Here is a 115343-nt window from a genome sequence, read left to right as displayed (position 1 = left end):
GGCTGCACGGCAAAAAGATCAATAACCACAGCGCCAACGAAGCAATTAATCACGGCTTTGCGCTGGTTACCGAAGAGCGTCGCGCGACGGGCATTTACGCTTTCCTGGATATCGGCTTCAACTCCCTGATTTCCAATATTCGTAAATATAAAAACAGCGTGGGACTGCTTGATAATAAGCGCATGAAAAGCGACACCCAGTGGGTTATTGATGCCATGCGGGTGAAAACGCCGGGGCACCGCACGTCGATTGGCTCCTTATCGGGAGGGAATCAGCAGAAGGTTATTATTGGCCGCTGGCTGCTCACCCAGCCTGAAATATTAATGCTGGATGAGCCAACGCGCGGCATTGACGTTGGGGCAAAGTTTGAAATTTATCAGCTTATTTCAGAGCTGGCGAAGAGAGAGAAGGGCATTATTATTATCTCCTCCGAAATGCCAGAGCTGATAGGCATTACCGACCGGATTCTGGTAATGAGTAACGGCATGGTTGCAGGCATAGTAGACACAAAAACCGCTACGCAAAACGAAATATTACGTTTGGCATCATTGCACCTTTAATGAGGTAAGGGCTGTTACCATGAAAGCAGTTAATAAGAAAAGTGCGCTCACCTGGTTGAAAGAGGGCGGAATATACGTTGTATTACTGGTGCTGCTGGCGATTATTATCTTTCAGGATCCCACCTTCCTGAGCTTAATGAATCTGAGCAATATTTTAACCCAGTCGTCGGTACGTATTATTATTGCGTTGGGCGTTGCCGGGCTGATTGTGACCCAGGGTACCGACCTGTCAGCGGGTCGTCAGGTCGGCCTCGCGGCGGTTGTCGCCGCGACGCTGCTCCAGGCGATGGATAACGCTAATAAGGTATTCCCGCAGATGGATACGGTGCCGATCCCGCTGGTTATCCTCGCGGTATGCTTTATCGGCGGTATTATCGGGCTGGTGAATGGGCTGATTATTGCCTATTTGAAAGTGACGCCCTTTATCACCACCCTGGGCACCATGATTATCGTCTACGGCATTAACTCACTCTATTACGACTATGTGGGTGCCTCGCCGATTGCGGGCTTTGACGAGAAGTTTTCAACGTTTGCGCAGGGGTTTATCCGCTTCGGTGATTTCAAGCTGTCGTACATTACCTTTTACGCGGCTATCGCCATTTTCTTCGTCTGGGTACTGTGGAATAAAACCCGCTTCGGTAAAAATATCTTTGCCATTGGCGGTAACCCGGAAGCGGCTAAGGTCTCGGGCGTTAACGTTAATTTTAACCTGATCCTGATTTACGCCTTGTCGGGCGTGTTTTATGCCTTCGGCGGCATGCTGGAAGCCGGGCGTATTGGATCGGCGACCAACAATCTGGGCTTTATGTATGAGCTGGATGCGATAGCGGCCTGCGTGGTGGGCGGCGTCTCCTTCGCGGGCGGCGTAGGAACGGTAGCGGGCGTGGTCACCGGGGTGCTGATTTTCACCGTGATTAACTACGGCCTGACCTATATCGGCGTGAACCCTTACTGGCAGTACATTATTAAGGGCGGCATTATCATTTTCGCCGTGGCGCTCGACTCGCTGAAATATTCGCGGAAGAAGTAAAGTTGTCCTGCGCCCGCCGCGTGCGGGCGTCGGGCAGAATGACGCCCTCACTGAGGGTCGTGCGGTTTTTTCTCCAGCTTTTCCTGTAGCTCCAGCAGCTGCTCCGGCGTCACGGCGGGGTAGCTCTGGGCATCTTCCGCCACCTCCTGTCTTGCCGGAATGGGCACCAGCGGGCCAAGAAAACGCGGTTCACGCTTCATCAGATACAAGTCTGCCAGCGCGCCCAGGCGAGCACCCACCTCACGTACGCGAATATTGATCATATTCTTCGGCGACGGCACCGCATAGCACTGGGCCTGAATCCCCATATGCAGGGCGATAAACAGCGCGCGCTCACAGTGAAAACGCTGGGTGATTATAATGAAATCGTTGGTATCAAACACTTTGCGGGTGCGCACAATCGAGTCCAGCGTGCGAAACCCGGCGTAGTCGAGCACGATATCTGCCGGGTCTACCCCTGCGGCAATCAGATCGCGGCGCATGGTCATCGGCTCGTTGTAGCTTTGCTGGGCATTATCACCGCTCAGCAGCAGGTAATTTACCTTGCCGCTGTTATAGGCGTTAATCGCACCCTGAATACGGTAAAGGTAGTACTGATTAATGACGCCGGTCCGGTAGTACTTAGCAGTACCCAGAACCACACCCACCTGGCGGTGCGGCAAAAATTTAAGATCGTCGTAGACCCAGGGCGCGGTTTTGACGCTTATCCAGCGATCCAGGCCGAGCGCGGTCACTACCATCAGCGTAGCGATGATAATCAGACCATAAATCAAGCGTTTTACCATGCCGGACGTTGCTCAGCGTTGCTGCCTAAGGATGGGTCAAGGCTACTTTACCCGACGAAACGAAGCAAGCAGCGGTGCACCATATGGTGGCATTTCGCACAATGCGCGCCGGGGCGGAACAGAGGGCGGGAAAAAGCCGGGCGAGGGTAACGCCCGGCAGCAGGATCAGATTGAAGTACGACGGTAGTTACGGTACTGCGGCAGCCAGAAGTTAGCGGCGATGGATTTCGACAGGACGTCTTCAGACGTCACTACCGCTACGCCTGCCAGCTGAGCAGCCTTGCCCACCGCCATGGCGATCACTTTCGATACGCCCTGAATATCCTTCACCTCAGGCAGTACCGGACCGCTGCCGTCATTGACCAGCGGAGAGCAGTCTGCCAGCGCGCGGCTCGCGGCCATCAGCATACTGTCGGTCACGCGGGTTGCACCGGAGGCGATGACGCCCAGGCCGATACCCGGGAAGATGTAGGAGTTATTACACTGGGCGATAGGATAGGTCTTCTCTTTCAGCAGCACCGGCGAGAACGGACTGCCGGTCGCGACCAGTGCTGCACCCTCGGTCCAGGCCAGAATATCCTGCGGCGTGGCTTCCACGCGTGACGTGGGGTTAGAGAGCGGCATCACAATGGGACGCGGACAGTGCTTGTGCATTTCCCGCACGATCTCTTCACTAAACAGGCCCGGCTGACCGGATACGCCAATCAGGATGTCAGGACGCGCATTACGCACCACATCCAGCAGCGACAGCGAGTCAGACGCGACATCCCAGTGCGTCAGCTTTTCACTCTTCTGTACCAGCTTCGTCTGGAAGTTGAGCAGGTTCGGCTGTTTATCGGTGAGCAGGCCAAAGCGATCGACCATATAAACGCGCGCGCGCGCCTCTTCGTCGCTCAGTCCTTCTGATTTCATCTGCGCGATAATCTGTTCGGCGATACCGCAGCCCGCAGAACCGGCACCGAGGAAGACCACCGTCTGCTCGCTCATGGTGCTGCCCGCTGCGCGACTGGCCGCAATTAGCGTCCCCAGGGTGACCGCCGCGGTGCCCTGAATGTCATCGTTAAAGCAGCACACTTCATCGCGATAGCGCTCCAGCAGCGGCATCGCATTTTTCTGCGCGAAGTCCTCGAACTGCAACACCACGTTTGGCCAGCGGCTCTTCACGGCCTGGATAAATTCGTTAACGAAGTTATCGTACTCTTCGCCGGTGATGCGCGGGTGACGCCAGCCCATATACAGCGGGTCGTTCAGCAGCTGCTGGTTGTTGGTGCCGACGTCCAGTACTACAGGAAGGGTATAGGCCGGGCTGATCCCGCCGCAGGCGGTATACAGCGACAGCTTACCAATTGGGATCCCCATACCGCCGATCCCCTGGTCGCCCAGGCCAAGAATGCGCTCACCGTCGGTGACCACGATCACCTTAACGTTCTGCTTGGTGGCGTTTTGCAGCATATCTTCAATGCTGCCGCGATTGGGGTAAGAGATAAACAGCCCGCGCGCGCGACGGTAAATTTCAGAGAAGTGTTCGCAGGCAGCACCCACGGTTGGGGTGTAGATAATCGGCATCATCTCTTCAAGATGATTGTCCAGCAGGCGATAGAACAGCGTTTCGTTAGTGTCCTGGATATTACGCAGGTAGACGTGCTTGTCGTTATCGTTTTTGAAATCCTCAAACTGTCGCCATGCGCGCTGGGCCTGTTCTTCAATGGTTTCCACCGTTTCAGGCAGCAGGCCGTTGAGGTTAAAATCGTTACGCTCTTCGACGGAGAAGGCGCTGCCCTTATTCAGCAGGGGGAATTCCAGCAGGATAGGGCCAGCGTAAGGGATATAGAGCGGTCTTTTACTTTCGTAGTCGAGTTCCATGCGGGTATTACTCATTCGAAGCGGGAAGATGTGGAACAATCCTAAAATAATTCATCTGAAAGTACAGCTTTTGTTAACAATTGATAACAAAAGCAGCAGCACTATTGCCGTTAAGGTGCGGCGCAATGGGCCATCTGGCCGCACCCACGGCGGGATAATGGGGTCAGGCCAGCGGTGTCACGGTCAGATGGTTACAGCCCAGCGCCCGAAGCGTTGCTTCGGTTGCCTGGTACTGAATCACCTTCGCCTCCGCTGATTCAGCCAGTACCGCCCGCCGGATTTGCTGCACGCTGCGCCCGGACAGGTTCAGCAAAATCAGCGCGGCCTGCAGCGGCGGGAGGCTGGGGTTAAATGCGGCGTTTTCCGCATAGGAACCGGCAAAAATAGCGCCGTCCGACGCCTCAAGCGCGACGCCGCTCCAGGCCTGGGTATAAGGCGCATGGCTGCGGTTAGCGGCCAGAAGGGCTGCCTGCGTCAGCGCATCGCCCGTTGGCTGAATCCCCTGATCAGTTTCATCCATCAGCAGGGTCTGGATCGCCAGGTCACGCGGCCCAAAGGCATCCGGCAGATAGTGGCCGAGCGTGGCGGTGTCGCGTCCTGGCAGATCGATTTTCAGCGCGGTTCCGCTGTTTAACTCATTCATAAACTGGCGGCAGTGACCGCAGGGCGTGTAGTTAACGGTGATCGCCTCCAGCTGCCGTTCGCCCATGAGCCAGGCGTGAGTAATCGCGCTCTGCTCGGCATGGACCGTCTGCTGCATGGTGGCGCCGCTGAACTCCATATTGGCACCGAACCACAAATGACCGCTTTTGCCGCGCGCGACCGCGCCGACGTTAAAGTCTGAAAGCGGGGCAACGGCGCAGGCGGCTGCCAGCGGCAGCAGGGCAAACGCCAGCTCGCGATCGTTCAGACCGCTAACATTTTTGATCTCTTCAACCTGCTGCGGGGTGAAAAAAGCCGCAAAATCATCACGGGAAAGTACAGGCAGCAGGGCGCTCTGCAGCGGCGTGGGCAGCGCGGTAAACGCTGCCTGGAAACGTGGGTGCATATCAGGCCTCTCTGGCAGATTTGGCCGCTTATTCTGGCGAGCCTCCGCAGCGTTGTATGTGATTTTGTTCACATTTACAATGTAATATGTGAAAAAGAATCTACAAATGCGGGACTTGCCGCAAGTTTACCGCCACAGGTGCATCATGATCGGGAAGATAAAGGGTGCCAGCAGCGAGGTAATGATGCCGCAGATCACCAGCGCCAGCGAACTGTAAGCCCCTTCCTGATAGTCCAGCTCGGCGCAGCGGGCGGTGCCCAGCGCGTGCGACGCGTTGCCAATGGCCAGTCCGCGCGACGCCTTACTCTTTATTTTGCACAGGTTAAGCAGCATATGACCAAAAACCGCACCCAGTACGCCGGCCATCAGTACGCAGATCGCGCTGATCGCCGGGATGCCGCCCAGGGTCGCGGAAACGGCCATGGCAATCGGCGTGGTGACGGACTTAGGCATAATGGTTGCCGCTATTTGCGGCGACGCGCCCAGCCAGAGGGCAATGGCCGTGCCGGAGATCATCGCGGTCATACTGCCGATAAAACAGACGCTGATAATCGACTTCCAGCGCGCCCGAATCTGATGCATTTGCTCGTAGAGCGGTAGCGCCAGTGCGACCACGGCGGGCTGCAAAAGCTGATTCAGCAGCGAGCTGCCCTGAAAATAGCGGGCGTAGGGCATCTTCAGCAGCACCAGCAGCGGCACAATCACCACGATGGACACCAGCAGCGGATTAACCAGCGAGATTTTCACCTTAGCGGCCAGTTTACGGGCTGCGAGGAACACCAGCAGGGTAAGCGGCAGCGACCACCAGATATCACTCATTTTCCGCCTCCGGTAATCCCGCTGTTCTGCCGTGCAGACGGTGTGAAATCAGGCCAACGGTCAGCAGAACCACAAAGGTGCTGACGACGCAGGAGATAACAATCGGGCCAAACTGCGCGCTCAATATCTGCGTGTAGTTCATTATGCCGACGCTGATGGGCACAAACAGCAGCGCCATATAGCGGATAAGCAGGTGGCTGCCGGGCCTGACCCACTCAACCGGCATAATCTGCGAGGCCAGCAGCGCAAAGAGGATCAGCATGCCGATGATACTGCCGGGAATAGCCACCGGCAGCAGGGAAGCGATGCCGTTTCCGGCGTACAGACAGAGATAAATGATGATAAAGGCGCGAAGGTATCGCCAGATAATTGACAGCGCGCGATGCATGAGGAACTCCTGCTTTGATGAACGTGAATCCCATGATGGAGAATAAAGCGTAGTGTGACTCAGGCGGTGAGAATAAAAAAGGGGCGAACCCTGTCGCCCCTCAATGTGCATTATTCGACCCGGCCAGCCCGGGCTGAATAATGCCGCCGTACAGGCTTATTTAACCTGCATTCCCGGCTGCGCGCCGCTGTCCGGGCTGAGCAGGAAGATATCCTTACCGCCCGGGCCAGCCGCCATCACCATGCCTTCGGAAAGACCGAAGCGCATTTTACGCGGTGCGAGATTTGCCACCATCACCGTCAGGCGGCCCTTCAGCACCTCTGGATCCGGATAGGCAGCACGAATACCCGAGAATACCTGGCGCGTTTCGCCGCCCACGTCCAGCGTCAGGCGCAGCAGCTTGTCAGAGCCTTCAACCAGCGTGGCGTCCTGGATCAGCGCGATACGCATATCCACTTTGGCGAAGTCATCAAAGCTAATCGTCTCCTGAATGGGCGCATCGGCCAGCGGGCCGGTTGGGGCGGGCTGGCTGGCGGCGGCATCCTCTTTGGAGGCTTCGATCAGCGCATTGACTTTATCCATCTCAATACGGCTGTAGAGCGCCTTAAAGGCTGAGATATCGTGGTCGAGCAGCGGCTGTTCGATACCCTCCCAGCTCAGGGTCTGGTTTAAAAACGTTTCAGCGCGCGCGCTCAATGAAGGGAGCACAGGCTTCAGCCAGGTCATCAGCACGCGGAACAGGTTCAGGCCCATTGAGCAGATTGCCTGGAGATCGGCATCGCGCCCTTCCTGCTTCGCCACTACCCACGGCGCCTGCTCGTCTACGTAGCGGTTAGCCATGTCCGCCAGTGCCATAATTTCACGCACCGCGCGGCTGAACTCACGGCTGTTCCAGGCTTCGCCAATGCTGACCGAGGCATCGGTAAAGGTTTTATACAGCGCCGGATCGGCCAGTTCGGCGGAGAGCCGACCGTTGAAACGTTTGTTGATAAAACCCGCGTTGCGCGAGGCCAGATTCACCACCTTGTTGACGATATCGGCATTAACGCGCTGCACGAAATCTTCCAGATTCAGATCGATATCATCAATGCGCGAGGAGAGCTTGGCGGCGTAATAGTAGCGCAGGCTGTCCGCATCCAGATGCTGTAACCAGGTGCTGGCCTTAATAAAGGTGCCGCGTGATTTGGACATCTTCGCGCCGTTAACCGTCACATAGCCATGCACGAACAGGTTGGTTGGCTTGCGGAAGTTACTGCCTTCAAGCATCGCTGGCCAGAACAGGCTGTGGAAATAGACGATATCCTTGCCGATAAAGTGATAAAGATCGGCGTCGGAATCCTTCTTCCAGAAGGCGTCGAAATCAATGTCTCCACGCCTGTCGCACAGGTTTTTGAACGAGCCCATATAGCCGATAGGTGCATCCAGCCAGACGTAGAAATATTTGCCCGGTGCATCGGGGATTTCAAAGCCGAAGTAGGGCGCATCCCGGGAGATGTCCCACTGATTCAGCCCCGATTCAAACCACTCCTGCATCTTATTCGCGACCTGCTCCTGGAGCGCGCCCGAACGCGTCCACGCCCTGAGCATTTCGCTAAACTCGGGCAGGTCGAAGAAGAAGTGTTCAGAATCGCGCATTTCCGGCGTCGCCCCCGACACCACGGACTTAGGTTCAATCAGCTCGGTTGGGCTGTAGGTGGCACCGCATACTTCGCAGTTATCACCGTACTGATCGGCCGATTTACATTTCGGACAGGTGCCTTTCACAAAGCGGTCCGGCAGGAACATGCCTTTTTCCGGATCGTAAAGCTGTGAAATGGTGCGGTTTTTGATAAAACCATTTTCCTTCAGGCGGCCATAAATCAGCGAGGAAAGCTCCCGGTTTTCGTCGCTGTGCGTCGAATGGTAGTTATCATAGCTGATGTCAAAACCGGCAAAGTCGGTCTGATGTTCCTGACTCATTTCGGCAATCATCTGCTCGGGGGCAATACCCAACTGCTGAGCCTTCAGCATGATCGGGGTGCCGTGCGCGTCATCCGCACAGATGAAGTAAACCTGATTGCCGCGCATTCGCTGGTAACGAACCCATATATCTGCCTGGATATGCTCGAGCATGTGGCCGAGATGGATGGAACCGTTAGCGTACGGCAGGGCGCACGTTACCAATATTTTTTTCGCGACTTGAGTCATAGTAAGACTTGCTATACCTGTTTAAATAGGGGGGATAGATGGTAACCGAGTGTCGTCCCTGCGTAAACTGTACTGCGATCCCGATTCGGGATTTTGCCGGGCATCGCGCTGGCTTAAGCGACATCTGGTATGCTTAGCGATTACACCTCACACTGAAAAAAAGGAGTCGGGATGTCGTTAAACGCCCAGCAGCAGCACTCTCCGGAAGCGCTGCGCGCCATAGTGATGGGTATTCTGACCCACTTTGAACACCCAACGCTTCAGGCTAATCTCATCTCGCTTAAGGCGCTCCACCACTGCGCGCTGATGGATAATACCCTGCATATTGACCTGCTAATGCCTTTCGTCTGGAACAGCGGGTTTGAAGTACTGAAAGAGACGACCAGCGCCGAGCTGCTGCGTCTGACCGGCGCAGAGGCGATTAGCTGGCGGCTGAGCCACGAGGTTGCCACGCTAAAGCGGGTGAAAAACCTGCCGGGCGTTAAAGGGGTGAAGAACATCATTGCCGTCAGCTCCGGCAAAGGCGGGGTGGGGAAATCCAGCACGGCGGTGAATCTGGCGCTGGCGCTGACAGCCGAAGGGGCGAAGGTCGGGCTGCTTGATGCCGATATTTATGGCCCGTCACTCCCCGATATGCTCGGTACGCGGGACGAGCGGCCTACGTCGCCGGATGGCACCCATATGGCACCCATTATGGCTCACGGGCTGGCGACCAACTCCATCGGCTACCTGGTAACGGAAGATAATGCCATGGTGTGGCGCGGCCCGATGGCCAGCAAGGCGCTGATGCAGCTCCTGAATGAAACGCTCTGGTCAGAGCTGGACTATCTGATCCTGGATATGCCGCCGGGCACCGGAGACATTCAGCTGACGCTGGCGCAGAACGTGCCGGTTACCGCCGCGCTGGTGGTCACCACCCCGCAGGATATTGCTCTCGCGGATGCCCGCAAGGGGATAGTCATGTTTGAGAAGGTCAGCGTGCCGGTGCTGGGCGTGGTGGAAAATATGAGCGTACATATCTGTAGCAATTGTGGCCATGCCGAATCGATCTTCGGCAGCGGCGGGGCGGAGAAGCTGGTCAGCCAGTACCATACGCGTTTGCTAAGCCAGCTTCCGCTGCATATTACGCTGCGCGAGGATCTGGACGACGGTCTGCCCACGGTGGTGCGCCGTCCGGACAGCGAGCTGACTCAGCTGTATCGTCAACTGGCGGGAGAGGTCGCCGCCCAGCTCTACTGGCAGGGTGAAGTGGTTCCGGCTGATATTGCCTTCCGCGCGCTTTAACGGCACTTACAGGCTGATTAACTGCACTTACAGGCTGAGCCAGAGTCAGGTAAATTTACCTCGCTACGGCTGTTCCATCCTGACCCGGGCGGGTAACCTGTACCCGCAGGGGCGCATACCCGGATGTGAGCGCCATTAGCCTGGCTTCATACCGCGTACAAAGTGCATCAGCCAGTACTCTCCCTGCTCGCTCTCGCCGTCGGCCAATATTCGCCAGCCGTGCTGCTGGTAAAAGGCCGCGGCGGCTTTATTCGCCTTCAGACACTTGAGTGCGCCGGTAGAGGTAAACCCGTTTTGCACCCTGGTCAGTAATGCACGACCCACACCGCGCCGCTGCGCGTCGGGATCGACAAACAGACTATGCAGAAAATTATCGTTCGGCAGCAGGGCGGCAAAACCCAGCCGGTGGCCGTTCTCCTCCGCGACCAGAATACGTTCGCCCAGCGTGACCCGGTCAAAGTCTTCCAGCCGCCAGTCGCTGCCGTCAAGCCAGGGCCAGTTAGCCCTGCGCGAGGCAAGGAAAAGCGTACGCAGAAAAGGGCGATCGACTTCGGTAAAGGGCCGCACATTTATCATTTATAATCCTGTTTTAGCCGGACCTTAGCCAGATGTCGGCCGCCAGCGGAACGACGTCCCCGAACGCGCCGTGCGCCCGGATGGCCCGGTGGGGGCGCTACCTGACCAGCTTGACGTGCCGTTCGCTGTCAAGCCCGGTTCCCCGGTAGTCGTAATCAATCTTACCGGCGTCAAACAGCTGATCCAGCAGTTTGAAATTATCCGGTGGCGTGACGTTGCAGCGGTGATTCAGAGTGGTGTCCAGAATCGAAAACGACGCATCGCCGCGTGAAATCTGTTTCAGGTATTGCAGCATCTTCAGTGCCGCCACGCTGATGCCATATTCTTCATTAAGCGGTCTAATCATGTACCTTCCCGTCTGCTGCCTGTCTGTCCGGCAGGGTGCCCCTCAGATTAGCGGAATGTCGGACTTTAGCAAAATGTGGGCGGGGATAAACCATTTTTAATATGTAGTGGGGATGAGTGTTGCTTATCCGCTTCGTCTGCATGGCGTGGGCGCGTAAGTAAGGGGTGCCCGTACAGTCGTCGTGGTCGTATGGCGTAAGGGGCCTGAAGGATCAGCGGAAGCCGACGGTATGAATAGGTGGCAGAATGGCGTTTAAGCTAAATTTCTATTTATCATTGACCTCAAAAGGTTATATTTTAAGCACGTTATCGTTAACCTCAGAAGGTTTTATTTTCAGCACGTTTTCCTTCTCAGGGTTTTTATTTCACAGGGATCAATAAAATGGATTTAACACACTCTTTAGCCTCGATCTTTACAGCCTGCCTGTTAGCCTCGCTGCTGACGGGATGTAACGAAAAACGGCCAGAACGCGACAGCTTCTGCGGATCTGCGACTCCCCTTAATCTCGCAGTCAGGGCGATGGGGGAGGGGTTTCAGGAGGAGATCACGCCTCTGACGATAACTCAGCAGGTTAGTGGGGGCGAGTCACCCGACACCGCAACGGTAACGATCGCAGAAAGCGGACTCTTTGATGATTCGATAGCCAGTGAGAAAACGGTATTTTCTCTGGTGAAAAGAGAGGGCATCTGGACCCTATTATCGCAGAAGAAATTGCAGAGGTGCCAGTCGGGACGTGGGCACCAGGACTTCTCAGATCAACCCTGCGATTAAGGCCCTCAGCAGGGGATGCGTTGTTTTAAGAACGCGTAATGTGACCGCCAGAGCGATTGCTTTTAATAGCGTGACAGTTACACAGGTTGATTTACCGGCCGTTCTATGGTGCCGGTAATAATAGAGCCCCATTGTCCGGTATGGGCGCAGTTTCATCAACCCAGCGGATAGAAAAGCCCTCTTTTTCCCGCTCGTGCTGCCGCCAGTTGAAGCGTTCTTCAATTTCACCTTCCGGGAAATAAGCATTACCCGGCTTGATTAGATACAGAATAGGTTAACTATACTTAAGCTTGAAGTGAAAATTTCTTATAAAATCTTTATGGTTCTTTTTTACTATTAAAAATGAAAAATAAAAACTGATTTAGCCTAAAAATAGATTATAAAAATGAGAGTTATGAAAATTAACTATTCATGTTGATCGTACAATAAATCATCTGTAGCATAATCACGCATTAAGTATAAGGATATGAGGTGATATATGGCATTACAAGGGAAGATGATTATGAATGGTGCTGATTATGCCCCTCTCAATCTGTATGGTGTTGGTGTGTTTATAGCTTTTTCTGGTAATGGCATTTACCGAAACAAGGGGGCCTACAGTGCCATTAAAGGTGATGGTCCATTACCACCGGGTAAATACTGGATTGTTGATCGTGGTTCTGGAGGGTTCTTCTCAAAAAGAAAAGCAGAAATTCAGGATACATAGAATAAAATCCGTCATGGAGCTGCCTTTGGTCGTGATGAGTGGTTCGCCTTATACAAGGATGACTGGGGTATTGATGATGGAACCTGGATAGATGGTGTTTACCGTGGGTTATTTAGGCTCCATCCGGGATGTATGCTACATCATAGATGTTCCGAACTGGCTTTGTCTCAAAAGCAGGGATAAGTTTAGAATGAGAAAAGAATCGTCAAACTTACTTATTAGATCATCCCTGATGCTGAGGATATCGCCTCGCTTTTTGTCGTTACGTTAAATAGGCTTTATGGATTCTATGGGATCTATGGAATTTATCAAACTTGCTTGAAAATAAAAAAGAGCTATTATAAGCTGGTTTAATCACTCAAAGGGATTTTGGTATGGATACAACTGAAGAGCTTAACGGGACATACTTCTATGCGGGAAGGTCCAACCTGAGAGCCAATGAGCTGTTATTTATGATTTTCTGTGAAGAGTTTGCCGAACAGGTTGGTGTAAATGACTTTGCATCTATCGTTGCCATTGTTTCAGGACTCAATATCCTTTCAACAAGAGGAAAATTTGCAAGGGCAACGCCAGGAACCTCTCTTGCTTCTCGTGCCGCACGAAGAGTATTTCCTAAAGCAAAATTTCCCTGGGGAATTGAACTTCCATCGGTTGTTGGTGGTTACCCTCCACGGACTCTTAGGGTCATTTTGACCCATAAGATCAGTACTTTTACTGGTCGTGCTATCCCGGTAGTAGGGTGGATCCTACTTTCAAAGGATGTTGCTGAAATAACTTACCGTACGATAACGCATTACAATTCGGTTGCTCGTGGGACGGATAAAATATGGTAACGGAAACCGACGTTTTAGAGTTTTTCAGAGATGAGTTATCTGTCCCTTTTTCATGGAAAAATGGAAGGATTGCTCTTGAGATGGATACAGTTCTACAGGACTACGCCGAGTTAGATGAACTTCCATATGCCATAGACGATTACAGTGAGAAATTCAGTGTTGATATCTCAGCAATGAATATCCAGGCATACTATCCACCTGTAGAAGCTTCGCTATTAAGCAGGTTTTTCAGAAGAGGCCAGATTAACGATGAAATGAAGCAGAACAGAAAACCGCTTACTGTAAGAATGTTTGCTGAATCAGCTAAAACTGGCAAGTGGATGTATGATTAATTATGCATAAAAGTTATTTTTATAACTTTTTTATTTTGACGACAATAAACGTTTTAAAACTCATATAGTCAATGGACTGGGGTATGAGATTAAGTTTGAATACCTGATATCTACTCGAAATCCTAATTTACCTTCTGTAATTTATAAGATAAAAAATGATAGGGTGAAGTTCCCTTTCATCTGCTTCAGATGACGATTCTCGTCCTCAGGATCTTTGTTCTTTTTAATATCAGCGGCTTCCATCCCGCCAAATTTTGCCTTCCAGTGGTAATAACTGGCTTCGGAAATAGCGGCCTCGCGGCACACATCTTTAACGGTGCGTCCGGCTTCGACAGACTTCAGAACGGCGATGATCGGTTCCCGGTGAATCGGATTTTACGCATAGCGATCTCTCCGGGGACATAATCAGTATGTCGGAAGATCTCTAAAAGTGAATGGGCCGTTTTGGTGGGATGCTTACAGTAAGGCAAGCTTGCTTTGCAAGCGCCACTTCCCTATGCTGCTGGCTTGAGAGTATGACTCGGGGTGCCGTTTCTTTCCAAAGAAACAGCTGAGATAAACCCGTTGAACCTGAACTGGATAATGCCAGCGGAGGGAAGTCAGATGCCTGAGCGCATTCGCCTTTCTGCCTGCTGGCTGGGAGCGCGATAATGAACCAACCTGACGTACTTCACCCGGGCGAATCCGCCGCCTCACTTCTCCTGTTTTCCCCGCGCCTGCCGCGTATTATCACCCTGAATCCTGATGCCGAATCTGGCCTTGTCGCCTGCCTGTCGCCCGCCGGGGAGGTTGCATGAAGCGCATTAATGCACTGACGATTGCCGGAACCGATCCCAGCGGCGGGGCCGGTATTCAGGCCGATCTGAAAACCTTTTCGGCTCTTGGCGCCTATGGCGCCAGCGTGGTTACCGCGCTGGTGGCGCAAAATACCTGTGGCGTACAGTCGGTGATGCGCGTTGATGCGGACTTTGTGGCCGCGCAGCTCAGCTCGGTGCTGACGGATGTACGCATCGACAGCGTAAAAATCGGCATGCTGGCGGACAGCGATATTGTCGAGGTGGTGGCGAAGGCCCTTCGCGCGGCAGATATTCGCTGGACGGTGCTGGATACGGTGATGCTGGCGAAAAGCGGTGATGCGCTGCTTTCCCCTCGCGCCGTTGCCACGATGCGTCAGAGCCTGCTGCCGCACGTGTCGTTGATCACGCCGAACCTGCCCGAGGCGGCTGCGCTGCTGGAGTGCGATATCGCCAGCACTGAGAGCGAAATGCGGCAACAGGGCAGGGCGCTGCTGGCGCTGGGCTGTCAGGCGGTGTTGATAAAGGGCGGCCACCTGCACGATAGCGAAAGCCCCGACTGGCTGCTGACTTCGCAGGGCGAACAGCGTTTTACCGCGCCCCGGGTGCCTGGACGCAATACGCACGGCACGGGCTGTACGCTTTCAGCGGCACTGGCGGCGCTTCGCCCTCGTCATGATGACTGGAGCACCACCATGCAGGAGGCACGGCAGTGGCTCCAGGGCGCGCTGGAGCAGGCCGATACGCTGGAGGTCGGCCACGGCGCAGGCCCGGTACACCACTTTTATCGCTGGTGGTAGGGAGTGGCAATTTATGAGTACTGGGATCGTTCTGAAAAATGGAGTCAGCAATTTGCATTAGCAGACTGAAAGGGTCCAGGATGGTGGGTGTATGAAATCCACACAGAGGGCGAAAGCCGTTCGCCCTTCCACACGATCGATCAGGAGCTAACATGTTGGATATTGCACAGTTACTGGGTAAAGAAGCGGACTCTCTGTTACAGCACCGCTGTATGACCATTCCCGCGGAGAGTCTTTACCTGCCGGGCGCGGATTATGTTGATCGCGTGATGATTGATAACAATCGTTCTCCTGCCGTTCTGCGCAATATGCAAACGCTCTACAATACCGGCCGTCTGGCCGGGACCGGCTATCTCTCGATCCTGCCGGTGGATCAGGGAGTGGAGCATTCGGCTGGTGCCTCATTTGCCGCCAATCCACTCTATTTTGATCCGAAAAACATTGTTGAACTGGCCATTGAAGCAGGCTGCAACTGCGTGGCCTCAACCTATGGCGTGCTGGCCTCCGTTTCGCGACGCTATGCACACCGTATTCCCTTTATGGTGAAACTTAACCATAACGAAACCTTAAGCTATCCCACCCAGTACGATCAGACGCTCTACGCCAGTGTGGATCAGGCCTTTAATTTGGGCGCCGTTGCCGTGGGAGCAACCATCTATTTTGGTTCTGAGCAGTCGCGCCGCCAGCTGGAGGAGATTTCAGCGGCCTTTGAGCGTGCTCACGAGCTGGGCATGGTGACGGTGCTGTGGGCCTATCTGCGTAATAATGACTTCAAGAAAGACGGGGTCGATTACCACGCCAGCGCCGATCTGACCGGACAGGCCAATCATCTGGCAGCCACCATCGGTGCGGATATTGTTAAGCAGAAAATGGCCGAAAATAACGGCGGCTACAACGCCGTTAAGTTCGGCTCTACCGATGAGCGCGTTTACAGCAAGCTGACCAGCGATAATCCTATCGATCTGGTGCGTTATCAGCTGGCCAACTGCTATATGGGTCGCGCCGGGCTGATTAACTCGGGCGGTGCATCGGCAGGCGAAACGGATACCGCAGAGTCGGTGCGCACGGCGGTAATTAATAAACGTGCGGGCGGTATGGGACTGATTCTTGGACGTAAGGCGTTTAAGAAGTCGATGAAGGATGGCGTCGCGCTGATTAACGCCGTGCAGGATGTTTACCTGGCAAAAGATATCACCATCGCATAATGCTTTCAGGGGATTGCGACAGTAAAAAAAGGGAGATAGCTCATCGGGCTATCTCCAACTCCTGAGGTGCATTCCGGCAGCGTCCGGGCGCCTGAACCGACGGTTCTCAGTGCGCAGGCGGAGGAACCTGGCCTTTCATTATTTTGTTACACACTTGCGCGCAGCTAACGACACTACTCTGTATCCGGACAGTATAAAATAGTGTTTTAGCACTTCGCGAGCCGTTGATAAAACGATGAAATGGTTAACAAAAAATGCGCTTTTGTTTGCAGCTAAAACCTGCGTCGCGGCATTTTTAGCGTTATATATTGCACTTGAATTAAACCTGGATAAGCCCGCCTGGGCCATGGTCTCGGTTTACGTCATATCACAGCTCTACTCCGCCTCCACCCTGTCAAAAGCGCTGTTTCGCTTCCTGGGGACCGTGCTGGGCGGCATCTTCATTTTCCTTGTCTACCCGATCACCGTCACCCATCCGCTGCTGTTCAGCCTCAGCGTATCGCTCTGGGTCGCCTGCTGTCTTTACCTCTCGCTTCATGACAGAACGCCAAAAAGCTACGTCTTTATGCTGGCGGGATACAGTGCCGCCATCATGGGCTTTGCCGATGTCACTACGCCGCTCTCCATTACCTATACCGTTATCTCGCGTATTGAAGAGATTACCGTGGCAATTGTTTGCAGCAGCCTGATTCATATGCTGGTTTTTCCGGTACGCATGCGCGATCTGCTGGAAAATAGCGTCGGTAACTGGTTTGAAAGCGCAAAGAAGCTGTGCAATGAACTACTGACGACCGAATCAAAGGAACGCCCGCCGGAAAGGGAACATATTCTGGTGCAGATGGCGAACTATCCGCTGGCCGTTGAAACGCTGATTACCCACTGCGTCTACGAGGGAGACTCAGCCCGCAGGCTTATCCGGCTGGTCAGCGCGCAGTATCAGCACCTTTCTTATCTGATCCCCACCCTGACCGCGATTGAAAAACGCCTCAGCCTGCTGGCGGAACAGGGGATTGCCTTTCCTGATTTCGTCAGTGCCTCCTTTAGTCATTTTCTAAGCTGGCTCAACAGCCCGCAGCAGGGCGCAAGTGCCGTGGCGATACGCGAAAATATTGGCGATTCACAGGAAAAAATCCAGGCGCAGTACGCCGCTGGCGAAATGAGTGCGGAAGAGGCGTTGCTGCTGACGGGGCTGATGGAGCGGCTGCTCAACTTTGTGCGCATTGCCGAATCCTGGTTCGGGGCCAAAGAACGCGTCAGCCAGCTGGGGAATGAGAAAAAACGCGGCAGCGTTAAGCTGATACGCAAGCATGCCGACAAAGGTCTGATCCTGCTCTCCTCATTTACCGCCTTTGCCGCCACCATGATTGGCTGCCTGTTCTGGATAGGTACCGGCTGGAAAGATGGTGCGACCGCGCCAATGATGGCTGCCGTGGTCTGCTCCTTTTTCGCCTCGCAGGACAGTCCCATTGCCTCAATGAAGGTCTTTCTTAAGGGCGTGCTGTTCGCCATTGTTATCAGCATCGTCTACGTAGGGATCTTTATTCCGATGGCCACCAGCTGGGAGGCGCTGATTATCTGCCTGGCACCTGGCCTGATGGTACTCGGACTGATCATCGCTAACCCCTCCACCAATTTTATCGGGCTGATTATCGCCACCCAGATCCCTGGCTTTATTGGGATGACCCATCATCTCAAGCCGGATCTGCTGTCGATTATTAACGCGTCAATTTCGACCGTAGTGGGGATTGTACTGGCGGTTGTCGTCACGGCGATTATCCGCAATAAAAGACCGGCATGGTCCGCCCGTCGCGTATTGCGCCGGGGAATAAAGGAGCTGCTACAGTTTACGACGGAAATTAAAATTAACGCCTCGTCGCTGCTCTCACGTCAGCAATATGTCGCCAGCATGGTAGATAAAATTAATATTATTTTGCCGCGAAATAAGGTTGATCCGAGCCCCGGCGTGGCGCTGGGCGGAAATTTGATCACGGAAATCTGGCTGGGCGTTAACTGCTATGACTTTTATGCTCGCCATCAGCAGCTGCTGAAGGAGAAGGGCGTGGAAGCGGATGGGGTGATGTCAGAAATTAATGACTATTTTAAAAAGCGGCTGCGGAATATTCACCTTGAGCCGCCACAACATTTGCTTCACGAGCTGGATCGGCAGCTGATAAAAACAGAGGCACTGTGTCGCGCAGACATCCGGCTGTTTAGCCCACTTTTTTACCTGTTTAATATCCGGCTGGCGCTCTACCCGACGCTCAGGTGGCCCGGGAACCGCCTGAGCGTGGCAGAGTAGCTATTTGCCGTTAGGGGTTTCCGGCGACATCTGGTATGCCGTTTCGCCCTCTTCACTGCGTTTGCTATCCGTATGCTGCTGACGGGACCACACCGCATCCATCTGCTGTTTGGTCCCTTCCTCTAATTCAGAGGGGACAACGTTGCGATAGCGGGTAATTTCCTCCTTCACGACTTTGACGGTCAGGGCATAGACATGCTCCGGGTCGTACTGTTCGTGTGGGAAGGCAATTTTTGCATAGTCAAAGACGGCGGGTTCATCTTTCTTCCAACGCTGCCAGGTTTCAAACATACGGTCATTAAAGCCGGTTAAAATGGGACCCGGGTTAATGGTAGCGACGTTAACATTGAACTCTTTCAGCTCTTTGTTCAGCGCTTCTGCAAAGGCTTCGAGCGCATGCTTGGAGGCAGAATAAGCACCTGCGAAGGGGTCAGTGGTGATACCCGCGACGGATGACATAAAGATTATCCTGCCTGACTTTCTTGCCACAAATTTTCTGGCGAAAAGCTGGGTCAGTAAGATGGTACCGAAGACGTTAACCTCGAACTGCTTACGCAGGTTCTCTTCGGGGATATCGACAACCGCGCCTCCTTCAGAAATACCCGCATTGTTGAGCAGAATATCAATCTCCCAGCGGGATGCCGCCAGCCTGTCATCGGCATCGGAGATGTCGAGTTTTTCAACGCGTAGCGTCACATTTTTTTTCGCAGCCTCTTGTTTAAGAGTGAAAACCTGGGCTTCGATCTCTACGGCGGCAATCACGTTAAATCCGGAAGCGGCGAGTCTGAATGCCACTTCTTTACCAAAACCGGTGCCCGCGCCTGTGATTAGAATATTCTTACTCATATCGTTCCCCTGTTTTATTGCAAAGGGGTAAGTGTAGGCGCTATTTTATTTTCTGCCACCACGCAACTTAAGCCTAAGGCGGTTTTATATAACAATATCTATATTATTACGGTGATAAACTTTCGGGAGATTTATAGATTACGGGGATGGGAAATCAAATAAAGACGTCAGGATTTAAAATATAGCCGTGGTATTGAATAATATTATTTCGGGTGTCTGAATGTTCCCGAATGTGTGGTCAATACCTTTATCAAACAGGGCCACAGCTAAAGACGGGGCGATAAGCAGGCTGCCGACGTGAGCTGACAGCGCATATTTATGGGCAGCCGTTGAAATAAGCGAACGGCTGTCCGTAAGACGTGCAGGCTAAATTACTGTTCCCGCTCCTGTTACACGCGCAGCCGGACTACGCGACAACGGGGAGCGGTGTACACCGCGCGCGTCAGGCCAACAGTTCGCAGGACGGCGGCAGGCGACAGTTAATGACGCCGGGGAGCACGTCAATGCGGAAGGTCGTACCGCTCAGCGGCTCGCCGTCCAGGTTAAAGGTCATCTCATGCGGCGCGGTGATTTCCAGCCACGGCAGCGAGGCGCGGATAATATTGGGGTTCTCATCGTCACCGCCGATAACCGAATTGAGCAGCGTGGGCAGGATCTCTTTCGAGGTGAAAATACTCAGCTCCAGCTTGCCATCGTTGATCAGCGCCGCAGGACACAGCCGCTGCCCCCCGCCTGCCTGGCGTCCGTTACCAATGCCAATCACCAGCGCATCGCCCTGCCAGTGAAAGTCGGGGCCGCTCAGTTCGCAGCTGTCTGCTTTCAGGGCATCCATTCGGGTCAGGCCGTGAATAAAGTAGGAGACGCCGCCAAGGGCCGATTTCAGCTTTGCGGGCGTTTCCGTGGTGATGCGCGCGCCAAAGCCGCCGGTGGCCATGTTGATAAAGTAGCGGGACTGATTAACCCGCGCCAGGTCGATTGGCGTTGCCTTGCCAACAATGGCCAGGCGTACGGCATTCTCCATTTCGTCAGGGATCCCGGCGCTGGTGGCGAAGTCATTTGCGGTGCCAAGCGGGATAATGCCCAGTATCGGACGCTGCGCGGCATCCAGACCGGCCAGCGCGGTAGCGATTTCATTTATCGTGCCGTCGCCGCCGCCCGCCACGACGGTGGTCGCCTTAAGGTCGACCGCCTCTCTGACGTAGCGCTCACCATCCCCGTACTCCCAGGTCACCCGGACTTCTATCGGCACACCTTCTTTACGGAGGGTTTCAATAGCGTCGCGGAGGGCAATATTTCCCGCACCTTTGCCGTTGAGAATCATCAGCGTAAGCGAATGTTTATCCATATTTTTTATCTCATCAGTCTGGCCAGAGGCCGCAGTTGTAACAGTTATAGCATATCCGCCGCCGCCGGGATAAGGAGCAGTCCGAAACCTGAAAAAAAGAAAAGCCCGCCGGGGGGAGCCAGACGGGCTGAAGAGGTGGTTCCTGGTCAATACTGCTGTTTAGAATTACTCATTTTAAGCAGTCCGCATTATAACGATTTAACGCAGCGGGGAGTGTGACCGGATTCTAATAAAAGTTACCTCAGGTAACAATTTGCTCCGCGGCGACCGCCGGGGTTCCACCCAGATTGCGCATCAGCAGGGCATACGCGAGATCGACCTCTTCCGGCACCGGGATCCAGACAAAGTGGCCGTTGCCCGGCGCAACCTGCACCGGCTGCGCACTTTTATTTTCCATCTCGGCCAGGCTGAATGTGACGTTCCCCTGCGGGGTCATCATTTCCAGGCTGTCGCCCACGCTGAACCGATTTTTGACATCCACCCGCGCCAAATTGCCGCGACGCTCGCCGGTAAATTCACCGACAAACTGCTGGCTGTCAGAGGCCGAATAGCTGCGGTCGTAGGTCTGATAACTGTCATGACGGTGGCGGCGCAGAAAACCTTCGGTGTAACCCCGGTGCGCCAGGCACTCCAGCGTTTCCAGCAGCGAGGCGTCGAAGGGTTTGCCGGCGGCAGCGTCATCAATGGCGCGGCGATAAACCTGAGCAGTGCGGGCGCAGTAGTAGAAGGATTTGGTACGGCCTTCGATTTTAAGTGAGTGGATGCCCATTTGCGTCAGGCGCTCAACGTGTGCCACCGCGCGCAAATCTTTGGAATTCATAATGTAGGTGCCGTGCTCATCCTCGAAGGCGGTCATATACTCGCCCGGGCGCATCGCCTCTTCCAGCGTGAAGACCTTATCGGTTGGCTGCCCCTCGCCCAGCACCGGCTCCACGTTGCGCACCGGAATGGGCTGATGCTGATGTACGATAGCGCCCGTCTCATCCTCTTTGCCTTCCTGCACCTTATACTCCCAGCGGCAGGCGTTGGTGCAGGTTCCCTGGTTTGGGTCGCGCTTATTGATATAGCCAGAGAGCAGGCAGCGGCCGGAATAGGCCATACAGAGCGCACCGTGGACAAATATTTCCAGCTCCATCTCCGGTACCTGCTGGCGAATTTCAGCAATCTCTTCCAGCGACAGCTCGCGCGAAAGGATCACCCGGGTCAGCCCCATCTGCTGCCAGAATTTAACCGTGGCCCAGTTCACCGCATTTGCCTGTACCGACAGGTGAATGTCCATCTGCGGAAACGCGTCGCGCACCAGCATGATCAGGCCGGGATCGGACATGATCAGCGCATCCGGCCCCATCGCCACCACCGGTTGCAGATCGCGAATAAAGGTTTTCAGCTTGGCATTGTGCGGCGCAATATTGACCACCACGTAGAATTTTTTACCCTGTGCGTGCGCTTCGCTGATGCCAATGGCCAGGTTTTCATGGGTGAATTCATTATTGCGCACGCGCAGGCTATAGCGTGGCTGGCCCGCATACACTGCGTCTGCACCGTACGCGAAGGCGTAGCGCATATTTTTCAGCGTACCGGCAGGGGAAAGCAGTTCCGGTTTGAACATGGTTGGATCCAGTCTGAGGTCAGAAATTCGTCGGGAAAGCGGCGTCGGGCCGCCTGTTGGATGGCCTGACAAAATGTGCGGGGATTGTAAAAGCTGGAGGGGGTAATGTAAATGGCGCCAGATCAAAGGTTGCGCGTCAACCTGGCGTCAGGCCACAGGGGTCAGATCAAACGGCCCGCATCCGCTTCCCAGCGGTAACCCATACCGTAAACCGCGCGAATAAACGGCTGATCGGCGTCAAGCGCCTCCAGCTTGCGGCGCAGATTTTTGATGTGGCTGTCAATGGTGCGGTCGGTCACCACCCGATAGTCATCATACAGCTGATTAAGCAGCTGCTCGCGCGTGAAGACCTGCCCCGGGGCCTGGGCCAGCGTCTTTAGCAGGCGAAATTCAGCAGGCGTCAGATCCAGCATGCTGTTATTCCAGCTGGCCTGGAAGCGGCCTTCATCAATCACCAGCAGGGAGGCCTGCTGGATCTCTTCTGGCGTACGGTGGCAGCGTCGCAGGATAGTTTTGACCCGCGCCACCACTTCGCGCGGGCTGAAGGGCTTACAGATATAATCATCCGCCCCAATTTCAAGCCCGAGCAGGCGATCAATTTCTTCAGATTTGGCGGTGACCATCATAATCGGTAGCTCGGTGAAGCGGCGCAGCTCGCGGCACAGCGTCAGGCCGTCAACGCCGGGCAGCATCAGATCCAGCAGGATCATATCGGGGGGCGTGCGCCTTACCCACTCCAGCACCTCGTCGCCGCGCAAAATATGATGGGTGCGGTAATTGGCTGCCTGTAGGTAGTCCACCAGCAGCTGGCCCAGTTTAGGCTCGTCTTCAACCACTAAAATTAGCGGGTCTTGCTGTTCCTGATTCATAGCATCCTGCGGGGAAGAGGGTTCAGTTATCATGATAGGGTAAGTGTACCGTAATTTTCACGCCGCCCGCATCTGCGTGATCGGCCATAATGCGGCCATCATGCGCTTCAACAATATTCTGGCAGATAGCCAGGCCCAGGCCCGAGCCGCCGCTGGCGCGATTGCGCGAACTTTCGGCGCGGTAGAAACGCGCGAATATCTGCTGGCGCTGCTCGTCGGTAATGCCGGGAGGGGTGTCCTCAAACTGCACAATTCGCTGGCCCGGCAGGCTGCTGACGCTGATGGTCAGGCCGCCGCCCGCGTCGGTGTAGCGCAGGCTGTTCTCAATCAGGTTGGTCATCAGCTGCATCAGCCGATCGGGATCGCCAAACAGCGGGGCCTGCTCCGGCAGCCGGAGCGTCAGAGTCAGGCCGTGCGCGCTGAAGCGGCTGGTGAAGTTGCTCGCGACCAGCTCCAGCAGCGGCACCAGGTCAGTTTTACATTTGCGATAGGCCAGCGCCCCTTCATCCGAGAGCGAGAGCTGATGGACATCATCCACCAGCTTGGTGAGGGTAGCCACTTCTCCCTGTAGCGAGACGATGGATGCCGGCGTCAGCTGACGCACGCCGTCCTGTATCGCCTCCAGTTCGCCGCGCAGAATCGCCAGCGGGGTGCGCAGCTCATGGGAGATGTCGGCCATAAAGGCGCGGCGCATGCTTTCGTTTTTTTCCAGCGTACCGGCCAGTCGGTTAAAGTCCTGCCCCAGCCGGCCCAGTTCGTCGCGGCTGCTGGCCTGTACGCGGCTGGAAAAATCCCCGGCCGCCAGGCGGTGCGTACCTTCCACCAGCCGTTTGACCGGAGCCAGCAGTCCGCGCGACATCAGCCAGGTGACCAGCGCTGCCAGCAGCATGGTCAGGCCAACGATAATCCAGCTGGTGCGTTTCTGCTGCTGTTCAAAGTTGATATCGGCGCTGCGGGTCAGCCGCTCCGGCGGCGAACCAATGACCCAGCCGACAATATGCCCGTCGCTGGTGGTGATATTGCGGCGCGTGCCCTCCGGCGGTATCGGTCCGCGTGGGCCAATCATCACGTGATACTGCTGATCGATAATCCAGAACGGCGTTCGCCAGCCGTGCGGGGGCAGGTGAGTGCTGGCATCCGGGTTCTGCTCCAGCGAGTGCAGGATCTGGAAGACCAGCTTGTTGTTATGGCGAAGAAAATCCCAGTTGCCGTGCTGCTCATACTGATCGGAGAGCGCATCGCTCAGCATCACCAGCCGCTGCTCGTTGCCTTTCTTGATATAGTCAATAAAGCCATGCTCAAAGCTGAGCCGTACCCCCAGGTGCATGGTTGCCACCACCAGCAGGCAGGTTGAAAATATTGCGGCAAACAGCTTGGCGGTTATGCCGATACGTAACTTCGTGAACATCACGATCTCCTCCTGCGATCTAGCCGCGCATTTTCACTCACATCTGTCGGCACCCGCCAGAACACCAGCGCCGGTAACGCAATAATGCCTGCCACGCAAAGCCAGGTATAGATAAAAGCCTGATGCATTACCGGCGTGTCGACCTGCGCGCTTTGACCAAACGCGCCCAGGAGCAACCCGGCGAGGGTGACGCCGATGCTCATTGAGAGCTGCATCACCATCGACAGCAGGCTGTTACCGCTGCTGGCCAGATCGTCCGGCAGGGTTTTCAGCGTCAGGGTGTTCATGGCCGAAAAGCGGATGGCGTTTACCATCCCCTGTAGAAACAGCACCACCGGCAGCAGCAGGCTCCAGCCCAGCAGGGCCACCGCCGGGAAGAGCATCACGACCAGCGACAGGCCGAGCGTTGCGCCTGTCAGCACGTTGCGATAGCCGAAACGGCTGACAATCTGAACCACGATGCGCTTCATGCCCATGTTGCCGAGCACCATCGGGATCATCATCAACCCGGCATGAAAAGGGGTATAGCCCATGCCTACCTGGAGGAAAATCGGCGTCATAAAGGGCAGCATGCCGCTGCCAATCCGCCCCGTCAAACTGCCCAGCAGGCCGATGGCATAGACCGGCTGCGAAAAGAGCCGCAGGCTGAATAACGCTTTCTCATTACCCCGGGCGTGCAGGAGATAGAACAGTAGCGAAAAGAGTCCGATCGGCATTGAGAGACAGAGCAGCAGCGGAGCGTTGCCCAGCCCGCGCGGGCCATCCATCGCCAGCGTGAGGGTGGCCATGCCCACCGCCAGCAGGAGATAACCGATAAAATCGAAGGGCCGCGGCTGAAGTGAGGCGTTGGTGATAAGCCGCAGGGTGAGGATGGCGCCAGCCAGCCCGACCGGCAGATTAATAAGGAAAATCCAGTGCCAGCTGGCGTACTGTACCAGCAGACCCCCGAGTGCCGGACCGATCAGCGGGCCGACCTGGGCGGGCAGGGTAACGAAGGTCATCGCCGCCATATACTGTTCGCGCGGCACCAGCTTCATTACCGTCAGGCGTCCCACCGGTACCATCATCGCGCCGCCAATGCCCTGAATAATGCGCGCCGCAATCAGCTGATCCAGCGAGGTGGCCATGGCACAGAGCAGCGAACCCAGGCTGAACAGGATAATGGCGCTGAAAAAGACGTTTCGCACGCCAAAACGGTCAGCCAGCCAGCCGCTCACCGGCAGCATTACTGCTACCGTCAGCACATAAGAGACCACCACTGAATGCATATTCAGCGGGCTTTCATGCAGGCTCAGCGCCATTGAGGGCAGGGCGGTATTGACGATGGTGGTATCCAGCGTCTGCATAAAAAACCCGACGGCAACGATCCACAGCTGCCAGCGCACCTCGCGGGGAAGGGTATCCATTCGCTACTGGCTTCCTGAATCACGGCTGAGGGCAGAGGCGGCAGCCCCCTGTGCGCCCGGACGCTTCTTGCGGCGCAGCTTATCCATATAGAGATAGACCACCGGCGTGGTGTAAAGCGTCAATAGCTGGCTTACTATCAGCCCCCCCACCACGGTAATGCCCAGCGGCTGGCGCAGCTCCGCGCCGTCACCGGACGTGAGTACCAGCGGCAGGGCGCCAAACAGCGCGGCAAGGGTGGTCATCAGAATGGGCCGGAAGCGCAGCAGGCTGGCCTGGAATATCGCCTCACGGGCGCTAAGCTCGCCGCTGCGCTGGGCCTCCAGGGCGAAGTCCACCATCATAATGGCATTCTTCTTCACAATCCCAATCAGCAGCAGGATGCCAATTAGCGCAATCAGGCTGAACGGCGCACCAAACAGCTCCAGCGCCAGCAGCGCCCCCACGCCCGCTGAGGGGAGGGTGGAAAGAATGGTCAGCGGGTGAACGTAGCTCTCATAGAGGATGCCCAGCACAATATAGACCGTGGCGATGGCCGCCAGGATCAGCCACAGCTGGCTGCTCTGCGACTGCTCAAAGACCTTCGCCGTTCCGGCAAAGCTGCCGCGAACGCTGGCCGGGACGCCCAGCGAGGTCATACTGCGTTCGATGGCGGCAGAGGCCTGAGAAAGGGAGACGCCTTCGGGCAGGTTAAATGAAATGGTCGAGGCGGCAGACAGCCCCTCATGGTTGACCGACAGCGGGGCATTGGCCGGTAGCCAGTGGGCAAAGTAAGAGAGAGGGATAGCCTTTCCGCTGCTGTTCACCACGTACATTAAATCCAGCGAGCCGATATCCTGGGTGTAGCGCGGATCCACCTCCATTACCACCTTGTACTGATTCAGCGGCTGGTAAATGGTGGAAATCTGCCGCTGGCCGAACGCGTTGTTTAGCAGATCGTTGGCCATTGAAACGTCGATGCCAAGACGCGCCATGGTTTCCCGGTCGTAGGTCAGCGCCATTTCTGCCCCGTTATCCTGTTGATCGGAATTCACATCTGCCAGCTGCGGCAGCGTGCTAAAGGCCTGGCGAATTTTTGGCTCCCACTGCCTGAGGTCGTCAAGGTTGTCGGAGAGCAGCGTATACTGATAGCCGGCATTGGACTCGCGCCCGCCCGCCCGGAGATCCTGCACTGCCATCAGATAGAGGCTGGCCCCCGGCTCTTTCGCCAGCTTCACCCGCAGCCGCGCAATCACCGCCTGGGCGCTTTCGGTGCGCTCGCTGAGCGGCTTAAGCGAAATAAACATCGCCCCGCTGTTGGTCCCGGCGGCCCCGGTGAAGCCCATCACGCTTTCGACCGCCGGGTCGGCGTGGACGATAGTCATAAAATCCGCCAGCTTGTCGCGCATTGCCTGAAAAGAAATGCTCTGGTCGGCCTGAATAAAGCCCAGCAGCCGCCCGGTATCCTGCTCGGGCATAAAGGTCTTCGGAATGGTCGCGTAAAGATAAACCGTCAGGCCGATGGTGGCGAGGAAGACCAGCAGCGTCCAGCGCGCATGGTTGAGCACAACGCTCAGTGAGCGACCGTACCCCTGCTGCAGACGCAGCAGCAGGCTGCCGATGCCCGTTTTGCGCGGCTGTGGGTCTGCCGTGCGGGTGCGCAGCAGGCGGGCGCACATCATCGGCGTCAGCGTCAGGGATATCACCAGCGAGATCGCAATCGACACCGAGAGGGTAACCGCAAACTCTTTGAAGAAGCGGCCGATCAGCCCGCCGAGCATCAGCAGCGGCAGGAACACGGCGATCAGCGACAGGCTCATCGCCAGCACGGTAAAGCCGACCTCGCGCACGCCCTGTAGCGCCGCCTGCAGCGGCTTCATTCCCGCTTCAACGTGGCGTGAAATATTTTCCAGCACCACAATGGCGTCATCCACCACGAAACCGGTAGCGATGGTTAGCGCCATCAGCGACAGGTTGTTCAGGCTGAAGCCGCACAGGTACATTGCCGCGAAGGTGCCAATCAGGGAGACCGGTACGGCAACGGCGGGAATTAGCGTGGCGCGGCCGGAACGCAGGAACAGGAACACCACGAGGATCACCAGCCCGACGGAGATGACCAGCGAATGCTCAACCTCCGCCAGCGATGCGCGGATGGTCGGGGAGCGATCCTGCGCGATATTCAGTTCGACGGATGCGGGGATCAGGTTGCGCAGCTCGGGCACTTCGGCGCGGATGCGGTCAACCGTGGCGATGATGTTAGCGTCAGGCAGCTTGCGGATCAGCACCAGAATCGCGGGGCGCGCATTGGCCATACCGGCATTACGCACGTCCTGTACCGAATCGGTGACGTTCGCCACGTCTTTAAGCTGCACCGCCGCACCATTGTTATAGTGAATAACCAGTGGCCGGTAATCAGCGGCGGTTTGCAGCGCATCATTGGTTTTGAGCTGCCAGCGCCGATCGGCATCCTCAACGGCCCCCTGTGGCCTGCGCTGGTTGGCGTTAGCGATGGCGGTGCGTACCGCATCCAGCGACACGCCCTGATTAAACAACGCCTGCGGATTGAGGTCCACGCGCACGGCGGGGAGGGAGCTGCCGCCAATCGTGACGTCACCGACGCCCTCAATCTGCGACAACTTTTGCGCCAGCTGGGTCGAGGCATAGTCATACAGCTTGCCCTGCGACCAGCTGTCCGAGGTGAGCGTCATGATCATAATCGGCGCATCGGAGGGGTTGATCTTGCGCCAGCGGGGACGATCAGGCATCCCGGAGGGGAGCAGGCTCTGCGCGGCGTTGATGGCACCCTGTACGTCGCGCGCGGCACCGTTAATATCCCGGTCGAAATCAAACACCATGATAATTCGCGTCATGCCCAGCGAGCTGGTGGAGGTCATTTCGCTGACCCCCGCGATGCGGCCCAGCGCCCGCTCCAGCGGCGTGGCAACCGACGACGCCATGGTTTCCGGTGAGGCGCCGGGCAGCGAGGCGGAAATCATGATCACCGGAATATCCACCTGCGGCAGCGGGGCGACCGGCAGCAGCCGAAAACCCAGTATCCCCGCCAGGGTAATAGCAAGGGTCAGCAGAATTGTCGCCACCGGACGGTGAATAAACAGCGCAAAAAACCTCATTCTGCCGCCTCCCGCCGGAAGCGGCGACGCAGGGCGTGCGCCAGACGGTCAAACAGCAGATAGATAACCGGCGTGGTAAACAGGGTCAGCACCTGGCTGACGATCAGTCCTCCCACCATGGCAATGCCCAGCGGGCGGCGCAGTTCGGCCCCCACGCCGGTGCTGAGCATCAGCGGCAGCGCGGCCAGCAGCGCGGCCAGCGTGGTCATCAGAATCGGTCGAAAGCGCAGCAGGCAGGCCTGATAAATGGCCTCACCCGGGGGCATACCCTGCTCACGCTCCGCCGCCAGCGCGAAGTCGATCATCATAATGGCGTTTTTCTTTACGATGCCGATCAGCAGAATAATGCCAATGATGGCGATAACGTCCAGCTCGCTGCCGCTGATCAGCAGCGCCAGCAGCGCACCGACCCCCGCCGTCGGCAGCGTGGAGAGGATGGTGATCGGGTGAATAAAGCTTTCATACAGCACGCCCAGCACGATATACATCGTCACAATAGCGGCCACAATCAGCCAGACGGTTCCCGACAGGGCGGCCTGGAAGGCCAGGGTACTGCCCTGGAAGTGAGTGATGATATCGGATGGCATCGCCAGATTTCGTTCCGCCTGACTGATGGCGTTCACCGCCTCTTCCAGCGAGTAACCGTCGCTAACGTTAAAGGAGAAGGTGGTGGAGGGGAACTGATCCAGATGGTTGATGCTTAAGGCCCCGTGGCGCTGCTCAACGCGCGCGATGGCGCTGAGCGGCACGGTACCACCCGACGCATTCTTCAGACGGATGCCGTCCAGGCCTGCCAGACCGGGCGTTTCGGTGGTGTTGTGCTCCAGCACCACCCGGTACTGGCTGGACTGAGTATAGATGGTGGAAATCAGCCGCTGGCCGAACGCGTTATAGAGCGCATTATCCACGTCGGCCATGGTAATGCCGAGGCGGCTGGCGCTGTCGCGATCCACCCGGATATAGGCTTCCAGCCCCTGATCCTGCCAGTCGCTGCTGACGTCTTTAAGCTGCGGCAGGGCGGAGAGCGTTTCCACCAGCTTCGGTACCCACAGGCTTAATGCCTCCAGCGATCCCGTTTGCAGGCTGAACTGATACTGGGTCCGGCTGAGCTGGGTATCTATGGTCAGGTCCTGTACCGGCTGTAAATAAAGAGTCACGCCTGGCAACCCGGCAATATCGCGCTGCAAACGCGCAATGACCGCCTGAATACGATCGTCGCGCTCGCTGAGCGGTTTAAGCGTTATTTGCAGTCGACCGCTGTTAAGCGCGGGATTGGTTCCATCAACGCCCACAAAGGAGGTCAGGCTCTGTACCGCCGGATCCTTCATGATGATTGAGGCAACCTGCTGCTGCCGCTGGGCCATATTGCTCCAGGAAACCGACTGTGGCCCCTGGAGTGTCCCCTGAATAATGCCGTTATCCTGGAGCGGGAAAAATCCTTTAGGAATGGCGATCCACAGCAGGACGGTGATGGCCAGCGTGCTCAGCGCCACGGTGAGCGTCAGCCAGGGGTGATGCAGGACCCGGCGGAGTAAGCGGCCATACGCGGCAATCACCCGATCAAACATCGCCTCGCTGGCGCGCGAGAAGCGGTTCTGTTTTCGCAGTGATTCTGCGCTGAGCATGCGCGCGCACATCATCGGGGTCAGGGTCAGCGAGACCACCGCCGAGATAAGAATCGAGATCGCCAGGGTGACGGCGAATTCGCGGAACAGCCTGCCGACGATATCCCCCATAAACAGCAGTGGGATCAGCACCGCAATCAGCGAAAAGGTCAGCGAAATAATTGTAAAACCGATCTCTCCGGCCCCTTTGAGCGCCGCGTCCAGCGGCTTTTCACCCTTTTCGAGATAGCGGGAGATGTTTTCAATCACCACGATGGCGTCGTCCACCACGAAGCCGGTGGCGATCGTGAGCGCCATCAGCGTCAGGTTATTGATCGAAAAGCCGAGGAACCAGATCACCGCGAAGGTGCCGATGAGCGACAGCGGCACCGCCACGGCGGGGATCAGCGTGGCCGGGACGTTGCGCAGAAACAGGTAGATGATCATCACCACCAGCGCGATGGAGAGCATCAGCTCAAACTCCACGTCGTGAACCGAGGCGCGGATATTGGTGGTGCGGTCGGTGAGAACCCTGACCTCCACCGATTTTGGCAGCGAGGCGGTGAGCGCGGGGAGCATCTGACGGATGCTGTCGGCGGTGGTGATAATGTTTGCCCCAGGCTGGCGCTGAATATTCAGCACAATGGCGGGCTGCCGGTTGGCCCAGGCACCGAGCCAGCGGTTTTCGGCACCCTGCACGACGCTGGCGACGTCGCCAAGGCGAACCGGTGCGCCCTTCTGGTAAGCGACGACCAACTGGCGATAATCCTCGGCAGATTTCATCTGATCGTTGGCGGAAAGGGTTATCGCGCGCTCCGGGCCGTCCAGGCTCCCCTTAGCCGAGTTAACGTTGGCATTGGTGATGGCGGTGCGGATGGTTTCACTGTCCAGCCCCAGCGCCGCCAGGGCCTGAGCATTCAGCTTTACGCGCACGGCGGGACGCTGCCCGCCCGCCAGGGGGACCAGCCCGACGCCGGAGACCTGAGAGATCTTTTGCGCCACGCGGGTTTCCACCATATCTTCAACCTGGGTCATCGCCATGCTAGTGGAGGTGACCGCAAGGGTCATAATCGGCGGATCGGCCGGGTTAACTTTGCTGTAAACCGGTGGATTAGGCAGGTCGTTCGGCAGCAGATTGGTGGCGGCATTGATCGCCGCCTGCACCTCCTGCTCGGCCACGTCCAGCGGCAGGGTAAGCTGGAACTGAAGCGTTACTACCGATGCCCCCCCGGCGCTCTGGGAAGACATCTGTTTTAAGCCCGACATCTGGCCGAACTGGCGCTCCAGCGGGGCGGTGATCGCCGAGGTCACCACGTCCGGGCTGGCACCGGGGTAGAGCGTGACCACCTGAATGGTCGGATAATCGACCTCCGGCAGGGCTGAAACGGGCAGGGCGCGATAGCCAAGGATGCCAGCCAGCAGGATAGCCACCATCAGCAGGGTGGTGGCGACGGGGCGTAATATGAACGGGCGCGACGGGCCGCCGCCCGGATTAGGGGACATCACCTGCATCAGACACCTGCTCCCGCTGCGGGCAGCACGCTGTTGGTCGGGGTGCCGGAGGTAGCCTGCGGTGCAATGACCTCAACCTGTGCACCCTCTTTCAGACGGTCAATGCCGTCGGTGACCACCCGCTCTCCGGCATCCAGCCCGGCCTTCACCACCACGCTGTGACTGTCCTGCATCCCGACGGAAACCTGCTTTTTACTGACCTTACTCTCAGCGTTTACCACCCAGACGAAATTGCCCTCGTTGCCCAGCTGTAGCGCAGCGGTCGGGATAACGATGGCATCCTCCAGCGTATTGACCTTCAGCCTGGCGTTAACAAACTGATTGGGGAACAGCCTGTCATCGCTGTTGCTAAAGCGCGCTTTCAGCTTCACCGTGCCGGTGGTGGCATCGATCTGATTATCCATACTCAGCAGGCTGCCCTGGGTCAGCAGCCTGCTGTTCGTGCGATCCCAGGCTTCAACCGGAACGGGCAGGCCGCTTTTCTGCGCGGTTAGCAGGGTAGCGATGTCGTTTTCGGGCAGGCTAAACACCACGTCGATAGGGTGAGTCTGGGTAATCACCACAATCCCGGTGGTATCACTGCTGGCGATCATATTGCCCACATCCACCTGTTTCAGGCCAACGCGGCCCGAGATGGGGGCCACCACGCGGCTGTAGGTGAGATTAAGCTGAGCGCTGGCGACGCTGGCTTCATCTACCTTTAGCGTGCCCTGGGTCTCACTGACCAGCGCACGCTGCGCGTCCATCTCCTGACGTGATACCAGGTTGGTTTTGACCAGGGATTCATAGCGCGCCAGATCGCGGCGGGCGTTAGCCAGCGTCGCCTGGTCCTTTGCCAGCTGCCCCTGCGCCTGCATCAGCGCAATTTGATAAGGTCGCGGGTCGATCTCCGCCAGCAGCTGTCCGGCCTCCACCTGCTGCCCTTCGGTGAAGTGCAGCGCCATCAGCGTGCCATCGACGCGGCTGCGCAGGGTGACCGTATTGGTCGCGGTAACGGTGCCCAGGCCGGCCAGATACTGCGGCACACTTTGTCTGACGGCTTCTGCCGCCTGCACCGGCGTGGGCGCGCCGCTGCCGCCGCGATGGCCACCTTCGCCTTTCCCACCGGCTCCCGCCTGCCTGGCATGCTCTGCGTTCGGCGGCGAGGCTGCCTGCTGACTGTGCCACCAGATGTAGCCACCCACTGCACAGGCCGCGACGATCAGAATAAGCAGGATCCTGCGGGAAGGTCGTTTGGTCTTCATGTTGTTAAGCGCTCTCCGGTAGCAATAGGGTGTCCTCTGGATCGAACGGCGATCCTTAAGCCTGTGAGTTTAACCAGTTTAAAGGGTGTAAAAATGAATGAAATATGAATTAAGGCTATTTTTTCTGCTTTATTGTCAGCGACGTAATGCGCGATTGCGCCTGATAACTTAAGTACTCATAAAGTGAAAATGTTATGCCACAAATGTACCACGCGCTCGTGACAATGTTTGCTACGCTAATTAGCACGCGAAAATCATTCATTTCAGGAGAGACATGATGAGTCAGATAGAGCACCGTTCATTAGGCCGCACCGGCATTCAGGTTCCCACGCTCACCTTCGGCGGCAACGTCTTCGGCTGGACAATCGACCAGAAAACCTCCTTCTCACTGCTGGATGCGCTGGTTGAGAAAGGGCTGTATTTCATCGATACCGCTGATGTGTATTCGCGCTGGGCACCCGGCAACCAGGGCGGCGAGTCGGAGACCATTATCGGCAACTGGCTGAAGCAGAGCGGCAAGCGCGATAAAATCGTGCTGGCTACCAAGGTGGGTATGGATCTGGGTGACGGAAAAACCGGGCTGGCACCGGCCCGCATTCGCCAGGCGATTGAAGATTCCCTGCGACGTTTGCAAACCGACACTATCGATCTGTATCAGGCCCACCGCGACGACAGCGACACGCCGCTGCAGGAGACGCTGGCGACCTTTGACGCGCTGATTAAAGAGGGCAAAGTGCGTGCAGTAGGGGCTTCTAACTATTCGGCAGAGCGGCTGGCGGAAGCGTTAAAGGTCAGCGAAGCGCAGGGTCTGGCGCGTTATGAAACGCTCCAGCCGGAATATAACCTTTACGATCGCAAAGAGTATGAAAGCGGGCTGGAAAAGGTCGCCAGCGAGAACGGGCTGGGCGTGATTAACTATTATTCCCTGGCGAGCGGCTTTCTGAGCGGTAAATACCGCCGGCCGGAAGATGCCAGTAAGAGCCCGCGCGGCGACGGCGTGGTGCAGAAATACCTCAACCCACGCGGGCTGAGCATCCTGAAGGCGCTCGACAGGGTGGCTGAAAGCAATAACGCCACGCCAACGCAGGTCGCGCTGGCATGGCAGATTGCCCGACCCAGCATTACGGCACCGATTGTTAGCGTGACCTCGCTGGCCCAGCTTGACGAGCTAACGAAAGCCGCCGCGCTTAAGCTGAGCGACGCGGATCTGCGTGCGCTCTCCGACGCCAGTGCCGGTCAGGCTTAAGGCTTAGCTAAACCTCGCTGGCGCGGCATAAGGCTTTAGCGGAACATCACCTGCGCCCAGCGCGCCAGTCCGGCGGTGACCGAGCCGAAGTCATCGCCGCTGGTCAGCGGGATGTCAGGCAGCAGTTCGCTTAGCGCCTGGCGTAGCACCGGCGAGCGCGCGCTGCCGCCGGTGAGGAACACCACATCCGGGCGGGTGCCGCTGGCGGCTAACGCCAGTTTCACCTGCTCCTTTATGCGCTCAACCGGCTGAGATATGGCCGCCTGAAGCGCATCCACGCTGATAAGCGTCTCCAGGGATGCCTCAATAAAGCTCAGCGGTGCGCCAACCTGCTGGCGATCCGACAGGGCGATTTTGCTCTCTTCCGCCGCGCGAACCAGCCGATAGCCCAGCCGCTGCTGCCAGACTTTTAATAACCGTTTCACCTTTTCGGGCTCGGCGGCATCGCGGATCAAATCCTGGAGCTGTCTGCGGCTGGCGGTGGCGTAGAAGTCGCTTTGCGCCGGGACATCATTGATTGCCACCGCATTCCACCAGGGCAGGGCGGGCAGGTTAATGCCTTTAACGGTCGAGCCACCTAATCCCAGCAGCGGCATCAGCTCTTTGAATGCCAGCATGATATCCAGGTCGTTTCCGCCGACGCGGCAGCCGCTGTGGCCCAGCAGGCTACTGCTACGATCCGCCTTGTCATGCCACTCGGGCCCCATCAGCAGCATCGAGCAGTCGGTGGTTCCGCCGCCAATATCCACTACCAGCACGCGCGTTTCGGCGGTGAGGGTCGCTTCAAAGTCCAGCCCGGCCGCTACGGGCTCATACTGGAACTCAACGTCCTTAAAGCCTGCGCGGGAGGCTGCTCGCGCCAGAATTCCCTGCGCCTGACGGTTGGCCTCATCGCCGCCTAACCCCTGGAAGTTGATCGGGCGGCCAATCACCGCCTGGCTGACGCTGCCGTTAAGCTGTTGTTCAGCCTTCTGGCGAATATGCAGCATCGTGGCGCACACCAGATCTTCAAAAAAGGCGACCTGCTGGGGTTTAAGTCCGTTTGCGCCGAGGAACGACTTAGGGGATTTAACAAACCAGACGTCCTCGGGGTCTTCCATATACTGCGCCAGCGAGGCGAGGCCGAACTGCACGCTGCCGGGGGTGACGTCGATATCTTCTTCACGATTTAAAGCCACCGCGCGACGCAGGATCGCCTGATTCTCCGCGTCCGGCGTGGGCACCTGATGATGACGAAAAAGCCACTCACTGACGGCCTCTCTGGTCGGTGCACACAGCATCGAGGGCAGTAAGGTCGAGCCCTGCTCCAGAGGCAGCAGTTCGGGTGCGCCCTCGTTCATGATGGCTACCGAGCAGTTTGCCGTACCGTAATCAAAGCCGATAAACATATGTCCCCTCCGCGAGCGGTGAAAAAAGGGGGGGACTTTAGCCCAGGGCCGCGTGGAGAGCAAGAACCCCGCGCGATTAAATCGCCTGACCTGAGCGGGATGAGCGCGTCGGGCTACTCGTTTTCACGGCGGGAGAGCAGGGGGTTCAGATGCTTAAGCAGAGCGGAACCGTATACTGAGAACTGCCCGCGCCCGCTATGCTTGGCGTTGTAGCAGGCGAGATCGGCCTGCGCCATCACCTCGCTGTCGTTGCAGTTATGGCGATTGATCAGCGTAATGCCCGCGCTGGCACCAATCGGGTAGCGCTGACCCTGCCATATAAAGCGGTATTCGTTCACCGCCAGCACCGTGCGGGAAATTCTCTCGCGTGCCTCCTCCAGCGTCACGTCGGCCAGCAGCACGCCAAATTCGTCACCGCCCAGGCGTGCCAGCATGTCGCTACTGCATAACCGTTGCCTCATGACGCCTGCCAGCTCGCGCAGCAGGGCATCTCCGGCCGCGTGTCCTGCACTGTCGTTCACCGATTTAAAGCGATCGAGGTCGATAAATACCAATACGTGCTGCTGATGATTGTCCCGTGCCGATTGCAGCAGTCGCTGGAGCTGAAGCTCAAAATTGACGCGGTTAGGCAGGCGGGTCAGCATATCGTGTGAGGCGCTGTGGCTCAGGCGGCGCATCATTTCCCGCGACTCACTGACGTCCTGTATCACCAGTACGCTGCCAATACTCTCCCCTTCCTGAGTTTTCAGCGGCGTGATGGTGTAGTGAATTTCATACTGCGTGCCGGCCGCGTTATGCAACACCAGCTCCCTGTCGATATCCGGCAGGGTAATTTCACATGACGGTTCGCCCTGCAGCAGGATCTCCATGGCGGGGCCGCTGTGTCCACGAGTTATACGCAGAATGTCGCCGATCGGCTTACCCGCCGCGTTCTCCTGCGTCCAGCCGCTCATACTTTCCGCCACCGGGTTCATAAAGGTTACCCGCATCGCTTTATCGGTGCTGATCACCGCTTCGCCAATCGAATCCAGCGTAATATGCATCCGCTCTTTCTCCTGGTAGAGCGCATCGGTCAGCAGGCGCATTGTCGTCATGTCCTGACTGATACCCAGCATCCTTTCCAACTGGCCCTTTTCGTCCAGCACCATCGTCGACTGACTGCGAATATGGCGAATGCCCGACGCGGTGTTGATGCGAAAGTGAATATCCAGCGGCGCGGGCGTCAGGGTGGCCAGGTTGAACGCGTCCGTGGCCATCTGCCGGTCGGCAGGCAGCAGCATGTCAGCCCAGGTGTCATAGGTCGGCTGCGCATCTTCCGGCAGCTGATAAATCTCACACATCCGTTTGTCCCAGCTTATCCTGCCGGTTCGCAGGTTCCAGTCCCACACGCCGATACCGCCCGCCTCATTGGCCAGGGTGATCCGCTGCATCAGACGACGGTTGATCGCCTCGGTTTTTTTCAGTTCGGTGATATCTTCAATCTGCGAGATAAAATAGAGCGGCTGACGTTCGCTATCCCGCACCAGCGAGACGGCGAGCCTTGCCCAGACAATCCTGCCGCTCCGATGGTAATAACGCTTTTCCAGGCTGTAGCTCTCCACTTCACCCTGTAGAAGCGTCCGGGCGTGGGCAAGATCGGCCTCGACATCTTCGGGATGGGTGATCTGCTGGAAGGTGAGCTGCAACAGTTCGTGCGCCTGATAGCCCAGCAGCGAACAGAGCGATTTATTGACCTGTACCCACTGCCCCTCCGGAGAGAGCAGCGCCATGCCAATTTTTGAAAACTCCATGGCGTGGCGAAAGCGGGTTTCGCTCTCCACAATGTGCTTTCTCTCTTCGCGAAAAGAGTGCATCACCAGCGTCATAATATGGCTGGGAATGATGGCCATCAGGAAGGGCAGCCAGGGGGTACGGGTAGTAAACCACCCGCTGTTTGAGCGCAAATCGAGCAGATGTAGCGTTAGCATCAGGGACATCATCGCCAGCGTCGCCAGGAAGACCACAAACGCTTCGAAGCGCGGCAGACGTACCGCGCTGTAAAACAGCACAACAATGACAAAAGTAAACGGCCACGGCAGATAACGCAAAGCCAGATAGCTTAACAGCAGCGTAGCGACCAGGGTCAGGAGGGTTTCCAGCAGCACATGCTGGCTAAAGTTTTTGTGAAAATAGTCGCTGCGCCACAGCAGGCAGACCGGCCCCAGCACCAGCATGCCAATCATTTCTGAGATAACCCAGGTAGAAAAGAAGTGCAGATTCGAACGATCGCTGACGTTGATTAGCAGCGTGGCAACCACCCCACCCAGCAGCGGGGCCAGCAAACCGACTGACGCCACGATTTTTACCCAACTCAGCAAGGTGTCCAGCGGTGCCAGGGGGTCAATCAGACGACGCAGCAGTGCCCCGCCGAAGGCAGCCTGAAGCAGATTAAGCAGGGCAAAGGTCACGACCTCCGGGGAGGGGCCCGCCATCATCGCGTTCGCCCCTGTCAGCCCGACCAGGCAGGCGGAAAGGATCAGCGGCAGGGAGGTTAACGGAAGGCGGAAGACGACGATGGTCATCAGCGCCGTGGGGAACCACAGCGGCGAAACAGGTCCCCCGAGTTTAATCAGCATCAGGCAGAATATTGCCAGCGAAAAGGTGAGTGCGCCAAGCGATAACGCCAGCATCCCGTGGGATAAAGCCGTCGGGCTAGCCTGTAAAGGAGTCTGAGTCGTCATTAACTATTCCAGCGGGGACAGACGGTCACGTCAGCGCACTAAGCGTTGCTCAGAACATGCTAGCATAACCCTTTCTGAATGCCTGCCAGAATTCAAAACTGTGCGTTATTCGGGCGATTGATTAGCCGGGCTTGCCTGCTACTGGCGCATTTTTAACAACTCTTCGCGTGTCCAGGCATGATCGATCCCGGCAATATGCACCGACAGGCGCTGCAGAAACTGCTGCGTTGTCGCCAGTCGTCCGTGGCCCAGCAGCACCAGGGGCAGCAGCAGGGCAATAGTGAGCTGACCGGTCGAAAAGCCCTTCAGCTGGGCATGGCGCTGGCTGACCAGGAAGGCGCTACTCAGCGTAAAGCCCAGGATGAGCCCCGCGAAGACTTCGCTATGGGAATGGTAGTTGAGGATCAGACGTGATGCGCCGACCATTAGCGGGATAAGGTAGCCGATGCCGACCGCAAATCCTCGCCAGAGTGGGGGCAGACGGCCGCTCAGCAGCCAGAGCATTACTGGCCACAGCGTCGCGGACATGGCGCTGTGGCCGCTGAATCCGGTGAAGTTATAGCGTGCGCTGCCGATGCCAAAGCCGAGAAAGGCAATTTTAGAGAGGCTGACAATTGCGCCAGCGGCACAAAAAGCCAGCACCCAGTACCAAACCGCACGACGGTCGCTGTTTTTCCAGTTAATCAAAATAGCCATGATGACGGCGGTCGGGATAAGCAACATGCTGTCGCCGAAATAGGTCAAAAAATGCAAAATATGCCAGGACACCTGATTTCCTTTTTATTGTGTTACGGGGCAGACGGGCTTTCACCCGGGGCTGTCTGGTCGTGATCCATTGTTTATTTGTCGTTTGCCAGGCGCAATGACCGGGCTAAAATTGTGAAGCCTGTCTCACTATTGTCATTCTAACGGTGAACCTCTTTAGCGCATAACGGGAAAGTCTTAAAAGCGTTATGTCGCATTTCGCTGGCATCAAACCCCCGAAATCCCTATAATTACGCGCGAAATCCTCCTCTCCATTGTCTCTGACAATCAGTAACCAGGTCTTTAATTTATGACTGACAAGTCGCATCAGTGCGTCATCGTAGGTATCGCCGGCGCATCTGCCTCCGGGAAAAGTCTTATTGCCAGTACGCTCTATCGCGAAGTCCGCGACCGGGTCGGTGATGAAAATATTGGTGTGATCCCTGAGGACGCTTACTACAAAGACCAGAGCCATCTGACCATGGATGAGCGGGTGAAAACCAACTACGATCACCCCAGCGCTATGGATCACAGCCTGCTGCTCCAGCATTTGCAGATGCTTAAGGCCGGGCAGGCGATCGATTTGCCGGTTTACAGCTACGTCGAGCATACCCGTACCGAACAGTGCATCCAGCTTAAGCCAAAGAAGGTCATTATCCTTGAAGGCATCCTGCTGCTGACCGACGCCCGACTGCGCCAGGAGATGAACTTCTCTATATTTGTCGATACGCCGCTGGATATCTGTCTGATGCGCCGCATGAAGCGTGACGTTAACGAACGCGGTCGCTCCATGGATTCGGTCATGGCGCAGTACCAGAAAACCGTTCGTCCAATGTTCCTGCAATTTATTGAGCCTTCCAAGCAGTATGCCGACATTATCGTGCCGCGCGGGGGTAAAAACCGTATCGCCATTGATATTCTGAAAGCCAAAATTAATCAGTTCTTCGAATAGCAGGATAAGGTCACCCGCTGCCTGATGAAGGGCGCGGGTGGCACAACGCGCAGGAAGCGCACCTGTCCCAGCCTTCCTGCCAGTTTTAGCCCATTCACACCTAGTGGAGACGCCACCATGAGATTATGCGACAGCGACATTGAAGCCTGGCTCGACAGCGGGCAGCTCGACATTGCGCCGCGCCCACCGGTTGAACGCATTAACGGAGCCACCGTGGATGTGCGCCTGGGCAACCAGTTTCGAACCTTTCGTGGACACACGGCCGCCTTTATTGATCTGAGCGGCCCGAAGGATGAGGTGAGTGCCGCGCTGGATCGCGTCATGAGCGATGAGATCGTGCTGCCGGAAGGCGAAGCTTTCTATCTTCATCCCGGCGAGCTGGCGCTGGCGGTCACGCTTGAGTCCGTGACCCTGCCGGATAACCTGGTCGGCTGGCTGGATGGCCGCTCCTCGCTGGCGCGCCTCGGCCTGATGGTGCACGTGACGGCGCACCGTATCGATCCCGGCTGGCAGGGACGTATCGTGCTTGAGTTCTATAATTCAGGTAAGCTGCCTCTGGCGCTACGTCCGGGTATGCTGATTGGCGCACTGAGTTTTGAACCGCTTTCAGGACCGGCTGCCCGACCCTATAACCGTCGGCAGGACGCGAAATATAAGGGTCAGCAGGGCGCTGATGCCAGCCGTATCGACAAAGATTAAGTCTCAGGCACTGAGGGGAAGGCATGAAAAGATTCATTACCACGCTGGCCATTTTGCTGGTGGTGATAGTAGCCGGAATGACTGCGCTGGTATTGCTGATCAATCCTAACGACTTTCGCACCTATATGACCAGTCAGGTGGAACAGCGTAGCGGCTACCGGCTGGCACTGAATGGCGATCTGCGCTGGCACGTCTGGCCACAGCTAAGCATTCTGTCGGGGCCGATGAGCCTGACTGCGCCCGGGGCCGTACAGCCGGTGCTCAGCGCGGAAAATATGCGTCTGGACGTGCACCTTCTCCCTCTTCTCTCTCACCAGCTATCGGTTAAGCAGGTGATGCTGAAAGGCGCGGTTATCCGTATGACGCCCGACAGCGACAGCCAGCAGCCCGCGAATACGCCGATGGCGCCCAGGGACAGCCGTCCGCCGGAAACCAGCCGGGGATGGAAGTTTGATATTGACGAACTGCGCATGGCGGACAGCCTGCTGATCTGGCAGCAAAGCAATGGCGAGCAAATTAATTTCCGCGATCTGAATTTACAGCTCTCCCAGAACAGGCAAAAACAGGCACATCTGGACCTGAGCAGTCGCATCAGTCGCGATCAGCGCGAACTGCTGGTGCATGTTAACGCGGATACGGATATGAGCCGCTATCCCCGGCAGTTCTCAGCGACCATTAATCAGCTTGACTACCAGCTCACCGGCGCGGATTTGCCGACCCGCGGCGTGAAGGGCCAGGCAAATATGCAGCTGAGCTGGCAGGGTGACAGCCAGGCGTTCAGCCTGAAAAACCTTTCGCTGCAGGCGAACGACAGTCAGCTGACGGGAAGCGTCAGCGGCACGCTGGCCGAACGTCCAAAGCTCGATATTAATCTACATTCTCCCTCGCTGAATATGGATTCCCTGCTGGGGCTGACGCTTAATGGCAGTAACGGCAGCCAGGGCATACAGGCCCAGCGCGCCGCTCCCGGACCGGTTATTGCCCAGCCCGCCCAGCGGAGTAATGCCGATTCACCGTTAAATGCGCTGGACGGCAGCATTACGCTCACCGTCGACAAAATGCGCTGGCGCGGGATGGATCTGGCACAGGTGCAGGTTAATGCGGCCAGTCAGCAGGGCATCCTGAATCTCACTACCCTGCGCGGCAAGGTTGGTCAGGGTGAGTTCTCGCTTCCGGGGCGCATAGATGTATCAAATGCCGTGTCGGCTATCGCCTTTCAGCCGGTATTCAGTGATATTCCCGTGGCGCCACTGTTGCAGGCGTTTGACCTTCCGGCATCGCTGAGTGGAAACCTCAGCCTGACCGGGAATTTCAGCGGCACAGGCCTGTCAGTGCGTTCGTTCCGGCACGACTGGCAGGGCAGGGCGGACGTCAGCCTGTCGGATGCGCAGATGGCGGGGCTTAATTTTCAGCAGATGATCCAGCGTGCGGTAGAGCGCAGCAGCGATCGCGTGCGCGGGCCGTCTGACCACCCGGCAGGTAGCGCACTGCAGCATATCACCGCCGGTGCCACGCTCAATAAGGGCCTGTTGGCCTTTGATTCGCTAAAGGGCACCTCGTCAATGCTGAACTACAGCGGCGAGGGGGGGGTGAACCTGGCAAACCAGCAGGCGNAAGTACTCTTCGTCGGCAGCGTCAGATGTGTATAAGAGACAGGGTCGGCGCTGAATTACTCATTGCAGATTGATCAGGTGCTGCGACAGCAGCTACAGGACGAGGCGAAAAAACGTTTGCAGCAGTGGGCCGATCGTAATCAGAACAGCGATAAGCGCGGATCCGTGCAGAAGCTGATTAAGGATTTATAAACGAGGCCGGGAGGGATCCCCCGGCCCTGCTTTACGCCCTTCTCTGGACCTGTAGCGCGTATCTGAGAAGGGTTGCGTTGCCTCGATCCTGACGCTGAGAAACGTATTCCTCTCCCCGAAACCTATACCTCGTAATCTTCTTCGTTGACTGCCAGCGGAACAATCTGCACCTTCTGCACCCGATGGCTGTCAACCTGAAGGATACGGAACAGCGTGTCGCCGATCTGAATCTCATCTCCAGCCTGCGGCACCCGTTGCATATGCTCCATCAGTAATCCTGCCAGGGTATGATAATCGCGCTTCTCATCGATCGGCAGCGCCATATACATGACCAAATCGTCCAGCGGCATATGACCATTTGCCGTCCAGCTGCCATCGACGTTTTGCTGAATGTCGTAGCGGGGATCGCTATTCTCTCCCTCATTGGGTAAATTCCCGGCAATGGTCTCCATCACGTCGCTCAGCGTCACGACGCCCTCTATCGAACCAAATTCATCCGCGACAAAAGCGAAGTGGGTTCGCGCGTTGCGAAACTGCTCCAGCGCAGGCAGCAGGGTAAGCTGTTCCGGAAACACCAGCGGCTGACGTACCAGCGCGCGGATATTCAGGCTGTTGCCGTGCAGCGCCTGCTGCAACAGGTCGATAACATGAACCACGCCCAGAGGGTCATCACTGTTATCCGTGACCACCAGCCGCGTATGCTGATTACTGTCCAGCAGCGCCATTATCTTCTCCGGCGATTCGCTGAGGTCTACGTGCTCCACGTCGTGGCGTGAGGTCATGATGCTGCTGACGGTGCGCTGTCCCATCCCCAGCACGCGGGCAATCATCATTCGCTCCTGCTTGTTGAAGATGGCCTGGCCTTCAGCGGAATCGGGTGCCAGAGACGCGGTTTCGCTGTCCAGCTCGCTGCGGTCAGGGTCGCCCCGCAGCAGGCGAAGCACCGCTTCTGCCGTACGCTTACGCAGCGGAGATTTCGCAGACAGGAAACGCCGCCGGTTAAACTGCGCCAGCTGATTGAGCGCCTCAATAATGATTGAAAAGCCAATGGCCGCGTAGAGATAGCCTTTCGGTATGGCATAACCAAAGCCGTCCGCCACCAGGCTGAAGCCAATCATCAGCAGAAAGCTCAGGCACAGAATCACGATGGTGGGGTGCGCATTGACGAAACGCGTCAGCGGCTTGCTGGCCAGCAGCATCAGGAAAATGGCGATGATCACTGCCGCCATCATCACGGCCAGGCTGTCGACCATGCCCACGGCGGTAATCACCGAGTCCAGCGAGAACACCGCATCCAGCACCACGATCTGCGCCACTACCGGCCAGAATTTAGCCCCACGCTTTTGTGGATTTTCGTCTGCATCCTTTCCCTCCAGACGCTCGTTCAGCTCCATGGTGGCTTTGAACAGCAGAAAAACCCCGCCCGTGAGCATAATCAGGTCCCGTGCACTAAACGGATGACCGGCAAGGGTAAACAGCGGCGTAATTAAAGACGAAAGCCATGAAATGGATGCCAGCAGCAGCAAACGCATCACCAGCGCCAGCAGCAGCCCGGTTATGCGCGCTTTGTCGCGCAGAGCAGGGGGGAGCTTTTCAGCAAGAATGGCAATAAAAACAAGGTTATCGATGCCCAGTACCAGTTCCAGCACAATAAGCGTCACCAGCCCGGCCCACACAGACGGATCGACGATCCATTCCAACATTAGATACTCACCCAATCGGCGTTAAGAAATTTTTATGATGATAGTGAATCCTGATCAATACCACAAATAAACCCATCAGCGGCGGAAGCTGGCTCTGATAAATAACCACGGCAGGGATAATCATCAAATGAAATCACTCTGTCGCGCCATTACCAATTAGCGTACGCACGCTTTTCAAGATTATTCGTATAGGTGGGTAAAGCAATCTGGTAGATACTTAACGGGTGGAGAGAAAGTGTTCAGGATTAATCTTAGTCCCACAGGGAGTAAATCTGAATTTCAACCACCGGGGAAACAGGATATGTGCGCGACAGTCTGGCAGCAAAGGTAGTCTTAATCCTAAAAGACAGTGCGGGCGGGGAGAGACTCTTGTAAACAGGCCATTTATAACTAGTATAGCAACGTGTTAGGAAATGTCTGTGGTTATGTGGCAAAACGGCATTTCGATGTTCTTTTTTGCGAACACACGCACATTAAGACGAAACACGTTAGCCTGCCGCTCAGAGAGGACAGGATAAAACCAACAAAGTATGAGCGTTACAGCGCATTGGCAGCTACAAGCCAGGGGCGGTAGCGTGTCCGGAGAGGGGTTTTTGCCCCGGTCAATTCTCTTCTGACCCGTCATCTGTTGTTGATTTTACATGTCAATTCTCTGCTGCAACGTCAGTTAAGATGACCTTTTACACGACTCCCAAATACGTTTTCTGTGTAATAAATGACGTGATTAAAAAACACGCAATTATTTCCAGTGATGGAATTAATAAAGCACAGGCTTTCGAAAAATAATTAAGAGTTAACTATGCGCGATATTGAATACACCTTCAAAGGGTTGTTGATTAAACTGTCACTGGCTCTTTCAGATCTCATTTTATTTAATGCCTCTTTATTTATTGCTATCCTGCTGATTAAAGCGTTTCCAGGCCATATGCTGGAAGATATTTCCTCGCAGGATCTCCATTTAAAAATTGCCACACACATCATCCTCTCAATAGTTTGTATTGGCTGGTTCTGGGTGCGTCTGCGACACTACACCTATCGCAAGCCTTTCTGGTTTGAATTAAAAGAGATCTTCAAAAGCATTTTGATTTTCTCGGTGATTGACCTTTCCATTACCGCCCTCTCGAAGTGGGATATGTCACGCTGGATTTGGGTGATGACCTGGTTATTAGCACTGGTACTGATCCCGATTGGTCGTGCGCTGGTCAAGCGCGTGCTTAATCACTACGGGCTGTGGAAAAAACAGTCGATCATTATCGGTAGCGGCAAGAACGCCGAGGAAGCCTGGCTGGCGCTGCAAAGCGAAGAAGTGATGGGCTTTGACGTCGTCGCGTTCTACGATGTTGATAACACCACTCCCGCACTTGCTCTGTTTGGCGTACCCGTTATTCGTGATGAAGAGTCGCTGTGGCAGAGAGTGAACAGCGAAACGCAGTTCATCGTCGCGGTGGAGTACGAACAGAGTCAGTATCGCGACCTCTGGCTGAAGAATCTCGCCAAGCACAACTGCCGTTCCGTTTCGGTTATCCCTTCCCTGCGCGGCGTTCCCCTTTATGGTACGGACATGGCCTATATTTTCAGCCATGAAGTAATGATCCTGCGCGTCAGCAATAATCTGGCTAAGCGTACATCCCGCATCCTGAAGCGTGCGTTCGACCTGGTCGGGGCGCTGGGGATTATTACCATGCTGATGCCTGCGCTGGCCGTACTGATCTTTATGGTGGCGCGCGACGGCGGTAAACCTATCTATGGCCATGAGCGTGTCGGGATGAATGGACGCAAGTTCAAGTGCCTTAAATTCCGCTCAATGGTAGTGAATTCGAAGGAAGTGCTGGAAGAAGTGCTGCGCACCGATCCCGTGGCCCGCGCCGAATGGGACAAAGACTTTAAGCTGAAAAACGATCCACGCATTACGCGTATCGGCCACTTTATCCGTAAAACCAGCCTGGATGAGCTGCCGCAGCTGTGGAACGTGGTGCGCGGAGATATGAGTCTGGTCGGGCCGCGTCCGGTTATCGAAGATGAACTGGAGCGCTACGCCGGTGACGTTGACTACTACTTTATGGCAAAACCGGGTATGACCGGCCTCTGGCAGGTCAGCGGGCGTAACGATGTTGATTATGAAACACGCGTTTATTTTGACTCCTGGTACGTCAAAAACTGGTCGCTGTGGAATGATATCGCCATTCTGTTCAAAACCATCGGCGTTGTTTTAAAACGTGATGGTGCCTATTGATTCACGGGGTTACCCGTCAATCGGGAGCAGGTCGCAAGGCCTGTTTCTGTATTACCAGCGTCTTTTGACTGTTAACTGTCATTGACTTGCTAGCTAAACAAACTTTTTTATTGACGAATGTTAAGCGTCGGTTTTAATCAAACCGGCAAGGCATAAAAGGATAGGGAGTTAATTAAAATGACTGACAGTTACAGCGCCTGATGTGAGACTCACTTTATAACTTTTGCATGACGCTACACAGCGGCGGATTCGCCACTATCAATCAAATTACTGATAGCGATGAGATAGATGATTACAATCAAAACGAAATTGATACCCCTGATGGTATCAGCAGCTCTTCTGTCCGGATGTACCATTGCACCGGGCTCTGGTCTTTCCACCAGCGGAAAAGACGTTATTAAGCAACAAGACAGCGATTTTGATATTGATAAGTACGTTAACGTCTTCCCTCTGACCCCGGGCCTGGTGGAGCAGATGCGTCCGCAGCCCGTGGTCGCCCAGCCGAACAGCGGCCTGCAAAATGAGTTGCAGAACTATGAGTACCGGATCGGCATTGGCGATGTCCTGACCGTCACCGTCTGGGATCACCCAGAACTGACCACCCCTGCGGGTCAGTACCGCAGCGCCAGCGATACCGGCAACTGGGTTCACTCTGACGGCACCATCTTCTATCCTTATATCGGTCGCGTCCGCGTAGCAGGGCGTACCGTACAGCAGGTTCGTGATGAAATCTCGAACCGCCTGGCACAGTATATTGAAAGCCCGCAGGTTGACGTCAGCGTGGCCTCGTTTAAATCGCAGAAAGCCTACGTGACGGGTGAAGTCACCACGTCCGGCCAGCAGGCGATTACCAACGTCCCCTTAACGATCCTTGATGCCGTTAACGCAGCAGGGGGTCTGACGCAGAACGCCGACTGGCGTAACGTTGTACTCACTCACAATGGCAAAGAGATCCCCGTTTCTCTCCAGGCGCTGATGCAAAACGGCGACCTGTCGCAAAACCATCTGCTCTACCCTGGCGACATTCTCTACATTCCGCGCAATGACGATCTGAAGGTCTTTGTGATGGGTGAAGTGAAACAGCAGGCCACGCTGAAAATGGACCGCAGCGGCATGACGCTGGCTGAAGCGCTGGGCAGCGCGCAGGGCATGGATCAGACGACGGCTAATGCTACTGGTGTATTCGTGATTCGCGCCATCAAAGGGCAGAACCGCAGCAAGATCGCCAATATTTATCAGCTGAATACTAAAGACGCCTCGGCGATGGTGATGGGTTCCGAATTCCAGCTCCAGCCTTATGACATCGTCTATGTGACCGCGACGCCTCTGGCGAATTGGAACCGTGTTATTTCACAGCTGGTCCCAACCATTAGCGGCCTCTACGATGCGACGCGCAACGTACAGACTATTCATAACTGGTAATTCTCCGGGAACATTATGATTAATTCGATCTTAGTGGTCTGCGTCGGCAATATCTGCCGCTCTCCAACCGGGGAGCGGCTGCTGAAAGCGGCGCTGCCCGATAAAAAGATTGCCTCTGCGGGCCTTAGCGCAATGACGGGCTATGCGGCTGACGGTACGGCAAGCAGCGTTGCCAGCGAACATGGCCTGTCGCTGGATGGCCACGTGGCTCAGCAGCTCACCTCGGGCATGTGCCGGGATTACGACCTGATTCTGGTGATGGAAAAAAGACAGGTGGATCAGGTCAATCGTATTAACCCCTCCGTACGCGGCAAGACCATGTTGTTTGGTCACTGGCTTAACCAGCAGGAGATAGCGGATCCCTACAAGAAAAGCCGCGAAGCCTTTGAAGCTGTGTACGGATTACTCGAAAACGCTGCCCAGAAATGGGTCAACGCATTAAGCCGATAGTTGGGATTATCCATGAATATAAAAAGTAAGGTACCGTCTGCGCCGAAAGAGGAATCTAACGGATGGGATTTGGCGCATCTGGTGGGGCAGCTGATTGACCATCGCTGGGTAATTGTGGCCGTCACAGCGCTATTTATGCTGCTGGGTACGCTGTACAGCCTGTTTGCGACGCCAATCTACAGCGCCGACGCGATGGTGCAGGTGGAAGACAAAAATTCCAATACCGTGCTGAACGACCTGACGCAGATGATGCCGAACGCGCAGCCGATGTCCGCTACGGAAGTGGAGATCGTCACCTCACGTATGGTAGTGGGTAAAACCGTTCACGATCTGGGGCTGGACGTGCTGGTTCAGCAAAACTACCTGCCGGTGATTGGTAAAGGCCTGTCCCGCATTATGGGTAATAAGCCGGGTCAGCTTGAGATCCCCCAGCTTACCGTACCGACCGACTGGGAAAAGCGTGAACTCGAGGTTGAGGTTAACGGCCCGGACAGCTACACCGTCAGTAAAGACGGTAAAGAGCTGTTTAAAGGTAAAGTGGGTCAGCTGGAAAATCATAATGGCGTGACCATGCTGGTCAGCGGCATCCAGCAGGTTGATAAAGGAACCGACTTCACGGTCACTAAACTGTCGGACCTGCAGGCGATCAAACTGGTGACCGATAATCTGGCGGTCGCAGACAAAGGTAAAGACACCGGCGTACTGGGTCTGACCTACACCGGCGAAGATCCGGTGTTGATCAGTAAAGTTCTGAATCAGCTGATCGATAACTATGTGGGTCAGAACATTGACCGCAAATCCGCGGAAGCTCAGAAGAGCCTTGAGTTCCTGAAGGTGCAGCTGCCGGACGTGCGTGAAAAACTTGATGCCGCGGAAGATAAGCTTAACCGCTATCGTCGCCAGAATGATTCAGTCGATATGTCGCTTGAAGCGAAATCTGCGCTGGATTCATCGGTCAGCATCCAGAGCCAGCTCAACGAGCTGACCTTCAAGGAAGCCGAAGTTTCTCAGCTGTTCACCAAGGATCACCCAACTTACCGCGCGCTGCTGGAAAAACGCCAGACGCTGGAAAATCAGCAGAAGCAGCTGAACCAGAAAATTGGCCAGATGCCGCAGACCCAGCAGGAAATCGTGCGTCTGACGCGTGACGTTCAGTCCGGTCAGGAGATCTACATGCAGCTGCTGAATCGTCAGCAGGAGCTGAACATCAGCAAAGCCAGCACCGTGGGCGATGTTCGCGTCGTTGACCATGCGGAAACGGCAGGCAGCCCGGTAGCACCGAAGAAGATGCTGCTGATCCTTGCCAGCATGATTTTAGGTCTGGTGGTCTCCGTCGGCTATATCCTGCTGAAAGCGCTGTTCCACCACGGCATCGACAGCCCGGATCAGTTGGAAGAGCAGGGCATGAACGTTTATGCGAGCGTCCCACTGTCTGAATGGCAGCGTAAGAAGGATACGGAAGCGCTGACGAAGCGCGGTCTGGGCAAAACCGACCCGCATAACACGCTGCTGGCGCTGGGTAACCCGACTGACCTGTCAATCGAAGCGATCCGCAGCCTGCGTACCAGCCTGCACTTTGCGATGATGGAAGCGAAAAACAACATTCTGATGATTACCGGCGCCAGCCCGGGTATTGGTAAAACCTTTATCTGTTCAAACCTGGCGACGCTGGTGGCGAAAGCCGGTCAGAAAGTGCTCTTTATTGATGGTGACATGCGCCGTGGCTATACCCACGAACTGTTAGGGGCAAGCAGCAAAACGGGCCTGTCTAACATTCTGTCGGGTAAAACGCCGTTCACCACCGAACTGATCCAGCAGGGCGCTTACGGATTTGATTTCCTGCCGCGTGGGCAGGTGCCACCTAACCCGTCCGAGCTGCTGATGCATAACCGTATGCAGGAGCTGCTGGCATGGGCGAGCAAGAACTACGACCTGGTGCTGATTGATACGCCACCGATTCTGGCGGTGACTGATGCTTCGGTTATCGGCAAGATGGCCGGTACCTCGCTGATGGTGGCGCGTTTTGAAACTAACACCCTGAAAGAGCTGGATATCAGCTACAAGCGCTTTGCCCAGAACGGCATTGAGATTAAAGGTGTGATCCTTAACGCCGTGGTGCGTAAAGCGGCTAACGCCTATGGATACGGCTACGACTATTACGATTACAGCTACAAGCAGGATGCGAAAAGCTAGCGGATTGCGATGACCTTCCCAACGTTGGGAAGGTCATCTTATTACCGACAGCGTGGCGATTAAGGCCGTTTCTTTTAGACGTTTAAAGGTGCCTGCAATGAAGGATATTTTCTTTTCGATAGTTATTCCTGCATACAATGCATCTGAATCTATCGTAACCACATTAGATTGCGTGGCTGCGCAGACCTGGCAAAACTTTGAGGTCATCATTGTTGATGACAAATCCAGCGACGCGGATAAGTTAGCCGCGGTAGTGCAGTCAGAAAAATACAGTAAGCTCAAAATCAACCTCGTGCTGTCGCAGGAAAAACTGAATGGCTCGGGTGCCCGTAATAAAGGCATTGAGCTGGCGACCGGGGATTACATCAGCTTCCTGGATGCGGATGATGAGTGGCACCACGACAAGCTGCTGGAGTCGGTGAAAACCATTCAGCGACTGGAAGCCGAGGGTCGCCAGAAAAGCATCATTTTCAGCCAGGTCAATATCATTCAGGATGGTCATTTCCTGAAGGTGATGCCGATGCAGCGACCAGGCCGCAACGAGACGGTGGCTGAATATCTGTTTGGCTGTTACGGCTTTATTCAGACCAGTACTCTGGTGATGAAGCGCGAATATGCCGAAGATATTCGCTTCGACACCCGCTACATTCGCCATCAGGATTATGATTTCTGCATCCGTGCAGACAAAAAGGGCTATGAGTTCGTGATGATTGAGCAGCCTCTGGCTAACTATCATCTGATCACTAAATTTGGGTCTAAACATAAGGGCGAGTCGGTTAACTACTCACTTTTCTGGCTGGATACCATGAAGCCTTATCTCACCCAGCGCGATATCAATACTTATAAAGCGTATAAGCTGCCGCTGAGATACAAAATGGATGGCAAGTCTCTCCAGGCCAGCGTGAGTTTTATTCGCTACTTTTTCTTAACAAATAAAGACAACCGTACCTACTTTATCAATCGTTTGAAGGATAAAGTCAGCCAGCGGTTCGGTAGAAAATAGCGTTATCTTCCGCCAGGAAAGATAGCGCGGTGGGGAAAAGAATGGCGATATACTGGATAATTAGCTACACACTGCTCATTTTTTGTCTTTTTGAGCTGGCAACCATTGGCCAGCTGACGCAGCCTAAAATGCAAAGGGTAGTGACCTATTTCTTCTTTATCGGTGCGGTTGGCCTGATCCTTTTCGCCGGGATGAGGGGGCCGGGTTCCGGGATTGATGACTGGCAGTATCTGGGCTTTTTCCACGACTTTTCCCGTCAGACGGAAATGAGTGGTTATCAGACCGTTGCCAACGTTTATCGGTACGAAAATCTGTTTATGCTGCTGGCGTGGGTGCTGTCATGGTTTACCCAGCAGAGCTACTACTTCCTGTTGTTCATCGCATTTATCGCGGTATCGACCAACGCCTGGATCTATAAAAAATATTCGCCGCTGATCCTCTGTTCGCTTTGTCTCTATTCGGCGCACCTGTTTATCAACAAGGATATGAACCAGATCCGCTTCGGTCTTTCCAGCGCTTTCGCGGTGGCCTGCATCTGCTCCGCCGCGGGACGGAAATACCTGCTGGCGATTATTTTTCTGGTACTCAGTTCGCAGTCGCACTCAACCGGCTATGCCGTGCTAATGGTGACGCCGTTCCTGTTCCTGAAAGAGCGTAAATATTTTGGCCTGGCGATGGTGATTGCTGCTATTCCACTGGGGATAGTCGGCGGTAAAAGGCTGTTTCTTGACTCGCTGGGGATCGTACCGGTGATCGGTGACAGGGCCATGGGCTACAGCGGGACCAACTTTGACGTCGCCTCGCCGGTTTTCGGTCTGGCGAACTTAAAGAACATCGCTTTTATTGCCTTCTTTACGATGGTCTACTTCCGCAAAGCTATTACGGAAAAAGATCGCCTGGCCTACCTGCTGTTTATCGCTTACTCCGCTGGTGCGGCCGTCCGTATCGTCTTCTCAGACTTCTCGATTCTGGGAGGCAGGGTGGGGAACCTGTTCCTGCACTGTGAGCCACTGCTGCTGGCCTTCCTGATGCTGCGTATCAGGAACGTGATCCTCAACTTCGCGCTGCTGTTTGCCATGACGTCCTACTATCTGGCTTATAACACCATCCTGTCCGTACAGTCGATCGACGGCTACAGCGTTGCACCACTCTTCAGGCTTTTCTGATTAACTGGCCAGGGTTCCCCTGGCCGTCTTACGTATAACCCTTTTAATCGTTCAGTTTGCAGCGATGCTGACTGCCGTCCCTTGCCCCGGCAGGGCTGGCTTTTAACGATTCAGATTCAGGATATCAGATGAACAATCAAATCGGCACGGTGGGCATCATCATCCCCATGTACAATGCGCACAGCACGGTCCTGCGGGCGGTACAATCGGTACTTGATCAAACCTGGACGGACTGGCGCATCTATCTGATTAATGATAAATCGACCGATGACTCGCTGGCGCTGGTGCAGGAGCACTGCCGGGATCCGCGTATTACCCTGCTCAATAATGAGGTCAATCTCGGTGCGGCCGAAACCCGTAACGTGGGCCTCCGCGCCGCAAAAGAGGAGTTTATCGCTTTTCTTGACAGCGACGATGAATGGCAGCGCGATAAACTGATGCTACAGGTTCAGGCCCTGGCAGCGGGTGACGATCTGGTCATCTCGCATTATGGTTACAACTCCCGCACCAAATCCTACAGCGTCACTTACAACAAGCCCTTGCTGATGAAAGACAGCTTTGTGAAAAAGCAGTTTCGTATCTGTTTTTCCTCCGTCTGCTACCGACGACCCGCGCGCAGTATCTATTTTCAGAAAAAGGGTCATGAGGACTTTTTGTTCCTGTATGAGCTCTTTGAACAGTACAGGCAGGCTCGCGTAATTAATAAGGAACTGGTTGTTTACTATGAGCTGGGTGATTCACTTTCGCGTAATAAAAACAAAGCGGCGAAGTGGCACCTCGACTTATTAAGATTTATCTATAAAAACAATCCACTAAAAGTGTATTACTATTACGTCTGGTACATGGTTAACGGGGTTTTGTTCGCGCTGAAGCACAGATAGCGTTGCAGACTGAAACGTTTCAGTTGGGCACAGGCTAAGCCCGCCTGGTGCGAAAATTCTTTGTAGCACCAGGTATTTAACATTGATGTGATTAAGGTGATGACTTCGCGATGAAAAAAATAGTGCTGGTGATTAAAGACGCCTACTCCTATGCCGGAACGGAAAACATTTGCAACTTTATGTCCGAATGTCTGGGCGACGCGCATCAGGTGACCGTCTATTCGCTGGAAGGATCCGGTCAGCCCTTTTATCCGTTTGAAAAAGTGAAAGAGATCGTCAGCTTTGCCGGCGTGAAGAATCCTATTCGCAGCGCGGTGCAGCGCATTAATCAGGAAGGGTTTGATGCGGTTTTCCTGATCAGTATGGGGCGCCTGAGCGTAATGTTTGCTCTCTACAGCCTGCTGGCGCGCAAAAAGAAAACGTCAAAGGCCTACGCCTGCGAGCATATTGCAATTAACTCCTTCGGCAAGCCGATCAAATTCCTCAAGTACCTCTTTTTACGCTATTACGACCGCGTCATCGTGCTGACCGACAAAGACCGCAGCGTCTTTACCCGCTGGGGCATCGCCAGCCAGACTATCCCCAACCCCGTGGTGTATAAAAATCATCAGCGCAGCGTGCGGCACCGCCAGGCGCTGGCGGTTGGCCGTCTCGATCATCAGAAAGGTTTCGACCTGCTGCTGGACGTCTGGCAGGGCTTTGCCGCCACCAACCCTGACTGGAAGCTGGTGATTGCGGGCGACGGTGAGTTAAAAAGCGAACTGTTGGCCAAAGCGGCGACGCTTAAGATTACCGACAGCGTTAACTTCGTCGGCAAGGTATCCAACATCAACGACTACTACCGCGACAGCGATATGGCATTGATGACCTCGCGCTATGAGGGGCTACCGCTGGTGCTGCTCGAGGCCAAGTCCTGGGCGCTGCCGGTTGTCGCCTATGACTGCCCGACGGGTCCGCAGGAAATTATTAACGACAGTCAGGACGGATTTCTGGTCGCGATGAATGATCGGACCGCTTTTATTGAAAAAATGAACCAGCTCGCACATAACGATGCGCTGTTTTTTGCCATGAGCGCGAAAACAGTCGAAACCTCGCTGAAATTCGACGGCAAGGTCATTAAAGAGAGCTGGCTTTCACTGGTGTAATGTCACCGGTTTCTGGTATGCCGGGCAATGCCTTTGGGACACACATTCACGCCTCCAGGGGCACATTGACTATGGGATTCCATCAATGAAAAGAAGAGAAGTAATTACCGCATTCTCATCCATTTTCGCCGCCCTTTCGGTAAGCTCGTTCTCGAGTCAGGCTGCCAGAAAAGAGCCCGCCGTGTCGCTGAAAGAGGTACCGGTAAGCGATCTGCCTAAAGAAGACGTCCCGATCCTGACGCCTGAAAATATCTACACCATGCCTGACCGCTTTTGGAAAAACTTCAGTGGCAAGCTGTACATTGGTAAAGTCGGCACCGATCCGACTCAGTCAGCTAACCTGACGGATGTTTTCCTGCGTAACGCCAGCGGTAAGCTCTCTAAGATTGAACAGCCTATTGCGCTCAACGAGGGGACCTTTCAGAAGTTTATCGCCGATAACGGCGCGCTGATTGCCACGCCCGCGCACTCCATGGCGGTGGTGGATGATGGCGGAAACGTTCTGTTCAATATTCCTGACGTCAGCCATCCGGGGGCAAATACCTTCAGTAAGCGCCTGTCGCAGCCCGCCGGTTATCAGCTGATTGGCGAAATCGCCTCCGTTGACGATCTGCGAAAAACGCGTCCGCTGTTCGAAGGGGCCAAGGTTAAGCTCAGCAGCTGGCATAACGGGCTGGAGCAGGGCGGTGGCGAGTTCGTCGGCAGCCTGAGCGCTGCGCCGGATGACGGCGGGGTGATTTTCTCCGGGACCGATTTCCACTGGCGGCGCGTGGTTGACGACTTCAACCGCCTGACGCTGTTTGATTTTGGTGCCATCGACGACGGTAAAACCGACGCGGCACCGGCCATCAAAGCGATGTATGCCTGGTCGCAAAAGGCCAACCAGCAGATCTGCATTCAGTTTCCCGCCGGTGACTTCTTCGTCAGCGCCTGTGATTTCTCCGGCGAGCAGACGCGCTTTTTCCGCGTCTGTGGGGCCATGGTCAACTTCGGCTACTTCCCGGCCACCAATATCGTCTCCGACGGCAAACCCGGGTTTGTTTTCCAGGTTAACGCCCGCTGGGTGGAAGTCAGCAACCTGAACTTTAACGGTCGTACCGACGTAAAGGACAATGGGCAGGGCTTCTTTAACAATACCTGCAAAGGCGGACAGTTCTTCCGCGGCGCCTGCCTGCGTTTTGTCCAGGTCGGCGGCACCTCACTCAGTCTGATGGATACGCTCGATTGTAAAATCGACCAGTGGTACGCCCTGCGCTGTACCGGCGATGTGATCAAGTCCGTCTGGTCAAACCTGCCGAAAGGCAAGTGGGACCACAGCACGGCGATCGAGCTCTCAAACTTCAATGCTCAATACTGTACCAAAGGGATGGTGCTTAACCTTGAGCGCTGCGGTCAGTCACTGATCCATAACGGCTGGATTGAGCACTCCGAACATCCGGGCAACATTTCCAACGGCCAGTGGATCATTGATGCCCTGAGCCTGGAAACCTGCCCGAATCCGCTGATAGCCCACAATTCGCGCCTGAATATGCGCCAGACCAATTTGCAGGCCGGAAGCTGGATCGACAACTCGCTGGGCGATCACGAATGGCTGAGCGCCTATGAGCGAGGCTCAACGCGCGTGGAGTCCTACGGCATCGCCGTTGACGGCAGCATGAAGTACAACTACCTGACGTCGCGCTATCGCATCATCAACAATACCAATCAGGAAAAGTGGTATGAGCTGGGCAATATCTTTACGCCCGACGTCGGCGACAACTGGGAAATCGAAATTTTCGGCCAGTCCTCGTACAGCAACGGCACCGATAAGAGCCTGCTGAACCAGGTGGTGGACGGCAAAACCACCGGCGGCAAGGCCATAATCAGCCTGCAGCGTAAAGCACATAAATTCGAAGCCAGCTGGCATGCAGAAGGGGCCAGCCCGATCCTCGATGTGATGTACGAAACGCCCTATGACACCGATACCCGCGTTTACGTCAAGCTGGCCGGCTGGCTGGCATCCGCTGGCGTACTGATGAAGTCGACCGCCCGGGACCGGTTTATGACCGGCAAATGCGCACGGTTCGACAGCAAAATGGCCTTTGCAGATAAGCCTTCAGGCGGAAATGCTCATCAGGCGTTACAGCGCTTCACCCTGCACAACGGCAAAGCCGGGATTGGGGCTAACGAGCAGGGCGATGTGCTGCTGGAATCACGGCTGTTAAAAGCTGAAGAGGTAAATACCTCACAGGCCGAAGGCTATGTGTCGATGGTGATTAACGGCAAACAGGTTGCCGTGCCTTATTTTGCATTGAAAGGGTAACAAAAAAGGGGCGGCCAGAGTGCCGCCCGGCATCAGCGAGTCAGTCGGCAGGTTGCGGATCGCGGATGGATTAAGTGGCGAGGCAGTATTGATGGGTGTTCTGGCAGGTATTTTGAACAATTATACTTATTAATTAACCACTTATGGTTAGTGACGGTTTGTAAAATTACAAAAATTTTTCTGGAGTTGTTATGAAGATTTTATTAGTTGGCAATCATACATGTGGAAATCGTGGTGATGGCGCTATTTTACGCGGTCTTATCGACTCGCTTAACCTCGCAAGGAACGATCTGGACATTGATATCATCAGTCGCTATCCAACCAGCTCTGGCTATCTGCTACAGCAGACGGTCATGCCGGATGAGCTCTTTCTTGAAACAAAGAAGGGCAAAAATAGCCTGACCGATAAAATCAAACGCCGCCTGATGCCAAAAATTATGATGGCGCACATCAGCGGCAGCGGGCTGTTTAAATCTTTTCCCGTGCCAAAATATCTCCAGGAATTTACCAACCGTCTTAAGCAATACGATGCGATTATTCAGGTCGGCGGCTCGTTTTTCGTTGACCTGTATGGGCCGCTCCAGTTTGAACATTCGCTCTGCGCGCTGCTGGCAAAGAAGCCGATTTATATGATCGGGCACAGCGTCGGGCCATTCCAGAAAGAGAGATTTAACGAGATTGCCAACTTCGTTTTCTCGCGCGTTAACAGCCTGGTTCTGCGTGAAAGCGTCAGTCTTGAAATGATGAAAAAGGGCAGCATCACCACGGAAAAGGTGGTCTCCGGTGCGGATACCGCCTTCCTGGTTCGCGCCCGCAGCGTTGAAAATCCCAGCCATAACCTGCAGCACTGGCAGAACCTGATTGCCGCGAAAAAAACCGTCGCCATAACCGTGCGCGAACTGGCTCCCTTTGATAAGCGTCTGGGCGTCACGCAACAGGAGTACGAAGAGGCGTTTGCTAAGGTGATTAATGCGGTGATCGACCGGGGCTATCAGGTCGTTGCCCTCTCCACCTGCACCGGCATTGACAGCTACAACAAAGATGACCGTATGGTGGCGATGACGCTGCGCGACCGCATTGTGCAGAAAGATCAGTATCACGTGATCATGGATGAGTTTAACGACCTGGAGCTGGGGATACTGCTTGGCGAATCCCATCTGACCATCGGCACCCGACTGCACTCGGCCATTATCTCCATGAACTTTGGCACCCCCGCCGTGGCGATCAACTATGAGCACAAATCTCTGGGTGTGATGAACCAGCTGGGCCTGCCAGAGATGGCAACGGATGTGAAAAGCCTGATGGATGGCAGCATCATCACCCGGGTTAACAGCATTCTGGACAATTACGACGCCGTAAAACAGCAGGTTGATCTCGCGGTTGAGCAGGAGAGAGTTCTGGGTAACAACATTACCGCAGACGTCGTCAGACATTTAGGGTGAACCGATGAAACTTACATTCTTCACAATGCGATTTCCGGTCTCGTCAGAGACCTTCGTGCTCAATCAGGTCATCCATTTTATCGACAGCGGCTATGACGTGGAGATCATCTCCGTCTTCCCTGGCGATCTGGTGAACCGCCATGGCGCATTCGATCGCTACAATCTGGCAGAAAAAACGCACTATCTGCTGCCGGAAGAGAAGGTGAGCAACGCGGACAAGCTGAAGCAGCGCCTGCAGATTGTGCTGCCGAAAATCCTCAGCCTGACCACATTGAAATCCTTCAATATCGGGCGCTATGGCGCGCAGTCCAGCAAGCTTCTGCTGCCTGCCATCGTTGCCCATGCGAAGAAGACCTTTACCGCCGATATTTTCCTGGTGCACTTCGGCTACGCCGGTGCGCTGGCGAATAAGCTGCGGGAACTAAATGTGCTACGGGGCAAACAGGCGACCGTATTCCACGGTGCGGATATTTCCCGCCGGCATATTCTTGAGGAGCATAAGCAGGACTATGCCAACCTGTTCCGTCAGTCCGAACTGATGCTGCCTATCAGCCATCTGTGGGAAAACAAACTGATTGCCATGGGCTGTCCGCCTGAAAAAATTCACGTGACGCGCATGGGCATTGAGCCAGAGAAATTCAATCTGAAAGAGCGTGAGTCGCTGCACTCGCCGCTGCGTATCGTCTCTGTCGCACGTCTGACCGAGAAAAAAGGTCTGGGGGTCGCCGTTGAGGCCTGCAAATACCTTAAGGCACAGGGCGCGAATTTTGAATATACCATCATCGGTAACGGTGACCTGGAAGAGACACTGCGTGACACCATTCGTACGGCACAGCTGGAAGACTGCGTGAAAATGGTCGGATTTAAACCCCAGGAAGAGATCAAGCGCTACCTGGATGAAGCCGACATCTTCCTGCTGCCTTCCCTGACCGCTGCTGACGGCGATATGGAGGGTATTCCGGTTGCCCTGATGGAAGCCATGGCCGTAGGCTTACCCGTGGTCTCAACCGATCATAGCGGCATTCCTGAGCTCATTGAAAATAACGTCTCAGGCTGGCTGGCGCCGGAAGGCGATGCGAAAGCATTAAGTGATATCCTGTTCAAACTGGCGAAAAGCGATATTGACGTGGCACCGGTCGTTGCGGCCGCACGCGCCAGGGTAGAAACCGAGTTCAATCAGCATATTGCTTATCGCCAGCTGGCACAGCTTTTGGAGCAACTTGCGTGAGTAGTTTAAAACATCAGGCCGCCTGGCTGTTTGGCGGTACCTGTTTCGCCGCCGTATTACAGGTCGTGCAGCTGGGCGTGCTGGCCCGCAGGCTGGAGGCCCACGAACTGGGCGTTCTGGCTATTATCAACGCCATTCTGGCGGTAGCGATGGTGTTGCAGGATATGGGGATGAGCAGCTATATCGTGCATCGCCAGAACATCACCCGGAAAGAGCAGAGCACCATCTACTGGGTCAACGTCCTGCTGAGCCTGATAACCGGGCTGCTGCTGATCGCCATCGCCTGGCCTATCGCGCATTTCTATCATATTCCTCAGCTGACCGGACTGATTATGCTAACCAGTCTGAACTTTCTGGTGCTGGGTTCGCTGTCGCAATATCAGGCTCATTTTATTAAAGCCAAAAAGATGGTGCTGCTGGCGAAAATAGAGATGGTCACCAAATTCCTGGCATTTATATTTACCGTTGCCATGCTCTGGTTTACCTCCCTCAACGTTGCCGCCGTTATTTTGGGGCTGTTTTCAAATGCCGCCATGCGTATTCTGTGCATGATTTGGTTTGGCGATAAAGCCTGGCGACCCACCTTTGAATTTGATAAAGCCACTTTTTTTAGTTCGATTAAATATGGTGTCTATCAGCTCGGTTCCCAGACGATAAATCAGCTGCGTACTCAGGCCGACTCCCTGATTGTGGGTAAGGTAATGGGAGCCGATATGCTGGGGGTCTATTCTCTGGCAAAAGAGCTGGTGCTTCAGCCACTTAAGCTGGTTACGCCAGTGATAAACCGCCTGGCGCTGCCGCGCTTTGCTGAAAAGCAGCATGAACCGGCGCAGCTTCAGAAACTGTTCCTGAAAGGCACGCTGGCCATCATGCTGTTTAGCAGCCTGATGTATCTGGCGATCGGCATCCTTTCACCGGTGATCGTGCGGGTGCTTTATGGCAGCGCACATGAAGCCGTCGGCCACCTGATACCGCTGATGCTTCTCTTCGGCATGCTGCGTCCAATGGGCGGCCTGACGGGCGCAATTTCGCAGGCAAACGGACGGACTAACGTCGAGTTTTACTGGAATATTGTGGCAAGCATCATTGTGGTGCTGGTGCTGGCCACCACCTGGATCTACCCCAACGTCTGGTATGTGGCGCTGACGCTGTCAATTTCTCAGGTGCTCATTTCGGCCTTTGCCCATCCATTCTTTATTAAGCCGGTGATTGGCATCCGCTTTATCCCGTATGCCCGACAGTGGGTCTCGGTTTCAGTGGTGTTTGTCGGCATAATGGCGCTGGTCAGCTACTACAATTTGTTTATTATGCCGGAGTGGTTTAGCGGCTGGTTTTAATAAATTTGAGTTGGACAATAATAAAAAGGCGATCGCTCAGGCGGTTGCCTTTTTTTTTAGTACCAGCGGGGGAAAATTTTCAGATTAAGATTATACTTCCACGGCATCTCTTTAATGCATAATGATTGAACGCTTTTTACTTCATTTATATGGAAAAATTATGACCAAGCTTAAAGCAGTTATCCCCGTTGCGGGTCTGGGTATGCACATGCTCCCTGCTACAAAAGCCATTCCTAAAGAGATGCTGCCGATTGTAGATAAGCCGATGATCCAGTACATCGTCGACGAATGCGTGGCAGCAGGGATCAAGGAAATTGTTCTGGTCACCCACGCTTCCAAAAATGCGGTTGAAAACCATTTTGATACTTCCTATGAACTGGAAGCCCTGCTTGAAGCGCGCGTAAAGCGTTCACTGCTGAGCGAAGTTCAGTCAATCTGCCCACCGGGCGTCACTATTATGAATGTTCGCCAGCCTCAGCCGCTGGGCCTGGCTAACTCTATCCTGTGCGCCCGCCCGATGCTGCATGACGAAGCGTTTGTGGTCGTGCTGCCTGACGTGCTGCTGGATGATTCTACCGCTGACCCACTGCGCTACAACCTGGCCGCCATGGTTGCACGCTTTGAAGAGACCGGCCGCAGCCAGGTGCTGGCGCATCATATGCCGGAAGCCGACCTGTCTGAATACTCGGTCATCAAAACGCGCGACGTGATGGACAACCCGGGCCAGGTCAGCCAAATCGTCGATTTCGTTGAGAAGCCTGAAAACCCGCAGACGCTGAACTCCGATCTGGCCGCCGTGGGTCGTTACGTTCTGTCTGCCGATATCTGGGCTGAACTGGAAAATCTGGAGCCGGGCGCATGGGATCGTTATCAGCTGACCGATGCCATTGCCAGCCTTGCGAAGAAACAGCCGGTTGACGCTCACCAGCTTTCTGGCGCAAGCTTCGACTGCGGACGCAAACTGGGCTACATGAAAGCCTTTGTTTCCTGGGGCTTACGCAACAACGCCCAGGGCCGTGAGTTCCGTGAGGCAGTCCAGACCATTCTGGCAAAATAATCCGATATTTCGAACATGGCCGCGCCAGTGCGCGCGGTTGCAAGGAGTCAACATGGCTATTTTAGTCACGGGCGGGGCGGGTTACATCGGTTCCCATACGGTTTTGACGCTGCTTGAGCGCGGCGACGACGTGGTAGTACTGGACAACCTGATCAACGCTTCGCGCGAATCCCTCAGCCGGGTAGAAAAGCTGGCGGGTAAAAAAGCCACTTTCATTGAAGGTGACATCCTCGACCGCGCCTGCCTGCGCAATCTCTTTACCCAGCATGATATCTCTGCGGTGATCCACTTCGCCGGCCTTAAAGCCGTAGGCGAATCGACCCGTATGCCGCTGGAGTACTATCAAAATAACGTGACCGGCACCCTTATCCTGCTGGAAGAGATGCGCGCCGCTGGTGTCAATCAGTTTATTTTTAGCTCTTCCGCCACGGTGTACGGCGCGGATGCGCCGGTTCCCTATGTGGAAACTACGCCAATCGGCGGCACAACCAGCCCGTACGGCACCTCGAAACTGATGGTCGAATTCATCCTGCGCGACTTTGCGAAGGCCAACCCGGAATTCAAAACCATTGCGCTGCGCTACTTCAACCCGGTTGGCGCACACGAGTCTGGTCAGATTGGGGAAGATCCTAACGGCATCCCAAACAACCTGCTGCCCTATATCGCCCAGGTGGCCATTGGCCGACTGGAAAAGGTGAATATTTTTGGCGGTGACTATCCCACCAAAGATGGCACCGGTGAGCGTGACTACATCCACGTGATGGATCTTGCCGAAGGTCACCTTAAAGCGCTGGATCACATTGCGTCCATCAGCGGCTATAAAGCCTATAACCTTGGGGCGGGCGTAGGATATTCGGTCCTGGAAATGGTTAAGGCCTTCGAGAAAGCCAGCGGTCGTACCATTCCTTATCAGATTTCCCCTCGCCGCGACGGCGATCTCGCCGCCTTCTGGGCCGACGCCTCACTGGCAGACAAAGAGCTCAACTGGCGCGTTTCGCGCGGTATCGACCAGATGATGCGTGATACCTGGAAATGGCAGAGTTCGAATCCGCAGGGATATAATTAGTAATCATAAAAAAAGCACAGTAGTGACTGTGCTTTTAACATTCAAACCTGTCCGGCGTCAGATTTTCTCGTCAATTAAGTTTTGCAGATATTGGCCATATGAAGTTTTCGCCATCAGCTTGGCTTGTGCAGCTACTTGCTCGTACCTGAGCCAACCTTTTCGCCACGCGATCTCTTCGAGACATGCTACTTTCATACCCTGACGTTTTTCAATGGTATGGATAAACTGCGAGGCTTCGATAAGGCTGTCATGTGTTCCTGTATCCAGCCAGGCGAATCCACGGCCCAGAAGTTCAACGTTGAGTTGGCCCTTTTCCATATACATTTCGTTCAGCGTAGTGATTTCGAGCTCACCGCGGTGAGATGGTTTAACCTGTTTAGCCATTTCCACGACGTTCTTATCGTAAAAATAGAGCCCGGTGACCGCCCAGTGTGACTTCGGTTTCAGTGGTTTCTCTTCAATGGAAAGAGCTTTGAACTTATCGTCAAATTCAACGACCCCAAAACGCTCAGGATCCATCACCTGGTAACCAAACACGGTTGCTCCTGAAGCTGACTGTGCTGCAGTTTCCAGTTTTTTACCGAAGCTCTGACCGAAGAAAATATTGTCACCGAGAACTAATGCACATGACTCACCCGCAATGAACTCTTCACCGATGATAAAGGCCTGAGCCAAGCCATCAGGGGAAGGTTGAACAGCGTACTGAAACTTCACCCCAAACTGGTTGCCATCACCAAGTAATCGCTGGAAAGACGGCAGATCGTCTTGTGTAGTGATAATCAAAATTTCCCTAATTCCTGCCAGCATAAGCACGGAAATCGGATAGTAGATCATCGGCTTGTCATATATTGGCAATAGCTGTTTTGATATGCCACGCGTAATCGGATAAAGACGTGTCCCGGAACCACCGGCTAAAACGATACCTTTCATAAAATTCCTTAAAGTCGTTACTTGCTTAAGCCAAGACGTTCACCAGCATAAGCGCCACTCTGAACACGCTGCCACCATTCTTCATTAGCAAGGTACCATTCAACTGTTTTACGTATACCAGACTCAAAAGTTTCCTGCGGCTTCCAGCCTAAATCACGTGCAATTTTACTCGCATCAATGGCATAGCGCATATCATGGCCGGGACGATCTGTGACGTGAGTAATCAATGATGCGAAATGAGTGATGCCGTCAGGCTTATGCTCTATAAGTTCATCCAAAATTGAGCAAATGGTTTTCACCACGTCGATATTCCTGCGCTCGTTGTTACCGCCAATATTATAGGTCTCACCAACTTCACCTTTTGAGACAACTTCATATAACGCGCGCGCGTGGTCCTCAACATACAACCAGTCACGTACTTGCAATCCTTCTCCGTAGACGGGTAAAGGTTTACCGGCAAGGGCGTTAAGTATAACAAGCGGTATCAGCTTCTCAGGAAAATGGTAGGGGCCATAGTTGTTTGAGCAATTAGTAATAATTATAGGTAGGCCGTAAGTACGATGCCATGCCCTGACCAGGTGGTCGCTTGAAGCTTTTGAAGCAGAATATGGGCTGCTGGGCGCATAAGGTGTGGTTTCTACAAACAGCTCGTCAGTGCCGTGAAGGTCGCCATATACCTCATCAGTCGAAATGTGGTGGAAGCGAAAATCCATTTTTTTATCGTGGGACAAAGCCGACCAGTAAGCGCGAGTTGCTTCGAGTAAGGTATAGGTGCCAACGATATTAGTTTCAATAAAAGCCGAAGGACCATCTATGGAGCGATCCACATGACTTTCAGCAGCTAAATGCATTACGGCATCAGGTTGAAACTGAGAAAAAATTTCGTCTAAACCTGTACGATCACAGATGTTTTTTCTGGTAAAGGCGTAACGTGAGTTAGACGCAACGGGCTCCAGCGATTCGAGATTACCTGCATAAGTCAGGCTATCAATAATGAGTACATCATCGGATGTGTTATGAATAATGTTTCTTACAACTGCTGAACCAATAAACCCAGCACCGCCTGTTACCAGAATCTTCATAGAAATGCTCTGTAATAAGTATCGACTTGTACATCTGATCACGTTCAATCGTGACAATGTAACCCTTACCCCATTTAGCTCAAAAATCGCTAAATTCGAGCAAAATTATACGCGGAAAACGATGTGTCAAACAAACTTTTCGGGGCAAAATTCTCCATTTTAGACCGGATAGCCCTATGACTGAAGTTTACGCTTTTAGGCTACCATAAAAAAAATTTCATGTGGGGGGTGGGTAAAAACCATACAAACCTATCATCTGTAAAACTGATTCAGTGAATAGACAATTTTTTCATCAAAAGGAGAGAAATTCCTACAGAAAGTTCTTAATTTTTCTTCATAAATGATATGCAGGTTCTGAAAGGATAAGTAAACTATCACCCATGAGTGGTACTGGACGTAAGGCTGATGTCTTTAGTCCTTTTTATGGGTATGTTAAGCTACAGTGAATAACGGCAGTAAACCTATCATGCCATCAATTTTTCCCATAAGAGTTTGATTAAATGAATGTTATCAATACCAAAATTGCAGGTGTGAAAATTCTCGAGCCTAAGGTTTTTGGCGATGAACGTGGTTTTTTCCTGGAAACTTACCAGCAAAACCGTTACCGGGAATTATTGGAAACCGATTGCGATTTTGTTCAGGACAACCACTCGCGTTCGGCAAAAGGCGTACTCCGGGGTTTACATTTTCAACGGGTTAACCCGCAGGGTAAGCTCGTAAGGGTTGTACGCGGTGAAGTCTTTGATGTTGCAGTAGATATACGTGTTAATTCTCCCACTTATGGTCAATGGGTTGGAGTAATTCTCTCTGAAGAGAATAAAACTCAGTTCTGGATACCACCAGGTTTGGCACATGGCTTTGTCGTAGTGTCAGATTACGCTGATTTTGAATATAAATGCACCAATTATTATGATCCTGAAAGTGAGGGTTGTTTGCTCTGGAACGATCCTGCCGTTGGTATCGACTGGCCAATTACTGAGCCATTGCTGTCGGTAAAAGATCAGCAAGGCCAATTATTGTCAACATTATTTTAACTCCGCTTTACAACAGGTTTCAGATCCCACTATGTGGGGCTAAGTTCCCAGTTATAATGAAAATGGCTGCTTTCGCAGAATGGTTTAACTAATGAGATTACTGATTTTGGGCGCGGCAGGACAAGTTGGCCGTGAGATAACTAGGCAAGCCTGTCCCCAGTGGATCGTTCGTGCCGTTGATCGCTCAGGTTTGGACATTACCGACTCATCAGCAATAGACGCTATAGTGAGTGATTTTAAACCAGATATAATTATCAATGCTGCCGCCTATACTGCAGTAGATAAAGCCGAAACGGAAGAAATAGCGGCTTATGCTATAAATTGTGATGGTGCGAAATTTCTGGCACAGGCTGCTGAAAAATCGGGTGCAGCACTGCTGCATATTTCAACAGATTATGTCTTTTCTGGCGACAAAGATGGGCTTTACCAAGAAAATGATGCAACAGGACCAACCGGAGTTTACGGTGCCAGCAAGCTGGCGGGTGAGAAGGCAATACAGCAATATTGTCAGCGTCATATCATAATGAGAACTGCCTGGGTTTTTGGAGAATTCGGTAATAATTTTGTTAAGACAATGATCCGTTTAGCCAGGGACCGAGAAACCCTTGACGTAGTAGGGGATCAGTATGGTAGCCCTACATGGGCGGGAGACATTGCTAACGCACTGCTGACTATATCACAAAGGATTTTGGAGGGTTCTGAGATTAAATGGGGTATTTATCACTTCAGTGGTTTTCCGTATACCAACTGGTATGAGTTTGCTGATAAAATTCTTACCATTGCGTCTAATAGTGCACTGATCAATCGTAAGCCACTTATCCGATCTATTACCACGTTTGATTACCCCACTCCTGCAAGGCGCCCGTTGAACTCGAAGCTTAACTGCTCAAAGATTTTGGAAAATTTCCATATTCAACCCAGTGACTGGCAAGCCGCGCTGAAGAAATTACACTCTTATACTGATTAGTTGCCTGCATATTAATCGATCAAGAAGCGTACACTTCAAAGTTATCCCAGTCATTGAACACTATGGCTGAAGCTAAATCTGCTATATGGGAATTAACATGGACCCGCACTCTACTAAGTCCGTTTCACCGGTAAAACTTATAAAAAAACTAATTTCTGAACGCCAGTTGATTTACCAAATGTCAAAGCGTGAGGTCGTAGGGCGTTACAGGGGATCTGCGATGGGTCTACTTTGGTCATTTATCAACCCAATATTTATGTTGGCAGTATACACATTTGTGTTTTCAGTAGTTTTTAAAGCCAGATGGGGAGCATCATCTGCAGCAGACTCAAAAAGCGATTTCGCGATAATCCTGTTTGTAGGCTTGATCATACATACGCTTTTTGCGGAGGCATTAATTCGTGCACCCACTTTGATTATTAGCAATGTTAACTATGTTAAAAAGGTAGTTTTTCCTCTGGAGATTCTATCTATAACAAATATCGCATGCGTAGTTTTTCATTCAGTAATAAGTTTGATTGTTTTACTAACCGCTTGTCTAATTTTCAATGGCTATATTCATTGGACGGCAGTTTTTTTACCCCTTGTATTTTTTCCATTAATAATATTTACGTTAGGATTGTCGTGGTTTTTATCTGCTTTAGGTGTGTATTTACGTGATATTGGACAAACAATATCAATTTTGATGACGGTGCTGATGTTTCTTTCGCCTATTTTCTACCCTATCAGTGCATTACCTGTGAAGTTTCAATCAATTATCATGCTCAATCCATTAACATTTATAATTGAGCAGGCCAGAGAAGTATTAGTATGGGGTAGATTTCCAGATTTTTACGGAATTGCGATATACACATGTGTAGCTACTTTCATAATGTGGGTTTGTTATGTCTGGTTTCAAAAAACTCGAAAAGGCTTTGCAGATGTCCTCTAAAGAAAATGCAATCGTAGTCTCACAGGTAAGTAAATGCTTTCATGTTTACGAAAACCCAGTGCATCGATTAAAACAATTCGTTTTTCCTCGACTGGATCGCGCTTTAGGTCGGGAGCCTGGTGTGTACCACGAAGAGTTTTGGGCGCTTAAGGATATCTCTTTCACATTGCCCAAAGGGCAAACTATGGGATTGGTTGGAAGAAATGGCTCCGGAAAATCTACCCTTTTGCAAATAATTGCGGGTACATTAACGCCAACTCAGGGAAATGTGAAAGTTAATGGTCGAATTGCTGCTTTACTCGAGCTCGGAGCTGGATTCAATAGTGACTTTACTGGCCGTGAAAATGTGTACTTAAACGCTTCTCTCCTAGGACTAAGCAGAGATGAAACTGATAATAAACTTGACGATATACTTTCTTTTGCAGATATAGGTCGCTTTATTGATTCACCTGTCCGCTCATATTCAAGTGGGATGTTGGTCAGGCTTGCCTTCGCAGTTCAAGCTCAAATTAATCCTGATATTTTGATTGTTGATGAAGCTTTAGCTGTCGGCGATGCTAAATTTCAAGCTAAATGTTTTGCTCGGCTCAATAGACTTAAACAAGATGGTACATCAATTCTTTTTGTTTCTCATGCAACAGAACAAATAGTTACTCATTGCGATCAGGCTATTTTGCTTGATGCTGGAGTTATTCAGGCTAATGGTAAACCTAAAGATATAGTAAATCGTTATCTTGATATTCTGTTTGGAAAAAAAGAAATTCAAGGGTCAGTCAGGGATAAAGTTGATAAACAAATTACTAATGCTGCAAAAGGTGAGAAAGATCGTTTGGCTCGTGAAAACAACACAGGCGGATCTCCATTTTTGAAAGAAGTGTCAACAGACAGAGCAAAAATGCTTAACGGAAGCTTTGTTGAGCGGTTTAACTATAACCCGGCTGAGTATCGTTGGGGAGATCGCGCTGTTGAAATCTCTGATTTTTATCTTGAACAAAACGGAAAGGAATTCCCCTCATCATTCGAACCTCTTGATGAGATTAAATTGATGCTTAAGATCAATTTTTATAGCCTTATCGTTCGACCAATCATAGGTTTTGCGGTTAAGACGAAGGAAGGCATCACAATCTACAATACGAATACTGAGTGGCTTAACTCAGAAGAGTTAGAAAGTGTGCGTGAAGGCGAAAATATAGTTGTTTCAATTAAACTACCTAACTTGCTCTATGAAGGGGATTATTTTCTCTCAGTCGGGGTAGCAAGTAGCACTATTGAGGGAGAAATTATCCCTCACGACCGTCGCTACGATTCAATTCATATATCCGTTGGGCCAGTAGGAAGTTTCACCGGATTTACTGATTTAAACGCGAGAATAGACATTTACCATGACTAAATTTCAAGAACTTATGCATGCTGGGAACTTCCGTCTAGGCGAGGAGAGGGTATGGATTCCTGAAAACGCGATTGACTTTGCATATAACGATGGCGATGAAGCAGAGCTTTATCTGTTAAACATTATGAAAACTGTTACAGATAAGAGATGCAATTCGGCTGAATTAGCCACTAAAATGATTGATTGGCCTTCAACTTATCATTTGACATCCAGACGTGCAAATTTACTACGCCCTTTTACTCAACATTTCTCGGGGAAAAGGGTTCTTGAAATCGGTTGTGGATGTGGAGCTATAACACGTTTCCTGGGCGAAACTGGCGCAGAAGTCGTTTCTGTTGAAGGAAGCCTAAGACGCGCGACAATTGCTCGCGAGCGTTGTAGTGATCTCCCCAATGTTGAGATTATTTGCTCACCCAGTGATAAATTGCCTAACCTTGAAAAATTTGATTATGTATTACTCATTGGCGTCCTCGAATATGCAAGGATGTTTCTTGGTGAGTCGGGTCAAGATAATCTAATACATTTCTGTAAAGGTAATCTCAAAACAGATGGTAGCCTTTTTATCGCTATTGAAAATAAATTAGGTATTAAATATTTCGCTGGCGCTGCTGAAGACCACGTTGGTCAACCTATGTTTGGAATAAATAATTCATATGACAAACAAGGAGTGATGACGTTTGGAAGGAATGAGCTTAAAGAGATCCTCGAGAGAGCCGGCTTATCAAATATATCGGAATACTTACCCCTTCCAGACTATAAGTTGCCAACAGATATTGTTACCCCTTTGGGCTGGGAAAAGTACTCAAAACAACTCACTCAAATAGCAGTTGAAAGTGCTCATAAAGATCCTCAAGGCATTTCGGAACCAGTTTTTTCACTAGATCAGGCAATAAAGTCCGTCTGGCTGAACAATCTCGCACCAGATTTAAGCAATTCTTTTCTGTTCATTGCTTCATCAACCTTAGTAAAAAAAGACTTTACCGGTAATACTGCTTTATTTCATTATTCTGATGGTCGATTACCTCAGTTCAACAAAACTATTGAAATAAGTGAGGAACAGGGAGAATTAGTAGTAACAACTAAGCCTATGGATCGAAATGAAGATTTTTCTCGTGATGAATATAATCACACTTTTCATCATGAGCTAGATAATAAAGTTGCCTTTTATGGTGGTCAAAGCCTGTGGTGTGAGTTGAATACTCTTTTAAACGCCCCAGGCTGGAGTATTAACTCAATTGTACAATGGGTCTCACGCTGGGTGAAATATATTATTGATGATGCTGGACTGAACCGCGACATTGATAAGGATACTATCCTGCCAGGTAAATATAATGATGCAATGCCATTTAATATACTTGTCGGTGATGAAGGTTCAATTAAGATCATTGATCTCGAATGGGTCGCAAATGATAATATTAATTTAGGTTATGTAGTATTTAGGGGGGTAATGCACTCACTATTGCGTGTTACATCTGTTTCACCTTCGCAAAGTGGAAATAACCTTAATCTCACGCAGGTAGTTAGGGAGATTTTGTTAGAATCAGAGCTTAAGATAACGGATAGTGATATCGTTGAATACTGGGAACGTGAGTTTATTTTCATGGAACAAACCCAGCTGGGGAGTCCCCCTAACATGCGATCTGGTTTCGATAATGCTATTATTAAGACGCGTCTGCCTATTGTTGAGTATGCACAACAAGCAACTGAATTGGGTAAAGAAGTTTTGATTCTAAAAGATAAAATTGATCTTTTAAATCATGTTATGTCTGCTAAAGAGGCTGAGAAAGAGTTTGCAGTGAATACTAAATTTGACCAGTATGATAGTAAAATAAATGAGTTGAACGATTCTAACAGCACTTTAGCTGAGCAAATTGCAGCATATAAGAACGAGTTGAAAGTTAAACAAAAACAAATCGCTGAAATTAGCGAAGTGATTAAAACATACGAACATGAAAAGGTTTTAAGTCAAGAGTATGCGGCAGCTGCACTAGCTCGAGTCGAGTCTTTAGAGAATTCACTAAATGGCACTTCTGAGCAGGTAAAATTACTTAATGATCAAATATCAAACTTAGTTAATACCAATTCGTGGAAGTTAACTAAACCCCTACGGTTTGCAATGCGATTAATTCGCGGTCAGCATTCTGTTGCACTAGCACCTTTTAAAATTAAGACAAGAGCATTTCTCAAAACAGCTTATTATAAATCACCACCAAATATTCGTTCCAAGCTACTTGATACCGCTTTTAAATTTAGGCCCTCTTGGTTTTTACACCATCCTGAGTATCAGCGACGCCACGGGATGAGTATTGTAGACTCTGACATTGCACAGGATCTGGTTGATCTTACCCTGCTACCAACCCTTTATACAGAAGCACCGGGGCGCATAGCCCTACATTGTCATATTTATTACTTCGATCTAATTGAGGAATTTGTTCATCATATTTCTCAGGTGCCTTATAGCCTTGATGTGTTTGTTTCCGTGACTTCTAAAGAAGGGCGGGATGTATGTAAGACTGCACTTTCGGAGCTAAAAAATATTGGTAAATTGGTTGTTGACATAGTACCGAATAGGGGCAGAGACATTGGTCCTATGTTCGCTCACTTTGGTAATCAACTGAAAGCTTATGATTTCATAGGTCATATTCAGAGTAAAAAATCACTTTATAATGCAGGAGCTACACAAGGATGGCGCGAATATCTTTTCAACGCCCTGTTAGGTAGCACTCAAAACGTCGAGAAAATATTCTCTCAGTTTATCTCTAACCCTAAGCTAGGAATTATCTATCCGCAAGCTTATGTACAGGTTCCTTATGCAGCATTTTCATGGTTAGCCAATCGTGCTGATGGACAAATGCTATGTAACAAAATGAAAATAGCCATGCCAGATGCCTATTTCAATTTTCCCGCTGGTTCAATGTTTTGGGCTCGTACTGATGCTCTCCGTCCCCTGCTTGATTTGAATCTTGGCTGGAATGATTTTCCTGAAGAATTAGCACAAAATGACGGTACTTTGGCTCATGCTATCGAAAGGTTATTAGGAGCAGTTCCAACTGCTTTGAGCTATGACTCATTAATAATAAAAGATCATGGATCGCCATCATGGTCAACGTTCCGCTTTGACCAACAATATTTTGGCCGTTCTTTCGATAGTTATCGCTATCTTATTAACGACTCAGAAACACATTTAGTTGCCTTTGATATATTTGATACCTTACTCATTCGGCCTTTACTTAATCCGGATCATACGAAGAAAGTTATTACTGAGTTACTCACCACGCATGAAGCTAAATTATTTTCGCAATTCAGGTCTATAGCCGAAGCCGAAGCGAGAGCTGAGGCGGGGAGAGACATCGATCTGCATGTTATTTATGAGAAGTTTTCTTCACTGAGCGGTTTGTCATTAAGCAGATGTAAAGAAATAGCTGGTATAGAAGCGGATGTAGAACTTGCTTCAGTTTCATTACGACCTGACGCGCTGAATTTATGGGGCATGGTTAAAGAGTCTGGTAAGAGAGTGATACTAATTAGCGATATGTTTTTACCTGAATCGCTAATCGGTGAAATGTTGCATAAAAATGGTATTTCCGGCTGGGATAATTTTTATCTCTCATCTTCAATTGGGATGCGTAAGGATACAGGGGATCTTTATCGACATGCATTTGAAAAAGAAGATATCCCCGGAAAAAACGTTTTGATGATTGGCGACAACGAGCGGTCTGACTTGCAATTGCCTGCAGATAGTTTTGGTGTACGCTGTCTTCATCTCTTACGGGCAAATGACGTTGCTAAGTCATTACCTTACTATCAAAAACTTGTAGCCGACTCTAAAATTACTAAAAGTATTAATGATGAGCTCACACTCAGCCTAATTGTTCAAAAAAACTTAAACAAAGTCGCTAACGTTGATCCTGATGATCTTCGTATTTACAGCGAGAGGCCCTATCAACTTGGATATAATTTAGTAGGTCCATTATTAGTTTCATTCAGTGATTGGTTGATGAAGACAGCTAAATCCTCTTCTATCGAGCAACTCTACTTTTTGGCACGTGAAGGGAAAATCATCAAGGAAGTTTTTGATCTTTGGTCTGATACCTTTAATGAAAAACCCGAAAGCCATTATCTTCAGCTATCCCGTAGGGCAGTAAATGTGCCTAAAATCAGGAGTATGGCTGACATTAGAGAAATTGCTAAAATTGATTTTTTCCCAAACGAACTTGAAAGCTTTTTATTCGAGCGGTTTGGTTTAACGTTAGACGATGATTTGTGGCAGGAAATATATCAGAAGGGTCTTTGGACTTCGGATCAGAAAATTCATATTCAGAACCATGATCTGAGCAAAATCGAACCGCTCCTGGAATTTCTTATGCCTGTGATATTGGCCAGTTCTAAAGTAGAGCTTGTTGGAGTGCAGCAATATCTGAGCGAAGTCGGGATTTTAGACAACCCTGCCTCAGCCATAGTAGATGTAGGCTATTCTGGCACTATTCAAAAAGCATTAATATCCCTAATGAATAGGCCTGTTCACGGTCTCTATATGGCTACCTCAGACCTGATACAGAAGGGATTACATCCATTAGCTTCTGCTAAAGGATGCTTCGTTTCTGATTCTGTACCTAACTTTATGGGCTCAAGGATCTTCAATAAAAGTTTCGCGCTTGAACAGTTATTGAGCGCCAATGATGCGCAGATCGCTAAGTTCGTAATCGAAAAAGATGGGACAATATCAAAGGTATTCAAGCCACTGCGAGATGAGGAGAAATCTACGCGTTGTATCCGCGATAGTTTGCAGGAAGGTGTCAGAGATTATGTAAAAGATGCATGTAAGATTAAGAAAGAATTTTACCCGATGTTCAAACCTTCATTGTATGTTGCTGATAAATTGTACAGCGGTTTTGTTGACTCGGGCAAAGATAAACAAAATACCGTGCTGCAAAACCTGGTATTAGATGATGATTATTGCGGTCGGGGCCTGGTGAGTTAAGATACCTTACGTCATCGCGGATGACGTCTGTACAATCAGGATGATTTTATGAATGCTCCCGCTCTTGCTATAATGATGGGTCTTTACAATGGTGGTCGGTTTCTGTCTTCTCAGCTGAAGTCTTTTGAGGAACAAACCTTCACTAACTGGAGCCTCTGGGCTTCAGATGATGGTTCCACGGATGGAACCCTCTCGATGTTGAATGCCTTTTCACATTCAGTATCCCAGCCCGTCAATGTTTTTGACGGGCCACATTCCGGCGTTTGTGCCAATTTTCAGTCAATGCTTAGTAGTGATGCGATCGACGCAGATTACTTTGCTTTTTCCGATCAGGATGATATCTGGATGCCACATAAACTTGAGCGCGCTGTCAACTGGTTGGGTCTGCAAGATCCTGATTTTCCAGCACTATATTGCTCACGTACGCGTCTGATTAACGAAAATGATATGTTTATTGGAGTTTCTACAAACAATACTAAACCGCCAGCCTTTGCTAATGCGCTTTTACAAAACATAGCCAGTGGTAACACCATGGTGTTCAATCGGCGAGCGCGTGAATTGATAAAATCTGTTGCAAATCAGCCTATGGTTATGCATGACTGGGCGCTTTATCTTGTGGTATCAGCCTGTGGTGGCAATATATTTTTCGATTCGCTACCTTCGGTGCATTATCGTCAACATGCAAGCAATCTTATTGGTAACGGGATGGAATTAAGTACAAGATGGAAAAATTTTGTCAATGTTCATCAAGGCAATAAGATACACTGGAACAACATACATTTTTCACTAATGGATGCGTTGGGTGATTATATTACCCCTGACAATAAACGATGTCTGAGCTGTTTTCGCCACATTCGCCACAGCTCCTGGAATAACAGGATAAGATTGATGAAGAGATCGGGGATTTACCACCAGAAATTTGTAGGCACTTTAGCAACGTGGTCCTACATGCTTTTCGATCGGTTGTAAAATTGGTATCTAAGTGAAAATAATCGCATCTTTAGTTCTGCACCGACATAGCGAAGCAGACATTAGTAAGACTCTGAATTCACTTCTTAGTGAAGATTCAATTGACAAAATTTGCATAGTGGACAACGGTAGCCACTGCGACTGGCTATATAAGCTGAACCACCCGGGCATCGATGTCATAAGACTTCCGGTAAATCAGGGGTTTGGCGGAGGCCACAATACAGTTTTTCAACGATTCAATGGCATTGCAGAATACTTTCTGATTTGCAACCCCGATATCTCATTTGAGCAAGGGGAGGTAGATTCGTTGTACGCCTTCAGTCAACGCGAGGGGACGGGGCTTTCAATTCCCAAGGTGGTTTATCCTGATGGAAGTTTGCAACATGGCTGCAAACTTTTGCCCAAACCTCAGCAGCTTTTCTTGCGCCGTTTTTGTTCATCTTTATCGCGAAGAACAGACCGACAATATGAACTCCAGGATGCCAATTATAATCGGGCTTTTTTCGCTCCTTCTCTTTCAGGATGCTTTGTTCTTTTCAGCCAGCAGGCCCTTGAAAAAACCCAAGGGTTTGATGAGCGATTTTTCCTGTATTTAGAAGATGTGGATCTTAGTCGCCGAGTTTGTACGACGGGTCTTCCCGTACGCTACTGTCCTTTTTCTAGGGTTGTTCATGAGTCCCAACGGCGATCCTACAAAGATGTTAGGTTTTTATTGTATCATATTGTTTCTACTATCCGATATTTCAATAAGTGGGGATGGTTGAGTGATGAAGAGCGAGATAGACTTAACCTACAATGCTTATCTGAGCTTCCCATAACATCTAAGGTTTGACAAAGTCCTGACAATAAGGGAAGTTGTTACCAGTAACATGGTTTCCATAAGGTAACTTAAAGTATTAAAGCTAATGGCAATTTATCAATAGATTGAGATAAGTTGTGATTGCTATAATAGGCTCCTCCACATGATTTGTCATGTATGATAAACCTTTTACAATATACGTATGGTACTTCCCCCCTTGTGGAAGTTAGCTTTGTTAAAGCTTAGAATTCAGACAGGAGTATGTAATGTCCAAGCAACAGATCGGCGTTGTAGGTATGGCTGTGATGGGCCGTAACCTGGCTCTCAACATTGAAAGCCGCGGCTATACCGTATCCATCTTTAACCGCTCTCGCGAAAAGACTGATGAAGTTATCGCTGAGAATGAAGGTAAAAAGCTGGCTCCATACTACAGTATCGAAGAGTTTGTTGACTCCCTTGAGAAGCCCCGTCGTATCCTGCTGATGGTTCAGGCAGGCGAAGCAACTGACAAAACTATCGCTTCCCTGACCCCACACCTTGATAAAGGCGATATCCTGATCGACGGCGGTAACACCTTCTACAAAGACACCATTCGCCGTAACCGCGAGCTGTCCGAGCAGGGCTTTAACTTCATTGGTACCGGCGTATCAGGTGGGGAAGAAGGGGCGCTGAAAGGCCCATCGATCATGCCTGGCGGTCAGAAAGAAGCTTATGAGCTGGTTGCCCCTATCCTGGATAAGATTGCTGCTCGTGCTGAAGGTGAAGCCTGCGTTGCCTATATCGGTCCGGACGGTGCGGGTCACTACGTTAAGATGGTTCATAATGGCATTGAGTATGGTGATATGCAGCTTATCGCAGAAGCCTACTCACTCCTGAAAAATGCCCTGAACCTGAGCAATGAAGATTTGGCTAAGACCTTCAGCCAGTGGAATGAAGGCGAGCTGAATAGCTATCTGATCGACATTACCAAAGACATCTTCACTAAAAAAGACGAAGCCGGTAAGTACCTGGTTGATGTGATTCTGGATGAAGCCGCCAACAAAGGCACCGGTAAGTGGACCAGTCAGAGCTCACTGGATCTTGGCGAGCCACTGTCGCTGATCACTGAGTCCGTGTTTGCCCGCTATCTCTCCTCGCTGAAAACTCAGCGCGTAGCGGCTTCAAAAGTACTGAGCGGCCCGACGGTTAAAGCCCTTACGGGTGATAAAGCTGAGTTTATCGAGAAAGTCCGTCGTGCACTTTATCTGGGTAAAATCGTTTCTTATGCTCAGGGCTTCTCCCAGCTGAAAGCAGCATCAACCGAGAATAACTGGGATCTTAATTACGGTGAGATTGCTAAAATCTTCCGTGCAGGCTGCATTATCCGCGCACAGTTCCTGCAGAAGATCACTGATGCTTATGCAGAGAATGCCGACATCGCAAACCTGCTGCTGGCACCTTACTTCAAAAATATCGCTGACGAGTACCAGCAGGCGCTGCGTGACGTTGTGGCCTATGCGGTTCAGAACGGTATCCCAACGCCAACCTTCTCTGCTGCTATCGCTTATTACGATAGCTACCGTTCAGCAGTACTGCCAGCTAACCTGATTCAGGCTCAGCGCGACTACTTTGGTGCACATACCTATAAACGCATCGATAAAGACGGTGTGTTCCATACTGAGTGGCTGGATTAATTTAATAAGTTGCTTAACACTCTTGAAACCACAGTTGATACTGTGGTTTTTTTTATATTTTACATGTGCAAAACTGGACAGATGTCACCCATTAAATGTTTGCTCCTCCTCGCTGCCTGTTGTCAATCCTGCGAATCATGCAAGTATCCCACCCAAACGACTATTCAGCAGTAGCGCTCTCCCGACGAACTGATTATGTCCTGTAAGGGAATGGCTGTTCGCACCGTCCGACTCACTCATCATCTGACAGCACCCGCTATAAATTATCGGTAGAAGTTTTAAAAACCAAGCGGTAATGCAGTCTGTAATATTAACCCAATGTTACTTTATGATTTTGTGCGTTTTAAATTACTACTAAATGTTACGTTTAGGTTCTGTTTAACTACTAATCCGCGTTCTTATTATACTTGCCTTAACCTTTTACCTTATGAATTGACCGCTTTATTAAATTCGTATTTTAAAAATAAATATCCCGGAAGCATGAGTTAAATATAACCATCGGGATAATTGGCAAGGACATTGATATGTCGGATACAAGCATCTCTCTTAATACCGCTACGCTTACTCATCCGCTTTCCCGATGGGGGGCCGAGCACGCCGAATCCGTTGTTGGCGAGCTGGAACAGGGCAAAGTGATTTATCTGCCACAGCTGGCATTCGCGCTGACCGGGCAGGAACTGGCATTATTGGATCCCGCCATTGTTGATCCTAAGCGTAAGAACATTAGCTATCAGCCTTTGAAGGATAAGCTTACCGGCGTTGCCGCCGCTGAGCAGGAACCGGCCGTGCGGGCGCTGCTTAAGCGCCATTACCAGTCCAGTTTGCAGCTAATCGCTGCTATTCTTCCCGAATATAAGCAGGTATTGCATACGCCCACCAATAGCCTTCGCGTTCATCCGGTTAAGGCATGGTCGCAAAGTACCTCGTGGCGCAAAGACGACAGTCGTTTGCACGTCGACGCGTTTCCTTCCCGCCCCAATTATGGCGAGCGGATCCTGCGTATTTTTACCAACATTCATCCAGCCGGTGAAAGCCGTAACTGGCGGGTGGGCGAGACATTCCCGTCGCTGGCCGCACGCTTCTTACCACGTCTGAAATCCTACTCGCCGTTGAGCAGCTGGCTGCAAGATGCTGTAGGCATCACCAAAAGCCGCCGCAGCCACTACGATCATCTGATGCTGCAAATGCATGACGCCATGAAGGCTGATACTGATTACCAGAAGCAGGGTCCACAGGTGGCAATCGACTTCCCTACGGGCAGTAGCTGGATCTGCTTCTCAGACCAAACGCCGCATGCGGCGATGGGCGGCCAGTTTATGCTGGAGCAAACCTTTCTGCTGCCGGTTGATGCGATGCAGAACCCCCAGCATTCGCCGTTACGGGTGCTGGAAGGGTTGCTGGGTAAGCCGTTAATTTAATAATCAAGAAGGTGAGCTGAGATGGGCTACAGGGCAAGGCCTGTAGCCGGTCAGCGGGAAGGGCAGGCGAGCGTTAGCAAAGCCCTCAGGGCACCAGCAAATCCCCCTCACGGCAGGCTTCATGCCCTGCCAGACGGGTCACCAGCATACCGGCGGTGGCGAACCGTCCTCCGTTACGTGCATACAGTCTGCCGCCAAATGCGGCGGTTAGCTGCGTAAGCGTGTCCGTTAACGGATCGAGGATATCGGCGACCACCTCGCCCGGCATAATCCACTCACCCAGGCTGCGGCGATGAAGTATCACGCCGGGGTGGGGCGCCGTGATGTATTCGCAGCCTGCCAGCGGCACGGCGGGATGCGACAGCGCCGGCAGGGCGGGTGCTACACCATAAATAAACCCGCCCAGGGTCAGGGCGCTGATTATCGCATCGGCATCCTTCTCTGCCTGAATATGACTGACATCTCTGACGCCCCGCAGCTCCAGCGTCACCGGCAGTAGCCCGTCGGGTAGTGGAAAGCGGTCGCCCAGGGTGCGCAGCAGATATTGCCAGGGTTCGCAGCAGGCTTCATCAAAAGGTTCGCCGCCCGATACCTCGGCGATCAGCTGCACCTCACTGCCTATATAGCGCGCCAGCGGTTCGATGGCGGGCCAGGCCTGTGGCGTGGTGTAGAGATGCGGCAGGGCTTCCCAGTCGCAGTGCAGATCAATCATCAGGTCCGCCTTACAGGCCATCTGCATCAGCGTATGCCGCTGAGAGGCCAGCTCGGTGACCGGAGGGTGACTGTTGAAGTAGTCATCTATCGCCTGGCGGATTAGCAGGCGATTCTGCTCAGGATCCTGCGTTAGCCGCTGCGTCAGCAGGGCGGCAAGGGCGGGGCCGAGCGCCGGAAACTGGCGATTAAAATCCTGCCCCGAGGCGGTATCAAAGCGTCCCAGGTGTGTGCCATGCCAGTGCTGTCCGAGGGCTATCGGGTTGGCAACCGGCACCAGGGTTATCTGCGCCGCCAGCCGGTCATCGGATTCCAGCGCCAGCAGCTTCTGTTTTAAATACCAGGCCACCGCCACGCCCGGCAGCTCATCGCCGTGTAGCGCGGCCTGAATATAGACCTGACGGGATGAGGGGTTGCCAAAATGGTAGCTGATGATTTCACGCTGGGTTCCCAGCGAGGCGCTGAGCAGAGGGTGGTGGCGCTGTTGCATGGGTAGATTCGCTTTCAGAGGAGTGAAGAGCCGCAACCCGCAGGTGCGGCTCAGAGGCTGTTACTGTTTTACCGAGATATCAGTCGCAAAATAGCGCTTCTGGATTGTATCGAAGGTGCCGTTTTTGCGGATTTCTGCATAAGCATTGTCTATAGCGGTTTTCAATTCAGTATCGCCCTTACGCAGGCCGATGGCGGTGCCCGGACCGATAAGCGGATCCTCAACCACCGGACCGGCCAGCGCAAAATCCTGACCCTGCGGACGCTTCAGGAAGCCAATTGCGGCCTGGGCGGCGTCGGTGAAGACCGCATCAAGACGGCCAGACACCAGATCGCTCTCCACCTGAGCCTGGTCGCCGTAGGGCACCACGTTGACGCCATACGGCTGCCATTTGGCACGGGCATAGCGTTCCTGGATCGTTCCCTGCTCCACGCCAACGGTTTTACCCTTAAGTGACCCGGCGGTAGGGAGCAGACCGGAGCCTTTACGGGCAATCAGCTGCACGTGGGTATCGTACAGCGGGACGCTAAAATCGATCTGCTTCATGCGCTCTTCGGTGATGCCCATATCCGACAGAATGCCGTCAAACTTCCGCGCCTTTAGCGCCGGGATCATCCCGTCAAACTGATTCTCGACCCATACGCACTTAGCCTGCATCTGTTCGCAGAGGGCGTTGCCGAGATCGATATCAAAACCGACCAGCTTGCCCTGTGGCGTCTTCGACTCAAAGGGCGGGTAGCTCGGGTCAACCGCGAAGCGAACCTGTTCAATTTTAGCCTGAGCGCCGAATGCACAACCGGTCATAACCATCAGGGCGGCCGCCTGGCGCAGACGGGTAGAAAGCGAGATTTTTGCCATAAGTCCTTTCTTATCAATAAGTTTACGCAGGTTAACAGATTAACCGCCCTATGGCGGCCCGTGAATCGCTATTTAATAATGTTTGCCCGTTCGCAGGACGCAACGCGCTGGTAGTCCTGCACGTTAAGCACCATGGATTTTTCCAGCAGTCCGGCATTAAAAGCAATCTCAGTATTACGTTCGAAAAGCGCAGGATCGACCACCAGTTTTAGCTCCTCATGGAAGCTGAACGGCGGGATAGCCCCGAAGACGCAGCCAGTCAGACGATCCACCTCTGGTGGGCTGGCCAGTGACGCGCGCAGACCGCCTACCGCTCTGGCGACCTTGCTTAAATCTGCCTGCTCATCGGCGGGAAGGACGGCCAGCACGTACTGCTTTATGCCGTTCCCCTTGATATGACAAACCAGCGCCTTGGCGCCCTGACCGACGGTGGTGCCGCGGATGGCTGCCACCTCTTCACATTTTCCGGTGGGCTCATGCTCCATCAGTGTGTAGCTGGCCTGCTGACTGTCGAGCAGGGCGGTAAGTTTCTCGAAGGTGCTCATCGGTGTCCCCAATGTGGAAGGCCGGTTGCCCGGCCTTATCGGTGAAATCTGGCTTATTTATGACGCTGGCGCAGGTTGTTAATGACCGTGCTGAGATCCAAATCCTGATCCTGTAGCAGCACCAGCAGATGATAAATCAGGTCGGAGGCTTCGTTGGTCAGTTCATGACGGTCATTGACGGTAGCCGCCAGCGCCGTTTCCACACCTTCTTCGCCTACCTTCTGCGCGATACGCTTGGTGCCGCTGGCATACAGGCTGGCGGTATAGGAGCTTTTGGGATCCGCGTGCTTGCGCTCTGCAAGCAGCTGTTCAAGCTGATACAGAAAGCTCCAGTCTGATGCCGCGGGGGAGAAGCAGCTGGATGTGCCAAGATGGCAGGTTGGGCCTACAGGATTAACCAGCAGCAGCAGCGTGTCGTTATCGCAGTCCGGCGTGATACTGACCACGTTGAGGACATTTCCTGAGGTTTCCCCCTTGGTCCACAGCCGCTGTTTAGTGCGCGACCAGAAGGTCACCTGCCCGCTTTCAAGCGTTTTACTGAGCGCCTCCTGGTTCATATAACCGTGCATCAGCACTTCACCCGAAACGGCATGCTGCACGATGGCCGGCATCATGCCGTCGGTTTTGACCCAGTCCAGCTGGTCTGTCTGTTGTTGAGTTAACACGCGCGAATCTCCACACCTTTTTCAATCAGAAACTTTTTCAGCTCAGCGATATTGATAATTTGCTTATGGAATACCGAAGCCGCCAGCGCGCCGTCCACATCGGCATCGCGGAAGGCCTGGTGGAAATGTTCCATAGTGCCCGCCCCGCCAGAGGCGATCAGCGGCACGTTGCAAACCTCACGCACCTTTTTCAGCTGCACCAGATCGTAGCCATTACGCACGCCGTCCTGATTCATCATATTTAAGACGATCTCACCCGCGCCGCGCTTTTGTACTTCCTGTACCCAGTCCAGCGTCTGCCAGGTCGTGACCTGCGTACGGCGTTCATCACCGGTATACTGGTTGACCTGATACTGACCGCTCTTTGCGTCGAACCAGGTGTCAATACCCACCACAATGCACTGCACGCCGAAGCGATCTGCCAGGCGGGTAATCAGCTCCGGATCGGCCAGCGCCGGGGAGTTGATGGAAATTTTGTCTGCGCCGAAGGAGAGGATCTGCGCCGCGTCTTCAATCGTCTTAATGCCGCCCGCCACGCAAAACGGGATATCAATGACTTCCGCTACGCGAGAGACCCAGCTTTTATCCACCACGCGGCCATCGGACGACGCGGTAATATCATAGAAGACCAGCTCATCGGCCCCTTCCGCCGCGTAGCGCTGCGCCAGCGGCACGATATCGCCGATAATTTCATGATTGCGAAACTGCACGCCCTTGACGACCTGGCCGTCTCGCACGTCCAGGCAGGGGATTATCCGTTTTGCCAGCATGAAATGGCCTCCGTTACGGTGAATTTATTCTCAAGCAGGGCGCGGCCAACAATGACGCCCTGTGCTCCGCTGCCGCGCAGGGCAGCAATATCGTTAAGTGAACCAATACCGCCGGAAGACTGGAAGGCAACCGACGGATAGCGAGCGGAGACTTCACGATAGAGCGCCACGTTCGATCCGCTGAGCGTACCGTCGCGGGAGATATCGGTGCACAGTACGTGCTTCAGGCCTACCGCCTCAAACTGCCCAATCACCTCTTCAAGCGTGACGCCAGCCGCTTCCTGCCAGCCGCTGATCGCCACCTCTTTACGGTTATCGGCATCGATGCGCACGTCCAGCGCCAGCACAATGGATTCAGCGCCGTATTCTTTGAACCAGCTCTGCACCGCTTCCGGCTCTTTTATCGCCGTTGAGCCGACCACAACGCGGGTGGCACCCGCTTCCAGCAGCGCGTCAACGTCGCGACGGCTGCGGATACCGCCGCCCACCTGAACCGGTACGCTGACGCCCGCCAGCAGTTTTTTTAGCAGCGGGATCTGCCGTGCGGCGGGATCCTTCGCGCCGGTCAGATCCACCAGGTGCAGCACGCTGGCCCCTTCGGCCTCGTACGCCCGCAGGCGCGGCAGGGGATCGCTGCCGTAGTCGCGCTGCTGGCCGTAATCGCCCTGATGCAGACGCACGACCTTGCCCTCAATCAAATCTAATGCGGGAATAATCATGCCGGTTACATCTCCAGAAAGTTTTTCAGCAGCTGAGCCCCGGCGGCCCCGGAGCGCTCCGGGTGGAACTGCACGCCGAAGAAGTTATCTTTCTGCACGGCGGCGGTGAAGGCTTCGCCGTAGCTACACTGTGCGATAGTCCAGGCATTCACCGGCATGGCATAGCTGTGCACAAAGTAGAAATACGCGCCCTCAGGAATGTCGCGGAAAAGATGGTTACCGGCCTGGGCGGTGATCTGGTTCCAGCCCATATGCGGCAGCGGCAGGCCGTGATCGGTCATGCGGTTAACCGGCTGGTCGATAATGCCAAGCGTCGTGATGCCGCCGGTTTCATCGCTCTGTGAACCCAGCAGCTGCATGCCAAGGCAGATGCCCAGCACGGGCTGGGTGCAGGCCTTAATCAGGTCGATCAGCTCACGCTCGCGCAGTTGATCCATGGCCGCGCGGGCGGTGCCGACCCCGGGCAGCAGCAGCTTGTCCGCCTGGAGGACGATATCAGCCTCGCGGCTGACCTGCGGCTCATAGCCCAGCCGCTCCAGCGCCCATTTTACCGAGGAGAGATTGGCGCAGCCGGTATCCAAAATGACTACGTTCATTACAGCACTCCTTTTGAGCTGGGAAGCGTGTTGCCTTCAACGCGGATCGCCTGACGCAGCGTACGCCCAAAGGCCTTAAACAGACTCTCAACGCGGTGATGGTCGTTCTTACCTTTGGTACGCAGATGCAGGGTGCTGGCCATGGAGTAGGAGAGCGAACGGAAAAAGTGCTCCACCATCTCGGTGCTCAAATCGCCCACGCGCTGATAGTTGAATTCGGCCTTGTATTCCAGATGCGGACGCCCGGAAATGTCCAGCGCGCAGCGGGCCAGGCATTCGTCCATCGGCAGCACAAAGCCAAAGCGGCCAATGCCGCGCTTGTCGCCCAGCGCTTTTAACAGCGCCTCACCCAGCGCCAGCCCGGTATCCTCAACCGTGTGGTGATCGTCAATATAGAGATCGCCTTTCACCTCCACGTTCATGCGGAAGCCGCCGTGGGTCGCAATCTGATCCAGCATGTGGTCGAAGAAGCCCACGCCGGTGTTGAAGCGGCTGTTGCCCTCACGGTCCAGCCAGACTTCCACCTTAATCTGCGTCTCTTTGGTATTTCGCTCCACGCAGGCATGGCGATCGCGCTGGGTTAACTGCTGGGCGATAGCGGGCCAGGTGAGGCCACTGGCGGAGTAGAGCAGACCGCCGATGGACATATTGCTGGCCAGCTCCATATCGGTGGCACGATCGCCGATGACATAGCTGTTGGCGACGTCGAGGCGACCCGATTCCAGCCAGGGGGCGACCAGACGGGTTTTCGGTTTGCGGCAGTTGCAGCCTTCATCAGGCATGTGTGGACAGATCAGGACTTCTTCAAACGCCACGCCCTGCGATCGCAGTACCTGCATCATCAGGTTATGCGGGCCGTCAAAATCCGCCTGCGGGAAGCTCTCGCTGCCCAGACCGTCCTGGTTGGTGATCATCACCAGCGAAAAGCCCGCGCTCTGTAGGGCCAGCAGGGCGGGGATGACGCCCGGCTCAAAGGCCAGCTTGTCCATGCGGTCCACCTGAAAATCTTCCGGTGGCTCAGAAATAATGGTGCCGTCACGATCGATAAAAAGGACTTTCTGACTCATGCTTGCTCCCTGGAAGCGGCGGTACCCGGTAAATTTCTTAGCGCGGCGATCACGCGGTTGCACTCCTCACGGGTGCCGATAGTAATGCGCAGGCAGCCGGAAAGGCCGGGCTGCCGGGACTGGTCACGCAGGATAATGCCCTGTTCCCACAGGGTTTTAAATGCCTGGCTGGTGGCAGTAAAGCGGGCCAGTACGTAGTTGGTATTACTGGTAAAGACCTCTTCCACACAGTCACAGCGGCGCAGCTGGCCGATCAGCTCCTCGCGGGTGGCGACCAGTTCGCTAACGTGCTGTTTCATCAGCGCCACGCCCTGTTCGCTCAGCGCCTGGGCCGCGATGTCGGCTACCGGGGTTGAGAGCGGATAGGGGGCAATCACCTTCATCAGCAGCGTAATGACCTCGGCATTCGCCAGCGTAAAGCCGCAGCGCAGCCCGGCCAGCGCAAACGCTTTAGACAGCGTACGCAGCACTACCAGGTGCGGGTAGTCTTTCAGCCAGCCCGCAACGGAGGCTGACGGACAGAATTCAATATAGGCTTCATCAGCGACGACCAGCGCTTTGCCCCGCGTTATCTCCAGCAGCTGGCGCAGATCGTCCGGGTTGACCAGGTTGCCGGTAGGGTTATTCGGGCTGCAAACGTAGACCACCTTCACGCCGTCCAGCCGTTCCGCGATGGCGGGCAGGTTTAGCTGCCAGTCCTCGCGGGCTTCTACCGTACGGACTTCCACGCCAATGGTTTCCGCGCTGACGGCATACATCCCATAGGTGGGTGGGCAGAAGAGTACCGCATCCTGACCCGGCTCGCAGAAGGCACGGATCACCAGCTCAATGCCTTCATCGGCGCCACGGCAGACCAGCACCTGATCCGTGGCCAGGCCGGCATAGCGGGCGTAACGTTCAATAACCTGCTTTGGCTGACACTCTGGGTAGCGGTTCAGCGTGTTCTGGCTGAGCTCAAAAGGCACCGCCAGCGGGTACTCATTGGCATTTAGCCAGACGTCGCCGTTGCCGCCAAGGCGTCGCGCGGAAAGATAAGGCGTCAGGGCGCGCACGTTCGCTCGGGCAAGTTCTTCTATAGAGGTGCTCACTGTTTCTCCTTTAGCGCGGCAACGCGCAGCGTAACGGCATTTTTATGGGCGGTCAGCTGTTCTGCCGCAGCCAGAATCTCAATGGTCGGCGCCAGGTTTAAAAACCCCTGAGGCGTCAGCTCCTGCACCGTCATGCGCTTTTGAAAATCTGCCAGGCCCAGGCTGGAGCAGGTGGCGGTATAGCCATAGGTTGGCAGCACATGGTTAGTGCCGGACGCATAGTCCCCGGCTGACTCCGGCGACCAGTCGCCGAGGAACACCGATCCGGCGCTGGTGATGCTGTCTACCAGTTCGCGCGGCTGGCGCGTCTGAATAATCAGGTGCTCCGGCCCATAGCGATTGCTGATCTCCACGCACTGCGCCAGGTCAGCGGCGACAATCAGGCGGCTGCTCTCCAGCGCCTTACGGGCCGTCTCTGCACGGGGCAGGGCAGCGAGCTGATTTTCGACCGCCTGCGCCACCGCTGTTGCCATCTGCCGTGAAGGCGTTAGCAGGATCACCTGCGAATCCGCCCCGTGCTCAGCCTGCGAAAGCAGGTCGGAGGCGACAAAATCCGGCGTCGCCTGCTCGTCGGCAATCACCAGCACCTCTGACGGTCCGGCCGGCATATCAATCGCCGCCCCGTCCAGCCGCTGACTGACCTGCCGTTTGGCTTCAGTCACATAAGCATTGCCCGGCCCGAAGATTTTGTCCACCCGGGGCACGGAGGCGGTGCCAAATGCCATGGCGGCGATAGCCTGCGCGCCGCCGACCTGAAACACCTCCCGCACGCCGCAGAGCTTAGCGGCATAGAGGATTTCATCGGCAATCGGCGGCGGTGAACAGAGCACCACGCGCCCACATCCCGCAATCCGCGCCGGTGTGGCCAGCATCAGCACGGTAGAGAACAGCGGCGCCGACCCGCCGGGAATATAGAGGCCGACGGAGGCCAGCGGGCGGGTGACCTGCTGGCAGCGCACGCCCGGTTGGGTTTCGATATCTATCTTTGGCAGGATCTGCGCCTGGTGGAAGGTATCGATATTGCTTACGGCAACGGCCATCGCCTGTTTGAGCGCATCGCTGAGCCGATCGGCTGCGGCATCCATCTCCGCCCCGGAGACGCGCAGTGCATCTGGCTGGGTTTTATCGAAGGCCGCGCTGTAAAAACGCAGCGCCTCGTCCCCTTGAGCTTTTACCCGGTCGAGGATCTCGCGCACGGTATGAGTAATATTTTCTGCGGCAAAGAGTGCCGGGCGCGCCAGCAGCGTCTGCTGCTCATCCGCGCTACAGGCCTGCCAGTCAATGGGCGTCGCGAAATTAGCCATGGTTACTCCATCATCTTCTCAATAGGAAGCACGAGGATAGAACTGGCACCCAGCGCTTTTAGTTTTTCCATGGTTTCCCAGAACAGGGTTTCGCTGCTGACCATGTGCATGGCCACGCGGCTCTTATCGCCCGCCAGCGGCAGCACGGTAGGGCGCTCTGCGCCCGGCAGCAGGGAAATAATGTCATCCAGGCGCTCGCTCGGCGCATGCAGCATGATGTATTTAGATTCACGCGCCTGAATCACCCCCTGAATACGGGTCATCAGCTTGTCGATTAGCGCCTGCTTCGCGGCGGGCATCTCGCCATCGCGCTGGATCAGGCAGGCTTTGGAGCGGTAAATCACCTCGACCTCACGCAGGCCGTTGGCCTCCAGCGTCGCGCCGGTAGAGACCAGGTCGCAGATCGCATCGGCCAGTCCGGCGCGCGGGGCCACTTCTACAGAGCCATTCAGCAGGCAGGATTTGAAGGCCACGTTCTGTTTATCAAGGTATTTTTTCAGCAGGTGCGGATAGGAGGTGGCGATTCGGGAGTTTTGTAAACACTGCGGGCCACTGTACTCATCGTCAACCGGCATCGCCAGCGACAGGCGGCAGCCACCGAAATCAAGGCGACGCAGGGTAAAATAGCGGGGATCTTCACCCTGCGCACGGCGGGTCAGCAGCTCCTCTTCCAGCACGTTTTCACCGATGATCCCCAGGTCAACCACGCCGTCCATCACCAGGCCGGGAATATCGTCATCACGTACGCGCAGGATATCTATGGGCATGTTCTCGGCGAAGGCGATCAGCCGCTGCTGCTGAAGGTTAATTTTAATGCCGCAGCGGGAAAGCAGTTCGCGTGAATCATCGCTTAAACGGCCAGATTTCTGCATAGCTATGCGTAAACGGGTGTTATCTAACATCGGTAATTATCCTCATATCCTGTCTGCTGCTACCTGCGGTTATCGCCAGTTCATCTCTTCTTACCCGGATGACGCCCATAAAAAAAGCCCCCGGGAGAGGATCTTCCGGGGGCTTCTCTTGCGTTCTGCACCACTGGAAGATCCTAAACGTCTTCCAGCACACATCGCCTGAAAGACTAGTCAGGGTGATGGTGATGATGGTGAGTAAACTGAACGCGTGTCATAAATTATCCTGGATGAATGTATATTCATTTCGTGTCCATTAACCTAACCAGGATAAACGCCTCGCGCAACCCTTTTTTGTCAACGGCGAAAAGATTTGCTCACCAACTGAATATTGTCAGCGGGCGCGGGCTGGCGTAATTTTAAGGAATGATATGGATGACTTCTGGAGTCACAGGATGAAGAGAGTAGCGATAGTCGGTTTAGGTTGGTTAGGTATGCCGCTGGGATTGGCATTAACCGCGCGCGGCTGGCAGGTCACCGGCAGTAAAACAACGCAGGACGGCGTTGATGCGGCCCGCATGTGCGGCATCGACAGCTACCTGTTGCAGCTGACGCCCGATCTGCTGTGTGATGCTGACGATCTCGATGCGTTAATGAAGGTTGATGCGCTGGTGATTACGCTGCCCGCCAGCCGAACCGCCGCAGGGGGAGAGGGCTATCTGCTCGCGGTGCAGCAGATCGTTGATACCGCGCTGGCCTATGCTGTTCCCAGGATTATCTTCACCAGCTCAACGTCGGTTTACGGCGGCAGCGCCGGAGTGAAGAAGGAGAGCAGCCCGCTTATGCCAGTGACGGATGCGGGCAAAACGCTGAGGGAGCTGGAAGACTGGCTGCATCAGCTGCCCGGCACCTCGGTTGATATTCTGCGGCTTTCCGGGCTGGTGGGACCAGACCGCCATCCGGGCCGCTTTCTGGCGGGTAAAACCAATCTGGCCGACGGGCAGCACGGCGTTAATCTGGTGCATCTGGATGACGTTATCGAAGCCATTACCCTGCTGCTGCAGACGCCGAAGGGCGGGCACATCTACAACCTGAGTGCGCCCGCGCATCCTGCCCGCAGCGAATTTTACCCGCTGGTGGCGCGCCAGCTTGGCCTGACGCCGCCAACCTTCCTGCCGGAGACCGACAGCGATGCGGGGAAAATCATCGACGGCAGTAAGATTTGCCACGAGCTGGGGTTTGATTATGCCTGGCCCGATCCGGTGAAAATGCCGCTTCTCTGAATCGAGGGTGAAATATCAGTACGACAGGGCGCTGGCGAAATGAACTGGCGCACTTATTCTCTTATTAAATACTCAACTTTCTTATTTAATACTCACTTTTCTCAGAAAGAAAAAAGAAATTCTACCCCCACGCCTTAACCGCTTGTCTTATACCCTGTGACCAGGGCAGAATACGCGCCCTGGAAATTGACATTTACTCACGGCGGCGCTCACGTCGGTCAGTTTGCAGGTAAACCTAATCGCATTTAAGAGGCCGGTCCAGAACCGGATAGATACAGTCTGGTACACGCAAAAACGTGTCATGTTGAGGAATTAAAAGATGGGGCAACACTTCATTACTCCGGTCCGCGCCGGCTATCGCCTGCGTGATGACTACGGCGCCGCTGCAGGTTATCTCTCCACCCCCGCCTGCCACACCGTTACCCCTCTTGATAAGTACGCTCGCACAACGCGAAGTTTCCCCGTGGTTCAACCCAGACAGGTTGATGCTATGGGGAGGCTGAATCATGTCGCTTGATACCCAAAATCGTGCGACCCCGTCGCGCCCTGGCCTGAAAAAAACTCTTACTCTGTTACCGGTCGTCATGATGGGCCTTGCCTATATGCAGCCGATGACCCTGTTTGATACCTTTGGCATTGTCTCCGGTCTGACCGACGGTCATGTTGCAACGGCGTATGCCTTTGCGCTGGTGGCGATCCTCTTTACTGCGCTGAGCTATGGTAAGCTGGTACGCCGCTTCCCCTCTGCGGGCTCCGCTTATACCTATGCGCAGAAAGCCATCAGCCCGCACGTCGGCTTTATGGTCGGCTGGTCATCGCTGCTGGACTACCTGTTTATGCCGATGATCAATATCCTGCTGGCGAAAATCTATTTTGAAGCGCTGGTGCCGGGTATTCCGTCGTGGATTTTCGTGGTGATGCTGGTCGGCTTTATGACCCTTTCTAACCTGAAAGGCATTAAGACCGTGGCCAACTTTAACAGCGTGATCGTGGTGCTCCAGGTGGCGGTGATGGCGGTCATCATGGCGATGGTGATCTACGGCGTGGCTCACGGCGAAGGAAGCGGTACGCTGGTCAGCAGCCGACCATTCTGGACGGAGAATGCGCATGTGGTGCCGATGATCACCGGTGCGACGATCCTCTGTTTCTCGTTCCTTGGTTTCGACGGCATCAGCTCACTTTCTGAGGAGACGAAGGATGCGGAACGGGTTATCCCGAAGGCGATCTTCCTGACCGCGCTGATTGGTGGGGTGATCTTTATTGTGGTCTCCTATTTCCTGCAGCTCTACTTCCCGGATATCTCACGCTTTAAAGATCCTGATGCCTCGCAGCCGGAAATCATGCTTTACGTGGCGGGCAAAGCCTTCCAGTTTGGCATTCTGATCTTCTCGTGCATCACCGTCCTGGCGTCGGGTATGGCAGCGCATGCGGGCGTATCCCGTCTGATGTATGTGATGGGCCGCGATGGCGTTTTCCCGAAAAGTTTCTTTGGTTACGTCCATCCGAAATGGCGGACGCCTGCGCTGAACGTACTGCTGGTGGGCGTCATTGCGCTTTCAGCCATCACCTTTGATTTAGTGACCGCGACGGCGCTGATCAACTTTGGTGCGCTGGTGGCCTTTTCCTTTGTTAACCTGTCGGTAATTTCCCAGTTCTGGATCCGTGAAGGGCGTAACAAGACGCTGAAAGACAATATTAACTTTCTGCTGCTGCCGCTGTGCGGCGCGCTGACGGTGGGCGCGCTGTGGATTAACCTGGAAGAGAGTTCGATGGTGCTGGGGCTGATTTGGGGCACCATTGGCCTGATTTATCTGGCCTTTGTGACCCGTCGCTTCCGTAACCCGGTACCGCAGTGGACCGAAGAACCGATGTAAGCCGTTCCGGCTAAAGACTAAAGGGCGCTCCGGCGCCCTTTTTGTATTTTTAATCCACCGTTCATCGACCTGGCCGCAGCGTTAGACAGGCTCCGACTATCCAGCCTCAGGAGACCAGCTCGCGCGCATAGTCAAACAGCGCCTTAAGCTGATCCATCTTCGCTTTATCTCCCTCGTACTGGTTATAGAGCATCTCAAGCTCCTGCACGTAGCTCTGCACCCGCTCAGGATCCAGCGCGCTACGGCGATGCTCCAGCCAGCGCTTCTGCTCGGCCTCATCCAGCGTGCCGGGGAAGTTGCGTGCGCGGTAGCGGAACAGCAGTTTATCGATGCGCGCGTCGTTAAAGGTCAGGTCCAGTGCCGGGAGATTTTCAGGTGCCGTATCGCGGATAATATTCATCGCCGAGCGGTCGGCGTCGCTGAAAAAGCCGTCATAGAGCTGGGCATCGACGTCATCAGAGGGTTTAAATGGCTCAGCCTCGGCAAACAGCGCCACCACCTTTTCCCGGATCTCCGGATGCTGACGTAGCAGGGCCAGATTATCCAGGCAGCGCTGGCGGTCGACGCCCAGGCGCTCTGCATCTTCAGGGCGCAGCGTACTGGCGGGGGCTACCACCGGGCACTTATTGATATGCACCAGCTTAACCGGGACCGGTGAGGCTTCGCCCAGCTCATCGCGGCGGGTATAAAGCCGCTCGCGCAGCGCATCGGCATCCAGCTCCAGCAGCGGGCTGATATCGCCGGCCAGATCGCAGGCGATCAGCGCGTTCTTATTCACCGGATGCCAGGCAAGCGGGGCTATCCAGCTGGTATTGCCGCGAAACGCGCCAAACATTCCCGAGATATGCACCAGCGGCTTCATCTGTGGAATATCAATCAGCGTCATGATTTTTTGCTTATTGCGGTGGCTGAACAGGAAGTCATAAAGACGCGGCTGCGCCTCCTTTACCCGCTTAGCCATCGCGATGGTGGCGTAAACGTCCGACATCGCGTCGTGAGCGTTCTCATGAGCCACGCCGTTGGCTTTGGTCAGATGCTCCAGTCGGAAGCTGGGAAAGCCATCGTCATTCTCTGGCCAGACAATGCCTTCAGGCCGTAAGGCGTAGCAGGCGCGCATCACGTCCAGCAGGTCCCAGCGGCTGTTACCATTCTGCCAGCTCCAGCCATAGGGATCATAAAAGTTGCGATACAGCAGATTGCGGGTCACTTCATCATCAAAGCGTACGTTGTTGTAGCCCACCACGCAGGTACCCGGCTCGCTAAAAAGCGCGTGGATGCGCCGGGTAAACGCCGCCTCGCTGATGCCCTTCGCCTGTGCCAGCTGCGGGGTAATACCGGTGATCATCACCGCCTCCGGCTGGGGCAGGTAATCATCCGCTGGCTGACAGTAGAACACTTCAGGTTCACCAATAATGTTGAAGTCCATATCGGTACGGATGCCGGCAAACTGTGCTGGGCGGTCCAGCGACGGGCTTTTGCCGAAGGTTTCATAGTCGTGAAACAGGAATGTTGGCTGTACTGGTTTGTCTTTCACTGTGTAGAGTCGCCTTCGGTTACTAAATTAGGTGCATGAATTTACTGAAATTAATAAATATCCCGCTGATTTTCGGCGGCATTTTCACCTCAGCCATCTGTGACACCACGCTTCGCTACCCATATGGTAAACCATATTCCGGTACACCTGAAATAACTGATTCAGACGGCCCAGGAGTCTGTTTGAGTTGACCACGACAAGGCTGGATTAAACATAGTTCAGCGTGAAGTTATAAAGTTCGCCGTACCAGATAACAGCTCAACAGGAGAAGAATCTATACAACCTTGTACCGAAACCCACTTTGTAAGACAACAATGCTCACACTGTGCCGGGAAAGGCACAGCTGCTTCCCTCTGCTGTTGCAATGGGGCTGGAGTGCAGAGATTTAACAAAATCAGCGCGGCAGGGCACACAAGTGAATCAGGAATGTGAAAATTGCACTGGGCGAGAGTTTAAGCTCTTATCCGCCAGCCCGACATTTCAGGCTGTATCATTTCTAATACTCGATTTTACTTAACATCAGGGTCATTATACTGGTAGTTAATTTACGAAAAGCGGGTGGCGAGATGCGAGATTGAGGAGAGCCATGTCGATGCTGTATTATGTAATGTAACAAAATAGTATGGGTATTGCATAAAAGTTGTTTGTTTAGCCTTAATAGTGGCGACTCTACGTATGTATAACGCAGAAATTAAAATCCTCGTATTGTAATGGACCTGTAAGCCAATCTGACTGTCTGGTAATATCACTATAAATTAGTGATTTATCCATTTTTTTATTATCATAATAACGCTCACAAAAAAGATGATGGCTTGTTGCGCACGCGATGAGTTTGTTTTAGATTTTTAAATCAAGAAAGGCTTTATTAAAAGGAGCTCCCGTGACGCCAATAACATTTTCAGTTATGGCTATAATAATGTGGTTTTGGAAAAGGAAAGTAACATTCAGTCATAAGCAGATCGGGATCATGATTTTTGTTCCAGCGTTTATAAATATCTTTTTCCCTCTGCATCTCTTTACTAATGAAAGAAATGCTTTGCCGTTAAGGGATTATTTGTTATCGATATCCCACAACCTGATAATTTCAATAGTTATCAGTTTTATTACTGTTCTTATAATCATGCCAAACTTTCCAATGGGGCCCTCATGGAATGCCAGGTTAATGGATTTCTCCAACACATTGCGTGCTGGAGAAGTCGAAAATGCCTAACCGACCTGTTCAACCGGACGCGGTGCCAGCACCTTCTTACCCAGCAGAATGCCTGGCTTCTCTACAAACTTATATAGCAGCGAGGCCAGCGCGTAGGTAATGGGAATGCATATCGCGCAGATTGTTGCGAAACGCACGATGTCACTTTTATTTCCCAGGCTGGTATGAGACAGCATCAGGGCGATAGCAGGAATGACAATCAGCAGATGCAGCAGATAAACGGAAAATGAAACATCCCCCAGCCAGGTACTCAGGCGGTTATTCAGCAGCCTGCGGGGCAGGGCGATAAGACGGGCCATCAGGCCGTCAGGGGCGTACTGCCACAGAATCGCGGCCATGCCCACGATCATCAGCACTTCCATTATTACCTGTAGCTTAATGGCCTGCAGACCAATCACCACGCTGGCAACCGGACCCAGCAGGGCAAAAGCCACATAGAGCAGGGCCTTACGGCGTACCGCTTCAGCCAGCAGCATTCCAGACAGGAACATATTCAGCTTAATCAGAATCATTGACGGCATCACGAAGGCTTCATAATAGTCGGCCAGCAGATAGCGGCCCACGCAGCACAGCACCATAATGCCTATCAGCGAGGCGGCATACCCGAAACGCAGCACCACCAGCATAATAAACGGGAACAGCGCGTAGAACTGCATCTCAAGCCCGATGCTCCAGTCCGGCAGCACCGTATTAAAGCCATAAGCAGGTAGCAGACCAAACAGAAAGCTGAAATGCGTCAGAATATTGGCCAGTGACTGGTCAGAATATCGGGAGGATTCGGTGGCGGTAGCGGAATAAAACTGGGCGATGGTATCGCGCATTTCGCCAAACCACGGACCATATATTAGCGCCACGATCAGCAGTAAATAGTAAAGCGGCGCGATGCGGAAGAAGCGGCGGATCCAGAATTTCTTAATGGTCGTGGCGCTTTGCCAGGGTTCTTTTTGCTGACGCTCGACGTAGTTTTTCGCCATCAGGTAACCGGAAAGCAGGATAAAGAGGTCGACGCCAATGCCGGGCGATGATATCAGCGTAATATGACAGTGAATCAGCAGGCTGATATGTCCAACCAGTACCCAGAGTGAGGCAATGCCACGCAGCCCCTCCAGTTCCGTAGACCAACCCCGTGTTGCAGACATACCTATCCCTCAATTGTAAGTTTTTCGTCAGTGAACGGTAAAGGAGCGACACGGAGAAACAAGGTCAACTGTTCCTAAAGTGAAACTTATCAGATTATCCCTGGTACTGATTTTTCCTCTGGTCCTGAAGACTGAAAACCGCCCCAACGGCCAGGGCAGGCTAATCGGCTGAAAATTAATATTTTCTTGCAATTTATTAACACACTGGCGCGCCGGATCCCGTACAACGGGCTGTTTTTTTTCTACAGCACATTATTGAGGGTTTACCGGTGAAGAAGCGTCAGCTTGCAAGTTTAAGTATGGTCCTGGCTTTTGCCTCCCTGGCGCAGGCCGATGAAAATCCGTTAGCCTTTCCGATGACGGCTCCGGCAATTGATGCCGCCTCGTGGGTTCTGATGGATGCGACCACCGGTCAGGTGCTGACCGCAGGTAACGCCGATGAGCGCCGCAACCCCGCCAGCCTGACAAAACTGATGACCGGTTATGTGGTCGATCGCGCTATCGACAGCAAGCGAATTACCCGTGACGACATGGTTACCGTCGGCAATGACGCCTGGGCGGCGGGGAATCCGGTGTTTAAAGGATCATCGCTGATGTTTCTTAAGCCGGGGGAAAAAGTGTCCGTACGCGACCTGAGTCGGGGCGTAATCATTGACTCCGGCAACGATGCCTGCGTTGCGCTGGCGGATTACGTCGCGGGCAGTCAGGCGGCGTTTGTGACGCAGATGAACCAGTACGTCCAGAAACTGGGGCTGACCAATACCCATTTTGAAACCGTGCACGGACTCGATGCTCCCGGTCAGTACACGACGGCGGGCGATCTGGCGAAGCTTTCGCGCGCCATCATCTACGGTGAGCCCGATTTTTATCAGATGTACGGTGAAAAATCCCTCAGCTGGAACGGCATTACTCAGCAAAATCGTAACGGTTTATTATGGGATAAAACCCTGCACGTGGATGGTCTGAAAACCGGCCATACGGAGAGCGCAGGCTTCAATATTATCGCCTCCAGCGTGGACGGCCAGCGCCGCCTGATTGCGGTTATTATGGGCGGGAAAAGTTCGAAGGGCAGGGAAGAGCAGGCGCGCAAGCTGCTGGTCTGGGGCCAGAACAATTTTGATACCGTCCAGCTGTTCCATGCGGGTAAAGAAATTGGCCATGAAAACGTCTGGTATGGCAATCCTCACCAGGTCAGCGTCGGCAGTGATAAAGACGTCTATCTGGCGCTGCCACGGGACGAAGTGAAAAAGATTAAGGCGAAGTACGTGATTGAGCGTAAGGACCTTAAAGCGCCGCTCAGGCTCAACGAGCAGGTCGGCACCATTCAGCTGGTGGACGGCGACAAGCAGCTGGCCTCTTATCCGCTGGTCACCCTGCAGGCGGTAAATGAAGCGGGCGTGCTGACGCGTATTGAAGACTACATTAAGCAGAAGCTGTAACCTCAGCCTCGGTCCAGGGTAGCCCCTCAGCTGCGTAGATGAGCGAAGCTGGCCGGGCTGCTTTTAGCTACCTGTTTCTAGCGGAGCGGACAGGTCAGCTATTAGCTGCATAGCTTAGCGAAGCTGGCCGGGCTGCCGTTAGCCGCTTAGTTTTAGCGAAGCTGATAAAACGGCATTACCAGCCCGTCGTCACCACGCGCCCCCCGGCCAATGAATATCTCTTTCTGCAAAAATGAGAGCGCGTCATCAGCGACCTCAAAGGTCGGGGTGGTGAAAAAATAGATCTCGTCGGGCGGGATAGTTGAGAAAAAAGCCATATCATCAGTAAATAGCTGCGGCAGATACCTTGCAGGCACCCGGCGTATACCGTTGTTTTCGATAAAAAAGCGTTTGCCATCCTCCGTTTCCACACCATAGCGGGCAGAGAGGCGGCAAACCCCTTCACGGTCAATTATCTGGCTGTCCATGCCGCCGGGCAGGATCCTTCCCCTCAGCCTTCCCGTCATCTCACCGCCTGATATGGGAATAAGCTGTCTTTTTACCTTACCCGGATCGTTGAAAATAACGATGGGGCGATCCACGCGGATAGTCAGCGTAATAAATAACTCAAGGGACGGATGCATGATGACTCCCGGCGGACGCAGTGATTGGCTCAGTCAGAAGGATAACTGCGGAATACAGGATTGACGCCCCGGTGTTTCCATCAGTTATTCACTTCGAATGCCCATTAGTTTTCCAGGTTCTCAGGGAAATCAGCGGGTAATTCGCTCGCCGCGCAGGCAATTACGCTGTCATTATCCACGCCGCAGTCGCGAACAAAGGTAATGGTGGCAAACTCGTCAATCACCTCAGTAGGATAAGCCGGACCGGTATCCCGATAACGCTGCATCTCTGCCAGATGATCATTCTGGAAACAAACGGTTTTTTCAGGATTATTCATGACCCAGCGCGGGAAAAAGATGGTGCCGTGGAACAGCTTATCGCTCAGATTGACGATCAGGCTGACGTCAGTACCGGTAGGTTCGGTCCAGGAAATTTTGTAGATCTGGGTTCCGACGCGCACCACATATACATGCTGGTCTTTCACCCAGCGATTTCCCACCAGACCGCTGTGGATGCGGTAATCGATAGTCTCTTTATTTTTAACGTACAGCTCGTAGTTCCAGCCGTTATCGTAGGTATAAACCAGGTGTTTACCGACAATACCGTCAAGATTATGTTTATCGAATGTGCTCATCATTATTCCTCCTGTTGGCGTAGAATCAGTCTATCTCTTCATTTTATTAATGAATAATGCTAATTTTGGATGAAACTCATTCATAATTTAGATGAATAATGCATAAGTCGACGCTCGAACAGTGGAGCCTGCTCAACGAAGTGGTGAGACAGGGTAGTTTTGCCCGGGCTGCCGAGGTGACCAACAGAAGTCAGTCTTCCGTTAGCTACAACCTGGCGTTGCTACAGGAAAGATTAGGCGTGACGCTGCTGGAGCCGCAGGGGCGCAGAACGGTGCTTACGCCTGCTGGCGCGCTGTTGCTGGCCCAGGTGCGGCCGCTGCTTAAAGCCTTTGATTATGTAGAATCTCACGCCGCCTCATTGCGCGACGGCATCCGCACCCGACTGGAGCTGGTGGTGGACAGTATTTTCCCGCGCAGCAGGCTGTTTTCCGCGCTGCGGCAGTTCCAGCACCTGCATCCACATACGCAGATCAACCTTACGGAAGTACTGGAAACCTGGACCGGCAGCGGTGCCGAAGCGGATGTGATGGTCATGACGCGCCGCCAGGATATGACCGGGCGCGGTGAATGGCTGATGAACATCGATTTCGTTGCCGTGGCGCATCGCGATCACCCGCTGCATCATCAGGCGGAGAGGCTTACTGAGGAAACCCTGAGGCAATACCCTCTGATACGCATTGCGGAAAGAGAGCAGCCGCCGGTGCAGGATGAAAGCAGCAGTAGCGAATCCTGGACCTTTTCCACCATCGAGGCAGCCATTGAGGCCGTTATGCATCAGGTTGGCTATGGCTGGCTACCGGAGGAGCGCATCATGCAGCATCTGAATGCGGGTACGATGAAAATTTTGCCGTTGCAGAGCGGTATTCGCCGAGCGACGCCACTCCATCTGATCGTAAAAAAGGACATTATCAACATTGATTCCCAGATGCAGACCCTGCTTGAGCTGCTGAGGAAGAGTGCCTGAAACCCCGGCGGAGCGGGATCGAGTACGCTTTTTAGCCGATGTCGCCAGCCGGTTGCGAAAGAAAATAAGACGGGAGTCTGGTACGTAGAGTTTTCGATCGGGTATCATCCACGTCGATGACCTGCCACCAGGAGAACAGAGTGCGTCCCGACAAGCCGCTATCGGCCTTTGAATTCACCCTTTACCGCAACTATCGAACCGTTCACGGCATCCGTGTGGCGCTGGCCTTTGTGCTGACATTTCTGTTAGTGCGCCTGACGCATATCCCCGAGGGGAGCTGGCCGCTGATCACCCTGGTGGTGGTGATGGGGCCGATCTCCTCATGGGGAAATGTCTTTCCCCGGGCGGTGCAACGTATAGGCGGAACGATTTTTGGTTCGGTGTCCGGGCTGATAGCGCTGAAGCTTGAGCTGATTTCGCTGCCGGTCATGCTGGGCTGGTGCACGGTGGTGATGTTTCTGTGCGGCTTTCTCACCCTGGGGAAACATCCTTACATGGCGCTGCTGATTGGCATTACCCTGGCGGTGATCTGCGGTGCGCCGCCGGGCGATATGACCACGGCCCTGTGGCGGGGCGGCGATGTGATTCTGGGGTCGATCCTTGCGCTGCTGTTCACCAGCATCTATCCACAAAAGGCCTATACCCACTGGCGAATCAGGATGTCGGACGTCTGGCTTGAGACGGCGAAAATTTACCATGCCGGTGTCTCCCCCAATCTGGTGGAGAAGCCGCGGCTGACGCGTCCTCTTCAGCGGCTACTGACCGGGGTGGTAAAAATGCGTGCGCTGATCGAGCCGGCCAGTAAGGAAACCCGTACGCCGCGCTCGGTTTTCGAAGGCATACAGACGCTAAATCGCAATATGGTCTGCACGCTGGAGCTGCAGCTGAACGCATGGTGGGCCTCACGCGAGAGTCATTTGATCATGCTTAATGCCCCGACGCTGCGTCGCACCCAGCAGATGACCGAAAATACGCTGCGCGCACTGTCGACGGCGATTGTTGCGGGCAGCACAGATAAAATTGCCGCCAACAATGCCGAACTGGCGGAGATTGGCCGCGAGCTGCGTCAGCTGATTAAGGCATCTAACAGCAGTGAGGGAGTAGAAACGCCGATCCACGGTTACGTCTGGCTGAGTCTTGAGCTGGCCGGACAGCTGGAAAGGCTGTCGGATCTGCTACGCCTGGCGCTGCGTAAATAAGCGATATGCAACAACTTACTGCGGGAATTAGCGCTTCGCGGTAAGATAAGTGCCAGTCTGACTCTACAGTTTGAAAATTGCCTTCGGCGGCGGTGAGCCGTTAAGCTGAGGGCTACGATAATGACGCCTGTGCGAACAGGCCTAAATGAAAGGTGTCTTCATGGAAAATGCAAAGCAATCATTTCAGGACGTGCTGGAGTTCGTACGGATGTTCCGTCGCAAGAATAAACTGCAGCGCGAGATACACGACAACGAAAAGAAAATTCGTGATAACCAGAAGCGTGTCCTGCTGCTCGACAACCTGAGCGAATATATCAAACCGGGCATGAGCATTGAGGCTATTCAGGAGATTATTAGCAGCATGCGCAGCGACTATGAAGATCGCGTTGATGATTACATCATTAAGAACGCCGATTTGTCGAAGGAGCGCCGTGACCTGTCGAAAAGGCTTAAGGCCGCAGGTGAACCTAAGGCGCAGTAACTTTTCAGCCATTCGCTGATTACACATCAGGGCGGTCGTCGATCGCCCTTTGTCCGTTTGCCATTCCCCTTTTTGACTCTTTAGTGAGGGGCGCCCACCCGCCTGCTCCCTTTGCATTGTGCTGGCTGTGGGTAAGGGCGGTTCCAGGGGTTCTGGAGACAGTCCGGGAGCTAGCTTCGGTTTCAGTAGACATACAAACGGTTATGGTTTTGCTAAAAGCCCGTCGGGTGCCTGCGTAAAGTCGAACCGAATTTCCTGGGGAATCTCAGAAAACTGCAAAAAAAAATCAGAAGGTTAAATCTGAGCGGAGTTGGATAAGGTCAGTATATTAGCTCAGACTTTCCTGACACAACTACGATACAAGGCTAAACCTAATCGGAGAGGCAGCGCTGTGCCAGGAGCGAACATAACTATGCAGAATGCATCTGTAATACCAGCAATGGAAAATCGTTGACCAAATAAAATGGAAGTAGGAAGAAGCCTCAGAGAGAAAAAGCGCGCAGGTAGAGTAAGGAGCAAAACGGTGAATACATGCACTTGAATGTCAGATATAACAGCAAACTTCCCGTTCGGATTTTTATTGTAATTAATTGGCAAAGGTCGTTTGATTACATACCCAGGAACAAAAATTGTCATTTCGTTGCCTTTATGAGTCCGGACATCACATTCTTGCATCAGTGCAGGCCCAGAGTTGCCAGAAAACGTTTTGTCAACGGTCTTGTTTCCTCTTTCCGCCACACGGCAAAAAGGGTGATTTCAAGCGGCAGCCAGGGGAGTGATACCAGAGCAACATTATCCGGAACAATCCGCGCAAGGCTTTTCTGTATGAATGTGAAACCCAACCCGGCCTCCACACAGGCCAGCGCAGCCAGTGGTCCGCTGACTTCCAGACAAATATTGGGGCGAAAACCGCCTTTCTGACATGCGGCGAGCAGTCGCGCCCGCGCCGTAGGATTCAGGTTTTCCTGATCTGCTATCCACGGCTGGCCATTGAGATCATCAGGGCCGGTAGCCGATAGCATTCTTTCTTTTGGCATTGCCAGTATCACATGTTCCGTAAGGACTTTCTCCTGACAGAACATGCTATTAGCTTCAGGTGGCGTATGCAGCAGGGCCAGATCAATGGCTCTTTCCCTCAGATGTTCAATCTGTTGCTTTGAACGCATAGCATGTAGGCGGATATCCGCTTCATGCCCCATCCCAAGCCGTGCAATTGCCTCAGGAAGAAGCCGGGAATGGAGTGCCGCTTCTACATAGCCTATATCCAGTCGCCCTGCGTAATCATGCGAAAGATGCCGGCCGTAATCTTTCAGACGATCGTGATGTTGTAAAAAAGGCGTTACCTCATTAAGAAATTTTCTTCCCTCTTCTGTCAGCCGTAACCGCTTTTTATCACGATGAAAGAGCGTAATACCTAACTCACTTTCAAGCTGCTGGATCTGTCTGCTGAGTGGAGATTGAGAAATATGAAGCCTTTCTGCTGCCTGTCCGACATGTTCGAATAAGGCAACGGTGGCAAAAGAACGCAGTAATTTTATGTCCACAACAATTTTGGTCTCAACTGAGTCGAAAATTATCATAGTCTCATCAGGCATTTAACTTCAATATCTTTTTGCCGTGGCCGTAACACTGACGTGTCAGCGACTGTGACTTACTGGTTTAAACATCACGGACCGAATGAAGCAGCAGATTATAATTTTATTTTCATTAAGTGAGGATAGTATGGATACGTCACCTTTTCTTTCGCAAAAAATTGGCCATTACTCGGTAACCGCAATAAGCGACGGGCGAATGAAAGCCAGCCTGGGTTTACTGTCAGGCATTGATTTAACCGAGGCAGGAAAAATTCAGGAGAAGTCAGGAATAACCGCTCCCGATGATATTCATATTTACTGCTACCTCATACGCGGACAGGGACGCGTCATACTGGTGGATTCCGGTATGGGAGGACTGAATTATGCAGGTGGCGAATTTAAAAAAAACCTTTACTCGGCGGGCGTTAAGCCAGACGATATAGACACTATTCTTCTGACTCACGGACATCCAGACCACATCGGCGGTCTGCTGAATGAGCATAGTCAGCCTGCATACAAAAACGCGAAACTTTTCCTGAGTCGTGATGAAGCAGCATTCTGGCAGGATGAAAATAAGCTGAAACTCACGAGTGAGCGCCTACAGATGACCGGGTCGCTGGTTCGTCGCACGCTGGAAGCTTATGGCCCTGTTCTGCGTTTTACTGATGAAGCAGAAATCAGTGAGGGGATCAAGGCTGTAAGTCTGCCGGGACATACGCCTGGACACACCGGGTTTCTGATGAATTCATGCGACGAAAGCCTGCTGATCTGGGGTGACATTGTCCATTATCCGCATATTCAGTCAGCCCGGCCGGAAGTTTCAATTTCGTTTGACTGTGATCCTGCCCAGGCAGAGAAAACAAGAAAAACCATTCTTGAACAGGCCGCTCGTCAACATTTACTTGTTGCCGGCATGCACTTCGGTGAACCCGGGTTCGCATATGTTTCCGGTTCTCCTGAAAGAGGGTATTTTCTGACATCATGTTCAGAACAGCAGTAAGTCGTCCGCGGTATAACGGTATAACAACCCGCAAGCGAAAGCCGGCTGAAAGAATTAACCTGGCCGTTCGTCATCTGACCCCAGATGTAGGGCCCGGAACGAATCTTTTCGCGGTCCGCCGGAGTTTCCCAGCTTTGCCCGATTAGCGCATTAGAGCTGAAGACCCGGTTAAACCTGGCAACCGGAGGGATGCAGGATATTAATGCTGATATCCGCTCTGTGCCAGGAGCGGAAATTCAAGGAACAGTGCCATCGTTTCGTAATGAAACAGATGACGAATAGTGTTTTATTTGCGTAAGGTAAATGCTGAGTCAACAGCCAAATAGAAGGAGTAAGAATGGGCAGGTTTCAGGGTAAACGTATATTGATCACTGGTGGTACAAGTGGCATGGGGCTGGCAGGCGCTCAGCGTATTGTCGCTGAAGGTGGTCATGTAGCCATCACGGGGCTTAATGAAGAAAGGCTGGAGCGTGCACTTAGCCTGCTTCCTGCGACATCGCTTATTCTGAAAAGCGACGCTGCAAGCGAACCTGATATAAATACGCTGCGGAAAGCTATTAGCGGTTGGGGTGCTCTTGATGGATTGTGGCTTAATGCGGGCTTCGCAGAGGTAAGCTCTCCGGAAGCTGTAACGGCAAATTCTTTTAATCGTATGATGAATACTAATGTTCGCGGCCCAATGCTACAACTGGCAGCTTTATCCAAATCACTTAATTCTGGCGCATCCGTTCTGGTTACTTCATCCTCATCTGTATATGAAGGTGCGGCGATGACGAGCCTGTATGCAGCGACGAAAGGCGCCGTTATTGCTATGGTCAAGAGCTGGGCATCTGCGCTGGCTGAACGCGGTATACGCGCCAATACTTTGGTGCCAGGTCCGATTGAAACCAACTTTAGACACTTTATGCCCGAGGAGTCGCGTCAGCAGTTTGAAGATTTTGTGGTAAGTCAGGTTCCTCTTGGTCGCGCAGGAACATCAGAAGAGGCCGCTGCAGTCGCACTTTTCCTCCTGTCAGATGACGCATCCTATGTTACCGGCAGCCAGTATGCCGTAGATGGCGGATTGATACATCACTGATCCTACCCGCCAATAGTGGACACGCGACTAAGTGAGTAAACTCTCAACCAGAGGTAGCTCACATGACAAAGTCCGTATCAAACAGTGAGAAGCCACGTAAGCAATATACGCCTGAATTTCGCAACGAAGCCCTGAAGCTTGCAGAACGCATTGACGACCTGCCTGAATACAACATTAAAACCATTGCCGCCAGCCTGCGCCATCAGGGGCTGCTGGCGAAAGCCTCCCGGAAGCGCAGCCCTGTCAGCTATTGCGCACATGGTCTGCCAGTGTCGGAGAATCTGCTGAAGTGGGACTTCACCGTCGATGCAGCCATCCCCCTTTGGCTTTGCCGCCGCTGTGGGCGCTGTCCAGGTTGCTGCCGTTCGTTCCGGAAGGATAAGTCTGGCCATGAACGAATCAATGTCAGGGGCAGCCAGCGGTGGCCATACTGTGGAGCGTCATATCGGCAAAACGGCCGGAGAACTGTTTGCAAGACTGGAGCGACCGCCCTCACTGCCAGCCATGAGCAGTTTTGGCAGCTTACGCAGTGTTCTGCGTTTTGAGCAGTGGAACGGTAAGCCATATTTTGTTCTCACCGCATTTCCGAAGGCTTAGCAATGAAAAGATTAAATCTCAATGAGCTGGGCTGTTTTATCACCCTCTATTTCGGTCAGGATTATGACCTTATCGATGATAGCGATGAAATAGAGCCGAAAATAGATGCGTTTCTTCACGATGCGCATACTGCCGGAAAATATGGCCTGATTGCTGACATCGATCTACTAACGGAAAAAAGCGCAGATCTGGAGATCGCCTTCAGGAAACACTTCGGTGATGAGTTTGAGCCGGAGTTGTGGGGAACCACGGCTACCGATTTTCTTCGACACGTCAGGCAGAAAACGCAGTTATCCCTGAATAAGGATTAGCGCGAGGTGGGACTCGCTTAATGGAACGAAATTACCCGTTAAGTTTACAAGGGGCCTGGTGTAAAACCCCTTAACTCGGCCTAATGGAAGCGAAACTACGATTTGCAACATTTGTGCTACGTTCCTAACTGTTCGGTATGGGACAAAGAAACGACACAGGGCCGTCGATTCAGGCAGTTGCTAAACACCGCACCTTAAAAACAGGCCTAGCGTAGGATATTTTCCGTTTTACAGGCGGGCTCCATAATGGCAAGGGAGGCCACAGCGGGCCTCCACCGGAACTAATCTATGCGCCAAAAGCGCCATCGATCGTATGCATAGCACCGGTCACGAAACCGGCTTCCGGCCCTGCCAGCCAGGCCACCATACCAGCGACTTCTTCAGGACGCCCATGCCTTTTAATGGCCATGAAACTGTGCATAAGATCCTTCATGGGGCCATTTTCAGGGTTCGCATCTGTATCAATCGGTCCCGGCTGAACAACGTTGACAGTGATCCCCCGAGGCCCGAAATCACGTGACAGGCCGCGCGCCAGCCCCTGTAATGCAGATTTACTGAGCGCATAAGAGGCCATTCCCGGGACTGGCATACGGTCACCATTTACGGAACCGATAATAATGATGCGCCCGCCTTCCGGCATTTGTCGTGCTGCTTCGACTGACGCATGATAGGGAGCATGGATGTTAATCCGGAAGAGACGATCAATTACATCCGGATCCTGTTCGAGGGCATCACCAAACACACCTATACCTGCGTTAACAATCAGAACATCCAGCGGGCTGTTATCGCGCACGGTTGTGATCACCGCATCACGATCCGAGCTGTCTGTGAAAATTGCCGAAGAACCTGTTTCATCTGCAAGATTTTCTGCAGCGTCTTTCGAGCCAGCATAAGTAAATTTTACTTTCGCTCCATCGGAAGAGAAGCGACGCACTATAGCGGCGCCTATTCCCCTGCTTCCGCCAAGGATAAGAACTTTCCTGCCTTCAAAAACGCCCATAAGAAACCTCTTGCTAAATTTGTAGTGATTATTACAAAATAAACTTTAATTTATGTCAATAGGTTTTGTAGTGATGACTAAGAAAATAGAGAGGTCGCCCGGTCGCCCCCGCAGTTTCGACCCCGAACAGGTTGTAGAAATTGCACAGAAATTATTTCATGCCCGGGGCTATGATTCGGTCAGTATTGCTGAGATCACCTCAAGTCTGGGGATAAACCCCCCGAGTTTTTATGGGGTATTTGGTAGCAAGGTGGGTCTGTACTCCCGTGTTCTTGAGCGCTACGCAGAAACGGATGCGATCCCCATCTCTGCTCTGTTATGCAGCGAAGGTTCCATGTTAGAAGCACTAACGGCATTGCTGGAAGAGTCAGCCCGAAGGTATGGTTGCAGTCAAACCTGTACTGGCTGCCTGGTTATTGAAGGAACCCGATGCACAGATAAGGGCGCCCGTGAGGCTGCTAATAAGTTTCATTCGGCCGCAGAAGAAAAAATTCATCGTTTTATTGGGGCCCGATACCCACAGGATGCGGGGCGCCTGACTGATTTTATCAGTACCGTCATGTCCGGCATGTCCATTAAGGCTCGCCAGGGGCACGGTGTTGAGCAGCTTCTTGCGAGCGCCAGGCTTGCTGCACAGGCACTCTCTGCGTTCATTAAGGATTAATTATCAGACATCAACTATCTTTGTGGCGGGGTAATTGTCGGCCAATAGTCGTGACCTGCCCCCAGTCGATTGATGCACTGGGGTGTTAGTAATGCCTTGCGAATTTCCGTTGTTCGCTCACAGCAGACCTGTACCGGCCTCGATCTGCTTAGTGCCAGGAGCAGACATTACTAACAACAGGTTGTATTCATCAATTAATAGCAGCCAATTCTCTATCGCTGTTTATGCATCAGCCTGGTCAGCATATCGCAGAAGGCCTCGCTTGCGGGATTAAAGCGGTATTTATTCAGGCGTAGCAGGCAATCAACCGACGGAAGAGGCATTAATTTCTCAAGTTCATACACGTTACAAATCGCTTTCTCAACGCTGTATTGATTGAGTATTCCCACCCCCAGACCCGTGGTTATCGCCGCAAGCATACCTGCTACTGAAGGACACTCCAGCATCACAGCAAATGGAATTTTTGCCTGGCGAAGTTTCTCCTCCGCCAGGTTACGGTAATAGCAATCCGGCCCCCAGGTAATAAGCTTCAGGCTCTTATCCGAGTCATGCCGCCAGGCAGGCGTTGCGTACCAGTATAATTTTTCACTCCACAATACCTTATCTTCCGGCGATGCCGTGCCCGTGAAATCCTGATGTAAGATGATCTCCAGGCTTCCTTCAGAAAAATGCTGACGCAGGAGATGACTTTGCTCCACCACCAGTCGTATATCCACTTCGGGATGATGGTGAGTGAAGGTTGAAATGACCCCGCATATTTCGGTCATTGAGATATGTTCAGTGACCCCAATTCGCAGCTTGCCACGGAGTGGCGAAGGCGAAAAATAAGCCACGGCATGATCGTGTTCAGTGAGTATTTTTTCCGCATGGAGCAGCAGAACGCTGCCCTTTTCTGTCGGAACGGCTTTTCCGGCGATGCGCGTAAGTAGCTGGCTTTGAAGTTGATCCTCAAGCCGTCTGAACTTCCAGCTTACTGCGGACTGGCTCAAATTGAGAAGTAATGCAGCCTTACTCATATTGCCCGTTTGCACCACAGTTTTGAATACTCTGAGCGCATCAACAGAGAGTCGTTTATTCATTTTAATATGACAAAAGTGGGTTCATAGCGGGAAATAATGTCACTGGCGTCATATTCAGTCAACGGATAGCCTGACCGAAACAAGCACAACGGAGAATGCTTATGCCCGCTAATAACCCATTACTGACTGACGACGTTTTGATAAAAGGTTGTCGCATTGCGACCGGGGTCCATGGTTCAGGTATACCTCTGGTGCTGGTTCATGGCACTCCCGCACACTCAGTGATCTGGCAGTCACTGGTGCCGGTATTTGTCGATGCGGGTTTTCACGTTCACCTGTATGACCTGCCTGGGTTTGGCGCATCAGAGCGCCCTTTGACGGCTGATACCTCGGTTGCCGCACAGGTCGGTTTTCTGCTGAAACTGCTTGAACACTGGCAGCTCGAAAAAACACATCTTTTTGGTCACGATATCGGCGGGGCAATTTCACTCAGACTGGCATTCGACAGCCCATCCCTTCTGAAGACGCTTACGATTGCCGATATTCCGAGCTACAACTCCTGGCCTTCGCCCACATGGAAAGATTTGCGGGATAACTATGCGGATTATGCGCTGATCCCTGCCACTGAGCATTCCCGCGCGATGTCTCGCCAGTTAAAGATGGCTGTTTTTAATAAGCATCTTATGACAGAGCAGCGGCTGGAAAGTTATCTCGCGCCGCTTTGTGGTGTGGTGGGCCAGCCTTCATTTTACCAGCATCAGGTTGCGCACTATAATGCTTGTTACACCAGTGACTTTGCAGAAAAATTGCCGCAACTCCAGCTGCCTGTGCAGGTTTTATGGGGCGCCGAAGATGAATGGCAACCGGTTGAGTATGGAAAGCGTTTGCAGCGCGACATCGTCTCTTCCACGCTGCATATCTATGAACAGGCCGGACACTTTTTAATGGAAGATGCCCCCTTACCTGTTGCCGCACAGTTAATTGATTTTATTAATCAACATAATATGAGGTAGAGCCATGGTCCTGATCGGAATGCTGGATTCACCCTATGTCAGACGGGTTGCTATTTACATGAAAGTATTGGGTATTGAATTCGAACATCGGCCGCTTTCAGTATTCGGCGATTTTGATGCCTTAACAAAAATTAATCCAGCCGTTAAAGTTCCAACGCTCATCACAGATGATAAGCAGGTGCTGATCGACTCAACACTAATCATTAATTACCTTGAGAAATACTCCGGTCATTCGCCTGCACCCACATCAGCGTCCGGAGCGGAAGATCTACGGGATCTGCATCTTACCGGATTCGCCCTGGCAGCGTGCGAGAAAGCGGTGCAGATTGTATACGAACAGCGTCTCAGGCCGGAAGAGAAACAGCATCAGCCCTGGCTGAATCGGGTAACTCAGCAACTTCATGGTGCCTTGCAGACACTGGAAAACGGGCTGCGGGAAAGTCATCCTGACATGCTGTCCGTGGCCGGTATCAGCATCGCAGTAGCCTGGAGTTTTACAGAATTGATGCTGCCGGATACCGTCAGCCGTACGCTGTATCCGGAAGTCATCGGGTTTACATTGCTGGCCGAACAGCGACCGGAATTTTTGGCAACACCTTTGATTTAGAGAGGGGAGGGGCGTCTCACTGATGCAGTATTTGTGTAAGCGAAACACTGGCTGCATTAGAATCAGCTCTTGCAAAAGGTGACTCTATGGACACCAATCAAAATAAGATAAACGTTAACATGTGTTTTTTGCTCATAATTAGCTATGCCCTGCGCACATGTCTGCTCGGTGCCAGGAGTGGACGTTCCAAACACCACAATACGTTAATTAATGGAGAGTAGCTGATCCCATATTTGCTGTACCAACGTACCGCCCACAGTATGATGTCACGTTAAATAAGCTGACCTTTGAATGGGTACACTGTGCTGCTCCGTCAGCAAAAGGTGGCAATAAGTTTACACCTGTGAATTTTTGCAACAGCGCCTGCGATCGCGCAGGGTATCCGGGCCGAACAGTTGGAGATTAACGGCACGAGGCTTTAAGATGCTGCTGCCCGGCGATGTGCATTTCCGACCCTATCAGACGCTGCGCCCCACTTACTATCCGTACCCTTGCAAGGTGTGTGATGCCGAAGGGACACGTATTTGCGCGAATTTATATGCCACAGGTGCGTGCCGTTTAAGATCAGTAGATTTTGGCTATCAGATTCAGGCCGGAAACGGGCTTAATGATTTATGGCCGGTAGGGTATCGATTACGCACAGTGCGGAAGTCAGGAGTGAGCAAAGTTGATTTCGTTAGTCTGTCACGTTTGACGCCAGAATTTCCCGGCGTTTTTTAAGAGAAGGGCGTTGCCAGGCGCGTTCAGAGCAAACACCTTAACAGCACCTGCAACCCTTTCTCCCGGATCGTTCAGCGATACATTATTTTAAGCTAAAATTCTTAAGTTACTTTCCGAGAATATTGTTAACCGCTTTCAGGTGGCCAGATTTATCTTTGTGGCTTGAGATAACCTGTATGACGGTGAGTTTTTTTTCAGCGACCGCCAGCAAAGTGGCCTGTTGAACATCATTCCCCCCCATTTTGTTAGTGGCTTCAATATGATAAACCGGCAGACCTTTAGCGTTTTCGGTTTTCTCACTGATCACTTTATAAGAGGGTGAAGCCTGCATCTGCTTATCTTTAATAGACTTCATACCGTCCAGAAAATCAGCATCACTGGCACCTTGAGCAATGGCCGGGATGGCTTCTTCACCAATAATCACCACGCGTTTTTCCAATTTATTGACGTACATTTTACCCGGGCCGCCGCCAGGAACAGGCTGAACTTCATAGCCCCGCAGTTGAAAAGTCTGCTTGCCATTGAGTAGGGAGAGCGTCTCAGTCTGCGTGGCTGCGGCTGGGGCCGTTTTCGCTTCGGCTGCCAATGCGCAGACCGAGGTACCGCCAATGAAGGCAGTGAGGCAAATGGCGCCCATAATGTTTAATGATTTTTTTAATTTCATCGTGAACTCCTTTATGTTGATGATATTTCCCTGTCGCTGAGATAGCGTCAGCAAAATCCATCTCAGCGATGCAGAAACGTTATCGGTTAAGGTCCCAGAGGCAGATCCCTGAACCGAGCAGAAACAGAATAATCGGCCAGTAAAGCACGGGAATGAAAAAGAAATTGTGGGTTTTTTCGGGGGCCATCATCGGCTGACTTTTCGTTGCCTTTGCAATCGCGTCCAGCCATCTTTCCTGCCGGAGCACCCAGACAAAAGCCCCACAAAAAAGGGCTGCAAGTAAAAGTGTGGCACCTGTCGCCCATAAATGTTCGACAAAATAACCCTCGTAGTAATAAATATCGAACAGCCATTTACACAACAGATAGGCGACAGAAATTAATAGGGCAACAAAAAAACCGACTCCGCTCCAGGCGATCATATTTATATCCTTTAAAAGGGTAAGGAACGAGGAATTATTTTTTAAAAATTAACATGTTTTTATCATGGTGGCGATGATTTCTTTGATGCTAATATGAATTACATCCCGCTTAGGGTGTGTTGGGTCTGTGCGATTAAAACCTTACTGATTCTGACTGCTTTAGTTGCCAATGATGTTACTTATCCGGCACCGGTGCAGCAAATTCTGCAACGAAGGGTGTGGCATGCCTGTTTGTACCGTGACGATATTATTTCTATTCTAATGATACCGACGGCAGCATCACTCTTTTAAAAACTTGCATGTGCTGTTCCGGCGGGTAAAGATCTACTTTATCCGGCAGGGTTTAACAGTCGGGCAGGAGACGGGGCAGAATAAATGTTGAATACTAACTAAAATTATTGCTGTCGCAGCAGTAAAAAAGGGGAATTACCAGCTGAATAGCCTGCGAAAAAGGGAAAAGGGAGTGACCAGCTGAATAGCCTGCGAAAAGGGAGAACCCCTGAAATATTTTCCTTTTCAAAACAGTATCAGGCTGGATTATAATCCGTCTGCAATAATTATATTATCGCTGAAGCTTGCATAAATGTTCCCGCATCTTCTAACCGGGCCAGGCCGTTCTTTTCGGAATTTCCTGATAACAGCAGCTTCCCCCTGGCATTGGCACACAGGAATTCATTATTTTGAAAACATTAATGGAATTGAAAAAGAGTTATCTGAAGGTATTTTCCTGGCTGTTGTTCACACTGTTTCTCATCCCGGTCATTACCCTGTTTTTTGCTGAATATGGCAACACGCAACTCGATCAGCAATATACACAGATCTTTGTGGACGATGCGCGGGAACAGCATCAGGATACGGGAAAACTTCAGGCGTTTCTGCAGCAGAACCCGCCATCCAGCGTCTGCGGGCCGGTAGATGAAAATCTGCGGGATTACAAAAACGCCGTCTGCGCACCGCAATCCGAGCTGTGGCAATTCTACATGATGGATAAAGTGGCATTCTGGACCCTAATCTGCAGCGGCATTGTCCTGTTGATGGTGTTGCTGTTCAGCGCGCTGGCCTTTAAAAGCCGCCAGGGACAGGTAATCAGTCTGGCACTGGCACGCAAATTTTTGATGCTGGCCTGTTCGCTGGAAGTCATGGTACAGGGCGGCATGCTGGTATGGCTCTCATTCTGGGGAACCGCGTTCTTCACGCAAACCTACTATCCCAAGCTGGTGATGGCGGTAGGACTGCTGGTGCTGGCCGGTATGTATTACATGATCAAAGGTATCTTTAAAAAACTCCCGCCGGAAGAGAGTATTGAAGGCGAAGTGGTAACCCGCGAAGTCGCCCCGGCACTCTGGTCACAGATAGATATGCTGGCCGCCAGAGTGGGCACCACGCCACCCGATCATATCGTTGCAGGTATCGACACCAACTTCTACGTGACCGAAGCCCCGCTGAACGTGAATGGGCATCCGCTCACCAACCGTAAGCTGTATGTCAGTATTCCGTTACTGCGTCAGCTCACCGTTGCGCAGGCTGATGGTGTGATGGTCCACGAGCTGACACACCTTCATGAAGGCGACACCGCCTCCGGGGCATTACTGGGACCAAAGCTGCACCGGTTTGATCTCTATATGCAGCTGATGGGTCAGAATCTGTCAACGCTGATCGTTTTCTATCCGCTCTATCTTTATCGCATGCTGTTTGAGCTGGCGTGGCAGCGTAACAGTCGTGAACGTGAGTTTGTGGCGGATCGCAACGCATCAACGTTGGTCTCCCCCGCCGCAATTATCGAATCGCTGATCAAAGTGTCGGCGTATGCCAGCTACCGTAATGAAGTCGAGCGAAACTTCTTCAATAACCAGACGCTGCATGAAAATGAACTGGGGATCAGTAAGGCTATTGCTGCCGGTCTGCCTGAACACGTCGCCTCCCTGGATTTTATTAGCGTTATCCGTAAACAGAATGTGCCGCACCCGTTTGATTCACACCCGCCGCTGACGGAAAGGATGCGCAACGTGGGGTATAACGTTGACGAATCCGACTATGCAGCAGTAGCAGCCGATTTCCCGGCCGAGAGTTGGGTCGATCTGATGCCGGTTGCCGACGAGATAGAACAGCAGTTGTGGCAGAAGTATGAGCGCGACTTCTCTTCGGTGCACGAGGAGAGCCTTGCCTGGCGCTATCAGCCTACCGGTGAAATGGAAACCGCGCTGGTGCTGAAGCATTTCCCTAATGTTCCTTATACCCTGAAAGATGGCTCGCAGATCGTCATCACCTGGCAGGGTATCGTGTCGCCGAAAATCGGCGAAACACTGGAGTGGGATAATGTTAAAAACATCAATGTAATACGTAATTTCGGCAGAGATACGCTCTACGTGCAGCATGTGCAGGCAAACTCGCAGGGGAAAAAACGCAGTGAGATCCGTCTGCCGGGCCTGAAAAAGGAGATTGAAACCTTTAAAAATACCCTCGGTTATTACTGGCACCGTCACCAGACGGTCAGGGCGTTGCTGAAAGATGAATCGTCGGAGACGGCGCAAAGCGCATAACCCGCATGTCATAACCTCCCTCATCGCTGTTGATGAGGGAGGGTTCACCGTACGTCCATTACGGATGATCAGAATGGGATTGCTTAAATTGTATTAGTCGCGACTTGATCTGACATATGACCTTGAAAGGTTGAGAGTTACCGGTTTTGATATAGGTGTCGAATCCTTATACAAAACACG

Annotated in this window: 93 protein-coding genes, 6 pseudogenes, 1 riboswitch and 1 other annotated feature (1 of these 101 running past the window's edge); of the genes and pseudogenes, 53 read left to right on the top strand and 46 right to left on the bottom strand. The window is 53.0% G+C overall.

Features of this window, described 5'->3' with window-relative positions; translation table 11 throughout:
• Together mglA and mglC are read left to right on the top strand one after the other, a co-directional pair.
• Positions 1–560: the end of a galactose/methyl galactoside ABC transporter ATP-binding protein MglA gene (gene mglA, locus A1830_RS16160; protein ID WP_067708580.1), read on the top strand. Its footprint begins 961 nt before the window's first position; only the last 560 of its 1521 coding nucleotides appear in the window; its start codon lies off the left edge, out of view; it ends in the stop codon at positions 558–560.
• Between the two features lie 19 nt (positions 561–579).
• Positions 580–1590: a galactose/methyl galactoside ABC transporter permease MglC gene (gene mglC / locus A1830_RS16155; protein WP_067708577.1), complete on the top strand. Its 1011-nt coding sequence runs from the start codon at positions 580–582 to the stop codon at positions 1588–1590.
• Between the two features lie 47 nt (positions 1591–1637).
• Here mglC and sanA read toward each other — a convergent pair whose 3' ends face one another.
• From sanA to metG, 6 genes are all read right to left on the bottom strand, one after another.
• Positions 1638–2375: an outer membrane permeability protein SanA gene (gene sanA / locus A1830_RS16150; RefSeq protein WP_067708574.1), complete on the bottom strand. Its 738-nt coding sequence runs from the start codon at positions 2373–2375 to the stop codon at positions 1638–1640.
• 165 nt (positions 2376–2540) lie between these two features.
• Positions 2541–4238 carry an NAD-dependent malic enzyme gene (locus A1830_RS16145; protein ID WP_067708728.1) on the bottom strand — a complete coding sequence of 566 codons (1698 nt, stop codon included), beginning with the start codon at positions 4236–4238 and terminating at the stop codon, positions 2541–2543.
• A 163-nt stretch (positions 4239–4401) separates the two neighbouring features.
• Positions 4402–5286, bottom strand: coding sequence for a cytidine deaminase (gene cdd, locus A1830_RS16140; protein ID WP_067708571.1), 885 nt, complete (start codon positions 5284–5286; stop codon positions 4402–4404).
• A gap of 126 nt (positions 5287–5412) precedes the next feature.
• Positions 5413–6105, bottom strand: coding sequence for a CidB/LrgB family autolysis modulator (locus A1830_RS16135; protein ID WP_067708569.1), 693 nt, complete (start codon positions 6103–6105; stop codon positions 5413–5415).
• The gene (locus A1830_RS16130; RefSeq protein WP_067708566.1) at positions 6098–6493 is read right to left on the bottom strand and encodes a CidA/LrgA family protein; all 396 of its coding nucleotides are present in this window, start codon (positions 6491–6493) and stop codon (positions 6098–6100) included. The genes A1830_RS16135 and A1830_RS16130 overlap by 8 nt, the downstream gene beginning before the upstream one ends.
• Before the next feature lie 156 nt (positions 6494–6649).
• On the bottom strand, positions 6650–8680 hold the full coding sequence (metG, locus tag A1830_RS16125) for a methionine--tRNA ligase (RefSeq protein ID WP_067708562.1): 2031 nt from the start codon (positions 8678–8680) through the stop codon (positions 6650–6652).
• A gap of 171 nt (positions 8681–8851) precedes the next feature.
• Here metG and apbC point away from each other — a divergent pair, with 171 nt between their 5' ends.
• Complete coding sequence (gene apbC / locus A1830_RS16120; protein WP_067708558.1) at positions 8852–9964, top strand: iron-sulfur cluster carrier protein ApbC; 1113 nt, start codon at positions 8852–8854, stop codon at positions 9962–9964.
• Between the two features lie 135 nt (positions 9965–10099).
• On the opposite strand, the gene A1830_RS16115 is transcribed toward apbC, so the two are convergent.
• Positions 10100–10537, bottom strand: a complete 438-nt coding sequence (locus tag A1830_RS16115; RefSeq protein WP_067708721.1) for a GNAT family N-acetyltransferase — start codon at positions 10535–10537, stop codon at positions 10100–10102.
• Between the two features lie 100 nt (positions 10538–10637).
• Complete coding sequence (locus A1830_RS16110; RefSeq protein ID WP_067708556.1) at positions 10638–10886, bottom strand: hypothetical protein; 249 nt, start codon at positions 10884–10886, stop codon at positions 10638–10640.
• A 1249-nt stretch (positions 10887–12135) separates the two neighbouring features.
• Here A1830_RS16110 and A1830_RS16100 point away from each other — a divergent pair.
• From A1830_RS16100 to A1830_RS16090, 3 genes and pseudogenes are all read left to right on the top strand, one after another.
• Positions 12136–12492: pseudogene (locus tag A1830_RS16100) on the top strand (DUF2778 domain-containing protein); the annotation flags it as partial.
• Positions 12493–12737: 245 nt separating this feature from the next.
• Positions 12738–13196 carry an STM2901 family protein gene (locus A1830_RS21645; RefSeq protein ID WP_073981037.1) on the top strand — a complete coding sequence of 153 codons (459 nt, stop codon included), beginning with the start codon at positions 12738–12740 and terminating at the stop codon, positions 13194–13196.
• Positions 13190–13528, top strand: a complete 339-nt coding sequence (locus A1830_RS16090; RefSeq protein WP_067708546.1) for a DUF1493 family protein — start codon at positions 13190–13192, stop codon at positions 13526–13528. Before A1830_RS21645 ends, A1830_RS16090 begins: the two co-directional genes overlap by 7 nt.
• 144 nt (positions 13529–13672) lie before the next feature.
• Here the strand turns inward: A1830_RS16090 and A1830_RS16085 are convergent.
• Positions 13673–13911 (bottom strand): annotated as a pseudogene (locus A1830_RS16085) (transposase); the annotation flags it as partial.
• Between the two features lie 128 nt (positions 13912–14039).
• Positions 14040–14142, top strand: a riboswitch (TPP riboswitch).
• Between the two features lie 36 nt (positions 14143–14178).
• Here A1830_RS16085 and A1830_RS22745 point away from each other — a divergent pair.
• From A1830_RS22745 to A1830_RS16070, 4 genes are all read left to right on the top strand, one after another.
• The gene (locus A1830_RS22745) at positions 14179–14325 is read left to right on the top strand and encodes a hypothetical protein (RefSeq protein ID WP_156485020.1); all 147 of its coding nucleotides are present in this window, start codon (positions 14179–14181) and stop codon (positions 14323–14325) included.
• Complete coding sequence (gene thiD / locus A1830_RS16080; protein ID WP_067708543.1) at positions 14322–15122, top strand: bifunctional hydroxymethylpyrimidine kinase/phosphomethylpyrimidine kinase; 801 nt, start codon at positions 14322–14324, stop codon at positions 15120–15122. The genes A1830_RS22745 and thiD overlap by 4 nt, the downstream gene beginning before the upstream one ends.
• A gap of 152 nt (positions 15123–15274) precedes the next feature.
• Entirely contained in the window at positions 15275–16327 is a 1053-nt protein-coding gene (gene fbaB, locus A1830_RS16075) for a class I fructose-bisphosphate aldolase (protein ID WP_067708539.1), read from the top strand.
• A gap of 235 nt (positions 16328–16562) precedes the next feature.
• Positions 16563–18626: an FUSC family protein gene (locus tag A1830_RS16070; RefSeq protein ID WP_067708536.1), complete on the top strand. Its 2064-nt coding sequence runs from the start codon at positions 16563–16565 to the stop codon at positions 18624–18626.
• Here A1830_RS16070 and A1830_RS16065 read toward each other — a convergent pair whose 3' ends face one another.
• The 9 genes from A1830_RS16065 to A1830_RS16025 form a co-directional block, all read right to left on the bottom strand.
• Complete coding sequence (locus A1830_RS16065) at positions 18627–19472, bottom strand: SDR family oxidoreductase (RefSeq protein ID WP_067708533.1); 846 nt, start codon at positions 19470–19472, stop codon at positions 18627–18629.
• Between the two features lie 442 nt (positions 19473–19914).
• Positions 19915–20817 carry a lipid kinase YegS gene (gene yegS / locus A1830_RS16060; RefSeq protein WP_067708530.1) on the bottom strand — a complete coding sequence of 301 codons (903 nt, stop codon included), beginning with the start codon at positions 20815–20817 and terminating at the stop codon, positions 19915–19917.
• Between the two features lie 241 nt (positions 20818–21058).
• Positions 21059–22426 carry a prephenate-dependent tRNA uridine(34) hydroxylase TrhP gene (yegQ, locus tag A1830_RS16055; protein ID WP_067708527.1) on the bottom strand — a complete coding sequence of 456 codons (1368 nt, stop codon included), beginning with the start codon at positions 22424–22426 and terminating at the stop codon, positions 21059–21061.
• Between the two features lie 161 nt (positions 22427–22587).
• Positions 22588–23295 carry an envelope stress response regulator BaeR gene (baeR, locus tag A1830_RS16050; RefSeq protein WP_067708524.1) on the bottom strand — a complete coding sequence of 236 codons (708 nt, stop codon included), beginning with the start codon at positions 23293–23295 and terminating at the stop codon, positions 22588–22590.
• A 22-nt stretch (positions 23296–23317) separates the two neighbouring features.
• Entirely contained in the window at positions 23318–24703 is a 1386-nt protein-coding gene (gene baeS / locus A1830_RS16045; protein ID WP_067708519.1) for an envelope stress sensor histidine kinase BaeS, read from the bottom strand.
• On the bottom strand, positions 24703–26109 hold the full coding sequence (gene mdtD / locus A1830_RS16040; protein WP_067708515.1) for a multidrug transporter subunit MdtD: 1407 nt from the start codon (positions 26107–26109) through the stop codon (positions 24703–24705). Before mdtD ends, baeS begins: the two co-directional genes overlap by 1 nt.
• 3 nt (positions 26110–26112) lie before the next feature.
• Complete coding sequence (gene mdtC, locus A1830_RS16035; protein WP_067708512.1) at positions 26113–29217, bottom strand: multidrug efflux RND transporter permease subunit MdtC; 3105 nt, start codon at positions 29215–29217, stop codon at positions 26113–26115.
• A complete protein-coding gene (locus A1830_RS16030) occupies positions 29214–32333 on the bottom strand; it encodes an MdtB/MuxB family multidrug efflux RND transporter permease subunit (protein WP_067708508.1) in 3120 nt (1039 codons plus the stop codon). Before A1830_RS16030 ends, mdtC begins: the two co-directional genes overlap by 4 nt.
• On the bottom strand, positions 32333–33577 hold the full coding sequence (locus A1830_RS16025) for an MdtA/MuxA family multidrug efflux RND transporter periplasmic adaptor subunit (RefSeq protein WP_067708505.1): 1245 nt from the start codon (positions 33575–33577) through the stop codon (positions 32333–32335). The genes A1830_RS16030 and A1830_RS16025 overlap by 1 nt, the downstream gene beginning before the upstream one ends.
• A 277-nt stretch (positions 33578–33854) precedes the next feature.
• On the opposite strand from A1830_RS16025, the gene A1830_RS16020 reads away from it, so the two are divergent.
• Positions 33855–34823, top strand: coding sequence for an aldo/keto reductase (locus A1830_RS16020; RefSeq protein WP_067708502.1), 969 nt, complete (start codon positions 33855–33857; stop codon positions 34821–34823).
• A 35-nt stretch (positions 34824–34858) separates the two neighbouring features.
• Here the strand turns inward: A1830_RS16020 and yegD are convergent, their stop codons facing one another.
• The 3 genes from yegD to A1830_RS16005 all read right to left on the bottom strand — a co-directional run bounded on the left by yegD (position 34859) and on the right by A1830_RS16005 (position 39699).
• Complete coding sequence (gene yegD, locus A1830_RS16015) at positions 34859–36211, bottom strand: molecular chaperone (protein WP_067708498.1); 1353 nt, start codon at positions 36209–36211, stop codon at positions 34859–34861.
• A gap of 113 nt (positions 36212–36324) precedes the next feature.
• Positions 36325–38931: a diguanylate cyclase gene (locus tag A1830_RS16010; RefSeq protein ID WP_073981036.1), complete on the bottom strand. Its 2607-nt coding sequence runs from the start codon at positions 38929–38931 to the stop codon at positions 36325–36327.
• Between the two features lie 138 nt (positions 38932–39069).
• Positions 39070–39699: a phosphatase PAP2 family protein gene (locus A1830_RS16005; RefSeq protein ID WP_231877652.1), complete on the bottom strand. Its 630-nt coding sequence runs from the start codon at positions 39697–39699 to the stop codon at positions 39070–39072.
• Between the two features lie 286 nt (positions 39700–39985).
• On the opposite strand from A1830_RS16005, the gene udk reads away from it, so the two are divergent.
• The 3 genes and pseudogenes from udk to asmA all read left to right on the top strand — a co-directional run bounded on the left by udk (position 39986) and on the right by asmA (position 43131).
• Complete coding sequence (gene udk, locus A1830_RS16000) at positions 39986–40627, top strand: uridine kinase (protein WP_067708491.1); 642 nt, start codon at positions 39986–39988, stop codon at positions 40625–40627.
• A 117-nt stretch (positions 40628–40744) separates the two neighbouring features.
• Complete coding sequence (dcd, locus tag A1830_RS15995) at positions 40745–41326, top strand: dCTP deaminase (protein WP_067708487.1); 582 nt, start codon at positions 40745–40747, stop codon at positions 41324–41326.
• A gap of 23 nt (positions 41327–41349) precedes the next feature.
• Positions 41350–43131 (top strand): annotated as a pseudogene (gene asmA / locus A1830_RS15990) (outer membrane assembly protein AsmA).
• Positions 43132–43253: 122 nt separating this feature from the next.
• Here asmA and A1830_RS15985 read toward each other — a convergent pair.
• Positions 43254–44834, bottom strand: a complete 1581-nt coding sequence (locus tag A1830_RS15985) for a TerC family protein (protein ID WP_073981039.1) — start codon at positions 44832–44834, stop codon at positions 43254–43256.
• Between the two features lie 799 nt (positions 44835–45633).
• Between A1830_RS15985 and wbaP the strand changes: the two genes are divergently transcribed.
• The 14 genes from wbaP (at position 45634) to galE (ending at position 63759) form a co-directional block, all read left to right on the top strand.
• On the top strand, positions 45634–47067 hold the full coding sequence (wbaP, locus tag A1830_RS15980) for an undecaprenyl-phosphate galactose phosphotransferase WbaP (RefSeq protein WP_067708484.1): 1434 nt from the start codon (positions 45634–45636) through the stop codon (positions 47065–47067).
• A gap of 288 nt (positions 47068–47355) precedes the next feature.
• Positions 47356–48489: a polysaccharide export protein gene (locus A1830_RS15975; protein WP_067708480.1), complete on the top strand. Its 1134-nt coding sequence runs from the start codon at positions 47356–47358 to the stop codon at positions 48487–48489.
• Between the two features lie 15 nt (positions 48490–48504).
• A complete protein-coding gene (locus A1830_RS15970; RefSeq protein ID WP_067708475.1) occupies positions 48505–48939 on the top strand; it encodes an arsenate reductase/protein-tyrosine-phosphatase family protein in 435 nt (144 codons plus the stop codon).
• A 12-nt stretch (positions 48940–48951) separates the two neighbouring features.
• Entirely contained in the window at positions 48952–51132 is a 2181-nt protein-coding gene (wzc, locus tag A1830_RS15965; protein ID WP_067708472.1) for a tyrosine-protein kinase Wzc, read from the top strand.
• A 97-nt stretch (positions 51133–51229) separates the two neighbouring features.
• Complete coding sequence (locus tag A1830_RS15960) at positions 51230–52135, top strand: glycosyltransferase family 2 protein (RefSeq protein ID WP_067708468.1); 906 nt, start codon at positions 51230–51232, stop codon at positions 52133–52135.
• A 41-nt stretch (positions 52136–52176) separates the two neighbouring features.
• On the top strand, positions 52177–53301 hold the full coding sequence (locus A1830_RS15955) for an EpsG family protein (protein ID WP_067708466.1): 1125 nt from the start codon (positions 52177–52179) through the stop codon (positions 53299–53301).
• A gap of 128 nt (positions 53302–53429) precedes the next feature.
• Positions 53430–54182 (top strand): glycosyltransferase family 2 protein, encoded by a 753-nt coding sequence (locus tag A1830_RS15950; protein ID WP_067708462.1) that lies wholly within the window; start codon positions 53430–53432, stop codon positions 54180–54182.
• A gap of 110 nt (positions 54183–54292) precedes the next feature.
• On the top strand, positions 54293–55327 hold the full coding sequence (locus A1830_RS15945) for a glycosyltransferase (protein WP_067708459.1): 1035 nt from the start codon (positions 54293–54295) through the stop codon (positions 55325–55327).
• Positions 55328–55412: 85 nt separating this feature from the next.
• Positions 55413–57629 carry a phage tailspike protein gene (locus A1830_RS15940; protein ID WP_067708456.1) on the top strand — a complete coding sequence of 739 codons (2217 nt, stop codon included), beginning with the start codon at positions 55413–55415 and terminating at the stop codon, positions 57627–57629.
• A gap of 191 nt (positions 57630–57820) precedes the next feature.
• On the top strand, positions 57821–59071 hold the full coding sequence (gene wcaK / locus A1830_RS15935) for a colanic acid biosynthesis pyruvyl transferase WcaK (protein ID WP_067708452.1): 1251 nt from the start codon (positions 57821–57823) through the stop codon (positions 59069–59071).
• Between the two features lie 4 nt (positions 59072–59075).
• On the top strand, positions 59076–60299 hold the full coding sequence (locus A1830_RS15930; protein WP_067708447.1) for a glycosyltransferase: 1224 nt from the start codon (positions 59076–59078) through the stop codon (positions 60297–60299).
• Positions 60296–61636: a lipopolysaccharide biosynthesis protein gene (locus tag A1830_RS15925; RefSeq protein ID WP_067708444.1), complete on the top strand. Its 1341-nt coding sequence runs from the start codon at positions 60296–60298 to the stop codon at positions 61634–61636. The genes A1830_RS15930 and A1830_RS15925 overlap by 4 nt, the downstream gene beginning before the upstream one ends.
• 160 nt (positions 61637–61796) lie before the next feature.
• A complete protein-coding gene (gene galF / locus A1830_RS15920; RefSeq protein WP_067708439.1) occupies positions 61797–62693 on the top strand; it encodes a UTP--glucose-1-phosphate uridylyltransferase GalF in 897 nt (298 codons plus the stop codon).
• A gap of 52 nt (positions 62694–62745) precedes the next feature.
• The gene (gene galE / locus A1830_RS15915; RefSeq protein ID WP_067708434.1) at positions 62746–63759 is read left to right on the top strand and encodes a UDP-glucose 4-epimerase GalE; all 1014 of its coding nucleotides are present in this window, start codon (positions 62746–62748) and stop codon (positions 63757–63759) included.
• A gap of 57 nt (positions 63760–63816) precedes the next feature.
• On the opposite strand, the gene rfbA is transcribed toward galE, so the two are convergent.
• On the bottom strand, positions 63817–64689 hold the full coding sequence (gene rfbA / locus A1830_RS15910) for a glucose-1-phosphate thymidylyltransferase RfbA (protein ID WP_067708431.1): 873 nt from the start codon (positions 64687–64689) through the stop codon (positions 63817–63819).
• A gap of 17 nt (positions 64690–64706) precedes the next feature.
• Positions 64707–65771: a dTDP-glucose 4,6-dehydratase gene (gene rfbB / locus A1830_RS15905; RefSeq protein ID WP_067708427.1), complete on the bottom strand. Its 1065-nt coding sequence runs from the start codon at positions 65769–65771 to the stop codon at positions 64707–64709.
• Positions 65772–66271: 500 nt separating this feature from the next.
• Between rfbB and rfbC the strand changes: the two genes are divergently transcribed.
• The 9 genes from rfbC (at position 66272) to A1830_RS15860 (ending at position 79933) form a co-directional block, all read left to right on the top strand.
• Entirely contained in the window at positions 66272–66805 is a 534-nt protein-coding gene (gene rfbC / locus A1830_RS15900; protein WP_067708423.1) for a dTDP-4-dehydrorhamnose 3,5-epimerase, read from the top strand.
• A gap of 91 nt (positions 66806–66896) precedes the next feature.
• Positions 66897–67772, top strand: coding sequence for a dTDP-4-dehydrorhamnose reductase (gene rfbD, locus A1830_RS15895; RefSeq protein ID WP_067708420.1), 876 nt, complete (start codon positions 66897–66899; stop codon positions 67770–67772).
• A gap of 97 nt (positions 67773–67869) precedes the next feature.
• The gene (locus A1830_RS15890) at positions 67870–68703 is read left to right on the top strand and encodes an ABC transporter permease (RefSeq protein WP_156485019.1); all 834 of its coding nucleotides are present in this window, start codon (positions 67870–67872) and stop codon (positions 68701–68703) included.
• Positions 68657–70093 carry an ABC transporter ATP-binding protein gene (locus tag A1830_RS15885; RefSeq protein ID WP_231877651.1) on the top strand — a complete coding sequence of 479 codons (1437 nt, stop codon included), beginning with the start codon at positions 68657–68659 and terminating at the stop codon, positions 70091–70093. The genes A1830_RS15890 and A1830_RS15885 overlap by 47 nt, the downstream gene beginning before the upstream one ends.
• The gene (locus tag A1830_RS15880; RefSeq protein ID WP_067708408.1) at positions 70086–75074 is read left to right on the top strand and encodes a rhamnan synthesis F family protein; all 4989 of its coding nucleotides are present in this window, start codon (positions 70086–70088) and stop codon (positions 75072–75074) included. The genes A1830_RS15885 and A1830_RS15880 overlap by 8 nt, the downstream gene beginning before the upstream one ends.
• Positions 75075–75122: 48 nt before the next feature.
• On the top strand, positions 75123–76043 hold the full coding sequence (locus A1830_RS15875; RefSeq protein ID WP_067708404.1) for a glycosyltransferase family 2 protein: 921 nt from the start codon (positions 75123–75125) through the stop codon (positions 76041–76043).
• Between the two features lie 13 nt (positions 76044–76056).
• The gene (locus A1830_RS21640; RefSeq protein WP_073981035.1) at positions 76057–76875 is read left to right on the top strand and encodes a glycosyltransferase; all 819 of its coding nucleotides are present in this window, start codon (positions 76057–76059) and stop codon (positions 76873–76875) included.
• 233 nt (positions 76876–77108) lie between these two features.
• Entirely contained in the window at positions 77109–78515 is a 1407-nt protein-coding gene (gene gndA / locus A1830_RS15865; RefSeq protein ID WP_067708397.1) for an NADP-dependent phosphogluconate dehydrogenase, read from the top strand.
• 524 nt (positions 78516–79039) lie between these two features.
• Positions 79040–79933: a Kdo hydroxylase family protein gene (locus A1830_RS15860; RefSeq protein ID WP_067708394.1), complete on the top strand. Its 894-nt coding sequence runs from the start codon at positions 79040–79042 to the stop codon at positions 79931–79933.
• A gap of 85 nt (positions 79934–80018) precedes the next feature.
• On the opposite strand, the gene A1830_RS15855 is transcribed toward A1830_RS15860, so the two are convergent.
• The 12 genes from A1830_RS15855 to hisL form a co-directional block, all read right to left on the bottom strand.
• A complete protein-coding gene (locus tag A1830_RS15855) occupies positions 80019–81134 on the bottom strand; it encodes a succinylglutamate desuccinylase/aspartoacylase family protein (RefSeq protein WP_067708392.1) in 1116 nt (371 codons plus the stop codon).
• A 60-nt stretch (positions 81135–81194) separates the two neighbouring features.
• Entirely contained in the window at positions 81195–81992 is a 798-nt protein-coding gene (locus tag A1830_RS15850) for an ABC transporter substrate-binding protein (RefSeq protein ID WP_067708388.1), read from the bottom strand.
• Between the two features lie 68 nt (positions 81993–82060).
• On the bottom strand, positions 82061–82537 hold the full coding sequence (locus A1830_RS15845; RefSeq protein ID WP_067708384.1) for a YbaK/prolyl-tRNA synthetase associated domain-containing protein: 477 nt from the start codon (positions 82535–82537) through the stop codon (positions 82061–82063).
• 53 nt (positions 82538–82590) lie between these two features.
• The gene (gene hisIE / locus A1830_RS15840) at positions 82591–83202 is read right to left on the bottom strand and encodes a bifunctional phosphoribosyl-AMP cyclohydrolase/phosphoribosyl-ATP diphosphatase HisIE (protein ID WP_067708380.1); all 612 of its coding nucleotides are present in this window, start codon (positions 83200–83202) and stop codon (positions 82591–82593) included.
• Positions 83196–83972 carry an imidazole glycerol phosphate synthase subunit HisF gene (gene hisF / locus A1830_RS15835; RefSeq protein ID WP_067708376.1) on the bottom strand — a complete coding sequence of 259 codons (777 nt, stop codon included), beginning with the start codon at positions 83970–83972 and terminating at the stop codon, positions 83196–83198. The genes hisIE and hisF overlap by 7 nt, the downstream gene beginning before the upstream one ends.
• Entirely contained in the window at positions 83954–84691 is a 738-nt protein-coding gene (hisA, locus tag A1830_RS15830) for a 1-(5-phosphoribosyl)-5-[(5-phosphoribosylamino)methylideneamino]imidazole-4-carboxamide isomerase (protein ID WP_067708374.1), read from the bottom strand. The genes hisF and hisA overlap by 19 nt, the downstream gene beginning before the upstream one ends.
• Before the next feature lie 5 nt (positions 84692–84696).
• On the bottom strand, positions 84697–85287 hold the full coding sequence (gene hisH, locus A1830_RS15825) for an imidazole glycerol phosphate synthase subunit HisH (protein ID WP_067708371.1): 591 nt from the start codon (positions 85285–85287) through the stop codon (positions 84697–84699).
• The gene (hisB, locus tag A1830_RS15820; RefSeq protein WP_067708367.1) at positions 85287–86354 is read right to left on the bottom strand and encodes a bifunctional histidinol-phosphatase/imidazoleglycerol-phosphate dehydratase HisB; all 1068 of its coding nucleotides are present in this window, start codon (positions 86352–86354) and stop codon (positions 85287–85289) included. The genes hisH and hisB overlap by 1 nt, the downstream gene beginning before the upstream one ends.
• Positions 86351–87442: a histidinol-phosphate transaminase gene (hisC, locus tag A1830_RS15815; RefSeq protein WP_067708364.1), complete on the bottom strand. Its 1092-nt coding sequence runs from the start codon at positions 87440–87442 to the stop codon at positions 86351–86353. Before hisC ends, hisB begins: the two co-directional genes overlap by 4 nt.
• The gene (gene hisD, locus A1830_RS15810) at positions 87439–88746 is read right to left on the bottom strand and encodes a histidinol dehydrogenase (protein ID WP_067708362.1); all 1308 of its coding nucleotides are present in this window, start codon (positions 88744–88746) and stop codon (positions 87439–87441) included. The genes hisC and hisD overlap by 4 nt, the downstream gene beginning before the upstream one ends.
• Positions 88747–88748: 2 nt before the next feature.
• Complete coding sequence (hisG, locus tag A1830_RS15805) at positions 88749–89648, bottom strand: ATP phosphoribosyltransferase (protein ID WP_067708359.1); 900 nt, start codon at positions 89646–89648, stop codon at positions 88749–88751.
• A 79-nt stretch (positions 89649–89727) separates the two neighbouring features.
• Positions 89728–89849 (bottom strand) — a sequence feature (His leader region).
• Entirely contained in the window at positions 89825–89872 is a 48-nt protein-coding gene (gene hisL, locus A1830_RS22740; protein WP_156485023.1) for a his operon leader peptide, read from the bottom strand. It overlaps the preceding feature by 25 nt.
• 177 nt (positions 89873–90049) lie before the next feature.
• On the opposite strand from hisL, the gene A1830_RS15800 reads away from it, so the two are divergent.
• Both A1830_RS15800 and A1830_RS15795 read left to right on the top strand, forming a co-directional pair.
• Positions 90050–90877, top strand: a complete 828-nt coding sequence (locus A1830_RS15800) for an SDR family oxidoreductase (RefSeq protein ID WP_067708356.1) — start codon at positions 90050–90052, stop codon at positions 90875–90877.
• 506 nt (positions 90878–91383) lie between these two features.
• On the top strand, positions 91384–92751 hold the full coding sequence (locus A1830_RS15795) for an APC family permease (RefSeq protein WP_067708353.1): 1368 nt from the start codon (positions 91384–91386) through the stop codon (positions 92749–92751).
• A gap of 106 nt (positions 92752–92857) precedes the next feature.
• Here A1830_RS15795 and sbcB read toward each other — a convergent pair whose 3' ends face one another.
• Positions 92858–94285 (bottom strand): exodeoxyribonuclease I, encoded by a 1428-nt coding sequence (gene sbcB, locus A1830_RS15790; protein ID WP_067708348.1) that lies wholly within the window; start codon positions 94283–94285, stop codon positions 92858–92860.
• A 35-nt stretch (positions 94286–94320) separates the two neighbouring features.
• Between sbcB and A1830_RS24040 the strand changes: the two are divergent.
• Positions 94321–94464: pseudogene (locus A1830_RS24040) on the top strand (hypothetical protein); the annotation flags it as partial.
• 1027 nt (positions 94465–95491) lie between these two features.
• Here the strand turns inward: A1830_RS24040 and A1830_RS15780 are convergent.
• Entirely contained in the window at positions 95492–96634 is a 1143-nt protein-coding gene (locus A1830_RS15780; protein ID WP_067708340.1) for an acyltransferase family protein, read from the bottom strand.
• A 269-nt stretch (positions 96635–96903) separates the two neighbouring features.
• Here A1830_RS15780 and dacD point away from each other — a divergent pair, with 269 nt between their 5' ends.
• Positions 96904–98073 (top strand): serine-type D-Ala-D-Ala carboxypeptidase DacD, encoded by a 1170-nt coding sequence (dacD, locus tag A1830_RS15775; RefSeq protein ID WP_073981034.1) that lies wholly within the window; start codon positions 96904–96906, stop codon positions 98071–98073.
• Positions 98074–98225: 152 nt separating this feature from the next.
• On the opposite strand, the gene A1830_RS15770 is transcribed toward dacD, so the two are convergent.
• The gene (locus A1830_RS15770; protein WP_067708333.1) at positions 98226–98696 is read right to left on the bottom strand and encodes a DUF3237 domain-containing protein; all 471 of its coding nucleotides are present in this window, start codon (positions 98694–98696) and stop codon (positions 98226–98228) included.
• A 104-nt stretch (positions 98697–98800) separates the two neighbouring features.
• Positions 98801–99313, bottom strand: coding sequence for a phenolic acid decarboxylase (locus A1830_RS15765; protein ID WP_067708330.1), 513 nt, complete (start codon positions 99311–99313; stop codon positions 98801–98803).
• A gap of 95 nt (positions 99314–99408) precedes the next feature.
• On the opposite strand from A1830_RS15765, the gene A1830_RS15760 reads away from it, so the two are divergent.
• The 3 genes from A1830_RS15760 to A1830_RS15750 all read left to right on the top strand — a co-directional run bounded on the left by A1830_RS15760 (position 99409) and on the right by A1830_RS15750 (position 101955).
• On the top strand, positions 99409–100275 hold the full coding sequence (locus tag A1830_RS15760; protein ID WP_067708326.1) for a LysR family transcriptional regulator: 867 nt from the start codon (positions 99409–99411) through the stop codon (positions 100273–100275).
• Between the two features lie 140 nt (positions 100276–100415).
• Positions 100416–101474, top strand: coding sequence for an FUSC family protein (locus A1830_RS15755; RefSeq protein ID WP_067708323.1), 1059 nt, complete (start codon positions 100416–100418; stop codon positions 101472–101474).
• 160 nt (positions 101475–101634) lie between these two features.
• Positions 101635–101955, top strand: coding sequence for a DUF496 family protein (locus A1830_RS15750; RefSeq protein WP_067708320.1), 321 nt, complete (start codon positions 101635–101637; stop codon positions 101953–101955).
• Positions 101956–102629: 674 nt separating this feature from the next.
• Here A1830_RS15750 and A1830_RS15745 read toward each other — a convergent pair.
• Positions 102630–103550, bottom strand: coding sequence for a LysR family transcriptional regulator (locus A1830_RS15745; protein ID WP_231877650.1), 921 nt, complete (start codon positions 103548–103550; stop codon positions 102630–102632).
• Positions 103551–103677: 127 nt separating this feature from the next.
• Here A1830_RS15745 and A1830_RS15740 point away from each other — a divergent pair, with 127 nt between their 5' ends.
• From A1830_RS15740 to A1830_RS15720, 5 genes and pseudogenes are all read left to right on the top strand, one after another.
• Positions 103678–104529, top strand: a complete 852-nt coding sequence (locus A1830_RS15740) for an MBL fold metallo-hydrolase (protein ID WP_067708707.1) — start codon at positions 103678–103680, stop codon at positions 104527–104529.
• Positions 104530–104866: 337 nt separating this feature from the next.
• The gene (locus A1830_RS15735) at positions 104867–105607 is read left to right on the top strand and encodes an SDR family oxidoreductase (RefSeq protein ID WP_067708316.1); all 741 of its coding nucleotides are present in this window, start codon (positions 104867–104869) and stop codon (positions 105605–105607) included.
• 164 nt (positions 105608–105771) lie between these two features.
• Positions 105772–105933 (top strand): annotated as a pseudogene (locus tag A1830_RS23430) (IS3 family transposase); the annotation flags it as partial.
• Positions 105914–106204: an RNase A-like domain-containing protein gene (locus tag A1830_RS23425; RefSeq protein WP_369815717.1), complete on the top strand. Its 291-nt coding sequence runs from the start codon at positions 105914–105916 to the stop codon at positions 106202–106204. The pseudogene A1830_RS23430 and the gene A1830_RS23425, both read left to right, overlap by 20 nt.
• Before the next feature lie 2 nt (positions 106205–106206).
• Positions 106207–106515, top strand: a complete 309-nt coding sequence (locus A1830_RS15720; RefSeq protein ID WP_067708303.1) for a contact-dependent growth inhibition system immunity protein — start codon at positions 106207–106209, stop codon at positions 106513–106515.
• Positions 106516–106801: 286 nt separating this feature from the next.
• On the opposite strand, the gene bdcA is transcribed toward A1830_RS15720, so the two are convergent.
• Positions 106802–107515: an SDR family oxidoreductase gene (gene bdcA, locus A1830_RS15715; protein ID WP_067708300.1), complete on the bottom strand. Its 714-nt coding sequence runs from the start codon at positions 107513–107515 to the stop codon at positions 106802–106804.
• 73 nt (positions 107516–107588) lie between these two features.
• Here bdcA and A1830_RS15710 point away from each other — a divergent pair, with 73 nt between their 5' ends.
• Positions 107589–108179: a TetR/AcrR family transcriptional regulator gene (locus A1830_RS15710; protein ID WP_067708296.1), complete on the top strand. Its 591-nt coding sequence runs from the start codon at positions 107589–107591 to the stop codon at positions 108177–108179.
• Positions 108180–108391: 212 nt separating this feature from the next.
• Here A1830_RS15710 and A1830_RS15705 read toward each other — a convergent pair whose 3' ends face one another.
• Complete coding sequence (locus tag A1830_RS15705) at positions 108392–109258, bottom strand: LysR family transcriptional regulator (RefSeq protein ID WP_067708292.1); 867 nt, start codon at positions 109256–109258, stop codon at positions 108392–108394.
• 101 nt (positions 109259–109359) lie between these two features.
• Between A1830_RS15705 and A1830_RS15700 the strand changes: the two genes are divergently transcribed.
• Together A1830_RS15700 and A1830_RS15695 are read left to right on the top strand one after the other, a co-directional pair.
• Positions 109360–110211 (top strand): alpha/beta fold hydrolase, encoded by an 852-nt coding sequence (locus A1830_RS15700; RefSeq protein WP_067708288.1) that lies wholly within the window; start codon positions 109360–109362, stop codon positions 110209–110211.
• A 4-nt stretch (positions 110212–110215) separates the two neighbouring features.
• The gene (locus A1830_RS15695) at positions 110216–110818 is read left to right on the top strand and encodes a glutathione S-transferase (protein WP_067708284.1); all 603 of its coding nucleotides are present in this window, start codon (positions 110216–110218) and stop codon (positions 110816–110818) included.
• Between the two features lie 196 nt (positions 110819–111014).
• Here A1830_RS15695 and A1830_RS22735 read toward each other — a convergent pair.
• The 3 genes and pseudogenes from A1830_RS22735 to A1830_RS15685 form a co-directional block, all read right to left on the bottom strand.
• Positions 111015–111119 (bottom strand): annotated as a pseudogene (locus A1830_RS22735) (IS6 family transposase); the annotation flags it as partial.
• A 525-nt stretch (positions 111120–111644) separates the two neighbouring features.
• A complete protein-coding gene (locus tag A1830_RS15690; RefSeq protein WP_067708272.1) occupies positions 111645–112202 on the bottom strand; it encodes a hypothetical protein in 558 nt (185 codons plus the stop codon).
• Positions 112203–112281: 79 nt separating this feature from the next.
• Positions 112282–112623 (bottom strand): hypothetical protein, encoded by a 342-nt coding sequence (locus A1830_RS15685; protein ID WP_067708269.1) that lies wholly within the window; start codon positions 112621–112623, stop codon positions 112282–112284.
• 692 nt (positions 112624–113315) lie between these two features.
• Between A1830_RS15685 and A1830_RS15680 the strand changes: the two genes are divergently transcribed.
• Positions 113316–115163: a M48 family metallopeptidase gene (locus tag A1830_RS15680; RefSeq protein WP_067708266.1), complete on the top strand. Its 1848-nt coding sequence runs from the start codon at positions 113316–113318 to the stop codon at positions 115161–115163.
• The last annotated feature ends 180 nt before the right edge of the window (positions 115164–115343 follow it).

The sequence above is a fragment of the Erwinia sp. ErVv1 genome (assembly GCF_900068895.1).
In the GTDB taxonomy this organism is placed as follows: Bacteria; Pseudomonadota; Gammaproteobacteria; order Enterobacterales; family Enterobacteriaceae; genus Erwinia.
Note: the sequence above shows the minus strand (reverse complement) of the source record. Positions and strands in the feature narration are given on the sequence as shown.

What these genes read in the sequence shown, in the direction of transcription:
- mglC (WP_067708577.1), top strand. Translation starts at nt 580, where the DNA reads ATGAAAGCAGTTAATAAGAAAAGTGCGCTCACCTGGTTGAAAGAGGGC.
- sanA (WP_067708574.1), bottom strand. Translation starts at nt 2,375, where the DNA reads ATGGTAAAACGCTTGATTTATGGTCTGATTATCATCGCTACGCTGATG.
- A1830_RS16145 (WP_067708728.1), bottom strand. Translation starts at nt 4,238, where the DNA reads ATGGAACTCGACTACGAAAGTAAAAGACCGCTCTATATCCCTTACGCT.
- cdd (WP_067708571.1), bottom strand. Translation starts at nt 5,286, where the DNA reads ATGCACCCACGTTTCCAGGCAGCGTTTACCGCGCTGCCCACGCCGCTG.
- A1830_RS16135 (WP_067708569.1), bottom strand. Translation starts at nt 6,105, where the DNA reads ATGAGTGATATCTGGTGGTCGCTGCCGCTTACCCTGCTGGTGTTCCTC.
- A1830_RS16130 (WP_067708566.1), bottom strand. Translation starts at nt 6,493, where the DNA reads ATGCATCGCGCGCTGTCAATTATCTGGCGATACCTTCGCGCCTTTATC.
- metG (WP_067708562.1), bottom strand. Translation starts at nt 8,680, where the DNA reads ATGACTCAAGTCGCGAAAAAAATATTGGTAACGTGCGCCCTGCCGTAC.
- apbC (WP_067708558.1), top strand. Translation starts at nt 8,852, where the DNA reads ATGTCGTTAAACGCCCAGCAGCAGCACTCTCCGGAAGCGCTGCGCGCC.
- A1830_RS16110 (WP_067708556.1), bottom strand. Translation starts at nt 10,886, where the DNA reads ATGATTAGACCGCTTAATGAAGAATATGGCATCAGCGTGGCGGCACTG.
- A1830_RS21645 (WP_073981037.1), top strand. Translation starts at nt 12,738, where the DNA reads ATGGATACAACTGAAGAGCTTAACGGGACATACTTCTATGCGGGAAGG.
- A1830_RS16090 (WP_067708546.1), top strand. Translation starts at nt 13,190, where the DNA reads ATGGTAACGGAAACCGACGTTTTAGAGTTTTTCAGAGATGAGTTATCT.
- A1830_RS22745 (WP_156485020.1), top strand. Translation starts at nt 14,179, where the DNA reads ATGAACCAACCTGACGTACTTCACCCGGGCGAATCCGCCGCCTCACTT.
- thiD (WP_067708543.1), top strand. Translation starts at nt 14,322, where the DNA reads ATGAAGCGCATTAATGCACTGACGATTGCCGGAACCGATCCCAGCGGC.
- fbaB (WP_067708539.1), top strand. Translation starts at nt 15,275, where the DNA reads ATGTTGGATATTGCACAGTTACTGGGTAAAGAAGCGGACTCTCTGTTA.
- A1830_RS16070 (WP_067708536.1), top strand. Translation starts at nt 16,563, where the DNA reads ATGAAATGGTTAACAAAAAATGCGCTTTTGTTTGCAGCTAAAACCTGC.
- A1830_RS16065 (WP_067708533.1), bottom strand. Translation starts at nt 19,472, where the DNA reads ATGAGTAAGAATATTCTAATCACAGGCGCGGGCACCGGTTTTGGTAAA.
- yegS (WP_067708530.1), bottom strand. Translation starts at nt 20,817, where the DNA reads ATGGATAAACATTCGCTTACGCTGATGATTCTCAACGGCAAAGGTGCG.
- yegQ (WP_067708527.1), bottom strand. Translation starts at nt 22,426, where the DNA reads ATGTTCAAACCGGAACTGCTTTCCCCTGCCGGTACGCTGAAAAATATG.
- baeR (WP_067708524.1), bottom strand. Translation starts at nt 23,295, where the DNA reads ATGAATCAGGAACAGCAAGACCCGCTAATTTTAGTGGTTGAAGACGAG.
- baeS (WP_067708519.1), bottom strand. Translation starts at nt 24,703, where the DNA reads ATGTTCACGAAGTTACGTATCGGCATAACCGCCAAGCTGTTTGCCGCA.
- mdtD (WP_067708515.1), bottom strand. Translation starts at nt 26,109, where the DNA reads ATGGATACCCTTCCCCGCGAGGTGCGCTGGCAGCTGTGGATCGTTGCC.
- mdtC (WP_067708512.1), bottom strand. Translation starts at nt 29,217, where the DNA reads ATGAGGTTTTTTGCGCTGTTTATTCACCGTCCGGTGGCGACAATTCTG.
- A1830_RS16030 (WP_067708508.1), bottom strand. Translation starts at nt 32,333, where the DNA reads ATGCAGGTGATGTCCCCTAATCCGGGCGGCGGCCCGTCGCGCCCGTTC.
- A1830_RS16025 (WP_067708505.1), bottom strand. Translation starts at nt 33,577, where the DNA reads ATGAAGACCAAACGACCTTCCCGCAGGATCCTGCTTATTCTGATCGTC.
- A1830_RS16020 (WP_067708502.1), top strand. Translation starts at nt 33,855, where the DNA reads ATGAGTCAGATAGAGCACCGTTCATTAGGCCGCACCGGCATTCAGGTT.
- yegD (WP_067708498.1), bottom strand. Translation starts at nt 36,211, where the DNA reads ATGTTTATCGGCTTTGATTACGGTACGGCAAACTGCTCGGTAGCCATC.
- A1830_RS16010 (WP_073981036.1), bottom strand. Translation starts at nt 38,931, where the DNA reads ATGACGACTCAGACTCCTTTACAGGCTAGCCCGACGGCTTTATCCCAC.
- udk (WP_067708491.1), top strand. Translation starts at nt 39,986, where the DNA reads ATGACTGACAAGTCGCATCAGTGCGTCATCGTAGGTATCGCCGGCGCA.
- dcd (WP_067708487.1), top strand. Translation starts at nt 40,745, where the DNA reads ATGAGATTATGCGACAGCGACATTGAAGCCTGGCTCGACAGCGGGCAG.
- A1830_RS15985 (WP_073981039.1), bottom strand. Translation starts at nt 44,834, where the DNA reads ATGTTGGAATGGATCGTCGATCCGTCTGTGTGGGCCGGGCTGGTGACG.
- wbaP (WP_067708484.1), top strand. Translation starts at nt 45,634, where the DNA reads ATGCGCGATATTGAATACACCTTCAAAGGGTTGTTGATTAAACTGTCA.
- A1830_RS15975 (WP_067708480.1), top strand. Translation starts at nt 47,356, where the DNA reads ATGATTACAATCAAAACGAAATTGATACCCCTGATGGTATCAGCAGCT.
- A1830_RS15970 (WP_067708475.1), top strand. Translation starts at nt 48,505, where the DNA reads ATGATTAATTCGATCTTAGTGGTCTGCGTCGGCAATATCTGCCGCTCT.
- wzc (WP_067708472.1), top strand. Translation starts at nt 48,952, where the DNA reads ATGAATATAAAAAGTAAGGTACCGTCTGCGCCGAAAGAGGAATCTAAC.
- A1830_RS15960 (WP_067708468.1), top strand. Translation starts at nt 51,230, where the DNA reads ATGAAGGATATTTTCTTTTCGATAGTTATTCCTGCATACAATGCATCT.
- A1830_RS15955 (WP_067708466.1), top strand. Translation starts at nt 52,177, where the DNA reads ATGGCGATATACTGGATAATTAGCTACACACTGCTCATTTTTTGTCTT.
- A1830_RS15950 (WP_067708462.1), top strand. Translation starts at nt 53,430, where the DNA reads ATGAACAATCAAATCGGCACGGTGGGCATCATCATCCCCATGTACAAT.
- A1830_RS15945 (WP_067708459.1), top strand. Translation starts at nt 54,293, where the DNA reads ATGAAAAAAATAGTGCTGGTGATTAAAGACGCCTACTCCTATGCCGGA.
- A1830_RS15940 (WP_067708456.1), top strand. Translation starts at nt 55,413, where the DNA reads ATGAAAAGAAGAGAAGTAATTACCGCATTCTCATCCATTTTCGCCGCC.
- wcaK (WP_067708452.1), top strand. Translation starts at nt 57,821, where the DNA reads ATGAAGATTTTATTAGTTGGCAATCATACATGTGGAAATCGTGGTGAT.
- A1830_RS15930 (WP_067708447.1), top strand. Translation starts at nt 59,076, where the DNA reads ATGAAACTTACATTCTTCACAATGCGATTTCCGGTCTCGTCAGAGACC.
- galF (WP_067708439.1), top strand. Translation starts at nt 61,797, where the DNA reads ATGACCAAGCTTAAAGCAGTTATCCCCGTTGCGGGTCTGGGTATGCAC.
- galE (WP_067708434.1), top strand. Translation starts at nt 62,746, where the DNA reads ATGGCTATTTTAGTCACGGGCGGGGCGGGTTACATCGGTTCCCATACG.
- rfbA (WP_067708431.1), bottom strand. Translation starts at nt 64,689, where the DNA reads ATGAAAGGTATCGTTTTAGCCGGTGGTTCCGGGACACGTCTTTATCCG.
- rfbB (WP_067708427.1), bottom strand. Translation starts at nt 65,771, where the DNA reads ATGAAGATTCTGGTAACAGGCGGTGCTGGGTTTATTGGTTCAGCAGTT.
- rfbC (WP_067708423.1), top strand. Translation starts at nt 66,272, where the DNA reads ATGAATGTTATCAATACCAAAATTGCAGGTGTGAAAATTCTCGAGCCT.
- rfbD (WP_067708420.1), top strand. Translation starts at nt 66,897, where the DNA reads ATGAGATTACTGATTTTGGGCGCGGCAGGACAAGTTGGCCGTGAGATA.
- A1830_RS15890 (WP_156485019.1), top strand. Translation starts at nt 67,870, where the DNA reads ATGGACCCGCACTCTACTAAGTCCGTTTCACCGGTAAAACTTATAAAA.
- A1830_RS15885 (WP_231877651.1), top strand. Translation starts at nt 68,657, where the DNA reads ATGTCTGGTTTCAAAAAACTCGAAAAGGCTTTGCAGATGTCCTCTAAA.
- A1830_RS15880 (WP_067708408.1), top strand. Translation starts at nt 70,086, where the DNA reads ATGACTAAATTTCAAGAACTTATGCATGCTGGGAACTTCCGTCTAGGC.
- A1830_RS15875 (WP_067708404.1), top strand. Translation starts at nt 75,123, where the DNA reads ATGAATGCTCCCGCTCTTGCTATAATGATGGGTCTTTACAATGGTGGT.
- gndA (WP_067708397.1), top strand. Translation starts at nt 77,109, where the DNA reads ATGTCCAAGCAACAGATCGGCGTTGTAGGTATGGCTGTGATGGGCCGT.
- A1830_RS15860 (WP_067708394.1), top strand. Translation starts at nt 79,040, where the DNA reads ATGTCGGATACAAGCATCTCTCTTAATACCGCTACGCTTACTCATCCG.
- A1830_RS15855 (WP_067708392.1), bottom strand. Translation starts at nt 81,134, where the DNA reads ATGCAACAGCGCCACCACCCTCTGCTCAGCGCCTCGCTGGGAACCCAG.
- A1830_RS15850 (WP_067708388.1), bottom strand. Translation starts at nt 81,992, where the DNA reads ATGGCAAAAATCTCGCTTTCTACCCGTCTGCGCCAGGCGGCCGCCCTG.
- A1830_RS15845 (WP_067708384.1), bottom strand. Translation starts at nt 82,537, where the DNA reads ATGAGCACCTTCGAGAAACTTACCGCCCTGCTCGACAGTCAGCAGGCC.
- hisF (WP_067708376.1), bottom strand. Translation starts at nt 83,972, where the DNA reads ATGCTGGCAAAACGGATAATCCCCTGCCTGGACGTGCGAGACGGCCAG.
- hisA (WP_067708374.1), bottom strand. Translation starts at nt 84,691, where the DNA reads ATGATTATTCCCGCATTAGATTTGATTGAGGGCAAGGTCGTGCGTCTG.
- hisH (WP_067708371.1), bottom strand. Translation starts at nt 85,287, where the DNA reads ATGAACGTAGTCATTTTGGATACCGGCTGCGCCAATCTCTCCTCGGTA.
- hisB (WP_067708367.1), bottom strand. Translation starts at nt 86,354, where the DNA reads ATGAGTCAGAAAGTCCTTTTTATCGATCGTGACGGCACCATTATTTCT.
- hisD (WP_067708362.1), bottom strand. Translation starts at nt 88,746, where the DNA reads ATGGCTAATTTCGCGACGCCCATTGACTGGCAGGCCTGTAGCGCGGAT.
- hisG (WP_067708359.1), bottom strand. Translation starts at nt 89,648, where the DNA reads ATGTTAGATAACACCCGTTTACGCATAGCTATGCAGAAATCTGGCCGT.
- A1830_RS15800 (WP_067708356.1), top strand. Translation starts at nt 90,050, where the DNA reads ATGAAGAGAGTAGCGATAGTCGGTTTAGGTTGGTTAGGTATGCCGCTG.
- A1830_RS15795 (WP_067708353.1), top strand. Translation starts at nt 91,384, where the DNA reads ATGTCGCTTGATACCCAAAATCGTGCGACCCCGTCGCGCCCTGGCCTG.
- A1830_RS15780 (WP_067708340.1), bottom strand. Translation starts at nt 96,634, where the DNA reads ATGTCTGCAACACGGGGTTGGTCTACGGAACTGGAGGGGCTGCGTGGC.
- A1830_RS15770 (WP_067708333.1), bottom strand. Translation starts at nt 98,696, where the DNA reads ATGCATCCGTCCCTTGAGTTATTTATTACGCTGACTATCCGCGTGGAT.
- A1830_RS15765 (WP_067708330.1), bottom strand. Translation starts at nt 99,313, where the DNA reads ATGATGAGCACATTCGATAAACATAATCTTGACGGTATTGTCGGTAAA.
- A1830_RS15760 (WP_067708326.1), top strand. Translation starts at nt 99,409, where the DNA reads ATGCATAAGTCGACGCTCGAACAGTGGAGCCTGCTCAACGAAGTGGTG.
- A1830_RS15750 (WP_067708320.1), top strand. Translation starts at nt 101,635, where the DNA reads ATGGAAAATGCAAAGCAATCATTTCAGGACGTGCTGGAGTTCGTACGG.
- A1830_RS15745 (WP_231877650.1), bottom strand. Translation starts at nt 103,550, where the DNA reads ATGCCTGATGAGACTATGATAATTTTCGACTCAGTTGAGACCAAAATT.
- A1830_RS15740 (WP_067708707.1), top strand. Translation starts at nt 103,678, where the DNA reads ATGGATACGTCACCTTTTCTTTCGCAAAAAATTGGCCATTACTCGGTA.
- A1830_RS15735 (WP_067708316.1), top strand. Translation starts at nt 104,867, where the DNA reads ATGGGCAGGTTTCAGGGTAAACGTATATTGATCACTGGTGGTACAAGT.
- A1830_RS23425 (WP_369815717.1), top strand. Translation starts at nt 105,914, where the DNA reads ATGCAGCCATCCCCCTTTGGCTTTGCCGCCGCTGTGGGCGCTGTCCAG.
- A1830_RS15720 (WP_067708303.1), top strand. Translation starts at nt 106,207, where the DNA reads ATGAAAAGATTAAATCTCAATGAGCTGGGCTGTTTTATCACCCTCTAT.
- bdcA (WP_067708300.1), bottom strand. Translation starts at nt 107,515, where the DNA reads ATGGGCGTTTTTGAAGGCAGGAAAGTTCTTATCCTTGGCGGAAGCAGG.
- A1830_RS15710 (WP_067708296.1), top strand. Translation starts at nt 107,589, where the DNA reads ATGACTAAGAAAATAGAGAGGTCGCCCGGTCGCCCCCGCAGTTTCGAC.
- A1830_RS15705 (WP_067708292.1), bottom strand. Translation starts at nt 109,258, where the DNA reads ATGAATAAACGACTCTCTGTTGATGCGCTCAGAGTATTCAAAACTGTG.
- A1830_RS15700 (WP_067708288.1), top strand. Translation starts at nt 109,360, where the DNA reads ATGCCCGCTAATAACCCATTACTGACTGACGACGTTTTGATAAAAGGT.
- A1830_RS15695 (WP_067708284.1), top strand. Translation starts at nt 110,216, where the DNA reads ATGGTCCTGATCGGAATGCTGGATTCACCCTATGTCAGACGGGTTGCT.
- A1830_RS15690 (WP_067708272.1), bottom strand. Translation starts at nt 112,202, where the DNA reads ATGAAATTAAAAAAATCATTAAACATTATGGGCGCCATTTGCCTCACT.
- A1830_RS15685 (WP_067708269.1), bottom strand. Translation starts at nt 112,623, where the DNA reads ATGATCGCCTGGAGCGGAGTCGGTTTTTTTGTTGCCCTATTAATTTCT.
- A1830_RS15680 (WP_067708266.1), top strand. Translation starts at nt 113,316, where the DNA reads ATGGAATTGAAAAAGAGTTATCTGAAGGTATTTTCCTGGCTGTTGTTC.